The 115343-nt window shown below is 35.1% G+C and carries 117 protein-coding genes (1 of these 117 running past the window's edge); 62 read left to right on the top strand and 55 right to left on the bottom strand.

Annotated elements, in window-relative coordinates; translation table 11 throughout:
- The 7 genes from D778_RS10945 to kynU all read right to left on the bottom strand — a co-directional run.
- Positions 1 to 561, bottom strand: the 5' portion of a protein-coding gene (locus D778_RS10945; RefSeq protein WP_040492236.1) for an amidohydrolase family protein. It extends 525 nt beyond the left edge of the window; the window shows 561 of its 1086 coding nt (coding positions 1-561); its start codon is at positions 559 to 561; its stop codon lies beyond the left edge, outside the window.
- A gap of 83 nt (positions 562 to 644) precedes the next feature.
- A complete protein-coding gene (locus tag D778_RS10940) occupies positions 645 to 1181 on the bottom strand; it encodes a 3-hydroxyanthranilate 3,4-dioxygenase (RefSeq protein ID WP_007650619.1) in 537 nt (178 codons plus the stop codon).
- A 131-nt stretch (positions 1182 to 1312) separates the two neighbouring features.
- The gene (locus D778_RS10935; RefSeq protein WP_007650617.1) at positions 1313 to 2095 is read right to left on the bottom strand and encodes an SDR family oxidoreductase; all 783 of its coding nucleotides are present in this window, start codon (positions 2093 to 2095) and stop codon (positions 1313 to 1315) included.
- A 78-nt stretch (positions 2096 to 2173) separates the two neighbouring features.
- Positions 2174 to 3613, bottom strand: a complete 1440-nt coding sequence (locus D778_RS10930) for an aldehyde dehydrogenase (protein WP_007650616.1) — start codon at positions 3611 to 3613, stop codon at positions 2174 to 2176.
- A gap of 74 nt (positions 3614 to 3687) precedes the next feature.
- Entirely contained in the window at positions 3688 to 4125 is a 438-nt protein-coding gene (locus tag D778_RS10925) for a RidA family protein (RefSeq protein WP_007650613.1), read from the bottom strand.
- A 247-nt stretch (positions 4126 to 4372) separates the two neighbouring features.
- Positions 4373 to 5791 (bottom strand): FAD-dependent oxidoreductase, encoded by a 1419-nt coding sequence (locus D778_RS10920; RefSeq protein ID WP_007650611.1) that lies wholly within the window; start codon positions 5789 to 5791, stop codon positions 4373 to 4375.
- Between the two features lie 67 nt (positions 5792 to 5858).
- Positions 5859 to 7130 carry a kynureninase gene (kynU, locus tag D778_RS10915; RefSeq protein WP_007650608.1) on the bottom strand — a complete coding sequence of 424 codons (1272 nt, stop codon included), beginning with the start codon at positions 7128 to 7130 and terminating at the stop codon, positions 5859 to 5861.
- A 116-nt stretch (positions 7131 to 7246) separates the two neighbouring features.
- Between kynU and D778_RS10910 the strand changes: the two genes are divergently transcribed.
- Entirely contained in the window at positions 7247 to 7666 is a 420-nt protein-coding gene (locus D778_RS10910; RefSeq protein WP_007650606.1) for a (4Fe-4S)-binding protein, read from the top strand.
- 136 nt (positions 7667 to 7802) lie between these two features.
- Here the strand turns inward: D778_RS10910 and D778_RS10905 are convergent, their stop codons facing one another.
- On the bottom strand, positions 7803 to 8486 hold the full coding sequence (locus tag D778_RS10905; RefSeq protein ID WP_007650604.1) for a redoxin domain-containing protein: 684 nt from the start codon (positions 8484 to 8486) through the stop codon (positions 7803 to 7805).
- Positions 8487 to 8558: 72 nt separating this feature from the next.
- Between D778_RS10905 and D778_RS10900 the strand changes: the two genes are divergently transcribed.
- Positions 8559 to 9359 carry a class I SAM-dependent methyltransferase gene (locus tag D778_RS10900; RefSeq protein WP_007650597.1) on the top strand — a complete coding sequence of 267 codons (801 nt, stop codon included), beginning with the start codon at positions 8559 to 8561 and terminating at the stop codon, positions 9357 to 9359.
- 79 nt (positions 9360 to 9438) lie between these two features.
- Here D778_RS10900 and msrA read toward each other — a convergent pair whose 3' ends face one another.
- The 3 genes from msrA to D778_RS10885 form a co-directional block, all read right to left on the bottom strand.
- Complete coding sequence (gene msrA, locus D778_RS10895) at positions 9439 to 10107, bottom strand: peptide-methionine (S)-S-oxide reductase MsrA (protein WP_007650596.1); 669 nt, start codon at positions 10105 to 10107, stop codon at positions 9439 to 9441.
- 119 nt (positions 10108 to 10226) lie between these two features.
- Positions 10227 to 11006: a zinc ribbon domain-containing protein gene (locus D778_RS10890; protein WP_007650595.1), complete on the bottom strand. Its 780-nt coding sequence runs from the start codon at positions 11004 to 11006 to the stop codon at positions 10227 to 10229.
- 3 nt (positions 11007 to 11009) lie between these two features.
- Complete coding sequence (locus D778_RS10885) at positions 11010 to 12104, bottom strand: Nif3-like dinuclear metal center hexameric protein (RefSeq protein ID WP_007650594.1); 1095 nt, start codon at positions 12102 to 12104, stop codon at positions 11010 to 11012.
- 52 nt (positions 12105 to 12156) lie between these two features.
- Here D778_RS10885 and lpxK point away from each other — a divergent pair, with 52 nt between their 5' ends.
- Complete coding sequence (gene lpxK / locus D778_RS10880; protein WP_007650593.1) at positions 12157 to 13161, top strand: tetraacyldisaccharide 4'-kinase; 1005 nt, start codon at positions 12157 to 12159, stop codon at positions 13159 to 13161.
- On the opposite strand, the gene D778_RS10875 is transcribed toward lpxK, so the two are convergent.
- From D778_RS10875 to D778_RS10830, 10 genes are all read right to left on the bottom strand, one after another.
- Positions 13158 to 15383, bottom strand: coding sequence for an ATP-binding protein (locus D778_RS10875; RefSeq protein WP_040492223.1), 2226 nt, complete (start codon positions 15381 to 15383; stop codon positions 13158 to 13160). The genes lpxK and D778_RS10875 overlap by 4 nt on opposite strands.
- A gap of 49 nt (positions 15384 to 15432) precedes the next feature.
- Complete coding sequence (gap, locus tag D778_RS10870) at positions 15433 to 16431, bottom strand: type I glyceraldehyde-3-phosphate dehydrogenase (RefSeq protein ID WP_007650589.1); 999 nt, start codon at positions 16429 to 16431, stop codon at positions 15433 to 15435.
- Positions 16431 to 17309, bottom strand: a complete 879-nt coding sequence (gene lipA, locus D778_RS10865; RefSeq protein ID WP_007650587.1) for a lipoyl synthase — start codon at positions 17307 to 17309, stop codon at positions 16431 to 16433. Before lipA ends, gap begins: the two co-directional genes overlap by 1 nt.
- Positions 17310 to 17415: 106 nt before the next feature.
- Positions 17416 to 17964 (bottom strand): RNA polymerase sigma factor, encoded by a 549-nt coding sequence (locus D778_RS10860; RefSeq protein WP_007650585.1) that lies wholly within the window; start codon positions 17962 to 17964, stop codon positions 17416 to 17418.
- Positions 17955 to 19067: a glycosyltransferase gene (locus tag D778_RS10855; RefSeq protein WP_007650583.1), complete on the bottom strand. Its 1113-nt coding sequence runs from the start codon at positions 19065 to 19067 to the stop codon at positions 17955 to 17957. Before D778_RS10855 ends, D778_RS10860 begins: the two co-directional genes overlap by 10 nt.
- 6 nt (positions 19068 to 19073) lie before the next feature.
- A complete protein-coding gene (locus tag D778_RS10850; RefSeq protein WP_007650582.1) occupies positions 19074 to 19277 on the bottom strand; it encodes a hypothetical protein in 204 nt (67 codons plus the stop codon).
- Between the two features lie 145 nt (positions 19278 to 19422).
- On the bottom strand, positions 19423 to 20220 hold the full coding sequence (locus tag D778_RS10845; RefSeq protein WP_007650579.1) for an anti-sigma factor: 798 nt from the start codon (positions 20218 to 20220) through the stop codon (positions 19423 to 19425).
- Between the two features lie 8 nt (positions 20221 to 20228).
- Complete coding sequence (locus tag D778_RS10840) at positions 20229 to 20762, bottom strand: RNA polymerase sigma factor (protein WP_007650577.1); 534 nt, start codon at positions 20760 to 20762, stop codon at positions 20229 to 20231.
- Between the two features lie 62 nt (positions 20763 to 20824).
- Complete coding sequence (murB, locus tag D778_RS10835; protein ID WP_007650575.1) at positions 20825 to 21838, bottom strand: UDP-N-acetylmuramate dehydrogenase; 1014 nt, start codon at positions 21836 to 21838, stop codon at positions 20825 to 20827.
- On the bottom strand, positions 21838 to 23028 hold the full coding sequence (locus D778_RS10830; protein WP_007650572.1) for a pyridoxal phosphate-dependent aminotransferase: 1191 nt from the start codon (positions 23026 to 23028) through the stop codon (positions 21838 to 21840). The genes murB and D778_RS10830 overlap by 1 nt, the downstream gene beginning before the upstream one ends.
- 124 nt (positions 23029 to 23152) lie before the next feature.
- Here D778_RS10830 and D778_RS10825 point away from each other — a divergent pair, with 124 nt between their 5' ends.
- Positions 23153 to 24496: a pepsin/retropepsin-like aspartic protease family protein gene (locus D778_RS10825; protein WP_040492221.1), complete on the top strand. Its 1344-nt coding sequence runs from the start codon at positions 23153 to 23155 to the stop codon at positions 24494 to 24496.
- Positions 24497 to 24549: 53 nt separating this feature from the next.
- Here the strand turns inward: D778_RS10825 and D778_RS10820 are convergent, their stop codons facing one another.
- Positions 24550 to 24975 carry a DUF1573 domain-containing protein gene (locus tag D778_RS10820; RefSeq protein WP_007650568.1) on the bottom strand — a complete coding sequence of 142 codons (426 nt, stop codon included), beginning with the start codon at positions 24973 to 24975 and terminating at the stop codon, positions 24550 to 24552.
- A gap of 185 nt (positions 24976 to 25160) precedes the next feature.
- On the opposite strand from D778_RS10820, the gene D778_RS10815 reads away from it, so the two are divergent.
- Both D778_RS10815 and D778_RS10810 read left to right on the top strand, forming a co-directional pair.
- Positions 25161 to 27797 (top strand): valine--tRNA ligase, encoded by a 2637-nt coding sequence (locus D778_RS10815; protein ID WP_007650567.1) that lies wholly within the window; start codon positions 25161 to 25163, stop codon positions 27795 to 27797.
- 52 nt (positions 27798 to 27849) lie between these two features.
- Entirely contained in the window at positions 27850 to 28659 is an 810-nt protein-coding gene (locus tag D778_RS10810) for a DNA/RNA non-specific endonuclease (RefSeq protein ID WP_007650565.1), read from the top strand.
- 80 nt (positions 28660 to 28739) lie between these two features.
- Here D778_RS10810 and D778_RS10805 read toward each other — a convergent pair whose 3' ends face one another.
- The 4 genes from D778_RS10805 to gcvP all read right to left on the bottom strand — a co-directional run bounded on the left by D778_RS10805 (position 28740) and on the right by gcvP (position 34247).
- On the bottom strand, positions 28740 to 29582 hold the full coding sequence (locus tag D778_RS10805) for a glycosyltransferase family 2 protein (protein WP_007650564.1): 843 nt from the start codon (positions 29580 to 29582) through the stop codon (positions 28740 to 28742).
- 24 nt (positions 29583 to 29606) lie between these two features.
- Positions 29607 to 30128, bottom strand: a complete 522-nt coding sequence (locus tag D778_RS10800; RefSeq protein ID WP_007650563.1) for a methyltransferase domain-containing protein — start codon at positions 30126 to 30128, stop codon at positions 29607 to 29609.
- A gap of 32 nt (positions 30129 to 30160) precedes the next feature.
- On the bottom strand, positions 30161 to 31219 hold the full coding sequence (locus D778_RS10795) for a 3-oxoacyl-ACP synthase III family protein (RefSeq protein ID WP_007650562.1): 1059 nt from the start codon (positions 31217 to 31219) through the stop codon (positions 30161 to 30163).
- 178 nt (positions 31220 to 31397) lie between these two features.
- Entirely contained in the window at positions 31398 to 34247 is a 2850-nt protein-coding gene (gene gcvP, locus D778_RS10790) for an aminomethyl-transferring glycine dehydrogenase (protein WP_040492218.1), read from the bottom strand.
- A gap of 188 nt (positions 34248 to 34435) precedes the next feature.
- On the opposite strand from gcvP, the gene D778_RS10785 reads away from it, so the two are divergent.
- Positions 34436 to 35266 (top strand): UbiA prenyltransferase family protein, encoded by an 831-nt coding sequence (locus D778_RS10785; protein WP_007650559.1) that lies wholly within the window; start codon positions 34436 to 34438, stop codon positions 35264 to 35266.
- Here D778_RS10785 and D778_RS10780 read toward each other — a convergent pair.
- From D778_RS10780 to D778_RS10760, 5 genes are all read right to left on the bottom strand, one after another.
- Entirely contained in the window at positions 35249 to 35509 is a 261-nt protein-coding gene (locus D778_RS10780) for a hypothetical protein (protein WP_007650557.1), read from the bottom strand. The genes D778_RS10785 and D778_RS10780 overlap by 18 nt on opposite strands.
- Positions 35510 to 35514: 5 nt before the next feature.
- Positions 35515 to 36066: a sigma-70 family RNA polymerase sigma factor gene (locus tag D778_RS10775; RefSeq protein ID WP_007650555.1), complete on the bottom strand. Its 552-nt coding sequence runs from the start codon at positions 36064 to 36066 to the stop codon at positions 35515 to 35517.
- A gap of 41 nt (positions 36067 to 36107) precedes the next feature.
- A complete protein-coding gene (locus D778_RS10770) occupies positions 36108 to 38144 on the bottom strand; it encodes a M3 family metallopeptidase (RefSeq protein ID WP_007650553.1) in 2037 nt (678 codons plus the stop codon).
- A 199-nt stretch (positions 38145 to 38343) separates the two neighbouring features.
- On the bottom strand, positions 38344 to 38826 hold the full coding sequence (gene purE, locus D778_RS10765) for a 5-(carboxyamino)imidazole ribonucleotide mutase (protein WP_007650552.1): 483 nt from the start codon (positions 38824 to 38826) through the stop codon (positions 38344 to 38346).
- Between the two features lie 2 nt (positions 38827 to 38828).
- The gene (locus D778_RS10760) at positions 38829 to 39983 is read right to left on the bottom strand and encodes a 5-(carboxyamino)imidazole ribonucleotide synthase (protein ID WP_040492232.1); all 1155 of its coding nucleotides are present in this window, start codon (positions 39981 to 39983) and stop codon (positions 38829 to 38831) included.
- 92 nt (positions 39984 to 40075) lie between these two features.
- Here D778_RS10760 and D778_RS14430 point away from each other — a divergent pair, with 92 nt between their 5' ends.
- The 5 genes from D778_RS14430 (at position 40076) to D778_RS10735 (ending at position 44371) form a co-directional block, all read left to right on the top strand.
- Positions 40076 to 41221 (top strand): adenylate kinase, encoded by a 1146-nt coding sequence (locus tag D778_RS14430; protein WP_007650548.1) that lies wholly within the window; start codon positions 40076 to 40078, stop codon positions 41219 to 41221.
- A 56-nt stretch (positions 41222 to 41277) separates the two neighbouring features.
- Positions 41278 to 42276, top strand: a complete 999-nt coding sequence (gene obgE / locus D778_RS10750) for a GTPase ObgE (protein ID WP_007650546.1) — start codon at positions 41278 to 41280, stop codon at positions 42274 to 42276.
- 6 nt (positions 42277 to 42282) lie between these two features.
- The gene (locus D778_RS10745; RefSeq protein WP_007650544.1) at positions 42283 to 42996 is read left to right on the top strand and encodes an ion transporter; all 714 of its coding nucleotides are present in this window, start codon (positions 42283 to 42285) and stop codon (positions 42994 to 42996) included.
- Positions 42997 to 43038: 42 nt separating this feature from the next.
- Entirely contained in the window at positions 43039 to 43560 is a 522-nt protein-coding gene (locus tag D778_RS10740; RefSeq protein ID WP_007650542.1) for a DUF4136 domain-containing protein, read from the top strand.
- An 85-nt stretch (positions 43561 to 43645) separates the two neighbouring features.
- Positions 43646 to 44371, top strand: coding sequence for an SDR family oxidoreductase (locus D778_RS10735; RefSeq protein WP_007650540.1), 726 nt, complete (start codon positions 43646 to 43648; stop codon positions 44369 to 44371).
- 69 nt (positions 44372 to 44440) lie between these two features.
- On the opposite strand, the gene D778_RS10730 is transcribed toward D778_RS10735, so the two are convergent.
- On the bottom strand, positions 44441 to 50767 hold the full coding sequence (locus D778_RS10730) for an alpha-2-macroglobulin family protein (RefSeq protein ID WP_040492214.1): 6327 nt from the start codon (positions 50765 to 50767) through the stop codon (positions 44441 to 44443).
- A gap of 140 nt (positions 50768 to 50907) precedes the next feature.
- Here D778_RS10730 and D778_RS10725 point away from each other — a divergent pair, with 140 nt between their 5' ends.
- Together D778_RS10725 and D778_RS10720 are read left to right on the top strand one after the other, a co-directional pair.
- Positions 50908 to 51861, top strand: coding sequence for a tetratricopeptide repeat protein (locus D778_RS10725; RefSeq protein WP_007650536.1), 954 nt, complete (start codon positions 50908 to 50910; stop codon positions 51859 to 51861).
- A gap of 104 nt (positions 51862 to 51965) precedes the next feature.
- The gene (locus tag D778_RS10720; RefSeq protein WP_007650534.1) at positions 51966 to 53318 is read left to right on the top strand and encodes a UDP-N-acetylmuramate--L-alanine ligase; all 1353 of its coding nucleotides are present in this window, start codon (positions 51966 to 51968) and stop codon (positions 53316 to 53318) included.
- An 8-nt stretch (positions 53319 to 53326) separates the two neighbouring features.
- Here the strand turns inward: D778_RS10720 and D778_RS10715 are convergent, their stop codons facing one another.
- The 3 genes from D778_RS10715 to D778_RS10705 form a co-directional block, all read right to left on the bottom strand.
- Entirely contained in the window at positions 53327 to 54223 is an 897-nt protein-coding gene (locus tag D778_RS10715; protein WP_007650532.1) for a DUF4476 domain-containing protein, read from the bottom strand.
- Between the two features lie 344 nt (positions 54224 to 54567).
- Positions 54568 to 55035, bottom strand: coding sequence for a DinB family protein (locus D778_RS10710; protein ID WP_007650529.1), 468 nt, complete (start codon positions 55033 to 55035; stop codon positions 54568 to 54570).
- Positions 55036 to 55120: 85 nt separating this feature from the next.
- Complete coding sequence (locus D778_RS10705) at positions 55121 to 55711, bottom strand: FMN-binding negative transcriptional regulator (RefSeq protein WP_040492206.1); 591 nt, start codon at positions 55709 to 55711, stop codon at positions 55121 to 55123.
- A 71-nt stretch (positions 55712 to 55782) separates the two neighbouring features.
- Between D778_RS10705 and radC the strand changes: the two genes are divergently transcribed.
- The 4 genes from radC (at position 55783) to D778_RS10685 (ending at position 59441) form a co-directional block, all read left to right on the top strand.
- Entirely contained in the window at positions 55783 to 56481 is a 699-nt protein-coding gene (gene radC, locus D778_RS10700) for a RadC family protein (RefSeq protein WP_007650519.1), read from the top strand.
- A gap of 120 nt (positions 56482 to 56601) precedes the next feature.
- A complete protein-coding gene (locus tag D778_RS10695; RefSeq protein ID WP_007650515.1) occupies positions 56602 to 57903 on the top strand; it encodes a polysaccharide deacetylase family protein in 1302 nt (433 codons plus the stop codon).
- Positions 57893 to 58582, top strand: coding sequence for a YjjG family noncanonical pyrimidine nucleotidase (locus tag D778_RS10690; RefSeq protein WP_007650513.1), 690 nt, complete (start codon positions 57893 to 57895; stop codon positions 58580 to 58582). Before D778_RS10695 ends, D778_RS10690 begins: the two co-directional genes overlap by 11 nt.
- A gap of 37 nt (positions 58583 to 58619) precedes the next feature.
- Positions 58620 to 59441, top strand: coding sequence for a hypothetical protein (locus D778_RS10685; protein ID WP_007650511.1), 822 nt, complete (start codon positions 58620 to 58622; stop codon positions 59439 to 59441).
- Here D778_RS10685 and D778_RS10680 read toward each other — a convergent pair.
- Complete coding sequence (locus D778_RS10680; protein ID WP_007650509.1) at positions 59438 to 60715, bottom strand: replication-associated recombination protein A; 1278 nt, start codon at positions 60713 to 60715, stop codon at positions 59438 to 59440. The genes D778_RS10685 and D778_RS10680 overlap by 4 nt on opposite strands.
- Before the next feature lie 134 nt (positions 60716 to 60849).
- Here D778_RS10680 and D778_RS10675 point away from each other — a divergent pair, with 134 nt between their 5' ends.
- Entirely contained in the window at positions 60850 to 61608 is a 759-nt protein-coding gene (locus D778_RS10675; RefSeq protein WP_007650506.1) for a rhomboid family intramembrane serine protease, read from the top strand.
- Here the strand turns inward: D778_RS10675 and rlmB are convergent, their stop codons facing one another.
- The 6 genes from rlmB to D778_RS10645 all read right to left on the bottom strand — a co-directional run bounded on the left by rlmB (position 61609) and on the right by D778_RS10645 (position 70622).
- On the bottom strand, positions 61609 to 62343 hold the full coding sequence (rlmB, locus tag D778_RS10670; RefSeq protein WP_007650500.1) for a 23S rRNA (guanosine(2251)-2'-O)-methyltransferase RlmB: 735 nt from the start codon (positions 62341 to 62343) through the stop codon (positions 61609 to 61611). It abuts the gene before it with no gap.
- 66 nt (positions 62344 to 62409) lie between these two features.
- A complete protein-coding gene (locus D778_RS10665) occupies positions 62410 to 63291 on the bottom strand; it encodes a hypothetical protein (RefSeq protein ID WP_007650498.1) in 882 nt (293 codons plus the stop codon).
- Between the two features lie 30 nt (positions 63292 to 63321).
- Complete coding sequence (locus D778_RS10660) at positions 63322 to 64188, bottom strand: hypothetical protein (RefSeq protein ID WP_007650497.1); 867 nt, start codon at positions 64186 to 64188, stop codon at positions 63322 to 63324.
- 15 nt (positions 64189 to 64203) lie between these two features.
- Complete coding sequence (locus D778_RS10655; RefSeq protein WP_007650496.1) at positions 64204 to 65643, bottom strand: SusD/RagB family nutrient-binding outer membrane lipoprotein; 1440 nt, start codon at positions 65641 to 65643, stop codon at positions 64204 to 64206.
- A gap of 17 nt (positions 65644 to 65660) precedes the next feature.
- Positions 65661 to 68807 carry a SusC/RagA family TonB-linked outer membrane protein gene (locus D778_RS10650; protein ID WP_007650495.1) on the bottom strand — a complete coding sequence of 1049 codons (3147 nt, stop codon included), beginning with the start codon at positions 68805 to 68807 and terminating at the stop codon, positions 65661 to 65663.
- Between the two features lie 120 nt (positions 68808 to 68927).
- Positions 68928 to 70622, bottom strand: a complete 1695-nt coding sequence (locus D778_RS10645; protein WP_238307659.1) for a POTRA domain-containing protein — start codon at positions 70620 to 70622, stop codon at positions 68928 to 68930.
- Between the two features lie 343 nt (positions 70623 to 70965).
- On the opposite strand from D778_RS10645, the gene rpsL reads away from it, so the two are divergent.
- From rpsL to D778_RS10455, 38 genes are all read left to right on the top strand, one after another.
- Positions 70966 to 71340 (top strand): 30S ribosomal protein S12, encoded by a 375-nt coding sequence (rpsL, locus tag D778_RS10640; protein WP_040492199.1) that lies wholly within the window; start codon positions 70966 to 70968, stop codon positions 71338 to 71340.
- A gap of 24 nt (positions 71341 to 71364) precedes the next feature.
- Positions 71365 to 71841 carry a 30S ribosomal protein S7 gene (gene rpsG, locus D778_RS10635; protein WP_007650485.1) on the top strand — a complete coding sequence of 159 codons (477 nt, stop codon included), beginning with the start codon at positions 71365 to 71367 and terminating at the stop codon, positions 71839 to 71841.
- Between the two features lie 6 nt (positions 71842 to 71847).
- Positions 71848 to 73974, top strand: coding sequence for an elongation factor G (fusA, locus tag D778_RS10630; RefSeq protein WP_007650483.1), 2127 nt, complete (start codon positions 71848 to 71850; stop codon positions 73972 to 73974).
- A 12-nt stretch (positions 73975 to 73986) separates the two neighbouring features.
- Positions 73987 to 74292 carry a 30S ribosomal protein S10 gene (gene rpsJ / locus D778_RS10625; protein WP_007650482.1) on the top strand — a complete coding sequence of 102 codons (306 nt, stop codon included), beginning with the start codon at positions 73987 to 73989 and terminating at the stop codon, positions 74290 to 74292.
- A 172-nt stretch (positions 74293 to 74464) separates the two neighbouring features.
- The gene (gene rplC / locus D778_RS10620; RefSeq protein WP_007650481.1) at positions 74465 to 75082 is read left to right on the top strand and encodes a 50S ribosomal protein L3; all 618 of its coding nucleotides are present in this window, start codon (positions 74465 to 74467) and stop codon (positions 75080 to 75082) included.
- Complete coding sequence (gene rplD, locus D778_RS10615) at positions 75082 to 75711, top strand: 50S ribosomal protein L4 (protein WP_007650480.1); 630 nt, start codon at positions 75082 to 75084, stop codon at positions 75709 to 75711. Before rplC ends, rplD begins: the two co-directional genes overlap by 1 nt.
- A 7-nt stretch (positions 75712 to 75718) precedes the next feature.
- On the top strand, positions 75719 to 76009 hold the full coding sequence (rplW, locus tag D778_RS10610; protein ID WP_040492195.1) for a 50S ribosomal protein L23: 291 nt from the start codon (positions 75719 to 75721) through the stop codon (positions 76007 to 76009).
- 10 nt (positions 76010 to 76019) lie between these two features.
- Positions 76020 to 76844: a 50S ribosomal protein L2 gene (gene rplB, locus D778_RS10605; RefSeq protein WP_007650476.1), complete on the top strand. Its 825-nt coding sequence runs from the start codon at positions 76020 to 76022 to the stop codon at positions 76842 to 76844.
- 6 nt (positions 76845 to 76850) lie between these two features.
- A complete protein-coding gene (gene rpsS, locus D778_RS10600) occupies positions 76851 to 77129 on the top strand; it encodes a 30S ribosomal protein S19 (RefSeq protein ID WP_007650474.1) in 279 nt (92 codons plus the stop codon).
- Positions 77130 to 77135: 6 nt separating this feature from the next.
- Positions 77136 to 77543: a 50S ribosomal protein L22 gene (gene rplV, locus D778_RS10595; protein ID WP_007650473.1), complete on the top strand. Its 408-nt coding sequence runs from the start codon at positions 77136 to 77138 to the stop codon at positions 77541 to 77543.
- 9 nt (positions 77544 to 77552) lie between these two features.
- Positions 77553 to 78278 carry a 30S ribosomal protein S3 gene (rpsC, locus tag D778_RS10590; RefSeq protein WP_007650471.1) on the top strand — a complete coding sequence of 242 codons (726 nt, stop codon included), beginning with the start codon at positions 77553 to 77555 and terminating at the stop codon, positions 78276 to 78278.
- Between the two features lie 22 nt (positions 78279 to 78300).
- Positions 78301 to 78720, top strand: a complete 420-nt coding sequence (gene rplP / locus D778_RS10585; protein WP_007650469.1) for a 50S ribosomal protein L16 — start codon at positions 78301 to 78303, stop codon at positions 78718 to 78720.
- A gap of 13 nt (positions 78721 to 78733) precedes the next feature.
- On the top strand, positions 78734 to 78925 hold the full coding sequence (gene rpmC, locus D778_RS10580) for a 50S ribosomal protein L29 (RefSeq protein WP_007650467.1): 192 nt from the start codon (positions 78734 to 78736) through the stop codon (positions 78923 to 78925).
- A 13-nt stretch (positions 78926 to 78938) separates the two neighbouring features.
- On the top strand, positions 78939 to 79196 hold the full coding sequence (rpsQ, locus tag D778_RS10575) for a 30S ribosomal protein S17 (protein WP_040492188.1): 258 nt from the start codon (positions 78939 to 78941) through the stop codon (positions 79194 to 79196).
- A 2-nt stretch (positions 79197 to 79198) separates the two neighbouring features.
- Positions 79199 to 79567: a 50S ribosomal protein L14 gene (gene rplN / locus D778_RS10570; RefSeq protein ID WP_007650464.1), complete on the top strand. Its 369-nt coding sequence runs from the start codon at positions 79199 to 79201 to the stop codon at positions 79565 to 79567.
- 11 nt (positions 79568 to 79578) lie between these two features.
- On the top strand, positions 79579 to 79890 hold the full coding sequence (rplX, locus tag D778_RS10565) for a 50S ribosomal protein L24 (RefSeq protein WP_040492227.1): 312 nt from the start codon (positions 79579 to 79581) through the stop codon (positions 79888 to 79890).
- Between the two features lie 2 nt (positions 79891 to 79892).
- Positions 79893 to 80444, top strand: coding sequence for a 50S ribosomal protein L5 (gene rplE / locus D778_RS10560; RefSeq protein WP_007650462.1), 552 nt, complete (start codon positions 79893 to 79895; stop codon positions 80442 to 80444).
- 3 nt (positions 80445 to 80447) lie between these two features.
- Positions 80448 to 80717 (top strand): 30S ribosomal protein S14, encoded by a 270-nt coding sequence (gene rpsN, locus D778_RS10555; protein ID WP_040492186.1) that lies wholly within the window; start codon positions 80448 to 80450, stop codon positions 80715 to 80717.
- A gap of 75 nt (positions 80718 to 80792) precedes the next feature.
- On the top strand, positions 80793 to 81191 hold the full coding sequence (gene rpsH / locus D778_RS10550; protein WP_007650459.1) for a 30S ribosomal protein S8: 399 nt from the start codon (positions 80793 to 80795) through the stop codon (positions 81189 to 81191).
- A 17-nt stretch (positions 81192 to 81208) separates the two neighbouring features.
- On the top strand, positions 81209 to 81751 hold the full coding sequence (rplF, locus tag D778_RS10545; protein WP_007650457.1) for a 50S ribosomal protein L6: 543 nt from the start codon (positions 81209 to 81211) through the stop codon (positions 81749 to 81751).
- Between the two features lie 10 nt (positions 81752 to 81761).
- Positions 81762 to 82118 (top strand): 50S ribosomal protein L18, encoded by a 357-nt coding sequence (gene rplR / locus D778_RS10540; RefSeq protein ID WP_007650456.1) that lies wholly within the window; start codon positions 81762 to 81764, stop codon positions 82116 to 82118.
- A gap of 6 nt (positions 82119 to 82124) precedes the next feature.
- A complete protein-coding gene (rpsE, locus tag D778_RS10535) occupies positions 82125 to 82649 on the top strand; it encodes a 30S ribosomal protein S5 (RefSeq protein ID WP_007650455.1) in 525 nt (174 codons plus the stop codon).
- An 11-nt stretch (positions 82650 to 82660) separates the two neighbouring features.
- Positions 82661 to 82843 (top strand): 50S ribosomal protein L30, encoded by a 183-nt coding sequence (rpmD, locus tag D778_RS10530; protein WP_007650453.1) that lies wholly within the window; start codon positions 82661 to 82663, stop codon positions 82841 to 82843.
- A gap of 12 nt (positions 82844 to 82855) precedes the next feature.
- Positions 82856 to 83308 (top strand): 50S ribosomal protein L15, encoded by a 453-nt coding sequence (rplO, locus tag D778_RS10525; RefSeq protein ID WP_007650451.1) that lies wholly within the window; start codon positions 82856 to 82858, stop codon positions 83306 to 83308.
- A gap of 14 nt (positions 83309 to 83322) precedes the next feature.
- Positions 83323 to 84669, top strand: a complete 1347-nt coding sequence (gene secY / locus D778_RS10520) for a preprotein translocase subunit SecY (RefSeq protein ID WP_007650449.1) — start codon at positions 83323 to 83325, stop codon at positions 84667 to 84669.
- Positions 84670 to 84681: 12 nt separating this feature from the next.
- The gene (gene infA, locus D778_RS10515) at positions 84682 to 84897 is read left to right on the top strand and encodes a translation initiation factor IF-1 (protein ID WP_007094967.1); all 216 of its coding nucleotides are present in this window, start codon (positions 84682 to 84684) and stop codon (positions 84895 to 84897) included.
- A gap of 5 nt (positions 84898 to 84902) precedes the next feature.
- Positions 84903 to 85019 (top strand): type B 50S ribosomal protein L36, encoded by a 117-nt coding sequence (gene ykgO, locus D778_RS10510; RefSeq protein WP_013305171.1) that lies wholly within the window; start codon positions 84903 to 84905, stop codon positions 85017 to 85019.
- Between the two features lie 2 nt (positions 85020 to 85021).
- A complete protein-coding gene (gene rpsM / locus D778_RS10505) occupies positions 85022 to 85396 on the top strand; it encodes a 30S ribosomal protein S13 (protein WP_007650443.1) in 375 nt (124 codons plus the stop codon).
- Positions 85397 to 85504: 108 nt separating this feature from the next.
- A complete protein-coding gene (gene rpsK / locus D778_RS10500; RefSeq protein ID WP_007650442.1) occupies positions 85505 to 85888 on the top strand; it encodes a 30S ribosomal protein S11 in 384 nt (127 codons plus the stop codon).
- A gap of 170 nt (positions 85889 to 86058) precedes the next feature.
- Positions 86059 to 86664 (top strand): 30S ribosomal protein S4, encoded by a 606-nt coding sequence (rpsD, locus tag D778_RS10495; protein WP_007650440.1) that lies wholly within the window; start codon positions 86059 to 86061, stop codon positions 86662 to 86664.
- 21 nt (positions 86665 to 86685) lie between these two features.
- On the top strand, positions 86686 to 87678 hold the full coding sequence (locus D778_RS10490; RefSeq protein ID WP_007650439.1) for a DNA-directed RNA polymerase subunit alpha: 993 nt from the start codon (positions 86686 to 86688) through the stop codon (positions 87676 to 87678).
- A gap of 61 nt (positions 87679 to 87739) precedes the next feature.
- Positions 87740 to 88219 (top strand): 50S ribosomal protein L17, encoded by a 480-nt coding sequence (gene rplQ, locus D778_RS10485; RefSeq protein ID WP_007650438.1) that lies wholly within the window; start codon positions 87740 to 87742, stop codon positions 88217 to 88219.
- A gap of 89 nt (positions 88220 to 88308) precedes the next feature.
- Positions 88309 to 89007 carry a hypothetical protein gene (locus tag D778_RS10480; protein WP_040492173.1) on the top strand — a complete coding sequence of 233 codons (699 nt, stop codon included), beginning with the start codon at positions 88309 to 88311 and terminating at the stop codon, positions 89005 to 89007.
- 56 nt (positions 89008 to 89063) lie between these two features.
- Positions 89064 to 89774, top strand: a complete 711-nt coding sequence (locus D778_RS10475; RefSeq protein ID WP_040492172.1) for a hypothetical protein — start codon at positions 89064 to 89066, stop codon at positions 89772 to 89774.
- A gap of 78 nt (positions 89775 to 89852) precedes the next feature.
- Positions 89853 to 90956 carry a glutamine-hydrolyzing carbamoyl-phosphate synthase small subunit gene (carA, locus tag D778_RS10470; RefSeq protein ID WP_007650435.1) on the top strand — a complete coding sequence of 368 codons (1104 nt, stop codon included), beginning with the start codon at positions 89853 to 89855 and terminating at the stop codon, positions 90954 to 90956.
- A 137-nt stretch (positions 90957 to 91093) separates the two neighbouring features.
- Entirely contained in the window at positions 91094 to 92386 is a 1293-nt protein-coding gene (gene eno, locus D778_RS10465) for a phosphopyruvate hydratase (protein ID WP_007650434.1), read from the top strand.
- Between the two features lie 185 nt (positions 92387 to 92571).
- A complete protein-coding gene (locus D778_RS10460; RefSeq protein ID WP_007650433.1) occupies positions 92572 to 93858 on the top strand; it encodes a citrate synthase in 1287 nt (428 codons plus the stop codon).
- 111 nt (positions 93859 to 93969) lie between these two features.
- Positions 93970 to 94884, top strand: coding sequence for a dimethylarginine dimethylaminohydrolase family protein (locus D778_RS10455; protein WP_007650432.1), 915 nt, complete (start codon positions 93970 to 93972; stop codon positions 94882 to 94884).
- Between the two features lie 81 nt (positions 94885 to 94965).
- Here the strand turns inward: D778_RS10455 and D778_RS10450 are convergent, their stop codons facing one another.
- The 3 genes from D778_RS10450 to lysS all read right to left on the bottom strand — a co-directional run bounded on the left by D778_RS10450 (position 94966) and on the right by lysS (position 98515).
- Positions 94966 to 96138, bottom strand: a complete 1173-nt coding sequence (locus tag D778_RS10450; RefSeq protein ID WP_007650431.1) for a M28 family peptidase — start codon at positions 96136 to 96138, stop codon at positions 94966 to 94968.
- Between the two features lie 54 nt (positions 96139 to 96192).
- Positions 96193 to 96723, bottom strand: a complete 531-nt coding sequence (locus D778_RS10445; RefSeq protein ID WP_007650430.1) for a YceI family protein — start codon at positions 96721 to 96723, stop codon at positions 96193 to 96195.
- Positions 96724 to 96820: 97 nt separating this feature from the next.
- Positions 96821 to 98515, bottom strand: a complete 1695-nt coding sequence (gene lysS, locus D778_RS10440) for a lysine--tRNA ligase (RefSeq protein WP_007650429.1) — start codon at positions 98513 to 98515, stop codon at positions 96821 to 96823.
- Positions 98516 to 98657: 142 nt separating this feature from the next.
- Between lysS and D778_RS14425 the strand changes: the two genes are divergently transcribed.
- Both D778_RS14425 and lipB read left to right on the top strand, forming a co-directional pair.
- On the top strand, positions 98658 to 98816 hold the full coding sequence (locus D778_RS14425; RefSeq protein ID WP_007650428.1) for a YqaE/Pmp3 family membrane protein: 159 nt from the start codon (positions 98658 to 98660) through the stop codon (positions 98814 to 98816).
- A 122-nt stretch (positions 98817 to 98938) separates the two neighbouring features.
- On the top strand, positions 98939 to 99655 hold the full coding sequence (lipB, locus tag D778_RS10435; protein WP_007650427.1) for a lipoyl(octanoyl) transferase LipB: 717 nt from the start codon (positions 98939 to 98941) through the stop codon (positions 99653 to 99655).
- A 15-nt stretch (positions 99656 to 99670) separates the two neighbouring features.
- Here lipB and D778_RS10430 read toward each other — a convergent pair whose 3' ends face one another.
- From D778_RS10430 to D778_RS10410, 5 genes are all read right to left on the bottom strand, one after another.
- The gene (locus D778_RS10430; protein WP_007650426.1) at positions 99671 to 100477 is read right to left on the bottom strand and encodes a hypothetical protein; all 807 of its coding nucleotides are present in this window, start codon (positions 100475 to 100477) and stop codon (positions 99671 to 99673) included.
- Positions 100478 to 100579: 102 nt separating this feature from the next.
- Positions 100580 to 101629, bottom strand: coding sequence for a nucleoid-associated protein (locus D778_RS10425; protein ID WP_007650425.1), 1050 nt, complete (start codon positions 101627 to 101629; stop codon positions 100580 to 100582).
- Between the two features lie 110 nt (positions 101630 to 101739).
- Entirely contained in the window at positions 101740 to 102300 is a 561-nt protein-coding gene (locus tag D778_RS10420) for a collagen-like triple helix repeat-containing protein (RefSeq protein WP_155949943.1), read from the bottom strand.
- A 154-nt stretch (positions 102301 to 102454) separates the two neighbouring features.
- On the bottom strand, positions 102455 to 103834 hold the full coding sequence (locus tag D778_RS10415) for a hypothetical protein (RefSeq protein ID WP_007650423.1): 1380 nt from the start codon (positions 103832 to 103834) through the stop codon (positions 102455 to 102457).
- A 151-nt stretch (positions 103835 to 103985) separates the two neighbouring features.
- Positions 103986 to 104516 carry an outer membrane beta-barrel protein gene (locus tag D778_RS10410; protein WP_155949942.1) on the bottom strand — a complete coding sequence of 177 codons (531 nt, stop codon included), beginning with the start codon at positions 104514 to 104516 and terminating at the stop codon, positions 103986 to 103988.
- Between the two features lie 180 nt (positions 104517 to 104696).
- Here D778_RS10410 and D778_RS10405 point away from each other — a divergent pair, with 180 nt between their 5' ends.
- Positions 104697 to 105263 carry an RNA polymerase sigma factor gene (locus D778_RS10405; RefSeq protein WP_007650418.1) on the top strand — a complete coding sequence of 189 codons (567 nt, stop codon included), beginning with the start codon at positions 104697 to 104699 and terminating at the stop codon, positions 105261 to 105263.
- An 8-nt stretch (positions 105264 to 105271) separates the two neighbouring features.
- Positions 105272 to 105991 (top strand): hypothetical protein, encoded by a 720-nt coding sequence (locus D778_RS10400; protein WP_007650416.1) that lies wholly within the window; start codon positions 105272 to 105274, stop codon positions 105989 to 105991.
- Here the strand turns inward: D778_RS10400 and D778_RS10395 are convergent.
- The 4 genes from D778_RS10395 to D778_RS10380 all read right to left on the bottom strand — a co-directional run bounded on the left by D778_RS10395 (position 105984) and on the right by D778_RS10380 (position 112727).
- The gene (locus D778_RS10395) at positions 105984 to 108746 is read right to left on the bottom strand and encodes a CHAT domain-containing protein (RefSeq protein WP_007650414.1); all 2763 of its coding nucleotides are present in this window, start codon (positions 108744 to 108746) and stop codon (positions 105984 to 105986) included. The two genes, D778_RS10400 and D778_RS10395, sit on opposite strands and share 8 nt — an antisense overlap.
- A gap of 71 nt (positions 108747 to 108817) precedes the next feature.
- Positions 108818 to 109504, bottom strand: a complete 687-nt coding sequence (locus D778_RS10390; protein ID WP_040492168.1) for a hypothetical protein — start codon at positions 109502 to 109504, stop codon at positions 108818 to 108820.
- A 158-nt stretch (positions 109505 to 109662) separates the two neighbouring features.
- Entirely contained in the window at positions 109663 to 112095 is a 2433-nt protein-coding gene (locus D778_RS10385) for a hypothetical protein (RefSeq protein ID WP_007650410.1), read from the bottom strand.
- Positions 112096 to 112127: 32 nt separating this feature from the next.
- Positions 112128 to 112727, bottom strand: a complete 600-nt coding sequence (locus D778_RS10380; RefSeq protein WP_007650408.1) for a ribonuclease HII — start codon at positions 112725 to 112727, stop codon at positions 112128 to 112130.
- A gap of 177 nt (positions 112728 to 112904) precedes the next feature.
- Here D778_RS10380 and D778_RS10375 point away from each other — a divergent pair, with 177 nt between their 5' ends.
- A complete protein-coding gene (locus tag D778_RS10375) occupies positions 112905 to 114890 on the top strand; it encodes a putative porin (protein WP_007650406.1) in 1986 nt (661 codons plus the stop codon).
- A 211-nt stretch (positions 114891 to 115101) separates the two neighbouring features.
- On the opposite strand, the gene D778_RS14815 is transcribed toward D778_RS10375, so the two are convergent.
- Positions 115102 to 115343 (bottom strand): hypothetical protein (locus D778_RS14815; RefSeq protein WP_238307656.1); only part of this gene is annotated, 242 nt, incomplete at its 5' end.

Below are 115343 nucleotides of genomic sequence, written 5' to 3'. Positions count from 1 at the left end.
AATGAATTTTTCACCATCGTAAGGATGGATTTCAACTGCCAGATTATATTTGTTTGCCAATTCAAAAATGGGTTCGTTTTCTTCATCAAAAATACAACGCCAAGTTCCTATGGTGTCCATGTAATGGGTTGGTAAACACAGTAATTGCATGCCTAATTCTTCCACACATCGTTCAATTTCCCAACAGGCTCCACGAACAAAACCAGGATGCACAACAAAACCACAGGTAAATTTACTGGGGTTTTCACGTTGGATTTTAGCATTAAAATCGTTTTGAAAACGTAAGGCTTGTTTCATTTCTTCCACACGTAGGCCGTTTCCGTATAATTGGGATAAATTAAGTACCACTGCATGATCTATTTTAAAGCGTTCCATCCATGCCAGTTTTTCATCCAGAAAAAAACTTGAATCGGTTATTGGGCGATTCCAGTCTTTTTGAAGCATAAATTTCCGGTCTTTATCTACCCAAAAAATGCCTTTATCTTTCATAAACTGAGGTATTTCCTCTGGATAGGGAAGTAGGTGAGAGTGACCGTTTATTCTTAATTTGCGATTTTCCATAGTTGTCATTGTTAGTCCTAAAACATCGGACAAGGCAATTTTTTAAGTTTTAGTTAGATTCTTCACTGCGTTCAGAATGACAATTATTCTTCAATCTGTACTTTTTTAGGTGGTTGCATGACTTCGTCACAATTAGGACATGTGCGTTTGTCTTTGTCGCCATAATATTTATCAAAAATTACAGGCATGTCGGTTTCAATATTTTCAACTGTAAAATCTTCTTCATACAGTTTGGTGGTACAATTTTCGCAGAACCAAAGTAGGGCGTCCTGAACCCCTTTCTCTCTAGGATATTCTATTACCAATCCCACAGTGTTGGCTCCACGTTGTGGAGAATGAGGGACTTTTGGTGGTAATAAAAAAATGTCTCCTTCCTTAATATGAATGTCTTTGGGTTTGCCATCATCAATCACTTTTAACACCATGTCGCCTTCAATTTGATAGAAAAACTCTGGAGTTTCGTTGTAGTGATAATCTTTTCTGCTATTGGGTCCACCAACAACCATCACGATAAAATCACCATCTTTCCAAACCACTTTATTACCAACAGGTGGTTTTAAAAGATGTCTGTTTTCTTCAATCCAAGCTTTGAAATTAATAGGAGAAACTAGTTTGCTCATAATTATATTTTTATATGTCATTGTGAAGCAAATTTTTATTTGCTGTGTAAATCTTTTTTAGATATTTCCACCTCTCCCGATTGCTATCAGGATTCCTCGTAATGACAGGTTATTTAAATTGAACCATAAAGTTACAAAGATTTTGTTCTTCCACCATCCACAGGAAGGTTAATTCCGTTAATGTAACTAGCACATTCACTAGCTAAAAAAGTGACTGCATAAGCCAATTCTTCTGGTTTCGCAAAGCGTTTGGCAGGAATGGCTTGTTTCATGGCATTTGCAGCCTCTTCTTCCGTGTTTCCTGTTTTAGCCGATTTGTTTTTAATGATTTCTGTTAAGCGTTCGGTTCCTGTGGCTCCAGGCAGGACATTGTTTACTGTAATTCCAAAAGAACCCAGTTCATTAGCTAAGGTCTTACTCCAGTTTGCTACAGCGCCACGAATGGTATTACTTACACCTAAGCCATCCAGAGGCTGTTTAACAGAGGTTGAAATGATATTGATAATACGTCCATAACCAGCTTCTTTCATGAAAGGAACGACTGCTTGTGCTAACACGTGATTGCACTTTAAATGTTGCGTAAAAGCGCTTTCAAATTCATTTAATTCAGCCGTAAAAACTGGACCTCCTTTTGGGCCTCCAGTATTGTTTACCAGAATATGAAACCCATGCTTGTTAGAAACATACTTTGATACTTTTGCTTTTAATTCTTCAGGATTAGAAAAATCTGCTACAATATAATCGTGGTTTCTATGTTGAGGTAATTCAGCCAGAACAGTTTTTAATTTGTCTTCGTTTCTTGCAATTAGTGTCACAATTGCACCTTCAGCAGCTAAAGACATAGCTGTGGCTTTTCCAATTCCTGCTGTGCTACCACAAACTAAAGCGTATTTGTTGTTTAAGTTTAGATTCATTTTTTTTAGATAAAAGATTCAAGAATCAAGAATCAAGATAGTTTCGGTCTTGGTTCTTGGTTCTATAGTCTTGGTTCTTTAGTATTTTATACAAACATTCTTCGCTTCGGTAAAAAAGCGCAAGGCTTCAAAACCACCTTCCCTACCAACTCCTGAAGCTTTTACACCTCCAAAAGGGGTTCTTAAATCACGCATCATCCAAGTGTTCACCCAAACAATTCCAGCTTGTAATTGGTGGCTCATTCGCATGGTTCGTTTTAAATTATTGGTCCATAATGTGGCTGATAAGCCATATTTTACTTTGTTTGCCATTTGTAAGACTTCATCCTCTCTATTGAAAGGCATGATAGTAACCACAGGTCCAAAAATTTCTTCTTGATTCACACGGCAATCGTCGTTAGGAACTTCTATAACTGTTGGTTCTAAATAATAACCATTTTCAAAACCTTCAACAATGACTTTATTTCCTCCACAAAGAATTTTGCCATTTTCCTCTTTAGCAATATGGATGTAATCCATCACTTTTTCAAGATGAGGTTTGGAAACCAAAGCACCAATATTTGTTGTTGCTTCTGAAGGATGCCCAACTTTTAGGTTTTTTACCTTTTCTACAAAATCTTTTTTGAATGTATCATAAATCGAGGCTTCAACAAAAATTCTGCTACCACACAAACAAATTTGTCCTTGATTTGCAAAAGAAGAGCGAACAGTTGTTTCCAGCATATCTTCATAATCGCAATCTGCGAAAATGATGTTTGGGTTTTTTCCACCCAATTCCAAAGATAATTTTTTAAACATAGGAGCAGCCACTTTGGCAATATGAGCTCCAGTGGCTGTTCCTCCAGTAAAGGAGATGGCTTTGATGTCTGGATGCTCAATAATGGCTTGTCCTGTTGTGGCACCTAAACCATGGACTATATTTAAAACACCTTTTGGAAGTCCAGCTTGACTGCAAATATCACCTAATAAAAAAGCAGTCATAGGTGTGACTTCACTAGGTTTGGCCACCACACAATTTCCAGCTGCAAGAGCTGGAGCAATTTTCCAAGTAAATAAATAGAGTGGCAGGTTCCATGGCGAAATACAACCAACAACTCCTAAAGGTTGGCGTAAGGTGTAATTTATGGCATCTTGACCAACACTCTCATGACTTTCACTGGAGAATTGTGTAATGGCATTTCCAAAGAATCTAAAATTACTTGCTGCTCTAGGAATATCTACAGCTTTAGCTAAACTTACAGGTTTGCCATTATCTTTGCTTTCGGCTTCTGAAAAACGTTGCAAGTTGGCTTCCAATAATTCTGAAATTTTAATGAGTATGCGACTACGTTCTTCCAAAGTGGTTTGACTCCAGCTAGGAAAAGCCGATTTGGCAGCGATATAGGCATTCTCAACATCTTCTTTTGATGAGTTTGGGATTTGTCCATAAACTTCACCAATGGCTGGATTGAAATTGTCCAACCAATCATTTGAAATTGGGTCGTGAAAGTTGCCGTTTATGTAGTTTTGAATGTGCATTTTATTTACAGGTCATAGACAAAAGATAAAAGAAAAGAGACGTCTTGGGTCTTTGTTCTCTTGTCCTGGTTCTTTTAGTCTTTTTTCTTATAAGCCATCACCTTAATTTCCACCACCAAATCTGGATGTGGTAATTGATGTACAGCTACTGTGGTTCTGGTTGGGCCAGTTTCTTTGTTAAAAAACTCTGCATAAGCTTTATTGTAACCTGCAAAGTCGTTCATATTAACTAAAAAGGTAGTCACATCCACAACATCTTTTAAACTGGCTCCTTCTTTTGCTAAGTTCTTTTCTATGTTTAATAAAACCTCACGGGTTTGAACTTCAATGTTTAGATGTTTGGTTCCCATTTCGTCAATTATATCAACACCAGCTATGGTATTGTCTGCTCTTCTGGAACTTGTTCCAGAAACAAAAATAAAATCGCCAACTCGCTTAGTATGTGGATAGGCTCCTCTTGGTGTTACATTAGTTCCTGCAGAAGCAGGAATCTCATTTTTTTTGTTACTCATAATTTTTCTTTTTTCTTGTTCATTTTGCCTTGATGCAAAACGAACCAAAAAATCACAATCAAAATTAGGAAATTGCTAAAGCATCATTCGTTTTCGGAATTACGTGCTTGAAGCTACGCTTCGCATCTTCACTCCTTCACTCATTATTTCTTAATTTTGATGTTCAATTCTTTGAATTGATTAAAGACATTCTCCTTTATTATATTTTGTTCTAATTTCTTCTGTTGTTATGTTTATCACTTATCACTTAAGAATAAAGTCCTGCAATTCTATCGTCTTCTAAAATGGCTTCGGTTGCTTTTTTTACTTTTTCTAAAATTGGTTTTAAGACTTCCTTGTCTTTCAGGTCGAGACTGGTCGAGACCTCACCATCTGCCAACATGTTTAAAATAGCTTTGTCTTGGGCTCGGCCTTTTAACATGGCTTCTCTGTAATTGATGTCTTCGTTAAAAGTGACCAACGAATATTTTGAGGAATAGTCGTTTGGGAATTCTTTTTCAAAAGCCATTTCCAATGTACGTTTTTCCCTGAAATTGGCATGGTTTACATGTCCTTTCATTTCATGGAAATTATCGATTGCTAAATCAGCAATGGCATCTGTATCTTTTTTACGGGACTTTTCATATGCTTTAAATACCGTTTCCCAATCTGCATATCCTTTATCTAAGATATTGTCAAATTCCGTAACATCTTCAAAGGAAGCATTCATGCCTTGTCCGTAGAAAGGCACAATAGCATGTGCAGCATCTCCCATTAAAAGGGTGTTTCCTTTATAATGCCAAGGAGAACATTTTACTGTTCCAAGAGGCGATGTTGGGTTTTCAAAAAAATCTTCAACCAAATTTGGCATGAGTTCCAAGGCATCTTTAAAATACTTTCCAAAGAACTCCAAAACCCGTTCTTTGGTTGTTAAGTTGTTGAAATTGTATTCGCCTTCATCATAACTTAAAAACAAGGTGACTGTAAAACTTCCGTCCAGATTTGGAAGTGCAATAAGCATAAACGCTTCCCTTCCCCAAATATGCAAAGCGTTTTTGTAGGTTTTATAAGCACCATTTTCGGCAGGAAGGATGCTTAGCTCTTTATAGCCATGAGATAAGTACTCTTGAGAGAAACTAAATAAAAATTTTTTTTCCAAATAATAGCTTTGTCGCAATGCAGAGCCTGCACCATCTGTTGCAAAAATAACATCGGCATCTTCTACAAACTCCTTATTGGTGTCGCAATCCATAAACAAAGCTGTGGTGTTTTCAAAATCAACCGATTTGCATTTTTTATTGAAATGAATGGAGACATTTTCATGTTTTTCGGCTTCGTCCAACAACAATCCATTTAATTGACCTCTAGAAACGGAATTGATGAACTCATGTGTTCTTCCACTGTAGGGAGCCAATACGGTGTTGCCTTCCAAATCGTGAAGCATGCGTCCATTCATAGGAATACACAAAGGTTTTACTTTTTCTTCCAAACCAACAAGTTTCATGGCTTTAATACCACGATCTGAGAGGGCCAGATTAATGGAGCGACCAGCAGAGATAGTCACTTTACGCAAGTCTGGACGCATTTCCATAATGGTAACATTATAGCCTCTTTGCCCTAAGCGTAACGCTAAAAGTGAGCCACAAAGTCCTGCGCCAATTATGAGTATGTTTTGTTGTTTATTCATTTTTGTTTTTGTCTGGTCGAGCGCTATCGAGACCTAATTAACCTCTCGACTGCTCGAGGAGACATTATTATGTGTTTAATATTTGCTTCAATTTGTCAACCATTCTATACACATCTTCAAAGGAATTGTATAGAGGTACAGGCGCACAACGGATGACGTCTGGTTCTCGCCAATCTGTGATAATATGTGCTTTGGTTAATTTTTTATGTAAACTTTTATCAGCATCCCTTACCTGAATTGAGAGTTGACAACCTCTTTCTTTTGGATTGGAAGGTGTGATAATTTTAACTTTATCATTATTTAGTTCATTGAGCAAAAACTCGAAATAACCGGTTAATTTTTCAGATTTTTCCCTTAAAGCATCCATGCCAACTTCATTAAACATGTCTAAGGATGCTTTTATGGCAGCCATGGATAAAATTGGCGGATTACTGAGTTGCCAACCTTCTGCTCCAGGAATCACATCTAGTGGTTGCCTCATATTGAACCTAGTGGCTTTGTTATGGCTCCACCATCCAGCAAATCGTTTCAGTTTTTTATTGTGTGCATGTTTTTCATGTACAAATAAACCACCCAAACTTCCAGGTCCGGAATTTAAATACTTGTACGTACACCAAGCAGCAAAGTCTACTCCGGAATCGTGAAGTTCTGGCTTGATGTTTCCGGCTCCATGAGCCAAATCGATGCCAACCATACAGTTTTTGGCATGGCCTAATTCGGCTATTTTTTTAAGATCTAAATATTGTCCAGTATAATAATTAACGCCACCAATAAGCAGTAAAGCAATCTCGTCTCCTTGCTCTTCAAGAATAGTTTCCAGGTCATCTAAATTTAAAAGCTCTTCACCTTGTCTTGGTTTCCATTCAATTAAACCTTCATTAGCATCAAATCCATGAAATTCCAATTGGGTTTGAACAGCATATCTATCAGATGGGAAGGCATCACTTTCAATAACTATTTTGTATTTGGTTTTTGTTGGTTGGTAAAACGATACCATTAACAAGTGCAAATTGGTTGTTAAGGTGTTCATGGTAACCACTTCAATTGGTTTGGCACCAACAATTTTCGCCATGGAATCGGTAAGAAATTCATGATATGGCATCCATGGGTTTTTGGCTTCAAAATGACCTTCTACTCCTAAATTGGCCCAATCGTCCAATTCTTGCTGTATGTATTTTTGGGTGCTTTTTGGTTGTAAACCTAAAGAGTTTCCTGTAAAATATAACCAATTGTTCCCTTGATTGTCTTTGGGAATATGGAATTGACTTCTATAATGCGACAATGCATCGTTTTGGTCTTGTTCCTTAGCGTAGTCTAGACCTGGTTTATAGTTGGACAAAGTGTGTGTTTTTTCGGTTTCCAACAAAAATAAGAATTATAATTTTAGGAAGGAAGCCTTAGGTAATAGATAATTTCAATAGGTAATTTTTTGTATATTTATTAAAATATCAGGACATGAGTAAAACTAAAAATTATTCAAACAATGAGGTAACTATTGTTTGGGAACCAGATAAATGCATTCATTCTGGAATTTGTGTGAGAGGTTTGGGTGATGTTTTTAAACCAAAAGAAAAACCTTGGATTAAAATTGATGCAGCTCCAACTGGCGATTTGGTTAAACAAGTAAAAGCTTGTCCTTCTGGTGCTTTGAGTTATTTTATGAATGACAAAGAAGATAAGACCAAAGAAACTTTAGAAACAAAAGTTGAGGTTCTTGAAAATGGTCCCTTATTGGTTTATGGAACTTTGCATGTAACACATAAAGATGGAAACCAAGAAATTAAAAATAAAACGACTGCTTTTTGCAGGTGTGGTTCTTCAAAAAACAAACCATATTGTGATGGTACACACGTGAAAAATGATTTTGTTGGATAAAGAAAAAGTGCTTCAACTTGTTAGGTGAAGCACTTTAAATATATATAGACGCATAAAGCGGGATATTTATATACTATATACGTCTAATTAAGGTGTTTTGGATGTTTTTAAAACAAGTTTTAAGTTAATTTATTGGTTAATTGGCCAATAATTCAAAAATCTCTTTTGTTTGATTTCTAATTGGTGTAAAGGTTGTTTTAGAGTTTGGGAATTCAGGAAAAAAATAAGTAATTATACCATTTTCATCAATTAGTAGATATTGAGCAAAATGATGTCCAACGATGTTTGAGTTTAGCCAATTAGAACTATCTTTTAAAATAGGAAATTCCATGTTGCTAAATGAAGATTTGTTTGCATTCGTATCTGCTAAAAAAGCAACTACTTGGTATTTCTCGTTTTTGTTTAAAGCATTTAGTTTTTTAATTTCTTTTCTTGTAGGTTGAAAATAAGGATGCTTTATAAAACAAATAACCGTAGGTTTTCCTAAAAAACGAGATTTTACATACCAATTGTTGTTTATGCCCTGAAGTTTAAAATCTGGAAAGGGATTGTTGAGTAGCATTAAATAAAGATTTGAAGAATATGCTTTGTTTTTATTCTTAACAACAGCTCTAAAATTTTTTATAATGGAATCATTTCTGTTTACTTCTTCAAAAATTTCAATACTTATATATTTTGGTTCATTTTCTTTTTTTACAACCTCTAAATCTGAAAGATACTTCTCTTTATTCATGAGTTTATCTCCGTTTTTATAGTAGGCTTGAGAGAAAGACAATGAAATTGAAAAGAATATAAAGAAAAACAATAAGTGTTTTTTCATGGGTTTTGTTTCTAACTATGTCGCTAATATATTAATAATTTAATAATATCTTCGTTGTTCAATTAACAGGTTATGAGTATTCACGATTTTTATTTTAACACTAACAAAGCCACCTGGAATGAGAAAGTGAAAATCCATTCCAAAAGCGACATGTATCAATTAGAAGCTTTCAAAAAAGGAAAGTTGTCTTTAATGTCATACGAACTAAAAGCCCTTGGAAATGTTAAAGACAAAAGTCTGTTGCATTTACAATGTCATTTTGGACAAGATACATTAAGTTGGAGCAGGTTGGGGGCTACCTGTGTTGGAATTGACATAAGTGATGCAGGTATTGCTTTGGCTAAATCGCTTAATGAAGAGCTGAAATTAAACGCTCAATTTGTATGTTGTAATGTATTGGACACGTCTAAATATGTTGAAAAAGAATTCAATATTGTCTTTACCAGTTATGGCGTGATTGGTTGGTTGCCAGATTTAAGACCTTGGGGACAAATGATTGCCGAACGCTTAAAAAAAGGAGGCACGTTTTATATGGTTGAATTTCATCCCATAGTTTGGATGTTCGATTATTTAGAGGAAACTCCTGTCATGAAATATGGTTACATGCAAGACGAAGTGATTTATGAGGAATATGAAGGTACTTATGCCAATACAAACTCTAAAATGATAAGTAAGGAATATGGTTGGAACCATGGGTTAAGCGAAGTTATTAATGCTCTTACTGAAGCAGGATTACACATTGATTACTTAAATGAATACGATGAAAGCCCGTATAATGTGTTGCCAGATTTGGTTAAAAATGAGTCTGACATGTTTACGACCAAAGACAAATTATACCCTTTGATTTTTGAGATACAAGCCACTAAAGTTTAATTTCTTGCTTCATGTTAAGCTTTTTTGAAGCATCTTTAGGGAGATACTGTTAGGGCAATAAGTACAACATGCCATTGTGTTAGTTTTTAGCGTCCTTCAATAATTCTGGGAACTTTGCTTTAAATCTATTGAGTCTTGGTATGGACACATTTTGCACATATGGATCTTCAGGATGCCGTTTTTCATAGTTCTGGTGGTAATCTTCAGCTTTCCAAAATTTAGTGAAAGGATATACTTCAGCAGCAATGTTGGCATTTAGTTTTTTAGACAAAGCCGATTTTTTAGTTTCTATAATGTGTTTTTGTTCGTCGTTCTGATAAAAAATAATGGAACGATATTGGGAGCCTTTATCTGGACCTTGTCCATTGACCTGTGTAGGATTTTGAGAACCAAAATAGACATCTACCAAGGTTGAAAAACTAACCACATCTGGATTGTAAATAACTTCCACTGCTTCAGCATGACCTGTTTTTCCTGTATTGCTGGATGCATAGGTTGGGTTTTTGGTATGACCACCAGCATAACCGGAAATGACCTCGTCCACACCTTTTACACTTTCGTAAATAGCTTCCACACACCAAAAGCAACCACTGGCAAAATAGGCTCGGGCTTTGCCGTTTTGCAGAGGAACTTCAATTGGTGTTGCATGGCGTATGGCATCTTGTTCTTGGTTTTGTTGTGCCATATTGTTGCAGCTAAAAAACAACACGATTAAAAAGGTGGACAACATGGATTTTAAGTGTAACATGGTTTTGTTTTACAATTTGGTCGGAACAGGTTTTAAAACCTTAACGTGTTTAAAAAAAAAAGCACAAAAAAAAGCCTTCATATGAATGTATGAAGGCTTTAAATGTATTTTTAAAATGATTATAGTTTAGAAAACAACTTGCTCATTTTTTCTTTTTCTTCTTCTGCAAGGGCTGCATCTACTAGAATACGTCCACTATGCTCATCTGTAATTATTTTTTTACGGGAAGCAATTTCCATTTGCACTTGTGGTGGAATGGTAAAGAAAGATCCTCCAGAGGCACCTCTTTCAATGGCCACTACTGCAAGACCGTTTTTAACATTGGTTCTAATGCGTGTATAGGCTTTTACCAAGCGTTCTTCTATACTGGCTCTGTATTCCTCAGATTTTTTAATTAAAGCAGCTTCTTCTTTTTCGGTTTCAGCTAATATGGCATCCAATTCGCTTTTTTTGTGCTTTAAGTGTGTTTGACGTGCTTTTAAACGCTCTTTGGTTTCAGAAATAACCAATTTTTTCTGCTCAATTTGAACCTTAAATTCCTTGATGTGTTTTTCAGCAAGTTCTATTTCCAATTCCTGAAACTCAATTTCTTTGGTAATGGAATTGTACTCTCTGTTATTTCTAACGTTTTTTTGTTGCTCGCTGTATTTTTTTATTAACGCTTTAGACTCTTCAATTTGATTCTTTTTGTCGCTAATTTGGTTATCTATAGATTCTAAACTAGACTCCAGTTTTTCTAATCTGGTGTTTAGTCCAGCAACTTCATCTTCTAAATCACGTACTTCTAAAGGAAGTTCTCCACGAACATTTCTAATTTCATCGATGCGAGAATCGATTAGCTGCAAGTCGTATAAATCTCTTAAACGCTCTTCTACAGTTGCTTCTTTCTTTTTTGCCATAGTTTAAAAATACTTAACAGGATTGGTGTTTGTCTTTGATAAAACGATTGCAAAATTAGTAATTTTTTTTGTAAGATATGCAACTAAAAGGTTTTTTGTGAACTGTTCGCTTTCATAATGACCTATATCAGCCAAAACAATCTGGTTTTCAGCTGTAAAAAAGTCATGGTACTTTAAATCTGCCGTTACAAAAACATCTGCTTGGGCAGCTTTTGCAGCGTGAATGGCAAAACTCCCAGAGCCTCCCAAAACTGCGACTTTTTTGATGTTTTTTTGCAATAAACCGGAATGCCTAATGGTTTCGGTTTTCATATTGGTTTTTAACGTGTTTAAAAAATCCGTTTCAGACATTTCTTGTTCCAGTTCTCCAATCATTCCCATACCAATTTGCTGGTTTTTGTTTTCTAAGGTGGTAACCTCGTAAGCCACTTCTTCGTAAGAATGGGTTTTAAAAAGGGCGTTTAGGATGTTGGATTCCAAATGTCTTGGAAATGTTACAGCTATTTGCGTTTCGTTTTCAAAATGTATTTCCCCTTTTTTTCCAAGAGTGGGATTGGAGGCTTCATTACCTTTGTAAGTACCAATGCCTTCGGTATTGAAACTGCAATTGTTATAATTGCCAATGCTTCCTGCTCCAGCTTCAAATAGGGCATTTCGTAAAGTGTCTGCTTCATTTTTTGGGACAAAGGTGATGAGTTTTTTTATGGTTTGGGCTTGAGGGATCAATATCTGTCGGTTGATTAAGCCTAATTTATCGCAAATCATATTATTCACTCCCAATACAGAATTGTCCAAAGCCGTATGTATGGAAAAAATGGCAATGTTGTGTTGAATGGCTTTAATAACCACACGTTCCACATAGGTGTTTCCGGTTAGCGTCTTTAAGCCTTTAAAAATAATTGGATGAAAACTCACGATCAGGTTGCAATTGGTCTCAATGGCTTCGTCAACTACTGTTTCCAGAGTGTCCAATGTAACCAAAACACCTGAAAGTTTGGCATTTTTATCTCCTACCAAAAGACCCACATTATCAAAATCTTCAGCGTAAGCTAAGGGAGAAAGGGCTTCCAAATGATTTATGACATCTTGAACTATCATAATTTTGTGTTATTAAGTTTCAAACAAAGATAAAATTTTTAAATTCGCTTTCATGAAATTCTTACGATACATCTTGTTTCCCATAGTGCCAATTTACTTTTTAGTAACTTGGACCAGAAACAAATTGTACGATTCAAATCTTAAAAAGAGCACGTCTTACAGCTTTCCGGTGATTTGTGTTGGTAATTTAAGTGTTGGAGGTACTGGTAAATCGCCAATGATCGAGTATTTGATTAGACTGTTGAAAGATCATTACAAATTGGCTACCTTAAGCAGAGGTTATAAACGGCAAACCCAAGGTTTTCAATTGGCGAATGCTCAAGATTCGGCTAAAACACTTGGAGATGAACCTTTTCAGTTTTACAATAAATTTGGAAAAGATGTTTTGGTGGCTGTAGATGCCAATAGACAAGCTGGAATTGAACAATTACGTGCTTTAAGCAACAAGCCTGATGTGATTTTGTTGGATGATGCCTTTCAGCATAGAAAGGTACAAGCAGGATTTAATATTCTTCTTACATCATACAATCAGTTATATAGTAAGGATCTTGTATTGCCAACAGGCGATTTAAGGGAACCAAAAAGTGGAGCCAAGCGAGCACATGTAATTATAGTGACCAAGTGTCCAGATACACTTACCGAACTTGAGAAAGAGCAGATTAAAAACAGCTTACAACCCTTACCCAATCAATTGGTGTTTTTTAGTAGAATCAATTATTCCAAGGTTGTTTATTCTGCTGAAAAAAGCATGGCGCTTAAAGACTTAAAAGCTTTTACTTTGGTCACTGGGATTGCCAAGCCAAAGCCTTTGTTGGCATTTTTAAAAAAAAGCCAATTGGAGTTTCGTCATTTAAAATTTGAAGACCATCATATTTTCACGGAAAAAGAAATTGCTCAATTGGCAACATTGGACTGTATTTTAACAACAGAAAAGGACTACATGCGATTGAAGGACCAAATTACCTTAAAGGATAAATTATTTTATCTTCCTATTGAAGTGTCTTTGGATGCTCCAGATCTGTTCAACAAGGCAGTTTTAGGGTTTGTAAATTCCTAAACGGTTTCAGAATCTTGTTGAATTAATGCTTCGTATAATTTCTTTTCGAAGTCTTCTTGTTTGAACGGCTTGGAAATAATGTCGTCAAATCCAGCTTCATCAAATTCGTGCATTTTGTCTTCTAGGGTCACGGCTGTAAGGGCAAAAATGGTAATGTCCTTGTTAAAGGTTCTAATAAGTCTGGTGGCTTCCAAACCACTTATTCCAGGCATGTGAATATCCATTAAAACCACATGGTAATTTTTGTCTTTAACCATGTTAACGGCATCTTCACCATTGTCTATAACATCGCAGTTCAATTTCATTTTGTTGAGGATTTTTTTGGTAATCATTTGGTTGATCTTGTTGTCCTCAACAACTAAAATGTTTATGTTTTTTAAATCTATTTCACTAATGTCATTAAAGTAATTTACGACCTCTTCGGTTTCTACTTTTTCAGAATATTTTAATGGGAGTTCAAACATGAATTTTGAACCCTTGCCAAGTTCACTTTTTAGTGAAATGGTTCCTTTAAGGATTTGAATCAATCCTTTAACAATGGAAAGACCTAACCCTGTTCCACCATATTTTCTGTTAATTTGAATGGAGCCTTGCGAGAAACTTTCAAATAGTTGATTTTGTTTTTCTTCACTGATACCAATTCCGTTGTCTTCAATTTCAAATCTCACACTGTAAAGTTCGTCTTTTTCACTTACCTTAATGGCTCTTACCCAAATATCCCCATCTTTGGTGAACTTGATGGCGTTTCCTATTAAATTGATTAAAATTTGTGAAATTTTAATTTGATCTGCAATAAAGTTTTCAGGTAAATTGTTATCGTATTCAAAATGAATTTTAACATTATTATCTGTTGCAGAGTTGTTTAAAGCTGCAATAATATTGGTCATTTTCTTTTTAAGATTGAAGGCTTCTGGCTCGATATCTACCTTGTTGGCTTCAATTTTATTGATTTGAAGGATGTCGTTGATAAAGGTTAGAAGGTAATCCCCTGAAAATTTAAGTGATTTTAAATGCTGTATTTGGTTAGGTTTTGGATCTTCTTCCAAAAGCATGTTTGTTAAGCCTGTAACAGCATACAAAGGGGTTCTTAGCTCATGAGTTACAGTAGATAAAAAGTTTGCTTTGGTTTTAGAGGCAAGCTCTGCCTTTTCTTTGGAAACAATTAACTCTGCGTTTTTTTTATGCAGCATGTTATTTGTTTTCAGCCTTATGTTGTTGTTTTTATATAGCGATAAGGTTAAAAGGGATAAGATGGTAATTAACGCAATACTTAAAATGGTAGTTAATTTATTTAAGTTATTGGCTGCTTTTTGTTCTTCTAAATCAGCCAATTGCTTTTTTTGGTATTCTGTTTGGTTGTCAATAAGCAATTGCATTCTCTTTTCTTGAGAGAGACTGCTTCTTTTTATGGACAACAGGGAATCGTTTAACTTGATATGCTTTTTTAAATACTGGTTTGCAAGTTTGTAATTTCCAATTTCTTGGTTTAGATCGCTTAAAATAAGATATCCATCATTCAATACATTGTTGAAATGATTGGATTTGGCCATTTTCAATCCTTCATTGGCTTGGACCAATGCATCTTCAGTTTCACCTAGATTAATTAGGACTGTCCCTAAGTTAATTTTCGCACTACTTAAAATTTTATCCAAATCGAATCTTTTGGCAACTGAAATGGATTTTAAGAGATGCGTTTTGGCCTCATTGTATTTTTTTAAATTTATATATGTAATACCTTCATTTAAAAGGACTTCAGCCACAAAATTATCCAGGCCTTCTTGTTCAAAAAGGGTTTTGGCAGATTTATAGTAATCTAAAGCTTGTTGGTATTGTTTTTTACTGGTGTAAACATTGCCTAAGGTTTTATAAGTTTCGGCAAGGTTCACGTCGTCTTTTGCAAAACGTTGGACTTCATTGGCTTTAATTAGGGACTTAATGGCCTCGTCAGGTTCTTCAATAATGTACTGAAGTTTTCCTATTTTGGAATAGATAATGCCTATGCTTTTTTGGTTGTCTATTTTAATGGCAAGTTCCAAAGCTTGGTCATATTTTTCCTGAGCTTCAAAATAGGCATTCTTTTCTATGTCTTTTTGTGCTTGATTTATTCGGGCATCAATAGTGTTTTGAATAGTTTCTTCATCTTCTTCAAAAGTTGTTTGAGATAAAGCACTAAAGCTCAACAACAGTATAATAGCACATATGTAATTGTTGAATCGGGACATTTTTTAGTTAACTAGTAAAAAACAAATATAAATATTTATTCGATAAAAGTTACTTTTTTATCGGCAAATTGCAAATTAAATCAATTATTCTGCTGGAATAACCGGTTTCATTGTCGTACCAACCAATAATTTTCACCATGTTTCCTATAACGGAAGTCATTTGTGAATCGAAAATACAAGAGTGTGTATTTCCTACAATATCTATTGAAACAATTGGGTCTTCGGTGTATTCCAAGATGTTTTTGTAATCATGTTCGGCAGCATATTTAAACGCTTGGTTGATATCTTCAATACTTACGGTTTTTTCCACATTAAAAGTAATATCTGTTAAGGAACCATTAGCTACAGGAACCCTAATGCCACAACCTCCAATAACATTGGAGAGTTCTGGAAACACCTTTGTTAAAGCTTTGGCAGCTCCAGTGGTTGTAGGAACAATGGATTGTCCAGCTGCTCTGGCGCGACGTAGGTCTTTGTGTGGTTGGTCGTGCAAACTTTGGTCGGAGGTGTATGAGTGAACCGTAGTAATGTATGCTTGTTTTACGCCACACAGTTTGTTTACAACATCAATCATTGGTGCTGCATTGTTGGTTGTGCATGAGGCATTGGAAACTATGGTTTCTTCGCCAGTTAAAATATGATTGTTGACACCCAAAACAATGGTTTTTATATCGTCTTCCAAGGGAGGAACACTTAAAATTACTTTTTGGGCTCCATTTAAAATATGGTGTTCAAGAGCTTCTTTGGTTTTAAATTTTCCAGTAGCTTCTATAACAAAATCCACTTGATAGGGTTTCCAGTTTATCTCTTTAGGATGATTGGCTTTTGAAAAAGGAATTTTTTTATCGTTCACAAATACATGGGAGTCGTCAAAAGTAACCTTTTCTTTAAAAATGCCGTGTATGCTATCGTATTTTAATAAATGGCTTAGGGTTTTGGTATCTGCTAAATCGTTTACAGCTACCACTTGAATGTGTTTGTTGTCTTGCAATAATCTGAAAACGCGTCTTCCAATGCGTCCAAAACCGTTTATAGCAACATGAATCATTAATTTATGTGTTTTTGAGCTTTATAAGAAGAACGAACCAAGGCACTGCTTTCCACATGTCTGAAACCCAATTCCAATCCAATTTGCTTATACTCTTCAAACTGAGCTGGTAAAATAAACTGTTTTACAGGCAGATGTTTTTTGCTAGGTTGTAAATATTGGCCTATGGTTACCACGTCCACGTCTTGGGCTTTAAGGTCGTAAAGGGTTTCTATAACTTCTTCTCGGGTTTCTCCAAGACCAAGCATGATACCAGATTTGGTTCTTCGTTGTCCCTGTACTTTTAAATATTTTAAAACACCTAAGCTTCTATCGTATTTTGCTTGGATCCTAACCTCTCTGGTTAAGCGCCTTACTGTTTCTATGTTATGGGATACCACTTCAGGAGCTACGTCTATGATCCTGTCTAAATGTTGTTCTATGCCTTGAAAATCCGGAATTAAGGTTTCTAAGGTGGTTTCTGGATTCATTCTCCGAACAGCTTTTACGGTTTCTGCCCACATAATACTTCCCATATCTTTCAAATCATCCCTATCCACACTGGTCAATACGGCATGTTTTATTTTCATGAGTTTTATAGAGCGAGCCACTTTTTCAGGTTCATCCCAATCCAAAGTTTCGGGTCTTCCTGTTTGTACACCACAAAAACCACAAGAGCGCGTACAAATATTCCCTAAAATCATGAAGGTGGCAGTCCCTTCTCCCCAACACTCTCCCATATTAGGGCAGCTTCCAGAAGTACAAATGGTGTTTAATTTATATTTGTCCACCAGGCCACGAAGATCGGTATATTTTTTTCCGGTAGGTAACTTAACACGTAGCCATTTTGGTTTGGCTTCCCTTGCAGGTAATATATTTGAAGCTGTTTCTGTGTTCATTTAAAAGCTATTTTAAAGGCACAAAGATACAAAAGTATGGTGGAACTATAACTTAGGTCTGTTAAAATTGGAAAACTTAAAAAAGCAGGATGAATGCTGTTAAAACTTATTTGTTTTTAATTATTTCGGCCAGCAGTTTTTTAGCACGCAATAGTTTAACCTTTATGTTGTTAATGGGTTCGTTAAGTTCTTCGGAAATTTCTTTGTAACTCAATTCCTGAAAGTACCTAAGGTTGATTATTTCCTGATAATGTGGTTTTAATTTTTTAATGTCGCGTAATAATTTGGCTAAATTTTGTTCAGTGATCAATTTGTCTTCAGCTGAAGGAGATTCGTCTAAAATTTCGTAATAGGAATCTTCACTATCATTGGAAATGGTGTTTGAAGGTTGTCTTTTTTCTTTTCGCAGTAAATCAATATGAATGTTCCTGGAAATGGTTACAAGCCAAGTTTTAAAAGCATATTTTTCATCAAACATGGCAATTTTATCAAACGCTTTGGAAAAGGTTTGAATGGTTATGTCTTCTGCATCGTTTTCATTTTCAATGCGTTTCAGTTGAAAGCCATATACATAATCCCAATATTGATCCAACAGAAAATTAAAGGCTTTTTGGTCGTTTTGTTTGGCTCTTTGTATCGCTTCTTTTATTTCCAATGTTTAGGTTTAGAGATAAGATTTTTTATAAAGATACTTAATTGAAACCCAATTAGAAAAAGTTCTAACAGAGGCAAGTAAAAAATTAAATCGTTTTCGTTAAGTTTTTTGGATGCTTTGTTAAAAACCAGAACCTGTACCAGGTTTCTAAATAGAATTAAAGCGAGCACCAATTGCCATTTAAACAAAGGAATCAATAAAATTGTGGCCAAGGCCCAAAATAAGACTTGCGACACATAAAATACTGCCAGCAAAACTTTGTGTTTAGCCTTGTAATGATTGGCTGTGGTGATGTGTCTTCTTTTTTGAATTTTCCAATCTTTATAGGTTTTTTTGGGGATGGATTCTGTAAAGCTGTCAGGTGTAAAACAGATATCTGTGTTTTGTGCTGTAGCTGTTTGGTTTATGAATAAATCATCGTCTCCAGAACGAATGTACATGTGGTCCATAAACCCATTGGTATTAAAAAAAGTTTCTTTGGTATAAGCCAGGTTTCTACCAACTCCCATATAAGGGATTCCTAATTTTGCAAAAGAAAAGTATTGAACAGCAGTTATAAAGGTTTCAAAACGTATTAATTTATTAAGAAAGGAATTCTTGATTTTGGCATAAGCTCCATAACCAAGCACAATGGATTTGGTTTGGTTGAAACAGGAGCTCATTTCTGTAATCCAATGTTTGGAAAGTGGTTTGCAATCGGCATCTGTAAAAAGTAGATGGTTGTGTTTGGCTGCTTTTATGCCTAAGGTTAAGGCGTATTTTTTATTGGCCCAAAACGCTTCATTATTAACAACATTTACTAGTTTGATGTTGTTGTGCTTGTTGGCAAATTCCTCCATGACTTCAAACGTATCGTCGTATGAAGCATCATTTATCAATACAATCTGGAAATTAGGATAATCTTGATTGATAACAGAGGGTAGAAATTTTTTTAGGTTTTCAGCTTCGTTTTTTGCACAGATAACAACAGAAACAGGAATGTTTCCAGGAGTCTCTTTTTTATGTTTTAAGAAAGCGAATTTTCCGAAGAAAAAAACAAAATAAAAAACTTGAATACTAACAACAGCTACAAAAATGTAGAGCAAAACATCAAGTAACACCATGTCATGTTAAGAATGTTGAGGTTCGTTACAATCGCTAAATTGATCTGGGGTTTTGCCACAAAAGCCACAAGCTTCCCCTTCTTTGTTTAGTACGGGATTTTGGCTAGCACATGTGCCAGCAAACTTACCGTCCTTTTTTGTCCAAAGTTTAATAGCAATTCCTGCAATGGCAAGACCTAATAATATTAAAGTTATAAAGAGTAGTTTCATGATTTGCTTGTTGTTTAAAGAACCTTTTTAATGAGGTCTTTAATTTTCTGCAAATTTACAGATTTTTACTGATAATAAATAATATTAAAGCCTCACTTTTTAATTGCAAAAGTGAGGCTTTATACTAAAAAGTTGAGGGTACTTTTTAATTGTGTTTTTGTAATGAAATTTCAGCTACGGCATTTTCCTTGGAGCCTGTTTGGGTACCACCTTTGTTTTCTATGGTGATGCTTAAGCCCAAGGCATCTTCTGTGTATGGAATTTGCTTAAGTTCCCTGTCGGTTTCGCTTAAAATACCTAAGCTCACCATTTTGTCTTGCATCTCTGCCCAAATTTGGTAGCATTGTTCTTCTGGAAGTTGAGGCAATGACACCACATCTATCATGGATGTTTTTTCTTTTGGGTTGATATATGCAACCGTTTTAAGGTTTTTGGCTCTGCTGTTTCCTTTAATAATATACTTTTCGGTTTCTGGATTATTAAGTTGTTTAAATTGTTGCATGATATCGTTAAGCTTGTTGTTGTTTAAGCTAATGTCGTTTCTTAAATCGTAAATTTCATCAACAATTTTTTGGTTTTCGGTTTTTAAACTTAGGTTTTGTGTGTAAAACACAAAAGAGCTTCCTGCAAAAATTAAAGCTGCAAAACTAGCTGCAATACTAAGGTGGTACCACTTTTTGTATTTTTTGGAAGGCTTTAAATTAACAACAGGTGCATCGTCCAATTCATTTAAAACATTGTTTAAAATGTGTTTTGGAGCTTCAACAGCATGACTTTTAGAAACTATTTCTAAATTGGTCTGTAAGGTGTTGTAGGCATTCTGAACTTCTGGGTATTGGGAAAGGTATGCTTCAACTTTTTCTGTTTCGGCAGAAGTTGTTTCACCTAAAAGATATTTTTCTAATAGGTCAGAATTTAAAAATGTAGTTATTTTATCATTCATGACTCGTTTTATTCTGGATCGTAAATTTTTTTCAGTTCACGCAATCCAATTTTTAATCTCGATTTAATTGTGCCAAGTGGAATTTCCAATTCATCACTGGCTTCTTGTTGTGTCATGCCCTCAAAAAAGAGCGCATTGATCACTATTTGATATTTTTCATCCAAAGATTTTAGATGGGTTTTAATGTCCATCACATCTTGATTTAAACTCTCGGATGTTATCATATATACGTTTGAAGCATCCATTTGGATTTCCTTACTGGTTTTATTTGTTTGAGAGCGAACTTTGTCTATGGCTGTGTTGTAGGCAATCCTGTAGAGCCAAGTAAAGAGTTTGGCTTTTTTCTCGTTGTAGGATTTGGAGTTTTTCCAGACCTTTACAAATGTTTCCTGTAAGGCATCTTGGGCTAAATCTTCGTCTGATAACACCTTTAATATAACACCATACAGAGCATCTGCATAGTTTTCGTATAGCAAGGTTACGGCTCTTTTGTCTCCTTTTTGGAGTAAGCCAACTATTTCCTTTTCAATTGGTGTGCTCAAGATTGGTTAATTAAAGGTTATAATAATATCTATAAAATCAAAGTTAGAGATTTCTTTTTAAATTATATAATATTCACCTCTGCTTCAATAGCTATGTTAAAAAGCTGCTGTACGGTTTTTTGTATCAGTTTGGCAAGATCTAAAATATCTTGTCCTTTTGCATTGCCGTAATTTACTAAAACCAATGCTTGTTCTTTATGAACGCCATAGTTTCCAAATTGTTTTCCTTTAAAGCCAGCTTTTTCTATTAACCAACCTGCTGGTACTTTTGTTTCGGTATCTGAAACAGGGTAGCCAGGAATCTCTGGAAAATTTTCTTTTAATTTTGAAAAATGTTCCTTTAAAATTACGGGATTTTTAAAGAAACTACCACTATTCCCTATTTTTTTGGGATCTGGTAACTTGCTTTGCCTGATTTGTATGACCGCTTTTGAAACATCTTGAATGGTTGGCTGTGTGATATTCATTTGTTCCAACTGTTTGGAAATGGAGCCATAAGATGTGTGCAGGGTATGGTTTTTTTTGCTAAGCCTGAAAGTAACATTGCAAATAACAGATTTCCCCTTTTCTTCCTGTTTGAATATGGAGTTTCTGTATTCAAATTTACAATCTTCTTTAGTAAAGGTTTTTAAACGTTTGGTGGCTTTATCCAATGCTTGACAAGACACAAATACATCTTTTAATTCCCTGCCATAAGCCCCAATGTTTTGAATGGGGGCAGAACCAACATTCCCTGGGATTAACGAGAGGTTTTCCAAGCCTCCATAATCTTTTTCCAAACACCAAAGCACAAATTGATGCCAGTTTTCACCAGCATTGGCTTGGACTAATACCGAAGTGTCGTCTTCAGATATAATGGAAATGCCCTTAATGTTTACGTGTAAAACAAGGGCATCCATATTTTTTGTTAAGAGCATGTTGCTGCCTCCTCCTAGAATAAATATATCTGGATAATTTTCTAGGGAGAGGGCTTCTTTTAACTCATTTATACTCTCTATGGAAATATAATGCTTTGCAAAAGCCTCTATTCCAAAGGTATTGAAAGGTTTTAAGGATATGTTTTGTTTTATTTGCACTAATCCTTGTATACTTTAAGTGCTTCTTTTAAAATATTTACAGCTTTTTTAAGACTGTCTTGGTTTAATACATAAGCAATCCTAATTTGGTTTAATCCTACGCCAGGAGTTGAATAAAAACCAGCTGCAGGAGCAACCATGACCGTTTCTCCATTAACATCGAAACTTTCTAAAAGCCATTGGGCAAAATCGTCTGAATTTTTAACAGGCAGTTCCACGATGCAGTAAAAAGCACCTTTAGGCTTGGCTACTTTTACACCTTCAATTTTTTCAAGTTCATTGATTAAGGTGTTTCTTCGTGCCACATATTCTTCAATAACACCATCAAAATAACTTTGTGGTGTCTGTAAAGCAGCTTCACTGGCAATTTGAGCCAAAGTTGGAGGGCTTAACCTAGCTTGAGCAAATTTTAGGGCTGTAGCAATTACGGCCTTGTTTTTAGAAACCAAGCAGCCTATTCTTGCGCCACACATACTGTAACGTTTGGACACAGAGTCGATCATTATAGCATGTTCTGCAATATCTTCTTCCTGCATAATAGAGTAATGCTGTACGCCATCGTAGGCAAACTCCCTGTATACTTCATCAGAGATTAAAAACAAATCATGTTTTTTTACAATGCTTGCCAGTTTTTTAATTTCTTCTTTAGAATATAAATATCCTGTTGGATTTCCAGGGTTACAAATTAGTATGGCTTTGGTTTTAGGGGTAATTAATTTTTCAAATTCTTCAATAGGAGGCAACGCAAAATTATCTTCAATTTTAGATATTACAGGAACTATATTAACGCCAGAAGCTGTAGAAAACCCATTGTAGTTGGCATAAAAAGGTTCTGGGATAATTATTTCGTCATCGGTATCCATCACGCTTCCAAAAGCAAATAGCAAAGCCTCACTGCCACCAGTGGTTACAATAATGTTGTCTTTACTTACATGAATATCATGTTGGCTGTAATAATTGGCAATTTTATTTCTATACTCATCAGATCCTTCAGATCTGGTATAGGCTAAAATATCCAAGGAATGCACTTTAACAGCATCTAAAGCAATTTCAGGGGTTTTAATATCTGGTTGACCAATATTTAAATGATACACTGTTTTGCCTTGTTTGTAAGCCATTTCGGCATAAGGAACAAGTTTTCTAATTGGCGATTGTGGCATGTGCTGCCCTTTTTTTGATATACTTGGCATGATACAATTTAATTAAGAAGCAAAGTTCCGAAATTTATCTTAAAGTTTTTTTAAAAAAGACGACTAAATACAAATACTAAACCAAAGTTTTGTAAATTTAAGATGAAACTCTTTTGCTTGGTATATGAAAAAAATTTTCTGGATTGTCCTTCTTTTGTTCTCGTTAAGCAATATGGGGTTTTCACAAGGGCACTTTGTTATTCAAAACAAAAAACAAACAGACAAAATCCAATTCAAGCTTATCAACAACCTGATTATCCTTCCTGTTGAAATAAATGGAGTTGCCCTTTCTTTTTTACTGGATACTGGAGTGAATAAATCCATTATTTTCAATTTTTTAAATATTACAGACACGCTTCAAATTAAAAATACGGAAACTATTTTTTTAAGGGGTTTGGGAGAAGGAGATGCCATTAAAGCGCTTAAATCCAAGGGGAATATTTTAAAAGTAGGAGATGCCATAAACATCAACCAAGAGCTATTTGCGGTTTACGATCCAAATCTCAATTTTGCGCCAAGGTTAGGTGTGCCTTTGCATGGTATTATTGGTTATGATTTGTTCAAGGATTTTGTGGTTGAAATCAATTATACCTCGAAGTATATTAAACTAACATCACCTGCTGTTTACAAATATAAAACCTGTCGATCTTGTGAAACTTTAAACATGGAATTTTATAAGAACAAACCTTATATATATTCAACCGTTAAAATAAAAGACAAGCAAGTACCAGTTAAACTTTTGATAGATTCTGGAGGTAGCGATGCTTTATGGCTCTTTGAAGACGACAGCTTAGGAATACATGTGGACAATATATATTTTGAAGATTTTCTAGGGCATGGCCTAACAGGAAGTGTTTATGGAAAACGTACAAAAATTGAAGAATTTTCTATCAAACATTTTAAGTTGCAACAAGTAAACGTGTCTTTTCCTTATCCAGAATCCTTGATATATGTAAAACAGCATAAAGATAGAAATGGAAGCATAGCAGGTAATTTGTTGAAGCGATTTAATTTAATTGTAAATTATCCTAATAAGACCATAACATTTAAAAAGAACAGACATTTTCACGATCGGTTTGACTATAATAAAAGTGGCATAGAGTTAGAGCAAAATGCTGTTAGGCTGGTAAAGGAAAAAGATTACAATTATATTTCTTCTGGAGATTTTTTAGGTAGCGAAAACAATCCGTCCAAAACGTCCGTAGTGATAAATACCAAATATACCCTTGCGTTAAAACCAGCATATTCCATTGTGGAACTTAGGGCAGATTCTCCTGCTCATAAAGTGGGTTTAATGGTAGGTGATATTGTACTGTCTATTAACAATAAGTCAACAGATAAATATACCTTACAGGAAGTGACCCAAATGTTTTATGATAAACATGGGCAACGTATTAAATTGGAAGTGGAGCGGGATGGAGTGGAACTGACGTTTGTGTTTTATTTGGAAGATATTTTTATGCCATAAAAAAAGCCTTGGATGTTTTTCCAAGGCTTAAAGTTATTATTAAAAACCAGTAATTATTGTTGCATAACGCTTTCATTCTTTTTTTCAAGAACACTGGTTTTGCTAGGATCAATCACTTCACCTTTAATTTTCAAGGCTACTGTTGGTGTGTCAGCATTAGAGATCACTGTTATTGTCTTCCTGATAGGATTTACCCTGTTTGTGTCGTATTTAACCTCAATCTGTCCAGTTTCACCTGGTTGTATTGGGCCTTCAGGTTTTTTTGGAACCGTACATCCACAACTGGAATTTACTTTGGAAATAATTAAAGGGGCATTACCAGTGTTGGTAAATTCGAAAACACGAACGCCATCGGCTCCTTTTTCAATAGTTCCATAGTCAATAACATCTGTTTTAAATTCAATTTTAGCCACTTTTTCTTGAGCTGTAACTGAAAAACTTAATAAACCGATGAACAATACTGTAAATAAATGTTTCATAATTTTATTATTTATAAGTTGGTAAACTTACTTACTTTTTATTCATTTTACAAAATTTTTAGACGTATGACACCGTTATAATAATGTTAAACTCATATAAAAGGACATTATGCATCCATATAATTTTATCAAAAAAATAAATATAAGTACTTTTGCATGTTATATTTCAAAAACTATTCCAAAGTATGCAAATTCCATCAAAATATGATGCCAGTCTAGTAGAAAGTAAATGGTACAGCTACTGGATGAAACACAATTATTTTCATTCCACACCAGACCAAAGAGAGCCTTACACCATTGTCATTCCTCCACCAAACGTTACAGGAGTCTTGCACATGGGACACATGCTTAACAACACCATTCAAGATGTATTAATACGTCGTGCCAGATTGTTGGGCAAAAATGCCTGTTGGGTTCCTGGAACAGATCATGCTTCCATTGCTACCGAAGCCAAAGTGGTTGCCAAACTCAAAGAACAAGGAATAGATAAAAACGACCTATCCAGGGAAGAGTTTTTGGCACATGCTTGGGAATGGACCCACGAATATGGTGGTGTCATCCTGGAACAACTTAAAAAATTAGGCTGCTCTTGCGATTGGGACAGAACCAAATTCACCATGGACGATGATATGAGCGAAGCCGTGATAAAAGTATTTGTGGACTTATTTAACAAAGGACTCATTTATCGTGGTTACCGAATGGTAAATTGGGATCCAGAAGCAAAAACAACGCTATCGGACGAAGAGGTTGTGTACGAAGAGCGTCAAGGAAATTTATATTATTTACAATACCAAATTGAAGGCAGTGACGAGAAAGTGACCATAGCCACAACACGTCCGGAAACTATATTAGGAGATACGGCCATTTGTATCAATCCTAACGATGCACGTTTTTCCCATTTAAGAGGGAAGAAAGCCATTGTGCCTCTATGCAACCGTGTCATCCCTATAATTGAAGACGATTATGTGGATATGGAATTTGGTACAGGTTGTTTAAAAGTAACGCCTGCCCATGACGAAAACGATAAGAATTTAGGCGATAAACATAATCTTGAGGTTATAGATATTTTTAACGATGATGCCACTTTAAATAGCTTCGGATTGCATTACGAAGGGAAAGACAGGTTTGTTGTTAGAAAGGAAATCACAAAAGAATTGGAAGACAAAGGGTTTTTGTTGAAAACCGAAACACATGTTAATAAAGTTGGTACTTCCGAACGTACCAAAGCCGTTATCGAACCAAGATTGAGTGACCAATGGTTTCTGAAAATGGAAGAGCTTGTAAAACCAGCCATAGAAGCTGTGTTGGGTGATGATGCCGAAATAAAGCTGTTCCCGAAAAAATTTGAAAACACCTACAGACATTGGATGGAGAATATTCGCGATTGGAATATTTCCAGACAGTTGCTTTGGGGGCAACAAATTCCGGCTTATTACTATGGCGATGGAAAAGAAGATTTTGTGGTTGCCGAAACAAAAGAAGAGGCTCTTAAACTTGCAATTATAAAAACCAACAATCAAGAACTAAGTATTAACCATTTACGTCAGGATACAGATGCACTGGACACTTGGTTTTCATCTTGGTTGTGGCCAATAAGTGTGTTTGATGGTATTAGAAACCCTGAAAACGAAGACATAAATTATTACTATCCAACAAACGATCTGGTTACAGGCCCAGATATTTTATTCTTCTGGGTGGCACGTATGATAATTGCCGGTTACGAATACAAAGGGGAAAGACCATTTAACAATGTGTATTTAACAGGTTTGGTTCGTGACAAGCAACGAAGAAAAATGAGTAAATCCTTAGGAAACTCTCCAGATGCCTTAAAACTGATTGACGATTATGGCGCAGATGGCGTTCGTGTTGGTTTGTTGTTAAGTTCAGCAGCAGGAAACGATTTAATGTTCGACGAGGCTTTGTGCCAACAAGGGAAAGGCTTTGCCAATAAAATATGGAACGCCTTTAGATTGGTTAAAGGGTGGGAAGTTGATGAAACAATTCCTCAGCCAAATTCAAGTGCCATTGCCATAACATGGTTTGAGGCCAAATTTCAAAAAACCTTAGTCGAGTTGGAAGACCATTACGGTAAATATAGACTATCCGATGCCTTAATGGCAACCTATAAATTAATTTGGGACGATTATGCGTCTTGGTTATTGGAAATTGTAAAACCAGTATATCAACAGCCTATAGATTCAAAAACACTAAAAAGTGTCGTGGCTATTTTTGAGGATATTTTAAAAGTATTGCATCCTTTTATGCCTTTCTTAACAGAGGAAATTTGGCAATATATCTCAGAAAGAACACCTGAAGATGCATTAATAATTGCAAAATGGCCAGAGTCAAAACCAATCAATGAAGCTTTGATTTCAGAATTTGAATTTGCCCAAGACGTTGTGTCTGGCATTAGGAATATTCGAAAAGAAAAAAACATAGCTTTCAAAGACGCTATAGGTTTTTACGTTATCAACAATGAAAATATCGCAAACACCTTCGATGAGGTTATCGCCAAACTTGGAAACTTGGAGAGTATAGAGTATACCAATGAAGCCGTTGATGGTGCTTTGACGTTTAGGGTGAAATCCAATGAATATTTTATTCCAATAGCTGGAGCCATTAATGTTGAAGAAGAAATTAAAAAGCTAACAGACGAGTTGAATTATACAGAAGGTTTTTTAAAATCGGTTCAAAAAAAATTGGCCAACGAACGCTTTGTAGCTGGAGCTCCAGAGCAGGTTATAGCCAACGAACGCAATAAAGAAGCGGATGCTTTGGCAAAAATAGAGACCTTGAAAGCTAGTTTGGCATCTTTACAATAAATATATCAACCTGCAAGGTTTCCAAAATCTTGTAGGTTTTCATTACATCTTAATGAAAAAAAGAACCACATATTCCATCATTGCCATTTTGCTTCTTTGTGGTGTGTTTTATTATGAATTCCATCTGGAAGGAAAAGGGCAACAAGCTATTGTAAATGCGGGTAAAAACGTGAAACCCGAAACCAACGGGTTCTTTTTGCCAACAAGTACCACAGGACAAATAGTGCATCATGAAGGCTATTCTTTATCCTACAGCGAGCCACATGAGCAGGCAGAATGGGTTGCTTACGAATTGAAACAAGAACATCTCTCCAACTCCAATTACAAAAGACCCTATTTTGAGATTGATCCTGCAGTAAAAACAGGAGCAGCTCATTGGCGAAATTATAAAAACTCTGGTTTCGATAGAGGTCATTTATGTCCTGCAGCAGATAGGGCTTATAATCAAGATGCATACAATGAAACGTTTTTAACCAGTAATATCAGTCCTCAGAACCACGAATTCAATTCTGGGATTTGGAATACCTTAGAACAAAAAGTAAGGTATTGGGCAAGTAAATATAATGGTGTGTTTGTGGTTTCTGGAGGAATTTTGAATGGCCATATGGAAACCATAGGCGAAGAACAAGTGGCAGTTCCAAATCAGTTTTATAAAGTTTTGATAGATAACAATACAGGTAACACAAAAATGATTGCTTTTTTAATGCCTCATGAAAATTCTAAACAACCATTATATAAATTTGTGGTTCCTGTAGATTCTATAGAAACCCTTACAGGAATTGATTTCTTTCCGGAATTGGAAGATGCTCTTGAAAACGAATTAGAGGCTTCTGCAGATTACAAAGGTTGGAGTTTTAATTGACACTTTAGTGTCATGCTGAGCGAAGTCGAAGCATCTCTTTGTTTAGGAGATGCTTCAAACGGATCAGAATGATACCTCATTTATTTTCTAATCATACCTTTCCAACGTAATTTTCTAATAAATTGCCCTTGTTCTTCTGAAACCAAAAACGGAAGCTTTTCATTTTTGGCCTTAAAAAACCCAGCCATGTAATCTTTAAACAACTTGAAACTCCTTTTTTTATATGCCAATTTTAGAGCAGAAATAAGTGTAATCCAAAAGCCATAGCGCATTTTATACATAGCTTCGCCTTGCATGTGTTTGGACGCTTTGTTGTAGTTCTTTCCTGTAGGCTTTAGGTGTTTAACGTGTAAGGAATTGTCTGTTAGCATTTCCCAACCATAATACTTTGCCAGGAGCTCATCAACCGTGTCCCAACCCATGGATGGTTTTAATTTTCCAATTTGCTCAAAACAAGCTTTTCTATAGGCCTTTAAAGCGCCTCGAACATGGTCCTTTCGGGTCAAGTTCTCTAAAACCCATTGGTTGTTTTTTTCAACATAACAGAATCCCGAGACCATCCCAAGCTTCTCATTAGTTTTAAAATGAAATGCCAACTGCTCTAAATAGTTCTTCGGAAAGATTAAATCGGCATCAAACTTGCAAATCACATCATAAGAATCATCCAGTTTTTCAAAGCCTTTGTAAAACGCATGGATGATTTTTGAACCAGGTAAATGTTCATCTGATGAAGTTGTGTTCACTAAGGAAATCCAGTTGTATTTAGAAACAAACCTTTCAACAATTTGCTGCGTTTTATCTGTAGAATGATCATTAACCACAACCAATTGTTTTGGTAAAAGGGTTTGAGTTACCAAAGACTCTAAAGTTTGCTTGATGTAAGCTTCTTCGTTATGGGCTGGAATGACAATGTAAAAATTCAAAAGGTTTAAGTTTAAAATTCAAAGTTAAACTCTTTCAGCGTAAACAATGTAATATCTTGGCGTAAACCAACGTAGAATTGGTCGTATTCCAATTTTTTTGGTGGGATTGGTCCATTTTTGTCTATCCAATATTTTCCAACCTGCTTTTTCCAAAAGCCAGTCAAATTGCCAATCTTCAAATTCGTGATAATGTCTGTCTCGCATATCTGTTTTGCTTCTATACGCTGAAGCAAACCATAATTTTAAAGGGACACTAGCAACAAGTTTGTCTGCTTTTATGGATTGTAAAACAGTAAAAGGAGAGAGGAGATGTTCAAAAATCTCGAAGGCAGTAACCACATCAGTCTCTGAGTTTTCAATAGTTGTTGTGTCTAGGTCTAAATCTTCTCCATGTGTGTTTTCAACAGTAAAACCCTGTTGTTTCATGATTTCAGTAAACGGATTCTTAACACCTAAATCCAATATTTTGGAGTTTTTGGAAATGTGTTTGTTTAAAAATTCAGAAGTAAGCTTGAAGCGTTTATTTGGAAAGGTGTTTTCGTACATCTGTAATTTCCGGGATATCGGGAATTTCTAAATTAGCATTTATATACAATAGCATTAATGTTCATGCCTGCACCAACACTGGCAAACATAATTAAATCGCCTTTATTGATGGTGTGTCCATCCAGTTTACCATTCAAAATCAAATCGTATAGGGTAGGAACCGTTGCTACACTGGAATTCCCTAATTTGTTGATGGTCATTGGCATAATGTCTTTTGGCATATCCATATTGTACAGTTTATAGAAACGTTGTACAATGGCTTCATCCATTTTTTCGTTTGCTTGATGGATGAGTATTTTCTTTAAATCACCAATGTTGTAACCACTTTTATCCAAACAGGATTTCATGGCTGGTGGCACATTGTTTAGGGCGAATTCATATATTTTCCGGCCATACATTTTTATATATCTGCGTTGGTCTGTAATGGCAGGATTGTTAGTTTCCCCAAAATAAATAAAATGAGCTTCATCTAGAGCATAGGTCGCACTTTGATGCGCAATAATTCCTCCTGTTTCAGATGTTTCCTCAATAATGGCAGCTCCAGCTCCATCACTATATATCATAGAGTCCCTATCGTGTTTATCTACAACCCTTGATAAGGTTTCAGCTCCAATGACTAGGCATTTTTTTGCAATTCCAGCTTTAATAAATGCATTGGCTTGTATAACACCTTCATTCCATCCAGGACATCCAAATAATATGTCGTAAGCCACACATTTAGGGTTTTTGATGCCAAGAAGATGTTTTACCCTAGAAGCGATACTGGGAACCGTATCACTCTGTTCGGTATTGTGTTTTACATCGCCATAATTATGGCCAACAATAATATAATCCAATTCCTCTTGGTTAACCTGTGAGTTTTCTATGGCCTTTTGAGCAGCAAAAAATGCAATGTCCGAAGTGTTTAAGTGGTTTTCAACATAGCGTCTTTCACCAATTCCAGTAATGGCTTTGAACTTTTCTATAATCACATCGTTTTGTTGTTTTATAGAAGAGCCATCTTGATTTAGAAATTCATGTTTATGAAAATCCTCGTTCCTTTCTATGGTAATTGGAATATAGCTTCCAGTGCCTGTTATTTTTGTTGCCATGGTTTTGCTATTAATGTGTTAGGCTTTTGCTAAATTAATCATAAAATTATTGTTAGCATATTCATTTCAAAATTATTAGGTAATATTTGCTAAATTCTCAATAAATGAAGTTTATATTGAATGTTATGCAAAAAAAAGCCCTCATTTTGAGGGCTTTTAAATTATGTGTGTCTATAAATTAGGCGTCCAAATATTCCTCTATTGGAGCACAGGTACAAATTAGGTTTCTGTCTCCATAGGCATCGTCCACACGTCTAACACTTGGCCAGAACTTGTTTTCACGTATATAGTCTAACGGAAATGCTGCAGTTTCCCTAGAGTAAGGCATGGACCAGTTAGAAGATGTGATCATCTCTAAAGTATGTGGTGCATTTTTCAAGACATTGTTTTCATCGTCTTTTGAAGCCAAATCAATTTCTTTTTTAATGGATATCATGGCATCACAGAAACGATCCATTTCAGCTTTGCTTTCACTTTCCGTAGGTTCTATCATTAAGGTTCCAGCTACTGGAAACGAAACCGTTGGTGCATGGAATCCATAATCCATTAAACGTTTGGCAATGTCGCCAACTTCTATACCATGAGCTTTAAAAGGTCTACAATCCACTATCATTTCATGTGCTGCACGACCACATTCGCCTGAATACAAGGTGTCAAACTGTCCTTGTAAGCGATGTTTGATGTAATTGGCATTTAAAATAGCAATTTTTGTGGCTTGTGTCAACCCTTCGGCACCTAACATTTTTATGTAAGCGTAGGAGATCAAGCAAACCAATGCTGAACCAAATGGAGCAGCAGAAATAGCTGATATGGCTTGGTCTCCTCCAGTTTTAATAATAGGGTTTCCAGGTAAAAATGGCACCAATTGTTTTGCAACACAAATTGGACCAACTCCAGGACCGCCTCCTCCATGAGGAATGGCAAAGGTTTTGTGTAAGTTTAAATGACAAACATCTGCTCCAATATTTCCAGGATTTGTTAGGCCTACTTGGGCATTCATGTTGGCTCCATCCATATAAACTTGGCCACCATTGTCGTGAATTATCTGTGTGATTTCCTTAATGGCAGATTCGTACACACCATGAGTTGATGGATAAGTAACCATGATACAAGACAGGTTGTCTTTGTGTAATTCGGCTTTTTCACGTAAATCTTCAACATCAATATTTCCTTTTTCAGTCGATTTAGTAACAACCACTTTCATGCCAGCCATTACAGCACTTGCTGGATTGGTTCCATGAGCAGACGAAGGAATTAAACAGATGTTTCTATGATGGTCTCCTCGGGATTCATGATACGCTTTAATAACCATCAATCCAGCGTATTCACCTTGTGCCCCAGAATTTGGCTGCAAAGAAGTTGCTGCAAATCCAGTGATTTCCGTTAATTGGTCTTCTAGTTCTTTTAAAACGGTTTGATACCCTTGGGCTTGTTCTACAGGAACAAAAGGGTGAACACTTCCCCAATTTGGAGAACTTAATGGTAACATTTCAGCTGCTGCATTCAATTTCATGGTACAAGAACCTAAAGAAATCATGGAATGATTTAGGGATAGGTCTTTGCGTTCCAGCATTTTAATATAACGCATCAATTCGGTTTCTGAATGATGGGAATTGAAAATGTCCAAACTTAAGAAGTCTGAGGTTCTTTGAAGTCTTACTGGGATAAAATTGGATGTTTCAAGTGTTGTTATTGCTATGGTATCTTTTCCAGCTGCTTCAGCAAAAATGGCCACAATTTCATTGGCATCTTTTAAATTTGTGGTTTCATTAATGGAAAGTGTCACCGTATTGGCATCTGGATAAAAGAAATTCACCTGATGCTTTTCTGCAATCGATTTAATTTTTGAAGCCTCTGCAGTTATACTTAGCGTATCAAAAAACGAAGTGTTGTTTTGTTTATAACCTAATTTCTCGATGTTATTGGAAATGGCTACTGCTGTGTTGTGTACTTTATTTGCAATAAATGTCAAGCCTTTTGGGCCATGATATACAGCATACATTCCAGCCATTACAGCCAACAATACTTGAGCTGTACAAATATTGGAAGTTGCTTTGTCTCGCTTGATGTGTTGTTCCCTGGTTTGTAAGGCCATACGTAACGCTCTATTGCCATTGACATCTTTGGTAACGCCAATTATACGACCAGGAATATCTCTTTTATAAGCTTCTTTTGTGGCAAAAAAAGCAGCGTGTGGTCCACCATAACCCATTGGGATTCCAAAACGTTGTGTGGTCCCTACAACTACATCTGCGCCAAATTTTCCAGGAGCCTCCAACATGACCAAACTTAAAATGTCTGCAGAAACCGCTACTTTAATTTGCGAGGCGTTGGCTTTTTCAATAAAATTCTTAATATCGGTTACCTGTCCGTTTTTTCCAGGATATTGCAAAATAGCTCCAAAATAATCGGTTGAAAAATCGAATGTATCTTCATTTCCCACAACCAATTCTATTCCTATTGGATTGGCTCTTGTTTGCAACAACGACAAGGTTTGTGGCAAAATGTTTTCAGTAACAAAAAACTTGTTGACATTGTTTTTTTTCTGGTCACGTTCCCTAACTGCAAACAACAGGCTCATGGCTTCTGCTGCAGCTGTGCTTTCGTCTAAAAGGGAAGCGTTGGCAAGTTCCATTCCTGTTAGGTCCGTTACCATGGTTTGGAAGTTTAATAGCGCTTCTAAACGACCTTGGGCAATTTCAGCCTGATAAGGTGTGTAAGCTGTATACCATCCTGGGTTTTCTAGAATATTTCGTTGAATAACAGGAGGCAAAATGGTTGGATGATACCCAAGACCAATATAGGTTTTGTAGGTTTTGTTTAGTTTAGAAAGCTCGTGAATATGTGTTAAGTATTCATACTCGCTCATTGGCTCATCTAAATTTAAAGGCTTTTTTAATTTAATGCCATCAGGAAGCGTTTCGTAAATAAGCTGGTCTAAAGTGTCTACACCAATGGTTTTTAACATCTGGTTTTGATCCTCTTCCCTTGGACCAATGTGACGGTTTGCGAAATTAGTTGTGTTCATTAAAATTTAGTTGTGTTAGGTTTCCAGTTTCCTGGAAAATACCGTTTTAATGCGACTTCATTATTTTAATAAATGACAGTCATTTTTTCAAGCGCAAAATTACGTAATAATTCACGTTATTTTGTTAATGAAAACTAAAGTTTTTAACCAATTAAAAAGGTTATTAACACTTTGTGTACTTTTGTTTTATGGCTTTGTTAAAACAAATATTCAATTTTTATATAGATAGTAGTATTCATGTGGCTTTGGCTGTTTTTGCCTTGTCTTGGGTCACGCTTTTGGAATTTGGTATTCCATATGATCGAGCCGTACTTTACTTTATATTTTTTGCTTCCATAACTGGATATAATTTTGTGAAATATTTTGGTTTGGCAAGATTTCACCATAGAAGTTTAACCAATTGGCTAAAATTGATACAGGTGTTTTCCTTGATGTGTTTTATTGGCATGTGTTACTTTGCTTTAAAACTGGAACTGATTTCACTTGTTGTGATATTGGGTTTTGGTGTTGTTACTTTTTTATATGCCATTCCCTTTTTGCCCAATAAAATCTTGTACGACAAGCATAAAAATTTAAGAAATGTAAGTGGTTTAAAAGTGTATATTATTGCTCTGGTTTGGGCAGGCGTGACAGTGGTTTTGCCTTTACTGAACAATCATGTGCCTTTGGATACAAATGTTGTTGTTACTGGCTTTCAAAGATTTGTATTTGTCACTGTGTTGATGTTTCCCTTTGAGATTAGGGATTTAAATTATGATAGTTTAAAACTGGCAACCATCCCACAGCAAATAGGCATAAAAAACACTAAAATGGTTGGTGTTTTATTGCTTATGTTGTTTTTTCTTTTGGAATTCTTAAAACCTCAATTGAATGTGGAACACACTGTTAGTATGTTGATAACCATGTTTGTAACTTTGATGTTTTTGATTTTTGCAAATAGAAATCAAGGCAGGTATTACAGCTCGTTTTGGGTAGAAGGTATTCCCTTGGTTTGGTTGTTGCTATTGTTGGTTTTTTAACTCGTTTTGAAGGTTTTTCCGTAACACTTGTTTTTCAGATTGATTTAAGCAAGAAACATTCGCTTTTTTAATGGTTTCTGTTAACTTAATGTTTTTGTTTACATAGGCTCTGGTTATCCTACACCATACATAACGAAGTTTTAACTTGAAGGTTTCCCAAGAAGTGGCTTCGTGATATTGTGCTTTATCGCAAATATGTTTTGCTTCGTCGCACGATATAAATAAAAAGGATTTGTGTTTCATTGTTGTTAAAACCAATTTTTTTCCATACATGCTGCCATGGATGTTCTTGCTCTGTGAATTATGACCCACAGATTAGACGCAGTGATGTTTAAATCATTACAAATAGTTTCGGTTTCTAAACCTTCTATGGTTTTCATTCTAAAAACAGTGGCTTGTTTTTCCGGTAATTTGCTCAGGCAATCATAAATGGCGTCACCTAGTTCGTTGTTTACAATTTCATCTTCGGCAGTTCTATAATCTGTATCTGCCACTCTTTTTTCCAGCCAACTTCCTTCGTCATCTTCTGTGTTGAATTCCACACGTACTTCAGCCTTGCCTTTATTGGAGTTTATTTTTCGGTAATGGTCTATGATTTTTCGTTTTAAAATAGAAATGAGCCATGTGCGTTCACTGGCTTCACCCTTAAAATTCTTCATGGATTTTAAGCCGGCAAAAAACGTATCCTGCACCAAATCTTTTGCTTTTTCCCTATCGTTTACACGCGAAATGGTAAAATTGAAAAGGTAATCGGAATACAGATCAATCCATTGATTTGGATTTATAGTGTGTTTTGGCATGTTTCTTTTTCAGCAATTTTATCAAAAATAGGGTAAATAAATTACTTTTCTATCAAACCTGCCCGCTTTAGTAAAGCATCGGGTTGAGGTTCGTGTCCTCTAAAACGTTTGTAAAGGATCATTGGGTCTTCGGTTCCACCTTGTGACAAAACGTGTTCTTTAAATTTTGTTGCTACATCTTTATTGAAAATGCCTTTTTCTTTAAAAAACTCAAAAGCATCTGCATCTAAAACTTCAGCCCATTTGTAACTGTAATAACCAGAACTGTAACCTCCTTGGAAAATGTGAGAAAATGAGGTGCTCATGCAGTTTTCTGCAACATCTGGGTACAGTTTTGTGTTTTCAAAAGCTTTTAGTTCATGCTCTTTAACGCTTTTTATTGTTTCTGGCGATTCGACACCATGCCAACTCATATCCAATAGGCCAAAGCTTAGCTGACGCAAGGTTTGCATCCCTTCATGAAAGGTTGAAGAGGCTTTTATTTTTTCAATTAAATCCATAGGAATTACCTCTCCAGTTTCATAATGTGTGGCAAATAATTCCAAGGCTTCTTTTTCGTAACACCAATTTTCCAATACCTGACTTGGCAGTTCCACAAAATCCCAAAATACACTTGTTCCTGATAAACTTGGGTAAGTGGTATTGGCCAACATGCCATGTAAAGCATGTCCAAATTCGTGAAATAACGTGGTGACCTCATTAAATGTTAATAAGGAAGGTTTGCTTTTTGTAGGTTTTGTAAAATTACAAACAATGGAAATATGTGGTCGGGAGTTTTCGCCGTTTTTAACATATTGAGGTTTGTAAGATGTCATCCAAGCCCCATTTCTTTTGCCTGGTCTTGGGAAAAAATCGGCATAAAAAATAGAAACCAAGTCGCCTTTATCGTTTGTAACCTTGTATGTTAAAACATCTTGATGATATTTATCGATAGTGGAAATTTCTTCAAAATGCAAACCATATAGCCTTTCTGAAATTGTAAAAACCCCTTGAATTACGTTTTCAAGTTTAAAATAGGGTTTTAGTTTTTCATCGTCCAAATCAAATCGTTTTTGTTTTAATTTTTCAGCATAATAAGCACCATCCCATTTTTGTAATTGGTCTATGCCATCCAGTTCTTTTGCAAAAGACTCAAGCTCTGTGAATTCTTTTAATGCTGCAGGTTTGGCTTTTTCCAACAATTCATTTAAAAACGTTTCTACTTTTTCTGGGGTTTTAGCCATGCGTTCTTCAAGAACAAAATGCGCATGGGTTTTATAACCCAATAAATTGGCTCTTTCATGGCGAAGTTTAACAATTTTCAATACATTTTCCTGGTTGTCCAAGGCATCGTTATGAAATGCTTTGGCTCCAGAGGCAATGGCCAATTTTTTTCGCAATTCCCGATTGTTTGCGTAGGTCATAAAGGGTATGTAGCTTGGGTAATGCAATGTAATTAACCAGCCTTTTTTGCCTTTTGATTCTGCCAATTGCTGTGCAGCTTCCTTGGCACCTTCTGGTAAACCTGCCACTTCCTCTTCTTTGGTCAAGAGCATTTCAAACTTATTGGTTTCGGCCAATACATTTTCGCCAAACTTGAGTTTCAGTTTGCTTAATTCTTTGTCTATGTCTCTAAGTTGTTGTTTTTTGTCTTCTGGTAAGTTGGCCCCATTTCTAGAGAAACTTTTGTATTTTTTATCCAAAAGGGTTTTTTGCTCGGTTGTTAAGTTTAACGAGTTTTGAGCTTGGTAAACGGTTTTTATACGTTTAAACAACTTTTCGTTTAATGTAATGTCATTACTGAATTCAGACAATAAAGGGGAAACCTCTTGGGCAATTTTTTGAATTTCGTCGTTGGTTTCGGCCGAATTCAAATTAAAAAAAATACTCGAAATCCTATCCAATTCTTCGCCAGAGAAATCCAAAGCTTCAACCGTATTTTTAAAACTTGGTGTTTCTGGATTATTGGTAATATCCTCAATTTCTTTTTTGGCTTTTTCTATGGCTTTTTTAAAAGCAGGTAAAAAGTGCTCGTTCTTAATTTTTGAAAAAGGAGCTGTATGAAACTGTGTGTCAAATGGTTTATTTAGAATATTCATTTTTAAGAGGATTCTTTTCGAAAAATGAGTGTCTTACTTTTCTTACTAAGACACTGGTTTTCTGATTATTAACTTTTTATTATGAATTTATTTGATTTTAAATGCTACTTTTGCATCAGATTTTTCATGAGAGTTTTAAGTGACTCTTTAAAATAATTGATTAATAGCGTTTAAAACCTCGACCAAAAGTCGAGGTTTTTTATTTTAAGTCTTTGGAAGACTCTATAACTTTTGCTTTTAAGCCTTCTTTATAATGTAAAATTTTATCTAAAACAGAAGGATTGGAACTCCCAATAATTTGGGCTGCTAAAATACCTGCATTCTTGGCACCATTTAGAGCCACTGTTGCTACAGGAACACCTCCAGGCATTTGCAGAATTGATAAAACAGAGTCCCAACCATCTATGGAATTACTGCTTTTTACTGGAACTCCAATTACAGGAAGGGGAGAAAGAGAGGCTATCATACCTGGTAAATGTGCTGCGCCTCCAGCACCTGCAATAATAACTGAAAAACCTCGTGTATGTGCATGTTTGCCATAATCGAACAATTTTTCCGGTGTTCTGTGTGCAGATACAATATCCACGTCAACTTCTATATCAAAACCTTTTAAAATGTCTATGGCTTCTTGCATAACCGGTAGGTCGCTTTTGCTTCCCATAATAACTCCTACTTTGCTCATAATTATTCGCTTATAACTTTAATGGTATTTTTTACTTGTTCTGCAATATGTCTTGCTGTGTTTAAATCTTTGTTCACTATGGTCACATGTCCCATTTTCCTAAAAGGCCTGGTTTGTTTTTTACCATAAATATGTGGTGTTACTCCAGGCAGTTTCATGATGTCTTCAATATGCTGATAAACCACATTTCCAGTATGCCCTTCGGCACCAACCAAATTTACCATAATACCACCGACTTGACTGTCGGTTTTTCCTAAGGGTAGATTTAATATGGCTCTCAGGTGTTGTTCAAATTGTGATGTATAACTAGATTCAATGGTATGATGTCCAGAGTTATGTGGTCTGGGAGCCACTTCATTAACCAAAATTGCATCGTCTTGGGTTTGAAACATTTCTACAGCCAACAGTCCAATATGGTTAAAAGCTTTGGAGACTTTTAAAGCCACTTCTGTAGCCTTTTTTGCAACCTGTTCGTCAATTCTTGCAGGGCAAATCACATATTCAACCTGATTGGCTTCTGGATGGAATTCCATTTCAACCACAGGATATGTTGCTACTTCTCCTTCTGGGTTTCTAGCAACTATTACAGCCAATTCATTTTTAAAAGGCACCATGTCTTCAGCAATACATTCCACATTTGGCAAGTCTTTCAAATCGGCTTCGGTTCTAATTATTTTTACACCATTTCCATCGTATCCAAACTGGGCACTTTTCCAAACAAAGGGAAACGTTAATCCACCATTGTGTACAGCATCTAAAATTTCCGAAGCATAGGCAAATCTGGAGAAATTGGCAGTTGGGATATTGTGGTCCCTATAAAACAATTTTTGTGTGGCTTTGTTTTGAATGATACGAAGTGTTTTAGAGGTAGGATATACCTTAACACCTTCTTTTTCCAAAGCCTCCAAGGCTTTAGTGTTTACGTTTTCAATTTCAAAAGTAAGGACATCTACCTGTTTTCCAAAGTTGTAAACAGCGTCGTAGTCCATTAAATTTCCTAAATGAAATTCATTACATGCCAATTTACAAGGCGCTTCTTCGCTAGCGTCCAAAACAGTGGTGTAAATATCGAATTTTCTGGTATCGTACAGTAACATTTTACCTAATTGGCCACCACCTAAAATACCAAGTTTAAAAGTTGAAGAGAAAAAATTCATGGATTTCATTTTGCACAAAAGTACAAATCAATTGCCTTTGAAAAAACTAAATCCCAAACAATCTAAATTAGAATTCGCAAAACGTTAATCAAATGATTACCTTTGCATTTCTAAAAAAAATAAAACAAGTGGTAAAGCTTCACGATTTACAATTTAGGCCATTTATTTCTGAAGAAGAAATACAACAAACCGTACAGCGAATGGCCATAGAGATAGCAAACGATTTAAAAGACGAAGTACCAGTGTTTATAGGTATCTTAAACGGCTCGTTTATGTTTGTAAGCGATTTTGTTAAAAAATATCCTAAACCTTGTGAGGTTACTTTTATTAAATTGGCGTCTTATGAAGGCGTGAAATCTACCGAAGACATTCAAAGGTTGATTGGTTTAACACAAGACTTAAGTGGCAGAACAGTTGTTATCTTGGAAGACATTATTGATTCTGGGAATACACTTGAAGAAGTGCACAGAATATTTAAAAACGAACATGTCAAGCAGCTTCTTATCGCTACGTTGTTTCACAAGCCAACAGCTTATAAAAAAGATTTTAAATTACACTACGTAGGCGTTGAAATACCCGATAAATTTATTGTAGGCTATGGATTGGACTACAATGGTTTGGGTAGGGATCTGCCTGAAATATATCAATTAAAAACAACACAACACATGACTAATTTGGTGCTATTTGGCCCTCCAGGCGCAGGAAAAGGAACTCAGGCTAATTTCTTAAAGGAAAAATATAATTTAATTCATATCTCAACAGGCGATGTGTTTCGTTTTAACATTAAAAACGAAACAGCTTTAGGGATGGTGGCCAAATCCTATATGGATAAAGGAGAGTTGGTTCCAGATCAAGTAACCATTGACATGTTAAATGCTGAAGTTGAAAAAAATGCCGATGCTAAAGGCTTTATCTTTGATGGGTTTCCACGTACCAACGCCCAAGCTGAAGCTCTGGACAAATTAATGGACAGCAAGGACTCTCAAATCAACGCTATGGTGGCTCTTGAAGTTCCAGATGAAATTTTGGTGGAGCGTTTGTTGGAAAGAGGTAAAACCAGTGGTCGTGCAGACGATGCAGACGAAGGCATTATAAGAAACCGAATTAAGGAATACTACGATAAAACAGCCGTTTTAAAAGATTATTATTCGGCTCAAAATAAATATTTTGGTGTGAATGGAGTAGGTAGTATCGAAGATATTACCAAGCGCTTAAGTGCTGTAATAGATACATTATAAACCTCCAATAGGGTTTAAACTTTAAGCTTTAAACTATATAAAATTTAAACTCAATTATGACTGAAGGAAATTTCGTTGATTACGTAAAACTGCATGTGTCTTCCGGAAATGGAGGCAAAGGTTCTGCACATTTACATCGTGAGAAATTTATTGAAAAAGGAGGTCCAGATGGTGGCGATGGTGGACGTGGTGGTCATGTGATTATTCGAGGGAATTCCAATCTTTGGACCTTGTACACCTACAAATTTAAAAGACACTTTAAGGCTGGACATGGCGAACATGGAGGGAAAAGTAGAAGTACAGGTGCAGATGGAGAAGATGTGTACATGGATGTACCACTGGGAACGTTAGTTCGCGATAGGGAAACCAACGATGTTATTTTTGAGATTACCCAAGATGGTGAAGAAAAAATAATTGCCAAAGGAGGCATGGGAGGACGTGGCAATTGGCATTTTAAAACATCTACCAATCAAACACCAAGATACGCACAACCTGGAATACCTGGCGAAGAATTGGATATCATCCTGGAACTTAAAGTTCTGGCTGATGTTGGATTGGTTGGCTTTCCAAATGCAGGAAAATCCACTTTGCTCTCTGTAGTGAGTGCAGCAAAACCTAAAATAGCCGATTATGAGTTTACTACCCTGAAACCTAATTTAGGAATTGTGGAATATCGCGATTTTAAAACGTTTGTGATGGCAGATATTCCTGGAATTATAGAAGGAGCAGCCGAAGGGAAAGGACTTGGACATTATTTTTTAAGACACATTGAACGCAACTCGGTTCTATTGTTCTTAATTCCTGCAGACGCAAAAGATATTAGAGAGCAATACGATATTCTGTTGGATGAGCTGAAACGTTACAATCCCGAAATACTAGATAAAGATCGCTTTATAGCCATTTCTAAAAGTGATATGCTGGACAACGAATTAAAAGCGGAACTTAAAGCAGAATTGGACAAAACGCTTCCTGTGGAATACATGTTCATTTCATCGGTTGCACAACAAGGTCTTACCGAATTGAAAGATAAATTATGGAAGATGCTGAATGAGTAAATCCTTATGAAACAACGTATAAAAAACATTGTTGAAATAAACGATAATAAGGCCAGTAAGGTCTTTGCTATTTTTATTCAAGTACTTATTTTAATTTCCATAGTCACCTTTACTATGGAAACCATTCCAGATTTAAAACCAGAAACCCGTTCGCTTTTATATGCGATAGAAGTGTTTAGTGTCATTGTTTTTTCAGTGGAATACCTATTGCGCATTTATGTAGCTGAAAGCAAACCAAAATTTATATTTAGTTTTTTTGGAATTATAGATTTCCTTGCCATTTTACCATTTTACTTAAGTTTTGGTGTTGATTTACGTTCGTTAAGGGCCTTACGTTTTTTAAGGCTTTTCAGAATCTTTAAATTAGTGCGATACAATCGTGCGATAAATCACTTTACAAATGCTATAAAATCATCCAAAGAAGAAATTCTTCTTTTTCTGTTTGTTACTCTCATCTTAATTTATTTTGCAGCAGTTGGTATTTATTATTTTGAAAACGCAGCCCAACCAGAGCATTTTTCTTCTATTTTCGATAGTTTGTGGTGGGCAATAGTGACCTTGACAACCGTTGGTTATGGCGATGTGTATCCTATAACGGTTGGTGGGAAAGTGTTTACTTTTATTATCTTATTGATTGGTTTGGGGATTGTTGCCATACCAACTGGAATTATTTCTTCTGCATTGACAAAATCTGTAGATTCCAACGAAACTGAAAAATAATTCGTTATCCTTTTCAGGAGGTTTCTTATCTTTAAAACAAAAATGAAAAAGTTAGCCTCAATATTTTTTCTATGCATCTGCCTTTCCTGTGGTGTTACAGTTGATTACGATTACGAAAAAAACACCGATTTTTCCAAATACAAATCCTATAGCTATTTTAGAAACATGGATACAGGATTAAGCGAATTGGATGCCAAACGTTTGTTTGCCGCTTTAGATGAAGCCATGGCGCAAAAAGGATTGCTCCTTTCCGAAAACTCCGATTTTATTATAAATATTGAAAGTGCCACCTATCAGGAAATGCAAAGCAACTCGTCTGTAGGAGTAGGCGTTGGAGGTGGAGGAGGTAACGTTGGTGGTGGTATTTCAGTTGGGATTCCTTTGGGTCAGGCCAATATGTCCAGACAGATCAAGTTCGATTTTGTAGATGCAAATACCAATCAATTGTTTTGGCAAGCCATCAGTAGTGAAACCGATGTTCCAAGGGACTATCCAGAAGAGCGCGAAGCCAAATTTCAACAAATAGTCCAAAAGGTCTTGGAAGGCTTTCCACCAAGCAAGTAGATTTAATTTTATCATTTTCATAACAGTTTAAAATTCGTAAGCTTTCTTTCGTTTTGTAACTTTGGGTTCATTTAAAAAATATATTATGGAAACATTACAAAATAAAGTGGCTTTAATTACTGGAGGCACCAAAGGCATTGGTTACGGAATTGCACAATCGCTACTTAAGCAAGGCATTCATTTAGCTATAACCAGCAGGAGCTTAGCTGCTGCAAAGAAGGCTGCCGAGTTATTGAATAAAGGCTCCAATACAACAGCAAAAGCTATTGGTTTGGAAGCCGATGTAAGAAGTCTGGAAAGTCAGGAAGCTGCCGTAAATGAAGTTAAGAAGGAGTTTGGCAAATTGGATATTGTAATTGCCAATGCAGGATTGGGTTATTTTGGAAGTATTGAGGATTTGACTAAGGATCAATGGAATGAGACTATTGATACCAATTTAACAGGCGTTTTCAATTCCATAAAAGCCAGTGTTTCTGCTTTAAAGGAAACAAAAGGGTATTACATAACCATTTCAAGTTTGGCTGGAACCAATTTTTTTGCAGGAGGTTCAGCTTATAATGCCAGCAAGTTTGGTGTTACAGGCTTTACACAAGCTGTGATGTTGGATTTAAGAAAGTATGGTATCAAGGTTAGTACCATTATGCCAGGATCGGTCTCTACCCATTTTAATGGGAATGAACCGGACGAAAGCGATGCCTGGAAAATTCAAATTGAAGACATTGGTGAATTGGTGGTAGATTTGTTGAAAATGAACCCGAGAACCTTACCAAGTAAAATTGAGGTGAGACCCAGTATGCCTTCAAATAAATAATTTGAGGGTTTTATTAAAATGAAACAAAAAAAGAGGCTTTTTTAAGCCTCTTTTTTGTGTAAAACATTTTTATTTATCAATGGATATCCTAACGCCTTCACTATGACTGCTAAATTCTGGCGCATACATGCTTTGAATGGTGGTAATGCCATTGCTCATGTTCCCAGCATTGCTAACACGTAAATCGTATTCAAATACATAAACGCCTTTTGGTAAATAGTCGAAAAAGAAGTTGGTACTTGCATCTTTGGTGCTTTCGTAATAACCCAAGCCATCTTGCCATTTGTATTGAGACAAGACGTTTATTGGTTCTAAACCACTGGCCCTCATGTCTTTCATATGAAGGAATTCCATAGCGCGATCGCTTGTCAATTCTATTCGTACACGAATTAAATCGCCAATTTTTAATTGAGTTTCAGAGGTTATTTCTGAAATTTCTTCGCCTAAATGGGTGTTGGTTTTTAAGAAGAGTTTTTTCTTAAGGGTTAAGGGTGTTTCGGCTGAAGTGATCTTATCTAAATCCTCAAAATATTGCCAGTATAAAGCTCCCCAAGCAATGCCTTCGCCTTTTTTCGTCAAGGTAACTTCTGCCATGTCTGGTTTAATTTCAGAACCTGTCCAAGACGTTTTATAATAACCTGTTCCAGCTTCAACTTTCACGTCTTCCTCCCGATAGCTATCGGGATTGAAGGGTTCTATAGTTTTGCCACCAACAACTACATCAACCATCTCAGTTACAGATAACCAATCACTACCTTGAAGCAATATAGCATAAACAGCTTCGGTTGTTGCTTTGGTGGTTTTCCAGCTATTGGTCTGTTTGTTTTTTAAGAGCCAGATTTTCAGATTGTCTATGGTTTTAATGTCATTTTCTATTTCAGAAAAAGCTTCAATCATCAAAGCCTGGGTTTCTATAGGAGCTTGATACCAATACCAAGAACTTGTGTTTTCTTTCCAATACATGCCTAATTCGTCACTGGTAATACTATTTTCCTTTAAAGATTTTAAGATTTTTGAGGCTGTTACATCATCCTCAAATCTATGAGACACCAAAGCCATCAAACCTTTCGAGTACAGGTTGCGAGATTTCCAATATTTTTGAATTTGAGTTTGGTAATATGCAATTATGTCTTCTACTTCTTTCGATTTTTTAACCTCTGGATAAAAACTTCGCATGTATAAATAATGCAATTGTGTGTAGCTTAAATGATCTTTGGTTAAATCTGCTTTTTCATTGTATTTGGTGATGTTTTTGTATTCTTCAACAAACTCTTTGTCCAAATAGCTTATGGCTTTTTTAATCATAGACGTCTCGACTGCGCTTAGCGTGGCATGTAGCTTATCTAAATGTCCAAATCCTGTAATAATATGTTGTGTGATATAACGATTGGGTCTACCACCTTGAAACCAAGCCCAAGAGCCATTTGGCATTTGGTTTTGTTCCAGTTTGCGAATATTTGCCTGTAATTCGCTTGTCATTTTGTTTAAATCGAATAATAAGGCAATGCGTTTCTTTTGTTCGGTTTCACTTTCAGCATCGCGTAACCAAGGTGTTTCTTCAATAAGAATGGATTTTAATTCTTGGTTCTTTTCCAAATTAGAAAGTAGCGCATCTGTATTTCTCCATTGATTGAAAACCTCTTGAATTCTAGGGTTTGAATTTGCTATATGGCTAGCCAATGAATTCGCATAATATCTGCTAAATACTTGTTCATTGCATTCGTAAGGATATTCCATTAAATAAGGCAAAGCCTGAACGGCATACCAAGCCGGATTGGATGTGATCTCCAAGGTCAATTTGTGATTCTTTAGAGTTGTTGAAGTATTATTTTTTAACTTCTCTAGAGTAAACGTTTTGGTTTGGTTAGAACGAATCCACATAGGTAACGTTTCCGTAACCAACATTCTGTTGGAAAGCACAGGAAGCGCATTTTGTTCGCCATCGCTAAAATCGCCTGCTTTGGCAATTATTTTGTATTGAACAGCATCTATATGATCTGGAATGGATAAACTCCATGACACTTCAGTATTTCCTTTTTCATCAACAGTAAAGGCCTTTGTGTTTAAGGAATTGTTTAGTTCAGCATCAATGGTTTTGCCATTTGTTGCATCAAAAAGTTGCAAAACGGCTTGTCCAGAAAGATCTTTTTTGCTCAGATTAGAAATCTTAGAACTAATAGTTATTTGGTCTCCTTGACGTAAAAAACGTGGTGCATTTGGTATGACCATCAGTTCTTTTTGGGTAACAGTTTCCAACGTAGTTGTTGCAGATTCCAAGGTTTTGGTATGTGCCATTAATTGCAATTTCCATTTGGTTAAGGCTTCTGGTGTGGTAAAGCTAAAACTGACGTTGCCTTTTTCGTCTGTTTGTAATTGTGGAAAGAAAAAAGCCGTTTCCTGAAGGTTTTTACGGATTGTAACTTGAGAGAAGTCTTCTTTTAAAGGGTTACTTATTGTAGCCTCTGAAACTTCTTCGTTTAATTCTTCTTCATTGTCTGAAGCAGCTAATTCAGCCTCTTCAGATCTAAAGGCATAACCAATAGCACTTTTCTCTTTTTTTACTCCAAAACCAGTCACAACCACTTCATCTATAGCAGTGACATCTGGAATCATAGAAAGTGTAAAAGTGTTGTTGGCACCAATAACATATTCTTTTTTAATATATCCAACAAAGGTCAGTACCAGTATGTCACCAGTTTTTGCTTTAATAGAAAATTGACCATCAAAATCGGTTTGAGTACCTTCATTACTTCCTTTAATATTGATATTGACACCAGGTAAAGGCAGGTCATTTTCATCTACAATAGTTCCAACCACTTTTCCTTTTTCTAAAGCAGTATTATAGGAAGCTTGAGTCCTAATTTTTCTTAAATATTGTTGTCTTACCCAAGTATTCGTCAAGCTAAACCCAAACCAATCCAATTGATCATAACTGTTTTTAGGATAATAAGCGTAAAATCTATTTAAATTAAGAACCCTGAACGTATCAGTATAAAAACTGGCTCTTGCGTTTTTGTGGTTATACGCACGATAAGTTGGAAGATTAATGGGATTGAAATCCCAGAGATGAGGTTTAAATTGGTCCAAAGACATATCGTACATGCTCGCTAATAATTCGGCAGATACTTGTTCGCCTTTGGGACCTTTAATTTTAAAGCTCCAAGTCTCCTCTTGTCCTGGTTGCAATTTGTCTCTAAACGTCATGGTTTCAATCTCTAAATCGGATTTAGGATAAGGTACTGAAATAGATGTTGTACCAGATTCAAAACTATTGGCATAGGCAAAACTGTAGTGTACTGCAAAGCCACCCAAATCTGTTTTATTAACAGGAATGCTTATGGTTTTCTTGTTATTGTTTAGTTGAATGACGTAGGTGTTTACGGTTTGTTTGTTCTTTTCAATTTCAACCGTTACTGATATATTTTCAGCCGAAGACCCTAAAGTAAGTTCCACAATATCGTTAATTTGATAGTCTTTTTTATTGGAACTCATGCTGAAAAGTTGCTTGTCTGCAAGGGTTTTGTCGGTCTCGCTAAACAAGGTGGTCCTGGTTTCGTCTTTGACTTCCTGACCAAATCTATCTTTGCTTTCCAATTCAATAACATATTGTCCAGATTCCCATTTCTTAATGTTTCCTAATTCTATTTCTTTGGATTTTTCGGTATTGAAGGATTTTTCAAAAACAAGGGCTCCTTTTTTCCAATTGTTTGGGTTGTTTTCATCTTTATAGGCTTCATAAGGAAACATAATTTTAAATTCAGTTTCTGAAAGCATCTGATAATCTGGAGCTTTCCAAGGTCGTGGACGCAAGACATAATCTGGAGCTTTAAGCTTATAGATTTTTATGGTTCCTTGTGCTGGAACAAATTCACCATTTAAGTTTTTGGTATCGATGTTTAATGTATGCTCCTTTTTCAATTTGTCTAAGGTAGCATCTACAGAAACCGTTGCAATTAGCGCATGATACCCAACATTAACTATGGTTGTTGCAGAACGTGTTTCCCCATTTAAATCGGTGACATCTGCAGTTACTTCATAATTAAAAACAGGCAGATTGTCTTTGTTGACACTTGTATCAGGAAGGGCTTTAAAAGTAATTTCAAATTCACCTTTGTTGTTTGTTATGGCTTCTCCATGGGTTATTTCCTGTGGTTCGCTAATATAAGCAGGTCTGTACCAATAATACCATCTCGGATATTGTACTTTTCTATGCACTCTGTAAACCACTTTGGCATTGGTGATGTTGCTTCCAGCATAAGCTAAAGCCTGTCCTGTTACAGTTACGGAATCGTTGACTTTATAAGTTTCCGTTACAGGTTTAAATTGGGCTTCAAACTTGGGGCGTTTGTATTCTTCAACTGAAAAATAATGTTTAACATCCACATCATTTTTCTCACCATAGAATTCAATACTATAATTTCCGTTTAAACCCGAATTAGGAAGAATAAACTCACCAGAAACGGAACCAAATTCATTGGATTTTAATTCTAATTCAGAAATTAAATCATTATTGGTATCATAAAGTTCTAGATAAAACAATTCATTTGGAATCACTTCAGATTTACCATCTTCAATCTTAATACCAATACCTTTAAAATAAACAATTTGTCCAGGTCTGTAAATGCTTCGGTCTGTAAATATAAAACCTCTGTAATGTTCTTTATAGGTGTTTCTTTCGTATTTTCTATTTAAATAGTAATCTCCAAAAAATGCCTTTTCATCAGAACAACTTGCTTCTATGTGAATATTGGACCAGGTGTTAGAACCTTTAATAAGTTCAATTTCACCCAAAGCATTGGTAGTGTAGTTTTTATTGTTTGTATTATCTCTATAATTCTTAAAATAGGTTATCTGGATGTCCAGATTGCTTAAGGGATTTCCGTTGTTTCTGTCGATAAATTGATATACCTGCTTGTCCTGTTCTGTTTTTTCAACCACAGCTATATTGGTAACTTGAAAGGTGTTGAAAGCAAAAGTGTTCTGGTTGTTATTGATTTTTGCGACAATTAAATAACGACCGTTATCCAATTTAGGAAGTAGGATTTCTGTGCTATGTTGCTGAAAATCCAATTCGTTTTTTAGCTCACTTTTCCAAGATGCATCTGCTTTCAACTTATTAATAAATTTAAGTTGCTCTTCTTGTTTATAGGTTTTGCTAAAGGTTTTAACCTGATTTTCTGACAGCTTATAAACATTAAAATCTAGTGTGTTTAGATTTTTATAAGTCACTAAAACTTTAGCATCTAGTTGAATTGGTAAGTAACTTTCAGAGAGAATACTTAAAGATTCTTGATGGATCTGTTCTAGTAAGATGTTGCTTTTTTCTGCAGCACGACTTTTAGGAAATCGCTTGATAATACTGTTACAAAGTTGTTCGGCATCTTTTAGTTTCCAACGATTGGTTTCGTTTGTTCCTGACTGATATTCCTGACCTTGTTGATAATACAAGTTAGCAATTTCAAATTGATATAATCCTGAAGCTTCATGTGTTTTTATGCGTTCGGCTTCGGTTTTGTAGGCTTCTATCAATAAGCTGTCTTTGTTTTGAAAAGTAGCATGCTGCTCTACAAAATTGTAGCGTAAAATATTTACGTCTGTCAAGGCTTCAAGCTGGTTGTTTTTTAAGTGAAATTGAATTAAATCCTGATATATTTTCAATGCCTGCAATTCTAAAGAGGTGGAATCTTTTGAGCGAAGCTCTAATTTTGAAAATGTTTTGGAGTCGCTTAAATAAGCTTCATCATCAATTTCAAATTTATAAGCTGGTTTTGTGATGCTGTTTTCGTGTGTTTGGTAAAACTCCAAAGCGTTATGGGCTAACAAATCATATAGCGTAGGTCTATAGCGTTTGGAATCTGTTTGTTCGTTTAAAATACTGGAATAAGCAGTTAAATCTTCTTGTTGTAGCAGTTCTTTGTTTTTTAAGGACTGTTGGTAATGCAATTGGATTTCATTAAATAGGGTTTGTAAATCCCAAGTTCTAAAATCGGTTGCAACGGTTTTGTCCACCACTTTGGTTCTGTTGTAAAACTTATATCTGTTTTGTTGGAAATATTGCCAATAAATGGTTGCCAACATGTTTTCCAACACATTTTTTATAGGTGCAGGTTTGTTGGAAATGGCAGTTTTAAAACTGTTAACAATCTTTAACTGCGCGTCTTCTTCTAAAATTAAGGCGAACTTGCTTTTAAAGAGCAAGGTTTTAATTTGCTGTGTTTGGTTTTGGTCCTTAATGGCCAAAGCTTCTATTTGTTCTACAATTTGTAAAGCCGATTTGAGCAATTCCTCACGTTCAAAAGCCTCTACTTGTTTCCAAAGTGTGTTGTAATCCGAATTTTGGGCTTCAGAAAAATGAGCGAATAATAACAGCATTAATATAGTTGCGTAGTATTTCATTTGTAAGAATTTATGTCAGTAGCAAATCAAAAGCTATTCCAAAAAAACAAAGAGGAACAAAATTTGTAATTACTTATGTGAAAATAGGCATTTTTTAAGTCAATGAGAAAGGTTACTTTTGTTATTCCGACGATTTAGATATGAAAAAGCTATTGGTACTTTTTTTGTTGCCTTTATGGAGTTTCTCACAAACATCCCATCAAACCTTGGAGTTGTTGTTGGCACAAAAAAAATATGCCAAAGCAGAACAATTGGCAAGCCCTTTTGTTGCAAATAATCCCAACGATTTAAAAGCGATAGAAATCCTTGGAGATGCCTACAGCTATCAGGAAAAGTGGGATGAAGCCATAAAACAGTACAAAAAATTGGTTGTGCTTAAACCAGAGGTGGCCAATTTTCATTATAAATATGGAGGCGCTTTAGGCATGAAAGCCCTTTCTGTAAACAAACTTTCTGCCTTAACCTATTTAGGCGACTTAAAGGAAGCATTTTTAACTGCTGCAAAATTAGACAAGAACCATATTGAAACACGTTGGGCTTTGGTGGAATTGTATATGCAATTACCTGCCATTGTTGGAGGAAGTAAAGGCACTTCTTTAAAATATGCTAATGAACTGGAACAACTTTCCAAAGTGGATGGTTATTTGGCCAAAGGCTATATTTACGAATATGACAATGAACCAGAACTTGCAGAAACCTATTATAAAAAAGCCATTACTATTGGAGGCTCCATAACCTGTTATAATAAATTGACCGAGTTTTATGAAAAACAAAACCAGCCAGAAAAAGCCATTAAAAATATAGAATCAGCACAGGGAAGGCTACAACGTAATGCTTTGCACTACCAACTTGGAAAAGTCTCTGCAGAATATAATATGCAGCTTGCCAAAGGGGAAGCTTGTTTAAAAACTTATATCAAGGATTATTCTCCTGAGGATGGTGTGCCAATTGCTTGGGCAAATTATAGATTGGCTCAGATTTACAAACACCAAAACAACAAAAGTTTGGCATTAAAATATATTGATTTAGCATTAAAGGAGCTTCCAGAGATTAAGGTGTTTCAAGATGAACGTCTTACTATTTTGAAGCTTTGATTTTTTAGTCGTGCAATTTCATTAGAATGATCCTTACATTAAAAACATGATTGAATTAGCACCAATAATTTGGAAATTGGTTTTTGTAATTTGATATTTGCTCTATGAACGTACATTTTATAGCTATAGGAGGCTCTGCCATGCATAATCTGGCATTGGCTTTACACAATAAAGGATATCAGGTAACAGGTAGCGACGACACCATTTTTGAACCTTCAAAATCCAGATTGGAAACTAAAGGGTTGTTGCCTGAGTCTTATGGATGGTTTCCAGAAAAAATCACTTCAAATATAGATGCCATTGTGTTGGGCATGCACGCCAAAGCAGACAATCCAGAGCTTTTAAAAGCTCAGGAATTGGATATGAAGATTTATAGCTATCCTGAATTTCTGTACGAACAATCCAAAAACAAAACCCGTGTGGTTATTGGAGGAAGTCATGGTAAAACAACCATCACATCCATGATACTCCATGTGATGCATTACCACAATCGGGAAGTTGACTATATGGTTGGTGCACAACTGGAAGGTTTTGATGTTATGGTGAAACTAACCGAAGAGAACGATTTTATTGTGTTGGAAGGCGACGAGTATTTAAGTTCACCTATAGATAGACGACCAAAATTTCATCTTTACAAACCAAACATCGCTTTATTAAGTGGCATTGCTTGGGATCACATCAATGTGTTTCCAACTTATGAAGGTTATGTAGAGCAGTTCCGTATTTTTGTAGATAGCATTGTAAGAGGAGGTAGCATTACTTATAACGAAGAAGATCTAGAAGTTACCAGAGTTGTGGAATCCAGCGAAAATACCATAAGAAAATTGCCTTACCGAACTCCTGAATATGCTGTTGAAAACGGACAAACCCTTTTGGAAACGCCTGAAGGTCCACTGCCTATTGAAGTTTTTGGAAAGCACAACCTAAACAATCTGGCAGGAGCCAAATGGATTTGCCAGCATATGGGAATTGATGAAGACGATTTCTACGAAGCCATTGCCACCTTTAAAGGCGCCAGCAAACGCTTGGAGAAAATAGCCGAAAGCAAAAACAGTGTAGCTTATAAAGATTTTGCACATTCGCCTTCTAAAGTGGAGGCTACTACTAAAGCAGTAAAAGAACAATACCAGAACAGAACCTTGGTGGCCTGTTTGGAATTGCATACTTATAGTAGTTTAAATGCCGAATTTTTAAAAGAATACAAAGGCGCTTTAGATGCAGCAGATGTGGCTGTGGTTTTCTATTCGCCTCATGCTGTGGAAATTAAGAAATTGGAAAAAGTTACCCACGAACAAATTGCCAATGCGTTTGAACGCGACGATTTAATAATCTACACCAACCCAGACGACTTTAAAAACTTTCTCTTCTCTCAGGATTTTAAAAACAAAGCTCTGTTATTAATGAGTTCGGGAAATTATGGAGGTTTGGATTTTGATGCCGTTAAAGAGCTGATTTAATAGTATTACTAAAACCCAAGGGACTCAATATATGCATGTAGTTCTTCAATGGTGGATTCAAATTCAAAAGCATTATTTACCTTCCAATAATTTTCTGGGTTATAACAAAAGGAATAGGCAAACTTGGCATACTCCAATTTAGTATCTTCAAAATCGAATAAACTTGTAATTTGTGCAATTTGGGCTGAGGTTAAACAATTCCCTTTAGTTACTTGTTTTGCCAATGTTAATTTAGAATCTGAAAACGATTTGCTTTTAATGGAAGCCAAGGCCTGATTAAAATCACTTGGAGACATGGCATAACAATCTGTTTCCTCAACAATAACAACATCTGTAGAGTTACCTATAGTTGTAGTTGTGGTTTGGGTTGTGGTAGTTGTGATTCCAGAATTTACATGAATACCAACACCAACATTTGTGTCATTTGTATTTACACCTACACCTATATTAATTTGATCTCCATTTGCAGTGGTGGTAGTGGTTGTGGTTTGTGTTATTGTTTGAATGGGAGGAAGAGGCACAGCATTATAATGTATCAAAGGAACATGCTCTGGTGGAGGCATCAAGGACTGAAATGGTGTGAATGAGTAAAACCTTAATTTGCGGCCTCGATTGCTGTTTTTAATTTTATATACAAATTCGCCACGGTTTCCATCTGCATCCACAGCCATAAGATATTTTTTTTCTATTTGATTAATAGATTCGTTGGCAAATACAATTTTGGCATCATAATAGTCGTTTGTTAAATAATCCACAGCAATATTTACGACAGGTTCTTCATTTTGTCTGATGCTATTTAGAAACAAATAAAATGCTTCACCATCTTCTGAGAAAATAGTTAACCTGGATTCTTGAGAAACAGAAAGTGTGGACACAAATAGGAGCATTAAGTATAGGTGTTTCATATCAATGAATTTTTAAATGAGGTGTTTTTTTAAATTAGCCAAAAATAATATTTATTTGCATACATAACGCTTTCAATAAGCACTTATATTGTTGTTTCATGTATTGATATTTATTGTTTTATAATGGTCACATGGAACACCCAAATTAACATTTTGCTGTGTGATTAAAGTTTAATAATGGGTGATCTATTTTATTATTGGTATTGAAATTTTGATTTTTGAGTTTATGTTTTTACACTCGACCAACCAGGAGCCATTATATTGAATTTCAATTTTTTAAACTTGGCTTAAAAACAGTTCACAGCTTAGTAAATATTAATGTCAATATGATGGCTTTAGTGTTTTTAATCCCATATCTCAGGACGATTGATTTTCATTGCTCTTAAATAGGAAAGGAATTGTCCTGCGTGCACAGATTCGTGATATCCAATTCGCAATAAATAGTTTCCAAGAAGTTTCTTTTGTCCATTTCCGGGATGAATAATCTCAGTTTCGTTTAATTCTATATCCGAAAATTGTCTAACACGTTCTAAAAATATATTCCTATAGGGTTCGGCAAATTCAAGTTCGTCAGCAATACTAGTAAATGGTCGGTTTTTCCAAGGTGTTTTATAATCTGTCATGTTCCCATTGTTAATTATAATATTCCATCCATAATCGGCTTCTAAAACATGTCTTATCATTTCTATAGCAGTCATTGCTTTTTCGTCAGGCTTCCAATTGTAATAACTTTTAGGGAGTCCGTTCCAGAGTTTGATGCTTCTTCTTCTAATTTCATTAAAGTTTAAAATTATAAGTTCAGATTGAGTCATTTCTTGTTTTAAGTATGTTGTTATAGGTTGTTGTTAATTTTTCTTTTAATAGCCTACAAAGGCTTTACGGTAAAAAACGCCAAGATTAAACGATTCTATCCAAAAAGGCCTTAATGTTTTCTTGGTTGGCCCGAATCAGTTCAGCTTTGGCATTCTCTATATCTTGTGGCTTTTTGTCTTGAGAGAGTTTAAATTTCCCTTCCCAGGACAATATCTCTATCTCAAAACCTACCACATAAGGTATAAACTGTTCCATTTTATCATTATTCATATCCAAAACATATTTGTGCATAGGTGCTTCCAAGAATTCGGTCATGGCAACCATGGATTGTTTAATGGTTTCCGGGTTGGTGATTTCTTTGGCACGTCCAGTTATTTGTACCTTAATATAGTTCCAAGTGGGCAATTGCGTTGTGGTGTAAATACTTGGCGAAATATAGCATTGTGGACCAGAAAAAATTAGGGTTACAGGTAAATCGTTTTTAAGTAAATTGGCATGAGGATTGTTTTTGTCCAAATGTCCAATAAGTTTTCCTGCCTCGTAAATAAGAGGTAAATGTGTAATCACAGGCTCATGGTTGTTAATCGAAATAACAGTTGCCAACGGATAGCTTTTCATGACGTCTATTAACTGTTGCCTGTTGTGATTTTGGTGATGTTTAGGTGGATAGCTCAAAAGAAATTGAAGGGTTTTATATAAATGATTTTTTTTTTGATTTATAAAATTACAATATTTATCTTTATTGGATGCAGGAAAAAGAGCCATCATTTTCTATTAAAAACTGGAACCATACAGACCAGCCTAGAGAAAAACTTCGCGATAAAGGCAAAGCCAGTCTAAGCGATGCCGAACTGGTGGCTATACTTATTGGCTCTGGTAGCAAAAACGAAAGTGCTGTAGACTTAAGCAAACGTATCCTTGCCAGTGTAGACAACAATTTAAATGCTTTGGGAAAATTGTCATTAAAACAGTTAATGGACTTTAAAGGTATAGGCGAAGCCAAAGCCATAAGTATTGCTGCTGCCCTGGAATTAGGTCGTAGGAGAGGAGGAGAGGCTCTTGTGCAGAAACAGAAAATAACCTCTAGCCAGTCTGTGTTTCACATTATGCAGCCTTTGTTAGGAGAGTTACCTCATGAAGAATTCTGGATTATTTACTTGAACAATTCCAATAAAATCATTCAAAAAAATCAATTGAGCAAAGGAGGTATTACAGGCACCTTGGTAGATGTACGCTTGGTGCTTAAAAATGCCCTTGAAGTAGGGGCTACAGGTCTTATTTTGGTTCATAACCATCCATCTGGAACTTTAAAACCCAGTGAAGCCGATAAACAACTAACACGAAAACTGAAACTGGCAGGCGAAAGTTTGGACATAAAAGTTTTGGACCATGTTATCATAACGGAAAAAGCCTATTTTAGCTTTGCTGATGAAGCCATATTATAGACATTTCAAAAAAAAAAGCAAATTCCAAATTCCAAAGCCAATAAACAGTTTTTGCAAAGGGAATTGGTTACTTTTAGGGTTTCGGAATTGGAGCCTTGAATTTTCAATTTAAAATCATACATGTTACTAGTATATACCCACAAAATAACACCTCGTTTAAAATATGCCTTCAAACAGGTTTTTACCAGGATTATAGGCATTCCTGTGGATTTTACAACGACCATTGAATCTTTTATTGCACACGATAGCTTAAAAATGTCTTATACTAGACAACCTCTCAGCAACGAGATATTTGTTAGAAGTCATGATATCCTATACGAACAGGGGCTTTCCGATGTTGAAATAAGTGTCCAGGACTGGGAAGAAACCAAATGCTTCTTTTTTAATGGCGATAAAAGTGCCATCCCATTTGATATTTTTTCGGCTTCCTTCTACCTGCTCAGTCGGTATGAAGAATATTTGCCACACGTTAAAGACCAATATGGCAGGTTTACAGCTCAAGAAAGTTTGGCTTATAAACATGATTTTTTGCATCAACCTGTTGTGGATATTTGGGCTTATAAATTTAAAAAAGTCTTTCAGGAAAACTATCCGGATTTTCAGTTTCCCGAAAGGCAATATACCATTAAACCTATTATAGATGTGCCTTCAGCTTATAATTTTAAGCTTAAGGGCATAATGAGAACCTTTGGTGGTACGGTTAAAGACTTGTTCAGTTTTAATTTTAAAAAACTATATTACAGGTATATGGTGCTTTTTGGTCTGAAAAGGGATACTTATGATACCTTTAAATACATTATAAACAAACAAAAACACAGCCAGTTCAAATTCCTTTTTTTCTTTTTAATAGGCGATTACTCTACCTATGACAAAGGCATTGATGCCCAAAAGAAGAAGTTTATCACACTTATCAAGCAAGTGGCAGATTATTGCCAAGTTGGCCTAAAAGCTTCATATTTTGCTTTGGAGGACATTAGCATTTTAAAAAAAGAAAAAGGACGTATGGAAGCCATTTTAAATACCTCACTATCGGCCTCCAGACACTCTTTTTCAAAACTGAACTTACCGGAATCCTACAGAAATTTGGTAGAATTGGAAATTTTGGAAGATTATACCATGGGTTATGTCAACCATCCTGGCTTTAGGGCTGGAACCTGCACGCCTTTTTTCTTTTATGATCTGGATTACGAAATACAGACCCCTTTAAAAATATGTTCTTATCACTTGCTGGATTATTCGCTATTGAAGTTCCAGTCATTGTTGGATAAGAAAAAGGCCTTGAACGAAATTATATATCAGGTTAAAAAAGTTCATGGAGAGTTTGTGCCAGTGTTCCATAATTATACTTTTAGTGAGGTGGATAGATGGAAAGGCTATAAAGACTTGTTTAATATTATTTTAGAATCAGCTCATGAAAATTAAAGGCATAAAAGACGTTTTTTTCGATTTGGACCATACGCTTTGGGATTTTGATAAAAATTCGGCACTAACATTCCATAAAATATTTAAAATGCACAACGTGACAGTGGATATAGATGAATTTTTAAGTCATTACGAGCCTATAAACCTAGAGTATTGGAAACTTTACAGAGAAGATAAAATAGACAAAGCCTCTTTGCGCTATAACCGGTTGAATGATACTTTCAATAGAATTTCTTTTCAAGCAGACAGCACCTTAATCCATAAATTGTCTACAGATTATATTGCTTACTTAACGTCTTTCAACCATTTGTTTCAAGACACCTTGGGCACTTTAAACTATTTAAAACCTAAATATCGCTTACATATAATAACCAATGGGTTTCAGGAAGTGCAAGAAAGTAAACTTAAGAACTCAAACATTTATCACTTTTTTAAATCGGTTACGGATTCGGAGCAGGTTGGTGTAAAAAAACCAAATCCCATTATTTTCAACCATGCGTTACAGAAGGTCAAAGCCAATCCTGAATCCAGTATCATGATTGGTGACAATATGGAAGCAGATGTTTTGGGCGCACTGAATTTTGGTATGGAAGCCATATATTTCAACTATTTAAAAACTGCTGCCCAAAGCCACATCAAACAGATAAATAAATTAGAGGAATTAAAATTATTTTTATAATCCTTACTATCTTTACACGAATTTAAAAAAAACGCACATGTTTAAGAAATTTCTGTTATTTGCCATACTTTGTATCTTCTCCATGGCATCGTTCTCACAAAACAGTGTTAATGATTACAAATATGTTATTGTACCCAACCAATACGATTTTTTAGATGAAGAAGACCAGTTTCAGCTTAACTCCATATCACATTTTTTATTCAATAAATACGGATTCATAGCATTAAAGGAGGACGAGATATTTCCTGAAGATTTAATGTTTAATCCTTGTTTAGCATTAAAATCAGATGTTGCAGACAAATCCCGTACCTTTAAAACAAGGTTGAGAATAGAATTAAAAAATTGCAAAGGAGAACTAATCTATTTTTCAGATTTTGGTGAGAGTTTTGAAAAAAAGTATGCCATTGCTTATAACAAAGCGTTAAGAGATGCTTTTTTACATTTGGAGGCTTTAAATTACAAATACCAACCAAATGAAACCATTCTGGCCATGGGCACGTCTAAAAGCGAAGCTTCTAAAGAAGAAATTGAAAAGCTCAAAGAAGAACTGGCTGCTTTAAAAGAAGAAAAAAACAACCAAACCACTCCTGAGGTCGTTGTTGCTGAGACAGCAGAAACTGTTGCTGATTCCACTACCAAAACCATGGAAACCCTATTGTTTGCCCAAAAAACGGATGGAGGTTTCCAACTTGTTGATAAATCCTCAAAGGTTGTTATGGTTCTTTTAAATACAAGAAATCCAGAAGTCTTCATGGTTCAAGGTAAAAATGCCATGGTTTTTAAAGAAGCAGGAGCGTGGGTGCTTTCAGAAAATGATGGAAATCAGGTAACTAACACCAAATTGAATATCAAGCTTTAATATTTGTATTTGTCTTTCCAACGAATTTTCAAAAACTCCCTTTGGGCTTGTTCCCTTGAGTTATTCCCAGGATTGTAGAGTGTGGTGTTTTTTATGTCTTCCGGTAAAAATTCTTGTTTGGCAAAATTGTTTTCATAACTATGCGCGTATTTGTAATCTTCGCCATAGCCCAATTCTTTCATAAGTTTGGTAGGTGCATTCCTTATGGCAAGAGGCACAGATAAGTCTCCTGTGTTTTTTACCAACTCCTGCGCTTTGTTAATGGCTTCATAAGCAGCATTGCTTTTAGGGGAACAAGCCAAGTAGGTTGCACACTGACTTAAAATAATACGCGATTCTGGATGTCCAATGGTCGAAACAGCCTGAAAGGTATTGTTTGCCATAATCAAAGCAGTTGGGTTGGCATTGCCAATATCTTCACTGGCAAGGATAAGCAATCTTCTGGCGATAAACTTAACATCCTCACCACCTTCAATCATTCTGGCCAACCAATACACAGCAGCATTAGGATCGCTACCACGAATGGATTTAATAAAAGCAGAAATAATGTCGTAATGTTGTTCACCTGTTTTATCGTATCGAACTGTATTGTTTTGAACTTTTTGTAAAACCGATTCGTTGGTTATGGTTATTTTATCTGATGTCTCAGAGTTGACTATCAATTCAAAAATATTCAATAATTTTCTGGCATCACCACCAGAAAGGCGCAATAAGGCATCTGTTTCTGTTAGTGTTATGTTTTTTTTAGATATCTGCTCATCTTTTTCAATAGCTCGCCTTAAAAGGGCTTCTAAGTCGTTTTTGCTAAAAGAATTTAAAATATAAACCTGACAACGGGATAAAAGGGCAGGAATTACTTCAAAACTCGGATTTTCTGTTGTGGCACCAATTAAAGTTACCCAACCTTTTTCTACCGCTTGTAATAAAGAGTCTTGTTGTGATTTACTAAATCTATGAATTTCATCTATAAATAAAATGGGATTTTTGGTTGTAAACAAACCACCACTGGTTTTGGCTTTATCAATAACATCACGAACGTCCTTTACTCCGGAATTTATTGCGCTTAATGTATAAAATGGTCTTCCAGATTCTGTGGCAATAATATTGGCAAGTGTTGTTTTGCCTATTCCAGGAGGTCCCCAAAAAATCATGGAGGGAATTAAACCTTGCTCAATTTGTTTGGTTAAAGCTCCCTGTTCTCCAACAAGATGGGTTTGACTAATGTAGTCAGCTAATGTTTTTGGACGCAATCTTTCAGCTAAAGGTTCATTCATATGGTAAAAATAAAATAAATTCCGTCCAAGTCAGAATTTTATAAAAAGAATTGATAGATGTCCAGGACATCTGACAATATTGCACGAAAACTATTTATGGTCATGTATTTGTATTATATTTTTTAAATTTAAATATGAAATCTAAAGAGCATTTTCAATTTTCCAATGGTGTTGTACTATATCCCATTTTCTTTGTTCTCTTAATCTGGGTGGTTTTTTGGGTTGAAATTCGCTTTGGTATTGATTTTACAAAATTTGGCATATATCCACAAACCATAACCGGTTTACGTGGTATTTTTTTCAGTCCGTTCATACATTCTGGGATATCTCATTTATACCATAATACCATTCCACTTTTTGTTCTTACGGCAGCCTTGTTTTATTTTTACAAACCTATAGCGTGGAAAGTGATTTTGTATGGCATTCTGGTGTCTGGGTTAATTACCTGGAGCATCGGAAGACCATCTTATCATATTGGTGCCAGTGGTTTAATTTATGTACTGGTAAGTTTTACTTTTTTTAAAGGCATTTTAGCCAAATATTATCGTTTGATAGCCTTGTCCTTATTGATTGTTTTTCTTTATGGAAGTATGATCTGGTATGTGTTTCCTATAGTTGATGGTGTTTCATGGGAAGGACATACAGCAGGTTTAATAACAGGGTTTTTATTTGCACTAATATTTAAGAAGGAGATAGCTAAACCTAAAAAGTATGCTTGGGAAGAGGAAACCTTTAATGAAGCAGATGATCCTTTTTTAAAACATTTTGATGAACATGGTAATTTTATAGAATTCCCAGAAACAAATATGGAAGTAGATACACCTACGGAACCCCTTGAAGAAAATAGGCCAACCATTCATTATACATTTAAACCAAATAAAGATACAGAATGATTAGAGCCGTTGCCTAAGTGCTTCGTAAAGAAATACTCCACATGCTACAGATACATTTAATGATTCTATTTCACCCAAAAGGGGTAATTTGGCTTTATCGTCCACTAATTTAAGAACCGATGGATTGATACCTCTTCCTTCTGAACCCATAATAATGGCACAAGGTTCTTTAAAGGAAACATCGTAAATAGTATGATCGGTTTTTTCTGTGGCAGCTATGACCTTAATTCCAGAAGCCTGTAAAAAGAACATGGCATCCTTAATATGATCCACTTTACATATTGGGACTTTAAATACAGCACCAGCACTTGTTTTTATCGTGTCGCCATTTACAGGAGCACCACCTTTTTTCTGTATAATAATACCATCTACACCTGTGCATTCAGCTGTTCGAATGATGGCGCCAAAATTTCTAACATCACTTAATTGGTCAAGAAGCACAAATAATGGTGTCTTGCTGGTCTCCATAACTTGTAATACCAGCTCTTCTAAGTCATGAAAAGCTACAGGTGAAATTTGCGCCACGGCACCTTGGTGATTTTTGTTTGTTAACCTGTTTAATTTTTCAATTGGCACATAAGTGCTACTGATGTTTTCTTTACGTAACAAGGTTTCCAGTTCGTTATATAAATCACCTTTTAAACCTTTTTGAATGAATACTTTTTCAATGGTTTCCCCAGAATATATAGCTTCCATGATAGCCCTTAAACCAAATATTTGTGTGCTGTTTTCCATAAAACAAAGGTATAAAAAAACCATCTCTCACGAGATGGTTTTTGGTTTTAATAATTATAGTTTCTGTTACCAAGGTGTAACAGTGTAGTTATAACCTCCAGATATTTCAACTGTAGCAAGTGGAATTACATCTCCGGAGATAGTTGCTGTATTCAATACAGAATTAACAAAGCTACCTGCAGTATCAAAACCACATTGACTATAAGTTGTAGTTATAGGCATTGCGTCAGTTAAACCTAATCCAGAAAAGGGATTATCATAAACTTCTGCTAAAATAAAGTATGTTCCATCAGGCAGACCTGAGAAACCACCTGCTTCTGGACAGCTTGCAGTAGCTGCAATATAACCTAAAACATTTCCACCATTATCTGCTAGTGCGAAGTCAATATCTGCATCACAAAAGTCGATTGTCACTTCTGCTGGTACTCCAGCAGTATATGTTAATTCTCCTGACCAATCAAATTCAAATTCAATAACATCGTTCACCCAATCATTTTCAATTGAAATATCCATAGAAAATGGTGTCATTTTAGCATTGGCAATATTGTCTGCAAAGCTAACTGTTAAAGTTTCATTACCTTCTACACCTGTATCACAAGTATTATAGATAACAATATTGGTGGTTGCAGAAGTTGTACCAGAGGTAATTATCATAGTACCTAAATCAAAATCATGAGCATCTGCAGTTCCACCCGTTTGCACTAAGGGAATATGGATATCTGCAAGTACTGGTTCGCTAATTGATGCTGTTACAGGAATAAGAAACTCCCCATCTTCAGGAATAGCACTTTCGTCAACTACAACATTTGTACTAGCGGTAGATAATGTAACCGTAGGACTAGAATAATTAATCATACTTGCTCCAGTATAGTCGTCTTCACTACAAGATGTAGTAAATATCCCTACTGAGAGAGCAACTAAGAATAACATTTTATTTATTTTTTTCATATTATATAAGTTTAAATATTTTAATAAGGTTTATTGTCTTACATATTGCGAAGTATATGTGCCTCCAGACCATGAGAAAAATGCATCAGTATGCTCCATGATTAAGATACCAGCATCTTGATCCCATGAACCACCAGTGATACATCCAATACCGTATCCACCACCTTCACAATAACCAGGTCCACCAGCCACGGCAGTTACAACTCCACCACATCCAACTGCAATACTTCCATCATTTTGGATGGTACTGTTGGTTGAACAGAACTGTAATAAACCACCATCTGCAGTTTCAAGGTACCAGGTTCCATCAGGGTTTTGTGAAATGCCAACAGTTTGGCTAATACCACAAACACTATTAGTCATTGTGTATTGTCCAGTTAAATCATAAGAACAGTTAATGGTAAGTGATACTCTTCCCATTTTGTTGTTATAATAATATACATCTCCATCGTTTTGGTAAATTTTTACTCTAAAAGTAAAAACATCACCAATTCTTAATTGATCTACAGTTGTCCCTGTTCCAGCAACAAATTCATCAATAGTTTCGTAGCTGAAAGAAAAAGGAAGGGTAGTAGTTTCTGCAACAGTAATACCTTCAGTTCCTTGATTGGCATCACTATTTAAAAATTTAACTATTTCGAATTTCGAAACATTATCTAAACTTCCTAAAACTTGAGTTATTTCAAAATTTAAAGCTACATCAGAGAAAGTAACACTAGCATCCCCAATAGGAACACCTGCTTCAGGTGATCCTAAAAGAGCTCCACCAGAATTCGATACATCTATAATTAACCCTGCTTCATCAGTCACTGGAGCATTATTATCTGGATCAGTATCGCAACCAACCAATAGGGTTAGTGCGAAAAACATTGTCAATAAATAATTTAATTTTTTCATTTTTCTTTTTTTTTTTTAGTTCATCCACCAAATAGGTGTAGTTAATTTATCTCCTCCTGGCATATTAGCAACCGCAGCATTGTAGTTAGCAGCGTTTAAAGACTGCTCAATTACTGGGTAAGTTAATCTAGAAGGAATTTCATTAATAGCTCCATCAATAGCAGGATCTAAATCTGGATATCCTGTTCTTTTCCACTCTATCCAAGCTTCAAAACCTTGACTATATAATGCTATCCATTTTTGTGTAGCAATTTGCTCAAGAGCTGTTGATGAATTATATACTATTAATCCAGCGTAGTATGCATCAATATCTGCACCATCATTATCAGCAAAACTAGATTCAATTCCAGATTGGTAATAAGCAGCAGCAGCGGCATCTCCACCAGAAATGTAGTTCTTTTTAGCAGCTTCAGCTAATAAGAATTGTAATTCTGTATAGCTTAAGAACACAGCTGGTAATTCTGGACGTAAATAAAACTCTCCAAGAGGAGATACGTTAGCGTAGTTATAATCATTATTAGGTACACCTTGAATCCCAGAAGGTTTTCCTCTGTACACGCCATCTGCATTTTCTTGAGCCATTACTGGAAGTCTATTATCTATTGGTAGACCAAGAGTTCCATCCATTCTTTCAACAATTTCACTATTTATTTTCCACTCATTTCTAGTTCCAAATACCACCGATTCGTAAATAGGGTTGGCATTAGGAGCATCTGATAGATACACTAGATTTGCATCGTCAGCACTAGAAGAGAACAATAGGCCACTGTTCACTAAAGCTTGCATTTCGCTAGGTCTTGCATCTTTTCCAGACATACGCATTAAAGCTCTGAATTTTAAAGAAGCAGCGAATTTTCTCCATTTGGATACATCACCTCCATACATAATATCTTGGCTAGAATCTAAACTTCCGTTTGCAGGATTTAATTTAGAAATAGCATCGTCAAGAATAGCTAAACAACCATTGTAAACAGTTTGTTGAGAATCGTATACTGGAGATATGTTAGTAGCTCCTTGTAAAGCTTCCGTGAATGGAATATCACCGTAAAGATCAGTTAACAATAAGAAAGCATATGCTTTCATGGTTAAAGCTGCACCTTGAGCTACCGTATTTTCTTCAAGTACTGCTAATTCATACATAGCATTGGCATCGGCAGCTACACTTTCGTATAAAACAGCCCATACATTTCCTATAGCACTTTCTCTAGGAATGTATCTTTCCTCATCGTTATACTGTACTTTAGAGAAATGTTGTGCCCAGCAAGCTCCCATATCTCCACCGTTGAAGGTACTGTACATCACGTTTCCAGTACTTCTTATCATGCTCCCTAATAATAATTCTGCAGGAACAGAAGTAGGATTGTTAGGATTGCTATTTAATTCTTCAAAGTCTTTATCACAGCTTACAAATACCAAGCCGATGAATAATAAGACAATTAAATTTATTTTTTTCATAATCTATTTTTTTAAAATTAGAATTTAAGGTTAACATTAAATGAAATACTTCTTGCAGAAGGTAGTTGACCAAATTCTAGACCTTGGTTTCCATTATCATTACTGAAAGCACTTTCAGGATCGATATGTGGTACTTTCTTGTAAAGGAAAGCTAAATTTCTACCTACAACAGAGAAATTCACATCGTCTAAAGCAATATTTGCTAACCATTTCTTAGGGAAGGTATAAGTTAATCCTAATTGTCTTAATTTGATGTAAGATGCGTCAAACACTGAACTTTCAGCAATACTGTTAGAGAATGCTCTTTGGTTATAGTCTTTAGCAGAAGTTACAACATTGTTAGGTACATACTCTGGGTTGGCATCTGTACCAATATTCATAGTACCTTGACCAACTATCCCGGTTTCACGACCTTGCATTGTTTCTTCTAAAACACCAGCATATCTACCCCAAGAAGTTGTCATGGTGTAGATATCTCCACCCATTTTTCCATCTACTAAAGCATCAAATCTAAAGTTTTTGTAAGATACAATTAAATTAGCACCACCAGTCCAATCTGGAGTCACGTTTCCTAATACTTCACTTCCACCAATTACTGGTAAACCATTTTCATAAAGAATTTCCCCATTTGGAGCTCTTTCAAAAGCAGGACCAACAATTGTTCCATAAGATTCACCAACTCTCGCCTCAATTGTAGTACTCCATTGCCCACCTAAAACTAAAGTTTCAAGGTCACCTAAAGATACCACTTCGTTGTCGTTCTTAGCCCAGTTAAGTTCTAAGTCAACTTGCCAATCATCAGTTTTTACTAAAGTACCTCCTAATTGAACTTCGATACCTTTGTTTCTCATTTCACCAACATTTTGTAGAGAAGATCCACTACCTGTTGCAGATGATAATTGTACATCAACAATCAAGTCTTCAGACGTTTGATCGTAGTAAGTAAAATCAAAACGCAATCTGTTTTCAAACAATCTAGCATCTAAACCAAATTCATAACCACTGGTTGTCTCAGGTCCAATTTCAGGATTATTAATGGCTGAAGGTAAGAACAAAAAGTTTGTACCATCCCAACCATCTTGAGCAAATTGGTAAACATCTTGTAATCTGTAAGCTCCTAAAGCTCCAGTAGATCCTACTTTAGACCAACCACCTCTTACTTTTAACAATGAAACAGTAGATTTGTCCATATTGAAAACATCACTCAATACTGCACTCACAGTTACAGATGGGTAAAAGAATGAGTTGTTATCAACTGGTAATAAACTAGACCAATCATTTCTTGCAGTAACGTCAACAAACAACATGTTTTTGAAACCTATTTGTCCAAATCCATATAAACTGTTAATTTTTTGCTCTGCATAAGTTGCACCTTGAATAGGGTCAACACCAGTTTTTACGTTACTTACGTTATATAAACCTGGCAACTCTAATTGAGGAGCTGTCGCAAATATTAAATCATTCTTTCTGTACATGGTGTTACCACCTGCATTTAAAGAGTATGTAAAATCATCAGTAATGTTTCCGGCAGAAGATAATAATACTTCACTGTTAACTTCATAGAAAGTTCTGTCAATGACTCTATAATATCCTTCTGGAGCATCGTTAGATCCTTTTGCTTTGTTCTCTCTAGTTTGAGATTTCCAAAAATCAACCCCTGTTTTACCAGATATTGTTAACCAATTGGTAACATCAAAAGAAAGGTTTACACCACCAATTACACGGTCTTTATTATAAGCATTTAAGTTAGTATCCAAATACCAGAAAGGGTTGTTTTGGAATACAGTATTCCAGTTTAAAGGCGTTCCTTCACCAGCAGTACCTTCAGCAGCTAACGGTAAGTTTTGCCAATCTTTTAACGCATTGAAATCTACGTTACGACCAGACCAAATCATCTGTTGTACTGGGTTTGCATTACTGTAACCTACAGTTACTAAGTTATCAGCCTCAGATCTGATATATTTAGCATTTAAAGACACATTGATTTTGTCACTAACCTGCATAGATGTTACTCCTGCAATATTGTATCTTCTAAAATCTGTGTTTGGAACCATACCTTCTTGATCCAATAATCCTAAAGATAATCTGAAATTAGTTTTATCTGTACCTCCAGTGAAGGAGATGTTATTGTTTAAAGTAAGTCCAGTTTCATAGAAATCTTTAATATTGTCTGGTTGAGATACCCATGGAAGAGGTGCTCCATCAACAGTGTAAGAATTCCATTGTACGAATTCATAACCTACATCTAAAGCAGGACCCCAACTTTCATCAATTCCACCATCACCGTTTTGTCCATCTATAAATTCAAAATAGAAAGGGTTTCCACCTTGTCCATAAGAGTTTTGGAAATCTGGTAATAATAATGGGTTCTCAAAAGAAGCGGATGAACTAAATGTAATACCTAACTTATCTTTAGACGTTGAACCTTTTTTGGTAGTAATAACAATTACACCATTAGCAGCACGAAGACCATATAACGCAGCTGCGTTTGGACCTTTTAATACTGTTACAGATTCAATATCATCAGGGTTAATGTCAGCAGCTCCATTTGGTAAATCAAATCCACCACTATAGCCTGCATTTCCATAATTTGAGTTGTCAACTGGAATTCCATCAATCACGAATAAAGGTTGGTTGTTACCAGTAATACTGGATGCACCTCTTAAAACGATTCTTGAAGAAGAACCTGTTGCACCAGAACTGTTAGTAACCTGAACACCAGCAACTTTACCTGAAAGTGAGTTAACTACGTTTGTCTCATTGGACTCAGCAATGTCGTCACCATCAACTTTTTGAACAGCGTAACCAATTGATTTTTCTTCTTTCTTAATCCCTAAAGCCGTAATTACTACTTCATCAATAGCAGTTACATCAGGGGTCATACTAAAGCTAATGTTGTTGGAAGCTCCAACAGTCATTTCTTTTTTGGTATAACCAACGAAAGAGTAAGATAAGACATCTCCAGTACTCGCAGTGATGGAATAGTTTCCATCAAAATCTGTTTGTGTACCATTGGTCGTACCTTTTACAATAATATTAACTCCAGGAAGGGGTAACCCGTTTTCATCGGACACAGTTCCTGAAATTGTTTTTTCTTGTGCAAACGTAAATTGCACAACAAACGCTAGGAATAGCGTTAAAATTCCACTAAACTTTGTTTTCATTTTATATTTTATTTGAATTAGTCTACGCCAAAAATCATAATAAAAAGTTAATTAAACAATATTTAAGGGTTAAAATTTTAATTTTTTTTAAAAATACCGTGAATTTTAGTTAAAAAACCCCTAAAAAAATGCTGTAAGACTTAAATGTACTTGAGAATTCGAGAATTTAAAAGTTTGGTTTTCGTTTTTGCCATTGGCAAAATTGAACTTTAGCAGTCCAGCTTTGGTAATTAACCCAAATCCAAACCCAAAACTGTAGAGTTTTTCCTTCTGTGCTATGAGTTTGTTTTCCAAATAGGCAAAGTCTATGATGGTATGGATGTAAATACTGTTATTGAAGACATATCTATATTCTGTATTTAAAACCCCAAATTGTGTTGCCGACAGGCTGTTTTCTTCAAATCCCCTTATGGAATTAATGCCTCCAAACCTGGCCAATTCGTTTTCAAAATACGTATCAGAAAACAAACCAAAACCTGTGCCTCTTAAATAAATGTTGTTTTTTTGGTTCAAGTTGAAAATGTGATAGGCATCCAGAACAAGTTGTTGTTGTTTTATGTTTTGTTTTTCAAAGGTCCTGGTTCCGGTTTCAACTTGAACATCCAATAGGGTTTTGGTGTTGAATAGCATATTGTCTTTTTGCCGTTTTCTGTATAGGTAACGAACATTGTAAAATGTTGAAGTGTAATCCTGAATGGTAGGATTGCTGTATAGGGAATCCAGTAGGTTGTTCGATTTAATGGATCTGATACCAACAAACACATTGTTTTTTGGGTTTATTTGATAGAATAGTTTGGCATTTTGGTTTACGGTAGAAAAAGAAGAATCTTTTTTCAGCAAACTTAGTTCCAGCTCTGTTCCAATGGGCGAATTGAATAAATAAGGCAGGTTTAAATTCACCAAAAAATTCTTTTGATCGTTTTCGTCACTTTTGTAAACCAACCTAAAAGACTCTCCGTAATTCAAGTTATTGTTCAATTCTAGATTTAAATAGCCACTAAACTCTATGTTGTTTGTCTCCTCATTGGTTCCAAAACCAATAAAGCCATCAAAATTGTTGCTTTTCACTTTTTCAATAAACACATACAATGTGGTCGAGTCTTTTGTAAAGAGAACTTCAGGGTCTTTTAGTTGCCTAGCAAAATTCAGTTCGTTTAAATCTGTTATTTGTTTTTTTATTTGTGTTAAGTTGAAAACTTGTTGTTCCTTGATTTTAAGATAGTGTTTTAAAAAAGACTTCGGGAATTTCTCATAACCTTTGATAATGACTTTATCAATCCGTCTCACTTGTGTCTTTTCAGAGCGTATGAGTGTTGCATCAATTTCACCTTTGTTGTTGATGGTGATGTCCGATAATTTTAATGTGCTAAAAGGGTCTCCATTTTCCGATAGCTTTAAATTAATGGCAGTAAGTACCCTTTCTGTATCTTCAATTGGAATGCTAAATTGGCCTTCGGAAATATTGTTGGACAACTTTTCCAAAATTTTTCTGGAGACAAGGCTGTCTGTGAAAAATATATTTAGGTAATTGTATTTGGTGTTTAGTGAAAACTTGGCGTTAAAGATCGAATCTTCTTTTCTTAAAGGCAACATTTTACTTTCAATATAGCCTAGGGAGTTCAATTTTTTTCTAAAGGCTGTTAACTCGTTTGAGATGGACTCAAAATCCCTATGGTATTTTTCATACCTAATGGAGTCGATGGTTTTGGTTTCAAGGGAGTCTTTTCCGGTTATTTTTAATTGTAACTCTTGACAGAGCATTTCCGAAGAAAAAAAGAAAGATATAATAAGTATAGCGTGTAATGATTTAATCACTTTTTACAACTGTTAGGGAAAACTATTGGATTTGTAAAACTAACGTAAAAAGAACATTTATTATATATCTGTAATATTAATTTTTTTGTTCAGCGCAAAATTGCCCATATTATATCGATAAAAACTGCCATGCATATACATGTATGGATTCTTTTTTATCCCAGCTTCTTCTTTTATGGCAATAAGCTTTCATGATATAGGTGTGAAACCATTTTAAAAAGCTGTTTGAAAAAAAAATGTCTATGATGTGAAAATTAATCAATTAACATTTGAAAGTTTAAAATATATTTCTACCTTTGCAGCCCTCTAATAAGAGGTATTTGTAAAATATTATATAAAATATATGCCAACAATTTCACAATTAGTACGAAAAGGAAGAGCCAAAATAACCAAGAAGAGTAAATCGGTTGCTTTAGATTCGTGTCCACAAAGACGTGGAGTTTGTACTCGTGTTTACACTACAACACCTAAAAAACCTAACTCGGCAATGCGTAAAGTAGCAAGGGTAAGGTTGACAAATGGTAAAGAGGTGAACGCATACATTCCAGGAGAAGGACACAATTTGCAAGAGCACTCGATAGTATTGGTTAGAGGTGGAAGGGTAAAAGATTTGCCAGGAGTTAGATATCACATCGTTCGTGGCGCCTTGGACACAGCAGGTGTTGCAGGTAGAACACAACGTAGATCTAAGTATGGTGCAAAACGCCCTAAAAGTTAATTAAAGAAAACTTAAGAAGAAGACATGAGAAAAAGACAAGCGAAAAAAAGACCGCTTTTACCAGATCCACGTTTCAACGATCAGTTGGTAACTAGATTCGTGAACATGATGATGTGGGATGGTAAAAAGTCAGTAGCTTTTAAAGTGTTTTACGATGCAATCGATATCGTGGATCAAAAGAAAACAGACGAAGAAAAAACTGCTTTGGAGTTGTGGAAAGATGCCTTATCCAATGTGATGCCTCACGTAGAAGTACGTAGCCGTCGTGTGGGAGGTGCCACTTTTCAAATCCCTATGCAGATTAGACCAGATAGAAAAGTTTCTACAGCAATGAAATGGCTTATTAGTTATTCCCGTAAAAGAAACGAAAAATCTATGGCACAGCGTTTAGCTTCAGAAATTTTAGCAGCAGCTAAAGAAGAAGGAGCAGCTGTAAAGAAAAGAGTAGATACTCATAAAATGGCAGAAGCAAACAAAGCATTCTCACACTTTAGATTCTAGTAACAAATGGCAAGAGATTTAAAATATACAAGAAACATAGGAATTGCAGCTCATATTGATGCTGGTAAAACAACAACAACTGAGCGAATATTATTTTACACTGGAGTTAATCATAAAATAGGGGAGACCCATGAAGGGTCTTCAACTATGGACTGGATGGAGCAAGAAGCTGAAAGAGGTATTACAATTACTTCTGCAGCAACTACCTGCGACTGGACTTTTCCTAAAGAAAACGGAGTGCCAACAGAGGATGCTAAAGATTATCACTTTAATATTATTGATACTCCTGGTCACGTAGATTTTACGGTAGAAGTAAACCGTTCTTTACGTGTTTTGGATGGTTTGGTATTCTTATTTAGTGCAGTGGATGGTGTAGAGCCACAATCTGAAACTAACTGGAGATTGGCAGACAATTATAAAGTCCCAAGAATTGGTTTTGTTAATAAAATGGATCGTCAAGGAGCAAACTTCCTTGAAGTGAACAATCAGGTGAAAGAAATGCTAGGATCCAATGCTGTCCCTATAGTTTTGCCTATTGGAGATGAAGCAGATTTTAAAGGGGTTGTAGATTTAGTTAAGAACAGAGCTATAATCTGGCATGATGACAATTTTGGTTCTACTTTTGACGTAGTTGAAATTCCTGAAGACATGAAGGAAGAAGTACGTAACTACAGAGCCCTATTGATTGAAGAAGTAGCTAGCTATGATGAAAATTTATTGGAAAAATTCATGGAAGATGAAGAGTCTATTACAGAAGATGAAGTGCATGCTGCACTAAGAGCTGCTGTAATGGATATGGCAATCATACCTATGGTATGTGGTTCTTCATTCAAAAATAAAGGTGTACAGTTCCTTTTAGATGCTGTATGTCGTTATTTGCCTTCTCCATTGGATAGAGATAATATTAAAGGGATTAATCCTAATACAGAAAAAGAAGAAACGCGTAAACCTGATGTTAATGAGCCTTTTGCTGCATTAGCCTTTAAAATTGCTACCGACCCTTTTGTGGGACGTTTGGCTTTCTTTAGAGCCTATTCAGGGCGTTTGGACGCTGGTTCTTATATTCTAAACAACCGTTCAGGAAAAAAAGAGCGTATTTCTAGAATCTATCAAATGCACGCAAACAAGCAAAACGCTATCGATTTTATCGAAGCTGGTGATATTGGAGCTGCTGTAGGTTTTAAAGATATTAAGACAGGTGACACCATGTCTGATGAAAAACATCCAATTGTTTTAGAATCCATGAACTTCCCAGATCCAGTAATTGGTATTGCTGTGGAGCCAAAAACTAAAGCAGATGTTGACAAATTAGGGATGGCTTTATCTAAATTGGCAGAAGAAGATCCAACATTTACTGTTAGAACAGACGAAGCTTCAGGACAGACTATCATTTCTGGAATGGGTGAGCTTCACTTAGATATTATTGTTGACCGTTTAAGACGTGAGTTCAAGGTTGAAGTAAACCAAGGTCAACCTCAAGTAGAGTACAAAGAAGCCATCACAAAAAAGGCTGAACACAGGGAAGTTTATAAGAAACAATCTGGTGGTCGTGGTAAATTCGCTGATATTGTATTCACGCTAGAACCAGCTGAAGAAGGAAAAGTAGGATTGGAATTCGTTTCAGAAATTAAAGGAGGTAACGTTCCTAAAGAATTTATCCCTTCTATTGAAAAAGGATTCAAAATGGCTATGCAAAATGGTCCATTGGCAGGATACGAAGTTGATGCTATGAAAGTAACATTAACAGATGGTTCATACCACGATGTGGATTCTGATCAATTATCTTTCGAATTGGCAGCAAAATTAGGATTTAAAGCTGCTGCAAAAGCTGCAAAAGCTGTAATCATGGAGCCTATAATGAAACTGGAAGTAATTACTCCAGAAGAAAATATGGGTGATATAGTAGGAGATTTAAACCGTCGTCGTGGACAGGTAAGCGATATGGGAGACAGAGCAGGAGCAAAAACTGTTAAAGCTACTGTGCCTCTATCAGAAATGTTTGGTTATGTAACCACATTAAGAACCTTGTCTTCAGGACGTGCAACATCAACAATGGAATTTTCACACTATGCTGAAACTCCTTCAAATATTTCAGAAGAAGTTATTAAGGCAGCTAAAGGCGTAGAAGCTTAAAATCTTAAGAAAATGAGTCAAAAAATTAGAATAAAATTAAAGTCTTACGATCACAATTTAGTAGATAAATCTGCTGATAAGATTGTAAAAACAGTAAAAAGTACTGGAGCTGTAGTAACGGGACCAATTCCATTACCAACTCACAAAAAGATTTTCACTGTATTGCGTTCACCTCACGTTAACAAGAAGTCCAGAGAACAATTTCAATTAAGCTCATACAAGAGATTATTGGATATCTACTCGTCTTCTTCAAAAACCATCGACGCTTTGATGAAACTTGAATTGCCAAGTGGTGTTGAAGTAGAGATAAAGGTGTAAGTAAGGCAAGAACATGTCCTTAACGATGGTTAGGGAAAAACGGAAAAATACAATTCAAGGCTGAAACGTATTTTTCAGCCTTGAATTTTAAATAAGGACAAGTCGCGACTTGTCCATAGAAAAACAAACAAAAAGGACAAGTCGCGAATTGTCCATACTAAAAAAACAAAATATGTCTGGGTTAATAGGAAAAAAAATCGGTATGACCAGCATTTTCGATGAAAATGGAAAAAACATTCCATGTACAGTAATCGAAGCTGGACCATGTATCGTTACCCAAGTCAGAACTGAAGAAGTTGACGGTTACAAAGCCATTCAACTTGGTTTCGATGACGCGACAGAAAAAAGTGCTACTAAAGCAGACTTAGGTCACGCAAAAAAAGCAGGAACTTCTGTAAAACGCAAAATCGCTGAATTCAAAGGTTTTGATAAGGAGTACAAATTAGGTGATGCAATAACTGTAGAGCACTTTATTGAAGGGGAGTTTGTAGATATCTCTGGAACTTCAAAAGGTAAAGGCTTCCAAGGAGTTGTAAAACGTCACGGTTTTGGTGGTGTAGGTCAAGCTACCCACGGTCAACACAACCGTTTAAGAGCTCCAGGTTCTATTGGTGCTGCTTCATATCCTGCAAGAGTATTTAAAGGAATGAAAATGGCCGGTAGAATGGGAACTGATAAAGTAAAAGTTGAAAATTTAAGAGTTTTAAAAGTGGTTCCAGAAAAGAACTTACTTGTGGTTAAAGGCTGTGTGCCTGGTCATAAAAACGCTTATGTAATTATTCAGAAATAATGAAAGTAGCAGTTTTAGATATAAACGGAAAAGAAACAGGAAGAAAGGCAGACCTTTCTGATGCTGTTTTTGCTATTGAGCCTAATAATCACGCTGTATATTTGGATGTTAAACAATATTTGGCAAACCAAAGACAAGGAACTCACAAAGCTAAAGAAAGAGCTGAGATTTCTGGAAGTACACGTAAAATTAAAAAACAAAAAGGAACTGGTACAGCTAGAGCTGGATCTATCAAGTCTGGAGTTTTTAAAGGAGGTGGACGTATGTTTGGTCCAAGACCAAGAAACTATGGTTTTAAATTAAATAAAAATTTAAAGCGTTTAGCTAGAAAATCGGCCTTGAGCATTAAAGCAAACGAAAAATCAATTGTGGTATTGGAAGACTTTAATTTTGATTCCCCAAAAACAAAAAATTTCGTTGCCGTTTTAAAGGCTTTAGACCTGGAAAACAAAAAGTCTCTATTTGTGTTGGGCGCTTCAAATAATAATGTATATTTGTCGTCACGCAATTTAAAAGGCTCTGAAGTTATAAGCAACTCAGAATTAAGTACTTACAAGATTTTAAATGCAAATCAAGTAGTGCTATTGGAGAGTTCTTTAGAAGAAATTGAATCGAATTTAAGTAAATAAGAAACAAATGAATATCTTAATTAAACCTATAATCACAGAAAAAGCGACAGCTGATAGCGAGTTAAGAAACTGCTATACATTCGCAGTGAATACCAAGGCGAACAAGGTAGAAATTAAAAAAGCGGTGGAAGCTGCTTATGGCGTTTCTGTTGAAAAAGTTCGTACTATTAATGTCCGTCCAGATAGAAAGACCAAGTTTACAAAAACTGGGATTCAACATGGTAAAACAAATGCTGTAAAAAAAGCAATTGTACAACTGGCGGAAGGTGAAATGATTGATTTATACAGTAACATGTAATTAGACTAAGATGTCAGTAAGAAAATTAAAACCAATCACACCAGGACAGCGATTTAGAGTAGTAAATGGGTATGACGCCATAACTACTGATAAGCCGGAGAAAAGTTTATTAGCTCCGAAAAAACGTTCAGGTGGTAGAAACAGTCAAGGAAAAATGACCATGCGCTACATAGGTGGAGGTCATAAAAGAAAGTATCGTATTATCGATTTCAAACGTAACAAAACTGGAATTCCAGCAGAAGTTAAGTCTATTGAGTACGATCCAAACAGAACAGCTTTTATTGCATTATTGCACTATCAAGATGGTGAAAAAGCATACATAATTGCACAAAACGGTTTGCAAGTAGGGCAAACAGTGGTATCTGGTGATACTGCTCCTACTGAAATTGGTAACGCCATGCCATTAAGTAAAATTCCTTTAGGAACCATTATTTCTTGTGTTGAGTTACGTCCAGGACAAGGAGCTGTTATGGCTCGTAGTGCTGGTACTTTTGCACAATTAATGGCAAGAGGAGAGAAGTTTGCAACTATCAAACTTCCTTCAGGAGAAACCCGTTTGGTGTTGGTAACCTGTATGGCTACAATAGGCGTTGTATCAAACTCAGACCATCAATTGTTAGTATCTGGTAAAGCAGGTAGAACAAGATGGTTAGGAAGACGTCCACGAACAAGACCAGTGGTAATGAACCCTATTGATCATCCAATGGGTGGTGGAGAAGGACGAGCCTCAGGTGGTCATCCACGTTCTAGAAAAGGTTTACCTGCTAAAGGTTATAGAACCCGTTCTAAAACAAAAGCGAGTAATAAATATATTGTAGAACGTAGAAAGAAATAATAAGTCATGTCAAGATCATTAAAAAAAGGACCTTACGTTCATTATAAATTAGAGAAGAAAGTTCAAGATAACGTTGAATCTGGAAAAAAATCAGTAATCAAAACTTGGTCTAGAGCCAGTATGATTACCCCAGATTTCGTTGGACAAACTATTGCAGTTCATAACGGTCGTCAATTCGTACCAGTATATGTAACTGAAAATATGGTAGGACATAAATTAGGAGAATTTTCACCAACAAGATCTTTTAGAGGTCATGCAGGTGCTAAAAACAAAGGTAAAAAGTAGTAAGCTATGGGAAGTCGTAAAAAACAAATGGCAGACGCGATTAAGGAAGAGAAAAAGCACATTGCTTTTGCTAAACTTAATAACTGTCCTACATCACCAAGAAAAATGCGTTTAGTAGCCGATTTAGTAAGAGGCGAAAAAGTAGAGAAAGCGCTTAATATTTTAAAATTCAGTCAAAAAGAAGCCTCAAACCGTTTAGAAACCTTGTTACTGTCTGCAATTGCAAACTGGCAAGCAAAAAACGAAGATGCCAATATTGAAGAGGCTGAATTGTTTATAAAAGAAATAAGAGTGGATGGCGGATCTATGTTAAAAAGATTACGTCCAGCACCTCAAGGTCGCGCACACAGAATTAGAAAACGTTCAAACCACGTAACAGTTGTGGTAGGAGCCAATAATAACACACAAAGTTAAGATAGAGATATGGGACAAAAAACAAATCCAATCGGAAATCGCTTAGGAATTATCAGAGGATGGGAATCTAACTGGTACGGAGGAAACGATTATGGCGATAAACTTGCCGAAGACGATAAGATCAGAAAGTACGTTCACGCACGTCTATCTAAAGCTAGTGTTTCAAGAGTAATTATCGAAAGAACCCTTAAACTTGTAACCGTTACTATCACAACGGCCCGTCCTGGTATCATTATTGGTAAAGGAGGTCAAGAGGTAGACAAGTTGAAAGAAGAGCTTAAGAAAATTACTGGTAAAGAAGTTCAAATAAACATATTTGAAATTAAAAGACCAGAACTTGATGCGCAATTGGTGGCAGCTAGTGTTGCTCGTCAAATAGAAAATAGAATTTCTTACAGACGTGCAATCAAAATGGCTATCGCTGCAACCATGCGAATGAATGCAGAAGGAATTAAAATCCAAATCAGTGGTCGTTTAAATGGTGCCGAGATGGCACGAAGCGAACACTACAAAGAAGGACGTATTCCTTTATCAACATTCAGAGCCGATATTGATTACGCTTTAGTTGAGGCCCACACTACTTATGGTAGATTAGGGATTAAAGTATGGATCATGAAAGGCGAAGTATATGGTAAAAGAGAACTTTCTCCTCTTGTTGGGTTATCTAAGAAGCAAGGAAAAGGTGGAACCGGAGGACGTGGTGGAAACAAATCCAACCCTCGTCGTAGAAAGTAATTTTTTATAAAGAACACAAAAAATGTTACAGCCTAAAAAAACAAAATTTCGTAAGCAACAAAAGGGACGCATGAAAGGTAACGCCGGAAGGGGTCACCGTTTATCCAGTGGAACTTTTGGTATAAAATCGTTAGACACAAGCTTTGTTACAGCTCGTCAAATAGAAGCTGCACGTATTGCTGCTACACGTTTCATGAAGAGAGAAGGATCTATCTGGATTAAAATTTTCCCAGACAAGCCTATCACAAAGAAACCTCTTGAAGTACGTATGGGTAAAGGTAAAGGTGCTGTTGAATACTGGGTAGCAACCGTTAAACCAGGTAGAATATTATTTGAAGTAGGTGGTGTGCCATTAGAAGTAGCTCAAGAAGCTTTACGTCTAGCAGCACAAAAACTACCAGTTAGAACTAAGTTTATAATTGCTCGAGATTACGAAGCATAATTTATTTGATATTATGAAACAATCAGAAATTAAAGAATTATCTGTAGCTGAGTTACAAGAGAAACTTAGTGAAACCAAAAAGAGCTATGTAGATTTAAAAATGGCTCATACAATCTCTCCTTTAGAGAACCCAATTCAATTACGTTCCTTAAGAAGAGACGTAGCTAGAATTGCGACCGAATTAACTAAAAGAGATTTACAATAATTCTGCCGAAAAGATGGAAACAAGAAATTTAAGAAAAGAACGTATAGGAATTGTTACTAGTAACAAAATGCAGAAATCTATTGTGGTTTCTGAAGTTAAAAAAGTAAAACACCCTATGTATGGAAAGTTCGTGTTAAAAACAAAAAAATACGTTGCGCACGACGAAACAAACGATTGTAACATTGGAGATACTGTAAAGATCATGGAAACAAGGCCTATGAGTAAATCCAAATGTTGGAGACTAGTTGAAATAATAGAAAGAGCTAAATAATTATGATACAAACAGAATCAAGATTAAAAGTAGCTGATAACACTGGAGCAAAAGAAGTATTGACCATACGTGTTCTAGGTGGTACCAAGAGAAGATACGCATCTGTTGGCGACAAAATTGTTGTTACAGTTAAAGATGCAACACCTAATGGAAACATTAAAAAAGGTGCTGTTTCAACTGCAGTTGTTGTACGTACAAGAAAAGAAGTAAGAAGACCAGATGGATCTTATATAAGATTTGACGATAACGCATGTGTTTTATTAAACCCAACCGGTGAGATGAGAGGAACACGTGTATTTGGTCCTGTTGCAAGAGAACTTCGTGATAAACAATTCATGAAAATTGTATCATTAGCACCTGAAGTGCTTTAATGCAAAATAAAATGACAAAGCTTAAAATAAAATCAGGAGATACCGTAAAAGTAATAGCCGGAGACCATAAAGGTTCTGAAGGGAAAGTGCTTAAAGTATTAAAAGATAAGAACAAAGCGATCGTTGAGGGAATCAACATGGTAAAGAAACACACTAAGCCAAGTGCACAGAACCCTCAAGGTGGAATCGTAGAAAAAGAAGCAGCTATTCAAATTTCCAACTTATCATTGTTAACCTCTAAAGGGGAAACAACCAGAGTTGGGTACAGAATGGAAGGCGATAAAAAAGTGAGATTTTCTAAAAAATCTAATGAAGTAATTTAGTTATGGCATATACACCTAGACTTAAAGAAGAGTACAAAAGCAGAATAACTGCAGCTCTTACAGACGAATTTGGTTATAAAAACATCATGCAAGTGCCTAAACTTCAAAAGATAGTAGTATCTAAAGGAGTTGGAGCAGCAGTTGCCGATAAAAAGTTAATTGACCACGCTGTGGAAGAATTAACAACTATAACTGGACAAAAGACCGTTGCAACCATCTCTAAAAAAGACGTTGCATCATTCAAATTACGTAAAGGTATGCCAATTGGCGCCAAAGTAACTTTACGTGGTGAAAGAATGTACGAATTTTTAGATCGTTTAATTACTTCAGCATTACCACGAGTAAGAGACTTTAATGGAATTAAAGCCACAGGATTCGATGGTAGAGGTAATTATAATTTAGGAATTACAGAACAAATTATCTTCCCAGAAATCGATATCGATAAGGTAAACAAAATTTCTGGAATGGATATTACATTTGTTACCTCAGCAGAAACAGATAAGGAAGCAAAATCATTATTAACAGAATTAGGATTACCTTTTCAAAAGAATTAAGATATGGCTAAAGAATCAATGAAAGCCCGTGAGGTAAAAAGAGCAAAAACAGTAGCAAAATATGCTGAGAAACGTAAAGCTTTAAAAGAAGCTGGAGATTACGAAGCATTACAAAAGTTACCAAAAAATGCTTCTCCTGTACGCATGCACAACCGTTGCAAGTTAACAGGAAGACCAAGAGGTTACATGAGAACCTTTGGGATTTCCAGAGTTACCTTCAGGGAAATGGCTAACCAAGGTTTAATACCTGGAGTTAAAAAGGCAAGCTGGTAATATTATAAAAGAATTATAAACGGGAATTAGGTTTAACAAAAAAGAGTTAAAAACCGATTCCGAAATTTAATAACTATGAATACAGATCCAATAGCGGATTATTTGACTAGAATTAGAAATGCTGTTCGAGCCAACCACAGAGTGGTTGAGATTCCAGCATCTAATTTAAAAAAGGAAATTACTAAAATATTATTCGAACAAGGATATATTTTAAGTTACAAATTTGAGGACAACTCTGTACAAGGGACCATTAAGATAGCCCTTAAGTACAATAAAGAGACCAAAGAACCTGTAATTAAAAAGATTCAAAGAATAAGTAAACCAGGTTTACGTAAGTATGCAAGTTCAAAAGAACTACCTAGAATTTTAAACGGTCTTGGTATTGCCATTGTTTCTACTTCTCATGGAGTAATGACAGGTAAGCAAGCACAAAGGGAAAATGTAGGTGGCGAAGTACTTTGTTACGTTTACTAATTAAAAGCGAATAAGAAATGTCAAGAATAGGTAATAACCCAATAGCAATTCCAGCAGGAATTACAGTTGATATTAACGATAACATTGTTACAGTTAAAGGAAAATTAGGAGAATTGACTCAAGAATTTTCTGATGTTGCAATTAAAGTTGAAGATGGAAATGTATTTGTAGAGCGTCCTTCAGATTCTAAAGTACACAAAGCAAAGCATGGACTTTATAGATCCCTTATCAATAACATGATTAAAGGCGTATCTACAGGATGGACAAAACAATTAGAATTGGTAGGTGTTGGTTATAGAGCATCAAACCAAGGACAAAAGTTAGACTTAGCGTTAGGATTTTCTCATAACATTGTTTTAGATATAGCTCCTGAAGTACAAGTGGAGACAATTTCAGAAAAAGGAAAAAATCCAATAGTAAAATTAACTTCATCAGACAAACAATTAGTTGGTCAAGTAGCAGCTAAAATACGTGGTTTTAGACCGCCAGAGCCTTACAAAGGTAAAGGAGTTAAGTTTGTAGGAGAAGTATTAAGAAGAAAAGCAGGTAAATCAGCTTAATAATTAAGTTATGGCATTAACAAAGAACGAAAGACGATTAAGAATTAAAAGCAGAGTTCGTAAAATAGTTTCAGGAACTGAGGCTAGACCAAGATTATCTGTTTTTAGAAGCAATAAAGAAATATATGCTCAAGTAATAGATGATGTATCTGGTAAAACCATTAGTGCAGCATCTTCTAGAGATAAAGACATTAGTTCTGCAAAAGGTACTAAAACTGAAATAGCAGCTTTAGTAGGTAAAGCAGTAGCTGAAAAAGCCCTTAAGGCAGGTGTGGAAACCATTTCTTTTGATAGAGGTGGATACCAATATCATGGTAGAGTTAAATCATTAGCCGAAGGAGCTAGAGAAGCAGGACTTAAATTCTAAGAAATTATGTATCAGAAATACAAAAGCGCAGAGTTAGTAAAACCAAGTGGATTGGATCTTAAAGATCGTTTGGTTGGTGTACAAAGAGTTACAAAAGTAACTAAAGGTGGTAGAGCATTTGGGTTTTCGGCAATAGTAGTTGTTGGAGATGAAGCAGGTGTTGTAGGTCACGGTTTAGGAAAATCTAAAGACGTAGCAAGTGCAATAGCAAAAGCTGTTGAAGATGCTAAGAAAAATTTAGTACGTATTCCTTTAGTAAAAAGATCCTTACCACACGAACAAAAAGGTAAATATGGAGGAGCAAGAGTAAACATTATTCCTGCAGCTCCTGGTACAGGTGTTATTGCTGGTGGTGCTGTAAGAACAGTGTTGGAAGCAGTAGGTGTTCACGACGTGTTATCAAAATCACAAGGTTCATCAAACCCTCATAACGTAGTTAAAGCTACTTTCGATGCTTTATTACAACTAAGAAATGCAAACACTATTGCACGTGATAGAGGTATATCGCTAGAAAAAGTTTTTAAAGGATAATACAGGAAACGATGGCAAAAATAAAAGTAAAAAAAGTTAAAAGCGCAATCAATCGTACGTTAAGACAAAAAAGAATTCTTGAAGCTCTTGGTCTTAAAAAGATTGGACAAGTCGTAGAACATGATGCCACACCAAACATCCTTGGTATGGTTAATAAAGTTAAACATTTAGTTTCTGTAGAAGAAACAAAATAATAAGATACTGAAATGGATTTAAGTAATTTAAAACCTGCAGAAGGTTCAGTTAAAAGTCAAGGTAAACGAATAGGACGTGGACAAGGTTCTGGAAAAGGTGGAACGGCAACTCGTGGCCACAAAGGAGCAAAATCCCGTTCTGGATATTCAAAGAAAATTGGATTTGAAGGAGGGCAAATGCCACTTCAAAGACGTGTGCCTAAATTTGGCTTTACTAACATCAACAGAGTAGAATATCAAGGTGTAAACTTAGATACTTTACAACAATTAGTAGACGAAAAGAAAATTAAAGATACTTTAGATTTCGATACCCTTGTAGCTCTAAGATTAGCTGGAAAAAACGATCTAGTTAAAATTATGGGAAGAGGTGAGTTAAAAGCTAAATTAAAGGTGTCTGCTCATAAGTTTACCGCTTCAGCAAAAGCTGCGATTGAAGCTGCAGGAGGAGAAACTGTAACTTTATAATCACAAACAAGCGCATGAAATTTATAGAGACACTAAAGAATGTTTGGAAAATAGAGGAATTAAGAAACAGAATCATTTTAACCCTTGGTCTGTTATTAGTTTATCGTTTTGGCGCACAAGTGGTTTTACCAGGTATTGATGCAGCTCAATTGGAAAATTTACAGAGCAACACAGAGTCTGGTTTATTAGGTTTGTTAAACGCATTTACAGGAGGAGCTTTTGCTAACGCTTCTGTTTTTGCTTTAGGGATCATGCCATATATCTCTGCTTCCATTGTGGTTCAGTTAATGGGAATAGCCATTCCTTATTTACAGAAACTGCAAAAAGAAGGAGCCAGTGGCCAAAAGAAAATCACACAAATTACACGTTGGTTAACCATTGCCATCTGTTTGGTGCAGGCGCCAGGATATTTAGCAAGTTTGCCAACAGCATTTGGTATTCCACAAAGTGCCTTTTTATTGGGTACTGGAGGGTTATTCTATTTTTCATCTATAGTTATTTTAGTTACAGGCTGTATCTTTGCTATGTGGTTGGGAGAGAAAATTACCGATAAAGGTATTGGTAACGGAATCTCTTTATTAATTATGGTTGGAATTATTGCAACCTTGCCAAAAGCATTTTTACAAAACGCATCTTCCAGGCTAGAAGGAAACAACGTGATGTTGATTCTTTTTGAATTGGTTATCTGGTTGGTTATTATCTTAGCCTCAGTTATGCTGGTTATGGCAGTTAGAAAAATAGCGGTACAGTATGCAAGAAGAACTGCTTCTGGTGGTTACGAGAAAAACGTAATGGGATCCAGACAGTTTTTACCATTAAAACTAAATGCATCTGGAGTAATGCCAATTATCTTTGCACAAGCCATTATGTTCGTGCCAAGTTTAATAGGTCAGTCCTCTTTCTTGAAAGACACTAGTGCAGGACAATGGATGTCAACAAATTTTGCTGATATATTTGGTTTTTGGTACAACTTAGTTTTTGCTTTATTAATCATAGTATTTACATACTTTTATACAGCAATCACAGTGCCTACAAACAAAATGGCAGACGATTTAAAACGTAGTGGTGGTTTTATTCCTGGCATACGCCCAGGTTCTGAAACTTCAGAATATTTAGATAAAATAATGTCTCAAATAACATTACCAGGATCTATATTCCTAGCTTTAATAGCTGTGTTCCCAGCCATTATAGTAAAGCTAATGAATGTACAATCTGGATGGGCCTTATTTTTTGGTGGAACCTCACTATTAATTATGGTTGGAGTTGCAATAGATACTATGCAACAAGTAAACTCTTACTTGTTGAATAGACATTACGACGGCTTGATGAAAACAGGTAAAAATAGAAAAGCAGTAGCTTAATATATCAATACTATGGCAAAACAAGCAGCAATAGAACAAGACGGAACAATAATAGAAGCATTATCCAATGCCATGTTTCGTGTTGAACTAGAAAATGGTCACATAGTGACAGCGCATATATCTGGTAAAATGCGTATGCATTACATAAAATTATTACCAGGAGACAAAGTAAAATTAGAAATGAGTCCTTACGATTTAACTAAGGCTAGAATAACTTATAGATACTAACAGAGATGAAAGTAAGAGCATCAGTTAAAAAAAGAAGTGCAGATTGTAAAATCGTGCGTAGAAAAGGTAGACTTTACGTAATTAACAAAAAGAATCCTAGATTCAAACAAAGACAAGGGTAGTTATGGCAAGAATTGCAGGTGTAGACATACCAAAAAACAAAAGAGGAGTTATCTCCCTAACTTATATCTATGGAATAGGTAAAAGTAGAGCAAAAGACATTTTAGCCCAAGCTAAAGTGGATGAAAGTACAAAAGTTCAAGATTGGACAGACGACGAAATAAGTAATATTCGTGAGGCTGTTGGTTCTTTTACTATTGAAGGAGAATTACGTTCTGAAACACAAATGAACATTAAGCGATTAATGGATATTGGTTGTTACAGAGGTATTCGTCATAGAGCTGGTCTTCCATTAAGAGGACAACGTACAAAAAACAATTCTAGAACTAGAAAAGGTAGAAGAAAAACTGTTGCTAACAAAAAAATGGCAACTAAATAATTAAAAGACATTAGTCATTAGAGTTTAGACGTTAGATGAATCTGTTTGAAATAGCAATGTTTAGGATTCTAACAACTAAAAACTAACAACTAGAAATCTAAAAATAATATGGCAAAGTCAAGTACTAAAAAGCGTAAAGTAATTGTTGATGCAATAGGTGAAGCTCACGTAACAGCATCTTTCAATAACATTATCATTTCGCTTACAAACAAAAAAGGAGACGTGATCGCATGGTCTTCTGCTGGAAAAATGGGATTCAGAGGTTCTAAAAAGAACACACCTTACGCTGCTCAATTAGCTGCTGAAGATGCTGCTGCTGTAGCACAGGAAGCAGGCTTAAAGAAAGTAAAAGTATACGTAAAAGGTCCTGGTAACGGTAGAGAATCTGCAATACGTTCTATTCATAACGCAGGTATTGAAGTAACAGAAATTATAGATGTTACTCCATTGCCACATAATGGATGTCGTCCTCCAAAACGTAGAAGAGTATAAGCAAGCATACCAAAGAATTAATATCAACTGTTTTTAATGGTTGATATTAATTTTTTATGTGTAAATTTGCACTCTTAAAAAATAATAAACAAGTATCAACGAGAGGATAACGGTTATCGAAGGATAAGATTAAGACCTTAATTCATAACCACTCTCATAACAAATTTAATATGGCAAGATATACTGGTCCTAAAACTAAAATAGCTCGTAAGTTTGGTGAAGCTATTTATGGAGAAGATAAGTCTTTTGAGAAAAGAAACTATCCTCCAGGTCAACATGGTGCAAACAAGCGTCGTGGAAAAAAATCTGAATATGCAATCCAGTTAATGGAAAAGCAAAAAGCAAAATACACTTATGGTGTGTTGGAAAAGCAATTCAGAAACATGTTTAAAAAAGCAACTGCTGCTCCTGGAATTACAGGGGAAGTATTGTTACAATTATGTGAGTCCAGATTGGACAACGTTGTTTTTAGAATGGGAATATCCCCTTCAAGAAATGGTGCTAGACAACTAGTGTCCCACAGACACATTACAGTAAACGGAGAAATTGTAAATATCCCATCTTACCACTTAAAACCTGGAGATGTTGTTGCTGTAAGAGAAAAATCAAAATCGCTTGAAGCTATCGATAAATCTTTATCAAATTCAAGCCAAGTTTACGAATGGATTACTTGGAATACCGAAAAGAAAGAAGGTACTTTTGTTTCTGTACCTGCTAGAATTCAAATTCCAGAAAACATAAACGAACAATTCATCGTCGAATTATACTCTAAATAATAACTGATACAAATCGCAAATATGGCAGTATTTAATTTTCAAAAGCCCGACAAAGTAATCATGATTGATTCAACCGATTTTGAAGGAAAATTCGAATTTCGTCCTTTAGAACCTGGTTACGGATTAACAGTTGGAAATGCTCTAAGAAGAGTTTTACTTTCTTCTTTAGAAGGATTTGCAATCACTTCGGTTAGAATTGAAGGTGTAGATCATGAATTTTCTACTATTGCTGGCGTTGTTGAAGATGTTACTGAAATTATTTTAAACTTAAAACAAGTACGTTTTAAAAGACAAATAGAAGATGTGGACAGCGAATCTGTTTCAATATCTCTTTCAGGACAAAATCAAATAACAGCTGGTGATTTTCAAAAATTTATTTCAGGATTCCAAATATTAAATTCAGAGCTTGTAATCTGTAATTTAGATCCTAAAGTAAATATCAATATGGAAATTACTATTGAAAAAGGTAGAGGTTACGTTCCAGCAGAAGAAAACAAAAAAGCTTCTGCTCCTATAGGAACCATCTTTACAGATTCAATTTACACACCTATAAAAAATGTTAAGTACAGCATTGAGAACTATCGTGTGGAACAAAAAACAGATTACGAAAAATTGGTTTTCGAAATCATTACTGACGGTTCCATCACACCTCAAGATGCTTTAACAGAAGCTGCAAAAACATTAATCCATCACTTCATGTTGTTCTCTGATGAAAGAATAACCCTTGAAGCTGATGAGATAGCTCAAACAGAAACTTATGATGAAGAATCCCTTCACATGAGACAACTATTAAAAACCAAATTGGTTGATATGGATCTGTCTGTTCGTGCGCTTAACTGTTTAAAAGCTGCTGAAGTAGATACCTTAGGAGATTTAGTATCTTTTAACAAAAACGACTTAATGAAGTTCCGTAACTTTGGTAAAAAATCCTTAACAGAGCTTGAAGAGCTTGTTAATGTGAAAGGGTTAAACTTTGGAATGGATCTTTCAAAATATAAATTAGATAAAGATTAATACATCATATTTTGCTCCTCTATAAAGGGTTGTAGCAAGATGGTGATTAAAACAAAATGTCATGAGACACGGAAAAAAAACAAACCACTTAGGGAGAAAAACAGCTCACAGAAAATCAATGTTGGCCAATATGGCTTGTTCCTTAATTGAACACAAGCGTATTAACACAACAGTAGCTAAAGCTAAAGCTTTAAAACAATTTGTGGAGCCTTTAGTAACAAAATCTAAAGAAGACACAACACATAACAGACGTATTGTTATGTCTCGTTTAAGACAAAAAGAAGCTGTTGCAGAATTATTTAGAGATGTTGCTCCTAAAGTAGGAGACAGACCAGGAGGATACACAAGAATTATTAAACTTGGTAACCGTTTAGGTGATAACGCAGATATGGCAATGATTGAACTTGTAGATTACAATGAAATTTACAATGCAGACAAAGCTAAGAAGAAAACAACCAGAAGAAGTAGAAGAGGTGGTTCTAAATCAACCGAAGCTAAAGCTCCTGTAACAGAAACTAAAGCTTCAAACGAAGAAGAATAGTTAAAGTTTCTGTTAATTAATGTTAATATAATAAGGATAGACCCAATAAGTCTATCCTTTTTTTATATTTGCATCCTAAATTTTATACAATGAACAAATTTTTGGTTTTTATACTGGCATTATCAGTTAACTTTTCATTTTCTCAAGCATCTTCAGATGTGTCTGCAAACAGTTTGACAAACGCAAGCAGAATGTTGTCTAACAACGGACTTTGGATTTCCAGTGCTCCAAAAAGCACGAAGCTAAAAGGAACTCCTTATTTATTTGAATCTTGGAACAATGATGACGCCTTAATTTTTATGCAAGATAAAGCTTATAGGTTAAAATCACTTAATTATAACATACAATTAGAGCGTTTTGAGGCTAAATTTTCTGAAGATTCAGTTTTTGCATTCAATCCAAAAAATATTAAAAAAGTAGTGATAGAAGGAAGAACCTTTAAACGTTATCTAGATCCTGAATTCCAAAGAAATTCCTTTTTTGAAGAATTGGCAGCTACAAAATCCATCTCTATTTTAAGAAAACATGAAATAGAAATTGTTGAAGCAAGTTTTAACCCAATGACTCAGCAAAAAGTTTCAGACGATCAAATGGTACATAAAGAAAAGTACTATTACACAAAGGATAGAGAAACCCTTAAAGAAACCAAACTTAAAAAATCTGCTGTCTTAAAATTGATTGATGCAGATAAAAAAGATGTCATTAAACAATACGCTAAAGACAATAATTTAAGCTTTAAAGATATTAATGACCTTAAAAACATTTTAAAACATTATAACACTCTTTAAGGTTAAGAGTTTTTTAATTACTAAAAAAGCTTTATATTTAATTAAAACAATTATTTATGAAGCTTTTCTTATTTTACATGTTTAGTGCTTTTTTGTTAACACCTTGTTTTTCTCAAAACATGCGAAGTTCACTTTCCAGCAGCTCCGCAAAGTTCCAGACAAGTAGAACAGTTACTACTGCAGATATGTTTCCAGATGAAGCTTTCCAAAAGAGGCTGTACAATAAGGAAGATGGTTCAAGATATTTATATGATACTTGGGACAGGACTTCCAAAATTATTTTCTCAAACGGTAAAGAACTCAAACTAAAAAATATAAACTTTAATCTAAAAGAGAATAGGTTTGAAACGGAAACCTTAGGTGATACCCTATTTATTTTCAACAATGAAAAGGTTAAAATGGTTTACACCTCTACTGAAACCTTCATTAAAATGTACAATCCAAAAACACGTGAAGCAGGTTTCTTTGAGCCCATGTTGGAATTAAATAAAGTCTCGCTGTTTAAGGTGCCCGAATTACATATAGTCAAAGGGGTTTTAAATCCATTGACCCAAGAAACAACTCCTGATGTCCTTACCCGAATTTCAACATATTTTTATTCTAAGAATGATTCAAACTTAGAGGAATTAAAACTTAAAAAGAAACACATTCTGAAAACATTTTCTGACAAGAAAAACGAGATTAGCACTTTTGTAAAAGACAATAAATTGGATTATGAATCTGAAGAAGACTTGATTAAGATCTTTACCTATTACGATTCCCTTTAATAAAAAAGAAATCATAAAAAAGGATAAACATTTTAGTTTATCCTTTTTTTTATGCAATTTTGCAAAACTTTTTTAATCATGAAATACAACAAACGAGACAAAGCCATTATTTTACTAGCAGACGGAACCATTTTTCATGGTAAAGCTGTAGGAAAATCTGGTACAGCCTTTGGCGAGGTATGCTTTAATACAGGTATGACTGGCTATCAAGAAATTTTTACAGATCCTTCTTATTTTGGTCAACTCATGGTAACTACCAATGCTCACATTGGTAATTACGGAACACATGAGGACGAAGTGGAATCCAATTCCATTAAAATTTCTGGTTTAATTTGTAAAAATTTTAGTTACCAGTATTCTCGTGATGCTGCAGATGCATCTTTGGAAACATTTTTAAACAAACACGATTTATTTGCCATTTCCGATGTGGACACCAGAGCTTTGGTAAGCTACATAAGGGATAATGGTGCCATGAACGCTGTAATTTCTACAGACGTTGACAACATTGAAGGCCTTAAAAAACAACTGGCTCAAGTTCCTGATATGAATGGTTTGGAACTGGCTTCACAGGTATCCACCAAAGAACCATATTTTTATGGGAATGAAAATGCAACTTATAAAATAGCAGCTTTAGATATAGGGATTAAAACAAACATACTAAGAAATTTAGCCAAACGGGATGCCTATATAAAAGTGTTTCCTTACAATGCCACTTTTGAAGATATGAGTGCCTTTAATCCAGATGGATATTTTTTATCCAATGGACCTGGAGATCCAGAACCTTTAAAAGAAGCACAAATGTTGGCAAAACAGATTATAGAGAAAAACTTGCCTTTATTTGGCATCTGTTTGGGACATCAAGTCATTGCTTTGGCAAACGGAATTTCTACTTACAAAATGCATCATGGGCATAGAGGCATAAATCATCCGGTTAAAAACCTAATAACAGGTAAAGGTGAAATTACATCACAAAATCACGGCTTTGCCATTAATAGGGAAGAAGCAGAAAACCATTCAGACATAGAAATAACACACGTTCATTTAAACGATCATACAGTGGCTGGAATTCGCATGAAAAATAAAAATTGCTTTTCGGTACAATATCATCCCGAAGCAAGCCCTGGACCACACGATTCTTCCTATCTGTTCGATCAGTTTATAGAAAACATTAAAAACAAATAATCAAAAAAACCTCAAAGAAGATTTACTTCCTTGAGGTTTTTAACTAAAATTTTTTAGCTTAACCTACAGGATCTCAATCTTAAAACATCGGGACTTGTAGGTTTTATAAATAAACAACTAATTTTAAACTATTTGAGATGAGCATTATTATTAACATTCACGCAAGACAAATTTTAGATTCCAGAGGAAACCCAACTGTAGAAGTAGATGTGGTAACCGAAAACGGCATTATGGGAAGAGCTGCTGTGCCATCTGGGGCTTCAACCGGAGAACATGAAGCTGTAGAATTACGTGATGGAGGAAACTCTTATATGGGTAAAGGGGTTTTAAAAGCTGTAGAAAACGTGAATACCATTATTGCTCAGGAATTGCTTGGAACCTCTGTGTTTGAACAGAACCTTATAGATAAAACCATGAGGGATTTGGATGGTACGCCCAACAAATCAAAATTAGGGGCCAATGCTATTTTGGGTGTTTCTTTAGCTGTAGCAAAAGCTGCAGCAAACGAATTAGGTATACCGCTTTACAGATATGTTGGAGGCGTTAGTGCCAATACACTTCCTGTGCCTATGATGAACATCATCAATGGAGGTTCACATAGCGATGCTCCTATCGCTTTTCAGGAGTTTATGATTATGCCTGTAAGAGCCAAAAATTTCACTCATGCCATGCAAATGGGAACAGAAATTTTTCATCATTTAAAAAACGTATTACACGATAGAAACTTAAGCACTGCAGTAGGGGATGAAGGTGGATTTGCCCCAAATTTGGCTGGTGGAACAGAAGACGCACTGGATACCATTAAAAAAGCTGTGGAACAGGCAGGATACACTTTAGGTGATGATATCATGATTGCATTGGATTGTGCTTCGGCTGAATTTTATATCGACGGTAAATACGATTATACTAAATTTGAAGGTGATAAAGGACAAGTAAGGACCAGCAAAGAACAAGCCGATTATTTAGCTGAACTAACCTCTAAATACCCAATCATCTCCATAGAAGATGGTATGGATGAAAACGATTGGGAAGGTTGGAAGTATTTAACCGAAAAAATTGGAGATAAAGTACAATTGGTTGGCGACGATTTGTTTGTAACAAATGTGAAACGTTTGTCCAAAGGCATAGAAAATAACATTGCCAATTCCATTTTAATTAAAGTAAACCAAATAGGAACACTTTCCGAAACCATTGCTGCTGTAAATATGGCTCACAATGCAGGTTATACCTCTGTCATGTCTCATCGTTCTGGTGAAACGGAAGATAATACCATTGCAGATTTAGCCGTGGCTTTAAATTGTGGGCAAATTAAAACAGGTTCGGCATCACGTAGTGATAGAATGTCTAAATACAACCAATTGTTGCGCATTGAGGAAGAATTGGAAGATGTGGCTTACTATCCAGGAAAAAAAGCATTTAAAGTGAAGTAGCTCCCTTTAAATTAAATTTTATTTAAAGCGATTATCCGTATCTGGATAATCGCTTTTGTTTTACTATCGATTTTTCTAATATTTTTATTAGTAAAACCTTTGTTAAGTGCTTTATAAATCGTTATATATTTTGTAAATTCGTGAAGTTAAAAAGTACAACAAAATACATTAATTTTTCACAATATATGTCAGATAAAGCTACAATAGAAATTAAAGGCAAAACTTATGAATTTCCCATAATAGAAGGAACTGAAAATGAGGTTGCCATAGATATCAAAAACTTAAGAAGCAGCACAGAAGGTGTTATTACTTTAGATCCAGGTTATAAAAACACAGGGTCTTGCGAAAGTGCCATAACGTTTTTAGATGGAGAAAAAGGAATTTTAAGATACAGAGGATATTCTATTGAAGAGCTTGCCGAAAAAGCCAATTTCCTGGAAGTTGCATTTCTTTTAATCTTTGGGGAATTGCCAACTAAAGAACAGTTGGAAAAATTCCATGCAGATATTAAGGCGCAATCTGTTGTAGATGAAGATGTAAGAAAGATTGTGGATGCTTTTCCAAAATCGGCTCACCCAATGGGAGTTATTGCTTCTTTAACTAGTGCATTAACTGCTTTCAACCCTTCTTCGGTAAATGTTAACTCTGAAGAAGACATGTACAAAGCCATTGTGAAAATATTGGGTAAATTTCCAGTATTGGTAGCTTGGACTTTTAGAAAAAAGAATGGTCTGCCATTGGATTATGGCGATAAAAATTTAGGCTATGTGGAAAACATCTTAAAAATGATGTTTAAACAGCCAAACGAAGATTATCTTTTCAATCCAATTGTTATAAACGCCTTGGATAAGTTATTGATACTTCATGCAGATCACGAACAAAACTGTTCTACCTCTACTGTAAGAATTGCAGGTTCATCCCATGTTGGTTTGTTTGCTTCCCTTTCTACAGGTATATCAGCCCTTTGGGGACCACTTCATGGAGGTGCCAATCAAGCTGTATTGGAAATGCTTGAAGCCATAAAGGAAGATGGTGGAGATACTGAAAAATATATGGCTAAAGCAAAAGATAAAGAAGATCCGTTTAGATTGATGGGCTTTGGGCATAGAGTTTACAAAAATTTCGATCCAAGAGCCAAAATCATCAAAAAAGCTGCAGACGAAATTTTAAACGATTTGGGTGTTGAAGATCCTATATTGAACATAGCAAAAGCTTTAGAACAAGAAGCTTTAAAGGATCCTTATTTTGTAGACAGAAAATTATATCCAAACGTAGATTTCTATTCTGGAATTATTTACAGGGCCATGGGCATCCCAACAGATATGTTTACTGTAATGTTTGCTTTGGGTCGTTTACCAGGTTGGATTGCTCAATGGAGAGAAATGAGATTGAACAACGAACCTATTGGTCGTCCTAGACAGATTTATGTAGGGGAAACTTTAAGGTCCTTTAAAACTATTGATAAACGTTAATTAAATAAACATAATAGTTAAAAGCTTCATTTTTATTAATGGAGCTTTTTTTTATATTTAAAAAAACATCAAAATAGAAGTCAAAAATAAATTTATTAGGTTTGTAATACTATGATAAAACTAAACGTAACCAACGAAACATCTAGATTAAGAGCCGTAGTTTTAGGCACTGCAGTTAGTAATGGTCCCACACCAACCGAAGAGCAAGCTTACGACCCAAAATCTTTAGAACATATTAAAGCAGGAACCTATCCTGTGGAAGCAGACATGGTCAAGGAAATGGAAGCAGTTGCAAAGGTATTCGAGAAGTACAACATTAAAGTGTACAGACCAGAATTGATAAAAGACTGTAACCAAATTTTTACAAGGGATATAGCATTTGTTATTGACGATGTCTTTGTAAAAGCGAATATTCTTCCAAATAGAGAAGAAGAATTGGATGCTATTCAGTATGTTATAGACCAAATAGATCCAAAAAAAGTGGTAAGACCTCCAGAAGAGGTTCATATAGAAGGTGGAGATGTCATGCTTTGGAACAACCATATTTTTATTGGTACCTATAAAGGTAGTGACTATAAGAACTATATAACTGCCAGAACCAATATGGAAGGTGTGCAGTATATCAAGGATTTGTTTCCACATAAAATTGTGAAGGAATTCGATTTGGTGAAATCCAAAATTGAACCAAGGGACAATGCCTTGCATTTGGATTGCTGTTTCCAACCCGTAGGGAAAAATAAAGGCATTATCTATAAAAGTGGTTTCCGGGAAGAAAGTGATTATATGTATTTGGTTGATTTGTTTGGAAAAGAGAACTTGTTCCATATAACCAGGGAAGAAATGTACCATATGAACAGCAATGTGTTTTCCATAGCTGAAGATGTGGTTGTTTCTGAAAAGAATTTTACCAGATTAAACGCTTGGTTAAGAAGCAATGGCTTTACCGTTGAAGAAGTGCCTTATGCTGAAATTGCCAAACAGGAAGGTCTTTTGCGATGCTCAACCTTGCCATTAATTAGGGATTGATTATAACTAACTTTTAAAATTTAAAATGCAAAAAGGTCTTCCATAGGAGACCTTTTATTGTTTTAAATGATATTTAATACACTAATATATTATCAGTTTTTTGGTAATCCTGTTGTTGTTGGTCTCGAAAACTGCTAAATAGACACCTTTTTTTATATAACTGACATCAATTTTAGAATAGGTTGTTTTTAATGTTTTGCTTAAAACTTCTTTACCTAAGATATCCATTAATTTAAAAGTAGTATGTTCTAGGGTTTTCAAATCAACATGAAGAATCCCTTTTGAAGGATTGGGATACATGTTGATAGTGGGATCCAAATTGAAGGACTCAGAATGTAAAGCATTAAAATCCACTTCAGCAAAAAATAAAGCAGCACCTAGTGTGCCTTTGGTCACTTCATATAAATAGTTGGTATCCATGTTGGCCAAAACATCATTTGGGCCATGAGCATAAGGTGTTTCGTTGTATTCGTATAAACCTGTAATGATTTCATTGTTATCTTCAAACGGTATATAATCTGATGCGTAGGCATAGGATATTTCAGTATTAAGGTTCGAATACAATTCTATGCAGGTTGCCAATTGATTGGTCGCTGTATTAGATGCAGCATTGTTTGTGGAAGGAGTGTTGCTTTGGTCCCTTTCGCAAACTATGGTATTGTTTGTCATGCCATTAACGCCACCAACTTCATCTATGTTAAGTACAAGTTTAATGTCTAAATTTTGAGGGATAACGGTATTGTTCACATAATAATTACTTCCTACCAATCCATCTTCTTCACCACTAAAATGAATGAATTTTATGGAATATTCTGTTGGAACCGTAGCCAGTAAACGTGCCAATTCCATAATTAAAACCGTTCCAGAGCCATTGTCGTTAGTGCCTGGTCCATTAATGGTATCGTAATGACCATCTATTATCAGGAAAGTATTGGGATAGGTAGTTCCGGTTTTGGTAACAATAATATTGTTGCTTGTGCCAGAGGAATAAGTAAAGGATTGCAGTTCTATGTTTGAATAACCTAAATTGGTGTAGTGTGTTGTAATCCAATTTTCAGCATTGGTTAAAGCTTGAGTGCCTACTTCTTTCACGCCAAAATTTTGGAAGGCAGTTAAATTGTTTACAATATTTGTTGCCGAAACATTATCCACTAGGTTTCCAAAATAGGGATCATAGGTTTGTGAATAACTGTTTGTTTTTGTAAATAAAAAGATGGACGCCAAAAAGGCATAGGTTAAGTAAGTTTGTTTCATATCAATGTTTATGGGTCCACTAAGGTAGTTTAAATTTTTGCTTTAAAAAAACACTTAAGGGGTTACTACACATGTAATGGTAATTTTTGCTGTGCTTCCCACCATAAAGGTTCCTGTGTCTTCGCCTATGTTATAATCCATTCGTTCCAATTCAAAATGCCCTTTAAAGGTGTTGTTTGAAAACTCAAAAGGGATTTGTACCGTTTTGGTAACACCATGCATGGATAGGTTTCCTGTGGTTATATAAGCATTGTCTTTTTTTTCAATGGCTGTGGAGGTGAAACAAATTTCCGGATATTTTTCAACATTAAAGAAATCTGCAGATCTTAAATGTTCGTCGCGTTTATCATTGTCTGTGTTGATGGTGGCTGCATCTATGCAGATGTTGAAATTGGAGTTTTCAAGGTCTTCTGGATTAAATTTGAAAGTGCCTGTCATGTTTTTAAAAGTACCATCTACCGTGTTGATGAGGAGATTGTTTATTTTGAAATTGACCTCAGACCTGTTTTGATCTATGGTTTGGTTTTGAAATATGGTTAAACCTAAGGTAGAGACAAGAAGTATATATAGTTGTAGTATTTTCATAATGTGGTTTTTAATTTTAATACTGTTTTCTATAAAGTTAAAAAAAAAGGAACTACATGTATGTAATTCCTTTCTTATAATTTAGTTAAATATTGCTTTATACCAACTCCACAAACAAGCCATCTTCGTTTTTTTCTACTTTAGCAAGTTTGTTTTTTGTGAGGCCTTTTATGGATTTATCCCATTTTTTATTGCTTAAACCAGATTTTGCTTTTAAAGTGTTTAGATCTATTGGTGAGGAGGTTTTTAGAAGTTTGAAAACAGTTTTTTCGTCTTCGGTCATTTCTATGGCTTTTTTTTCTGGTCTCATTTGAGGGAAGAAAAGCACTTCTTGAATAGATTGATTGTTTGTTAAAAACATGATTAATCTATCCATACCAATTCCCATTCCTGAGGTTGGAGGCATGCCATATTCCAGGGCACGAAGGAAATCGTAATCAATAAATTCGGTAGCTTCGTCGTCTCCTTTGGCAGCCAGTTTTAATTGGTGCTCAAACCGTTCACGTTGGTCTATTGGGTCGTTCAATTCTGAATAAGCATTGGCAATTTCCTTACCACAAACCATAAGTTCAAAACGCTCGGTTAATTCTGGGTTGTCCCTGTGTTCTTTACACAAAGGGCTCATTTCTTTTGGATAGTCGGTAATAAAGGTTGGTTGGATGTAGTTGCCTTCACATTTTTCACCAAATATTTCATCAATAAGTTTTCCTTTACCCATGGTTTCATCTACTTCAACACCTAGGTCTTTGGCAGCTTGTCTTATTTGTTCTTCTGTTTTACCAGTGATATCGAACCCAGTAAAATGCTTAATGGAATCGGCCATGGTAACCCTAGCGTAAGGGGCTTTAAAATCTATTTCGTGTTTGCCAAAGGTGGCTTTGGTAGTTCCGTTTACTGCCAAGGCGCAATGTTCCAAGAGTTGTTCGCAAAAATCCATCATCCAGTTGTAATCTTTGTAGGCTACGTATATTTCCATGGCTGTAAATTCTGGATTATGTGTTTTGTCCATCCCTTCATTTCGGAAATTTTTAGAAAACTCGTATACACCTTCAAACCCACCAACTATAAGACGTTTTAAATATAATTCATTGGCAATTCGCATGTATAATGGAATATCCAAACTATTATGGTGTGTTACAAAAGGTCTTGCTGCTGCACCACCAGGAATGGGTTGCAGGATAGGGGTTTCTACTTCAAAATATCCAGCTTGGTTAAAGAAATCCCGCATGGCATTAAAAAGCTTGGTCCTTTTCACAAAGACTTCCTTTACGTGAGGATTTACCACTAAATCGGCATATCGTTGTCTAAAACGCAACTCTGGATCTGTAAAGGCATCGTGTACATTGCCATCGGAATCTGTTCTAGGTAAAGGTAAAGGTTTAAGGGCTTTACTAAGAAGTTTGAAATCTTTCACCTTTACGGTTTTTTCGCCCACTTTGGTTGTGAATAATTCACCTTCAACACCAATAAAATCACCAATATCCAAAAGTTTTTTATAAACGGTATTGTATTTGGTTTTGTCTTCACCAGAACAAATTTCGTCTCTGTTAAAGTAGACCTGTATCCTGCCTTCGCTATCTTGAAGTTCTGCAAAGCTGGCATTACCTTGAATTCTACGTGACATCAACCTTCCTGCAACCACTACTTTTTTATCTTCTGCAAAATCCTGTTTTACCTGTTTGGACGTGTGCGTGTATGGGAATAAATCTGCTGGATAGGGGTTGATGCCCAACTCGCGTAATTTGGCGAGTTTGTCTCTTCGTACTAATTCTTGTTCTGATAATTGCGACATATATAATGTAATTGTGTTTTTTTGAAGCTACAAAGATAAATACTATAAGTTAGGATATCAATTTATTATATTGGAAATTGTTTGTAACAAAACAGTATGTTTGTTGACAAATAAGTACATCAATCATTTAAAATAATCCATCATGGGTTTTTGGCGTGTTTTGCTTTCCATTTTTTGCCCTCCTTTGGCTGTAATAGATAAAGGCTGTGGGTCTATTCTAATTGTATTTTTATTATGGCTTTGTGGATGGGTACCAGGGGTTATTGCGGCCTTGGTGATTTTGAACAACCCAAGAAACTAGAATTCTGTTGTTTTTAATAAAGATATCAAAGCTTCCCTATGTGTGTTTTTTGCGAATTTCTAAGGAATAAACAATAAACTCTAAATCGAAATTCAGAAGAAATTATCGTAATTTTGCTGTCTATGAATAAGCGTATACAACTTCAGGATTTAGGAAGTAAGGATTATAAAGAGACTTGGGACTATCAAGAGTCATTGTTTAAAGAGATTGTAGATACGAAGGTTAAGAACCGGAGGGAAAATGCCAACCTGGAAACGACCAATTACTTTTTATTTGTAGAGCATCCACATGTGTACACACTTGGAAAAAGTGGCGACATGAGCAATTTGCTTATTAACGAAGAGCAGCTTGAAGCAAAAGGAGCCAGTTTTTACAAAGTGAATAGAGGTGGAGATATAACCTATCATGGTCCAGGACAAATAGTGGGCTATCCTATTTTGGATTTGGAAAACTTTTTTACGGATATTCATAAATATCTTCGATTACTTGAAGAAATGATTATTTTAACTTTAGCAGAATATGGCTTGAAAGCCGAACGAAGTAAAGGGGAAACTGGTGTTTGGTTGGATGTGGGAACCCCTTTTGCCAGAAAAATATGTGCTATGGGAGTTCGTGCCAGCAGATGGGTAACCATGCATGGTTTCGCCTTAAACGTCAATGCCAATCTAGGTTATTTTGACCATATGATCCCTTGTGGGATTCGTGGAAAAGCTGTAACATCTTTACATGTAGAGCTTGGTAAAAAAGAAGTTGATGAGGTTGAGGTAAAAAACAAGCTGTTAAAGCATTTTACTGTATTGTTTGAAGCAGAATTGGCTTGTTCAGAAAGCAAATGTTAATATTTTTTTAGTTTTCTACACTTTACTTACTTTATATTGCTTGTATTTAATAAGTGGGCTTGTAGCTTTGTTTTTATACCCATGAACCGAACTGCTAATAATTATAATAATAGCGGTTATTATAGCCATATAAAAAATACTGGTATGTGTGTCTTTATTAGCTACAGCAATGGCTATTAAGGCCCAAGCTCCAACAAGTGCAAATTCACGCATGTTACGTTTCCAGGTAACCCATAAATTTATTAGCGTTGCAATACCAATCATGATGAGGGTCCAGGTTACGTCTGATACCCCAAAACCATTCCAATTAATTTTTACTAAATAAGAGGAAACATTAGCAATACTCGCTACAGTAACCCAGCCACTATAAAACGTAAAAGGCCACCAAACAAAAACAATAGTCGTTATGGGAGCATCCCAAAGTTCCATGGCATTGTTTAAAACAATTTTTAAAAGTGCAAACAGTAATATAAATATAAAAATACAAGAAAGCCCTGTATACTCATACAGCCAACTAAACACCCAAGCGCTATTGGCAATGCAGGAAATAACAAACCACCAACCTGTTTTTAAAATAAAGTCGTGGTTGGAGGATGTTTTTACAAACAAGCTTCTGCCTTGATACACGATAAAACCCAATAATAGCAAATAGATAAAACCCCATATGGAGAATGCGTAGCCAGCAGGAGTAAATAAGGAATTATACTGATTTGAAACTTCGCCAATAGTGGTATTGTTAATCTTTCCTGTGTTTGATAGATAATTAATGAATATGGTTGCCAAAAGAGCCAACCCGTTACTTATTTGCAATGTTTTTTTCATAATTAGGTATACATGTTTCAACCTAAGTTACAATTTTGACACTGAATAAACAATTAATCTATTTTTAATTAAGAACTATTAGATATTAAAACGTAATAGGCATTACCCTTCTGCATTGAAATACACTTTGTAATAGTGCATTTTTTTCTCATCGTCGTAACCACGTTCCAGGTATTCACTGGATGCGTCAGGAGCATCGATATCCAATTTAATTTGAATGTTGGTATCCAGTTTAATTTCGGTTTTAATTTTTTTCTTCTCTTTTTTCACTACAGCTTCAGCCACATCAAATTGATTTCTAATAAGGATGTCCTGTTCGCTTTCAAAGGTTTTTTTGTAATCGTCAAATAGGGTTTTGTGTTTGTCTTCTTCAAAAATTTCGTCTTTAAAGCGTTCAATATTTACAGTTTCGTTTTCTTTGAAAAAATCGATGGTTTTTGCTAAAAACGTACTTTGCTCTTGGTTGCCATAAGATATTTTTAAAATGTCTTCAGAAAAATCCTTACATAACTCAATGTATTGTTGGGTGTGGTTGTTGGCATCGTCTGCATATTTGATGTTCAAAAAATGATTGGTCCAATATTGCGCATCGTAATTGTTGTTGTCTGCACTAAGTACAATGGGTCCTTCGGCATCTGTTTGGTTTAAAATTAAACAGGCTTTATCCACTTTTTTAGAGCTGATGCCTTTTTGTACCAACACATCATAACTATTGTTTTCCAAATAGGTTTGAAAGAAATTGACCTTGTTTTCTATTTTAAAAATCCCTAAGGCATTGGTGGTTATTTCGTTGAATTCAATACCTTCAAACATGACAATAAGCACATCGCCAGTTTTTATTTGTGCCGAATTGGATTGCTCGAACAAATGTTTCACGATGTGTTTGGAGGTTTCAACAAAGGCATCATCTTCAGAAAACAGTTGTGAACTGTAGGTGTTTATTTCGTTTAAGGAAATATCGGCATGATGGTTAAACCTGTAAGATTGCACCACAGATCCAAAAGGCCTTAATAAAAACGGCAACATCAGCTCGTAACTGGCTTCGTCGAAATGCACTTCTTTTTCTGAAAAAGCATTTTTGGTGTTGTTGTGCTTGTTACCCACTTTATGGATGATACATTTGGATATGGAGGCGTTTTTACGTGAAATCATGGTCTGAATATTGAGACTGCAATACTAAGCATTTTGTTAGAAACAGCTAAGCGATGTTCATAAAAAAACCGAAGGGATTAGCTTCGGTTTTTAGAAAATATATTTAAAGATTAAGGCTTTAAATCAAACAACTCCATAACTTCCTTGTAGGACATTTTAGATAAATCTGTATTTCCTAATCTTCCAGTAGCATTAGCTGGTATTATTACATATCTATATTCAGCTATTCCAGGACCTCCAAAGGTGCCAGGATCTCCAGCGCCACTTACATTTCGCATTTTAATAGTTAAGTCATTAAGCTCTATTTGAAAACTTAATGTTTGTTCTCCACCAGTAATATTAGCTGAAAAAGGAAGTATAAATGTGTCTGTATTACTTATTACAAAACGCGTATAAACGAGAACTACTCCATTGTCAACAATATCTTGAGAAATGTCAGGTACTGTTATTGGATAGTTTCTATAGTCTATGCTAAATTCATCAGTTAAAGGAGACCAAACTGCTTCATCATATTCTATCCAACCAGAGCTTATAACATTGGCATTGCCATCTGTACCAGCTGGGCCTTGAGGACCTGCTGGTCCTACAGCACCATCCTCACCATCTTCTGGAGAACAGGAAACACTAAAAGCGACCAATATAGCCATGAGTACGTACTTAGATTTTGACATTGTTTTTTGAATTGTTTTTGAAATTGTTTTCATGATTTTAAAATTTATAATTAATAGTTATATGGTATTTATGTTTGTTTTTTTGAAAGGTTAACATGGAAATGGAAAAAAACCGAAAAGCATTCTTTTCGGTTTTTTAAGGTTTAAATTTCCATTATAAGAATGTTGTTGCTCCAAAACCAGAAGCACTAGGTGATGAGGTGCCAACACCATCATTGTCGTCTTCGTATTGAGGTTGCTCAGGTCTAGCATCGTTTGCAAGAATGTATTTTTGAGCTTCGTACATGGACACTTGTCCATCGCTGTTCAAATCGGCATTAACAGTTGCTCCAGTTATTGGGTCTTGTCCTGTAACAGCAGCAAAAAAATGATAGGTAAACTCGCCATATAAACCAGAGGTATGAGAGTAGGTAACCTGAAATTCTGTTCCAGAGGTCATAATAACCCTGTTAGGCCCTCTAAAATCCCAAATAACGCCACCGCTGTAACAAGGTTTTACAACAGCTATCATAGAACCAAAACCAAGTTCATTAATTTTTGTTGCTAAGTAATCGTCGGTTAATGCCGTAGAGGAATTATAATAAAAATATTGTTCGTCTGTATTGTCAGAAATACTTCCTCTATTATCATCACCATCAGCATCGAACACACCAGTGCTTGGGCGTCCAAAATTATCTTTGCCTCCTCCATGGTTATTCATCATTAAAAAGAATTTGGTGGCACTATTTGTATACTCGTTTAAGTAACTAAAAGCTTCATCCAGTCCTGTTTGGTTGGCAGCATAATGCACAGGGATTTCATTATCCTCACCAACACCATTTTTATAAACTACGCGTATTTTGTTTTCTGGATAGCCTTTGTCCCTTAAAATGGTATACATTAATTTTAAATCGTTCCAATATCTTTTATAAGCATAACTAGAATTAATGCCTCCACTATATAACAAAGCTGTTTTATTGTTCTGAAAGACTGGGAACTCGCAGATTTGTGGGTAAATTTGACAGATAGAAATTATTGGAGGTCTTTGAATAATGATATTTGGATTGATAATCTGAATATTGGTTAGATCGCTAATGACAATGGTTGCCAAAGAAATGTCTCCAATTAATTGCGAAGAAACTTGAATGGTATTGTCTTCATTTTCTTCACAGGTTCCTTTAATTTTCACTTTTTTTCCAAAATACTCTGCGAAATTCAAGGAATTATCCAAGCTTGAAACTTTATCTATATAGATGTAGTTGATTTCATTAATAAGCCCATCTATATAATAATCGTTTTTGTCAATCAATAATTTGGCAATGCCATTTTCTTCCACTAAAATTCCTTCCACTTCAAATTCCTGTCCAATGTTATCTCTCCATTGTGTATTTTTAATATTGGAATATCCTGTTATTTCACCAGGAGGATTGTTTTCTTCACTTGGTGTATCGTCTGTGTCACAGGAAAAAATAATTATTCCTATTAACACCATGAACAATGTTTTGAACATAAAGCCTAGATTAAAGCTTTGTTTGTTGTTTTTTAAATATTTCATCGTATTGTTTTTTAAAGGTTTGCTATTTAATGAGTTGTTTTTAAAAAGGTTAACATAGCAATGAAAAAAAGCCAAAAAATGGTTTTTGGCTTTTCCCCTGAAGACAGATTCAAATAAAATAATTAGGTTAACAAATGCAGAGTCGGTTTCTTTAAATTTGGAATAGAATGCCAGCATTTACCACTATTTGTTCGTAATCGCTTACAATGTATTTTGGTTCTAGGTAAACACTTAGCTTTTCGGAGAAAGCCCATTTGCCACCAGCTCCAATATTGGCACCAAAAGCGTTATCGCTTACCTCATAAGTATCGTAATAATACCCATAATAATACGCGCCTGTTTTGTAGTTGGAATAATTGACACCTAGCAACGGATAAATTTTTAGCTTGTCATCAATAATGTTGAAAAAGTAATGGGCATTTACATCTACAGCTAAAATATTTTGGTTGTAGCCATATAAGCTATTTCCAAAAAAGTAAGTTCCTCCAGGTGCAATAGCAATTTGTTCCGTAATGTTGAACTCTGCTTTAAGTGTAATTCCAGGACCTGAAACCTTTTCGTTATAAGCCAATCCGCCACCAAGGGCTATTTGTGCCTGGGTTTGTAATCCAAACAATAGGATTGCTGCATACATAAGTAGATTTTTTGTGTTGTTGAAGGATTTGAAATTAAGTAGTTTCATGTTTTTAAATGTTTTTAAGTTATTGATGTTTTTCTTTTTAATATTGTATAAACAGAAAGGTTAACATTCAACACTGGAAAACATACAATTATTGATAACTCTTTTAAAAATGAATGGCTTCTGCTTAAAAAAAGTTAATTTAGCAGCATCGTGTTAACCTTTTATAATTTAGGATATTAAATGCATAGAGTTCAAGAGAACATAACTGTTGAAGATTTAAAAAAAGGCTCCGAATTGCTCTTTAAACGGGTTTATGAAGACAATAGGAACCATTTTATAAATTTTGCCAAAAAGTATCATCTGTCCCAAGAAGATACCATAGATGTCTATCAAGATGCCTATATTATTTTCTATAATAATGTGATGCAAGGCAAAGTGGAAGAATTTACAAGTTCTATAACTACCTACTTATTTAGTATAGGAAAGTATTTAATTTTTGATAAAATGAAAAAGAATAAGAAGACTATAAATCCAGATTTCGATTTGTCCCTTATTAGAGAAAAAGAAGAACTTGAAGATATGAACCTGGATTTAGATCAGGAAGCCCTAACAACAGAACAAGTTTTGTTGAAAAAGCATTTTGCAACCTTAGGAAAAAAATGTCAGGAATTGTTAACCTTATTCTATTACAGAGGATTTACCATTAAAGACATTATAGAAACTAGTGAATATACCAGTGAAAATGTGGTTAAAAGTGCTAAATCCAGATGTATGAAAACCTTAAAGGAACGAATTAATAGCAATTAACAATAGCAATGAACAATCAAGAACTTTTATATCATTATTTTTCTAACAGTTTAACACCTGAGCAAGAATCCGTTTTCAAAAAATTACTGGAAACAGATGCCGAATTTAAAGCTGAATTTGAATTTGAAAAGGGTTTGCAAAAAGCCATAAAAAGCCATGAAACCGATAGGCTAAAAGCAATGCTTAATGAGGTTGAAACAAAAATAAATAAACGTCATAATACCGTGTTTAACTACAGAAACCTTGCCATAGCTGCTTCTATAGCCATTTTGTTTGGTTGGTTTGGATACAATACCTTTTTTAGTACCAATTACAGTAGTTTGTATGAGGATAATTTTACCGAATATCCAAATACGGTTTATACCATTACCAGAAGTGACGATGCCAATTCTATAGAACGTGAAGCTTTTGTAGCCTACGAAACCAAGAATTACCAAACAGCCATTGAAAAATTTGAGGCACTTTCAGCTGATGAAACCAAAGATTACCTAAATTTTTACAAAGCTCAAGCTTATTTGGGTATGGACAACATTCAAGAGGCCAAAGGTTTGTTTCAACAAGTAGTTGCCAAAAATGAAAGTTTTGTTGCAGAAGCTACATGGTATCTGGCCTTAATTGCAATTAAAGAGAAAGATAAATCTTTGGCAGTATCCTATTTGGAACACTTAATGGCCAATTATTCCTATAACAAAGATAAAGCACAAGCACTTTTAAAGGAGCTTAACTAGACTTTTGGTTTTTCTTTACTAGCAAACCTATTATCAATAACAAAACAACTCCTATTGCCACATACCATAACCAATTGTTGGTAGTGGCAATTGCTGATGTATTTCCAGAAATTATAAATCCAGACCAATAATAAGGATGCACTAAGGCATTTTGGCTGTTTTCATTTAAAAAAGAAACTTGTGCTTGTTGCAATGCCAAGCTTTTGGAGTTTCCTTCTGATAGATTTTTATAAAAAGCATCCATGATCTTTAAAGTGGAGCCATCGTTAATTTTCCATAAGGTGCTGGATATACTGGAAGCTCCACTAAAGTAAAAGCCTCTGGCAAGACTTAAAAATCCTTCCCCACGTTTTAAATTGCCTATGCCACTTTCGCAAGCACTCAAGGTTACCAAATTGGTGTTGAGGTTTAAATTATATAGATCACTAACATAAAGTAGGTTGGAATTGGTGTTGTTGGGTTGAAATGCCAAATAGGAATATTCGGGAGTTTCATCATTTAAAATGGCATGTGTGGCAAAATGTAACAACCCATAATGTTCACTTTCCGTATTAAAATTTTGAAGTGTCGCTTGGGTATTGGTCAAGGTTTTTCCATTGAAATAATTTAAGATGTCCTCGGCTTCGGTTTGATTGTTTGGTAAAGGCATTAAGTTGCCATTAATCGATGCATCAAAACTGGGAGCAAAGGCCAAAACCTTGTTGTTGATGCCTTCTTTCTCTGAAAGCTGTTTAAATAAAGTAGCAGAATTTACATAGCTTATGGCATGGTTTTCAATTACATATTTCGCTCTGCCATTGGTTGAAAAGCTTGAAAATGGAATGTAATTCAATAAGCCATCTGTTACAATAATAAGATTTTTATGGGACAGATTATCAATGTTGGGAGCTACTAATTTAGTGTACAGATAAAACGATTTGCTGTTTAACTCTTCAAGATTGGATTTTGGGTTGTTTAGCAATTTGTACAGGGAAACAATATTGTTTTCTAGGTCGTTATTTAATTTACAACGTGTTATATGTTTTGAGTTTTTTGTAATGGTGATTGTATAAATGTGATGATTTCCATAAAAGTAGGATAGCAAAGCATCCTTGGTATTCAAGAGGGTTTGTAATTCTTTTATGTTTATTACTTTAGAATTGTATTTTAAATCGTAATAGGTTTTATACCTGTTTTCTATGGTTGTTATAAGTTCCCTGTAATTGTTTTTAACGTCAAAGAGTCTATCCTCCAAAGCTTGATTTTTGGTATGGTTGATTTGTTTTTCTAAATGATTGATTTTGGATTTTAAAAGTTGTTCCTTTTCAATGATATTTTTTGGAATGTTCGCGAACTTTGTGGCTTTTGTGCTTAAAATGGCTTCTAAAAGCAAAACACTCTTGCTTTTTTCTGAATAATAAAAAGCCTTATCCAAAAGTGAATCTTGTTTGGTTTCTTGATATAAATTATAAACAGCTTCTAGGCCAGATTCAAAAACGGGAAAGGCTTCCTCCATTAAAAACAGTTTGTCTGTGTTGCTTTTAAAAGTAGGCTTTAGCTGGTCTAAGGTTTCTAACGCTTGATCAATGGTTAAAAGGTTTTCTGAATACAATTTTAAACTGTTTAAAGCCAAGGCTTTGTTTTTTAAGATTTTTAAAACCACTGTTTGGTTAATGGTAGAGGAATTGTTTATTTCTGAAAACTGTTGTAAGGCGAGATTGTAATTTTCCAAAGCTTTAGTGGGATTCTTAAATTTGGCATGCAACAACCCAATGTTGTTATAAGCTTCAGCCACATCGTTATGAGGTTGGTTTTTCCATTTTTGTTTAATGAGATCTAAAGCTATTTGCAGTTCTTCTTCTGCCATTTCATAAGCTCCTGTAGCTATATGTATTTTGGCTTTGGCCTCGAAGTACACGTTCCATCTTGGATGCTTGTCAGGAAGGTTTTTTTTAATGATATTCAAGTAATAATTGGCACTATCTATTTGCGATTGATTTAAATAGTTTTCCAACAAATGGTTGGCCTCTGTAACAATACTGCTGGAAGAACCGTTGTTTACCAGGTTATACTTCAAAGATTTATTAAAGTAGCTGTTGGAGGAATCCAGCTGTTTTTGGTTCTTTAAAACTTCTGCCAATAAACTGTAAGTTCTATTAATCTTTACAATATCGTCTGCTTTATTGGATTCTAAAAAGTGAATGTTTTTTGTGTAATAATCTTTGGCTAAGTTGTATTTGCCGTCGTTTACATACATTTTTGCTATAAAGCTGTATGCACTGGTTAACAAATCTATTAAATATATATTCAGCTTTCTGCTATCCAAGGTTTCAATAGAGGTAATGATGGCTTGAAATGCTTTTCTGGATTTATCATAGTCGTTTAACCTGAAATAATACAGACCTTTATCCAGCCAGATGGAATTTATATAGATTAGGTAGTTTTCTGTTTTTTTTAATTCTGAATCATTCTTTAATACTATAGAGTCCAACCGTTCCAAGTTGGTTTTCATTCTTTCAAGATTGTAAAAATGACCTGCTGTTTTATTTGAAGCACTGATGCTGCTTATTAAGCTTTCAAAATCCCCATGTTTGATAGCCATGGAATTTATTTTATTGAAATAATAATATGCAGAATCTTCTTGAGTATAAAGATGTTGGTAGGCTTTGCCATAAAATTCCGTTATGGCATTACTGTAAAGGGAATCTGTTTTGTTTTGGGAAAAAACATGGCTCTTAAAACATATTATAAGTAGTAGCAATAGAGGCGTTTTCATAAAAAAAGTCTTCAGTATGACTGAAGACTAAATTACAAATATTTTAATGAATAATATTTTGAATGATTGTTTTATTCCGGTTCTTGAAAATCCAATAAAATGGAATAGGTTTGGCCGTCACTTTGTATGGTTAGTGTAGCTTGGCCATTAAATCCTGGCTGTTCAAATTGAAATGGTTGAAACCTTCCTGAGTTTTGTGTGTTTGGAATAATCTCAACAGGAGAATTGTTGTTTGTGCTAACAATTATGGTTTCTGTTTCATAATCCCTAATAGTTAAGCTTAATTGGTCTGTGCCTGGTAATAAAACAATGTTCCTAATGGAGTTGTATACATTAAAGCAAATACATGGTGATGGCGATGGTGGAATAGGAGGTATAATAGGGTTGATAATGGAAAAAGCTTCAGCAGGACTTAAAATACCAGCTATTTCGGTTTCATGTAAGTCTATTTGGTCGTTTGCTGCAGCAATGTTTTCTTGTGCTTGATTATATCCTGGATCGCTATCTGGTATTTGCATCCACTCCTCAATGTGTCCATTAAGCCTATTGATTTCGGATTCTAAATAGAATGTTCTTAAATCACCTTCATAAATATAATTTGTTGCAGTTAATTCTATTTCCTCATTCGTATTGTTGTTGTCATCGTCTTCACAGCTCATATTGGTAAACAATAGTAGCGATAAGATAATTAGGACAAATGTGTTTTTTTTCATAATTATTGAATTTTGGGTTTCTTCTTGAACTTTAATAGTTGCCATAATATAAAGTTAACATTTTGACACAGTTTTTTATGTATGTGTTCTTTAAAATATACTGGTTAAAATACTAAAACAAACGGAATATACCATTAAAACTAATTGTAAGCAAAAGCATTGTATGGTTGGTCTTGGTTTGTGTATGTTTGGTAAGCTTAAGCTTAATTAATCTGGTAAATAAGTATGGAATTACTGTCTCCTTTGGTTACAAACTCCAGGTTTTTGTCTTTATCAATATTATCAAGGCTTATTTTGGAGTTTCCATAAACAGGGAAGTTGGCAATAGACTTTCCTTGGCTGTCAAACAGATAAATTTTCTTGGCTTGTAAATCGGTTACAGAAACATAAATTTTATCGTTGATGTAAAAAATATCTGGTTTGGTGTAATTGCCATAGTCCATTTCCAAGGTTTTGTTTTTTATGGTCAACCTATTTTCGGACTGTGCTACTAGGGTTTTGGATGTGGTTTCTATGTGGTGCCTATCTGTAAGTTGGAGGTTTTGTTCTGCTGTATTTCCGTTGGTATCTATGGTAACCAGTTTGCCATCTGTTGTGGTGGTTGTAAATTTGTTGTTGTACAAATACACAGCTTGGTTGGAATAGTTATAACTGTTTTTTGGAGATACTCTGGTTTTACCCACACGATCCAAGATATACAGTTTGTTTGCTGTTTTAAACAAAAGGTAATCTTTTCTGCCTATTCTAATATGTTGAGGTTGATATATTAAAGGGCTTTCTGCACTTTTAAAATTAAAGCCTTTAACGGTTTTTCCCAATTGATCATACATAAGAATGTTTTTCCCTTGGGTAACCAATAAACGGTAATTCCTATTGTTGTCGTAATCGAAAACAGAAAGGGGTTGGGTAACTTTATCGTTGAATTTTAATGGGAACGGAGCCACCTCTTTTCCATTTCTGTCCAAAACATAAACGCGATTTGGTGTGGCAAATGCCAATTGCAGCCTGCCGTTTTTGTACATATCTATTTGTTCTATTTTACCAAGAATGGCTCCATCAAGTTGTTTTTTCCATAACAATTTCCCTGTATTGGAAATTAAATACAGGTTGTTTTTTACATCTTGAAGAACAATTTCCTTTTGGTTTGTTTCGTGATTTGTAACAAATTGAGGTGTATTTAAAATCTCTTCGGTAATTTTTATGTTGAATTCTTCAGTAACCGAATTTTCAATGGCCTTGGTTTTGCTCTTTTTAATAATGGCATTTACGTGAGCAAAATTGGTGTCGTAAATAAACTGTATGGCAGACGCTTTATAATGGTCCAGTTGCAATGGGAGGTTTTCATTAAGAAACTGTTCCATTTTACGGTTTAATGTGGAAGGGTTCACTACATACATAAGCGAAGCTTCATCGCTCAAATTCTCCTTTATGGTTTCAAAATAGGATCTTTGGCTTAAAGTGGTATTGTTTTGATAATTTGCTATAATGTTTTGAAGCATGTCCACTGAGCTGCCAAAAACAAAGAAATTGTCTATTGCACAATATAAAACAGCATTGTTGGATTGTACAAAAGGCGAAAACGTTTGTTGGAACAAATTTGGAGAGGAAAAATGGTAAATATCAATATCCCTATAGGTCTCTGCTAGGTTTTGTTGGTTGGAAAGCGCATGGCTTGTGGAAACTTCATCTAACGAATTTAATACAATGGCTTCTTGGCTACCTTCAAAAACAACGCCTACTTCAACAATGTTGTCAAACAAAGTGGTCTCTGTAGATAAGGAGTCAATAGTTTGATAAGATTTTAAATTTTGTTTGAAATTACTGAAATTGTTAAAGGTAAAGCTTAAAAAAGCATCGCTGTTGGAAGGTGTTATTCTGGCCATTTGGTTTTCTTGTGGCATGGTGTTTTTAAAAACCTCTATAAGGCTTTTTGTGGAGTCTGTTGCTTTTGTAATGCCATTAAAAAGTATTTCATCTTGTTTTAAATCTATATCTAACAAAATGGAATTGCCTAGTTTTTGCTTTGCAACTGTATCATTTATAAAAAAGGAATTAAAGTAATTGTTGTTTTCATTTATTAAAACAGATAACTGACTGTTTTTGTCTGCTGTTTCCAATAATTCCGCAAATTTTAATGGATTGTTCTTCTTGTCCAGTGATTGGATCAATAGATCCATATGCGAAGCTCCAATAAACACACTGTCCTTAATAACACTATACAGCACATGATTCTCCACAGTTGTTTTGGTTATGGAAAGGTTTTTGGTACTAATGATTTCAATTTTATGGTTGGGTAGAGAGTCAACACTAAATAGGTCTTTGGTGTAATCTGTAATTATGGCATATTGCAAACTATCGTTTTTGTCCGAAACAAAACATAGCAATAGTTCGGTGTTTGTTTTAAAATAATTTAAGGCTTTCAGCTGTTTTGAAACAGATGAAACTGTTTTGGATTTTGACAGTTCCTCAAGAAAATGGTTGTTGTTAATGTTGTTTTTTAGACTTTCAAGATCGGAAACCTTTAGTATAAATGAAGCATTTTCTGGAATAAAATCCATTGGGTTGCCGTGGTTCCTGTCTTTAGTGCAACTGGTAACAAATAAAGTAATTAGGATGAAATTAAAAATGCCTTTCATTTATGTTGAGGGTTTTATGCAAATATAATAAGTTATAGTTCTAATTTTAATTGTTCAGGCAAGAGTCTAAAAGATTTTCTATGATACTCTGTTATACCATATTCCTTTATGGCAAGTCTATGTGCTTTGGTTGGATAGCCTTTGTTTTGATTCCATTGATACATGGGAAATTCGTCATGTATGGATTTCATGTACTCATCTCTATAGGTCTTTGCAAGTATGGATGCGGCAGCTATGGAAAGATACTTGCTGTCTCCTTTAATAATGGTCTTGCTTGGAATATCTTGAAAAGGTTTAAACCTATTGCCATCCACAATAATAAACTCGGGTTTTGTTTTTAAGGTTTCAATGGCCTTGTGCATGGCAAGTAAGGAAGCGTTTAAAATATTTATTTTATCTATGGTTTCTGGAAATACATGTGCCACACTGTATGCTAAAGCGTGTTCTTCTATATAAGGTCTTAAAAAGTCCCTTTTTTTTTCAGATACTTGCTTGGAATCGTTTAATATGGAATTTTTAAAATCTTTCGGTAAAATAACTGCAGCAGCAGTAACAGGTCCAGAAAGACAGCCTCTGCCAGCTTCGTCTGTCCCACATTCTATGGAAAAATTTGAAAAATTAAATTTCAGCATTTATATAAATCTTAAGAATAAGTCGTTATTATTAATTGTAATATTGTCTTTTATAAATAAAATCCAATAAGATATTTTCTATTTTTGACGAAAATTAGTTATCAGATTATAGAATAAGGATAATACAATACAAATTCAATACAAGTATTAGACACCTGCAAGGTCTAAAAAATAATTATGAAGAGAATATTTTTAGCATTTTTTTTAATAGGTATTGTTGATTTTGGATTTTCACAAATTTCACCAACTCGAAATAAAACCCAAACGCAAAATCAAGATGGATTAATTGCGAACCCAGATTATCAAGATAACATGAATCAAGGTTCCACTATAAGTACCAGTAATAAAAATATTAAAAACAAAGACGCTAAAATAGAGCAGTATTTAATTATTTCAAAAGAGAGGGATACAACCTTTGTAGATACCACACTTAATGTAAAAAGAGATTACAAATTCAATTATCTAAGAAAGGATAATTTTAATTTAATGCCTTTTTCAAATGTTGGTCAATCCTATAATACCTTAATATATAGTTTTAACGATTTGGATTTAATGCCTTCTTTTGGAGCAAGGGCTAGGCATTTCAATTACATGGAAGTTGAAGACATTTATTACTATCATGTGCCAACACCACTCACAGAGCTTTATTACAAAACAGCTTTTAGTCAAGGGCAACAAGTCGATGCTTTTTTTACGACCAACACTTCCAAACAGTTTAACTTTTCAATAGCCTACAAAGGATTGCGTTCCTTGGGTAAATATCAACATGCTCTAACCAGTACTGGAAATTTTAGGTTTACCTCAAGTTACAAAACAAAAGACAATAGATATGTTGCAAACGCTCATATAGTTATGCAAGATTTGTTGAATGAAGAAAATGGAGGCTTGCAAGATAGTAACATACCTTATTTTGAATCTGGTAATCCAGAATTTAAAGACAGGTCTGTACTGGCTGTAAACTTTGAAGATGCCGAAAACATTTTAAAGGGAAAACGTTTTTATTTGGATCACAGATATAAAGTTTTAAAGGAAAAAGATTCTTTAACCAAAAACAAACTAAGCTTTGGGAATATCATTTCTTTTGAAGATAAATACTATGAATATAACCAGGAGGATCAAAACGATTATTTTGGAGAAGCATTTCAGCAAGATGCATTAAGGGACAGAGTAACCCTTGAGGATTTTTACACCCAGCTTTATACTGAGTATAGCAATAATATACTAGGAAACATTAAGTTTCATGTTGCCTATAACAATTTTAATTATGGGTATGACAAGGTTACATATATAAATAATACTTTAATAACCAATAGGTTGTTGGGAGATGTGTATTCTATTGGAGGAGCCTACTCCAAAACCATAAATAGGTTTAGTCTGGAAGGTAATTTTGGATTAAACGTATCTGGAGACTTTGAGGGGAATTATATTAGTGGTCAAGCAGCATATCAATTTACTAAGGATATAACCTTTGGGGCAAAAATCAGCCATAATTCCAAAGCACCAAACTATAACTACTTATTATACCAAAGTGTATACGAAAACTATAATTGGCAAACCAACTTCAATAACATAGAAACACAAAACATAGAACTAGCTTTAAAATCCAAAAAACTTGCAAATGTTTCAGTAGATGTAACTTCCATAAACGATTATACCTATTTTAAAAAAGTAACAGACACAGGTTTGGTAAAACCGTTCCAAAGCAATAAATCCATTAGCTATTTAACGGTTAAATTAGAGAAGGAAATTAAGTATGGAAAATTTGCTTTGGATAACTCTATAGTTTATCAAACTGTTAAAGACGACAACAGTGTTTTCAATGTTCCGGAAATCGTAACTAGAAATACGTTATATTATTCAGATTACTTTTTTAAGAGAGCCTTGTTCTTGCAAACAGGAATTACCTTTAATTACTTCTCTAAGTATTATATGAATGGTTATGATCCGCTATTGGCTGAATTTTATGTTCAAACAGAACAAGAATATGGAGGGTTTCCAAGATTTGATTTCTTTGTGAATGCAAAAATTCAACAAGCCAGAATCTATTTAAAAGCCGAGCACTTTAATTCAGCCTGGACAGGTTACGATTATTACTCTGCTCCAAATCATCCTTATCGGGATTTTACAATACGATTTGGTATTGTATGGAATTTCTTTTTGTAAAGTACTTTATTGACATCCAATTTGGCCTCTAGCAAGAAATAGTATAATTTTTTAAAATAAATTTTTGGGCCTAAATACTTGGCAACAAGGCAAGAAAAGAAACAGCTGCAAATCCTTTAAAAAATACTTTGCAAAAAGTTTGTTTGATAAAGGAAAAGGGTTGTATCTTTGCACTCGCTAAAAACGGTACACACGTTTAGGTGAAGTTCATTTACAGGTTATTTTTTTGTTTATTGAGTGTTTTAAAAAAAACTTTCAAAAAATATAAAAAATAGCTTTGAAGTAATGAAAAAGGGTTTATATTTGCACCCTCAAAAAACCGGGATGTTTTTTGGAGAGCAACAAGTTCATGCGGTACGTGTTTTTTCGGTGGTTTTGAGAGGGTTGAAAAAACTTTTTCAAAAAAAGCAAAAAAACATTGCATGGATAAAAAAAGGGTTTTATATTTGCACC

Source organism: Xanthomarina gelatinilytica, from assembly GCF_000348685.1.
Taxonomy (GTDB): domain Bacteria; phylum Bacteroidota; class Bacteroidia; order Flavobacteriales; family Flavobacteriaceae; genus Xanthomarina; species Xanthomarina gelatinilytica.
This window is presented reverse-complemented; position numbering and strand designations above follow the sequence as displayed.

What these genes read in the sequence shown, in the direction of transcription:
- D778_RS10940 (WP_007650619.1), bottom strand. Translation starts at nt 1,181, where the DNA reads ATGAGCAAACTAGTTTCTCCTATTAATTTCAAAGCTTGGATTGAAGAA.
- D778_RS10935 (WP_007650617.1), bottom strand. Translation starts at nt 2,095, where the DNA reads ATGAATCTAAACTTAAACAACAAATACGCTTTAGTTTGTGGTAGCACA.
- D778_RS10930 (WP_007650616.1), bottom strand. Translation starts at nt 3,613, where the DNA reads ATGCACATTCAAAACTACATAAACGGCAACTTTCACGACCCAATTTCA.
- D778_RS10925 (WP_007650613.1), bottom strand. Translation starts at nt 4,125, where the DNA reads ATGAGTAACAAAAAAAATGAGATTCCTGCTTCTGCAGGAACTAATGTA.
- D778_RS10920 (WP_007650611.1), bottom strand. Translation starts at nt 5,791, where the DNA reads ATGAATAAACAACAAAACATACTCATAATTGGCGCAGGACTTTGTGGC.
- D778_RS10910 (WP_007650606.1), top strand. Translation starts at nt 7,247, where the DNA reads ATGAGTAAAACTAAAAATTATTCAAACAATGAGGTAACTATTGTTTGG.
- D778_RS10905 (WP_007650604.1), bottom strand. Translation starts at nt 8,486, where the DNA reads ATGAAAAAACACTTATTGTTTTTCTTTATATTCTTTTCAATTTCATTG.
- D778_RS10900 (WP_007650597.1), top strand. Translation starts at nt 8,559, where the DNA reads ATGAGTATTCACGATTTTTATTTTAACACTAACAAAGCCACCTGGAAT.
- msrA (WP_007650596.1), bottom strand. Translation starts at nt 10,107, where the DNA reads ATGTTACACTTAAAATCCATGTTGTCCACCTTTTTAATCGTGTTGTTT.
- D778_RS10890 (WP_007650595.1), bottom strand. Translation starts at nt 11,006, where the DNA reads ATGGCAAAAAAGAAAGAAGCAACTGTAGAAGAGCGTTTAAGAGATTTA.
- D778_RS10885 (WP_007650594.1), bottom strand. Translation starts at nt 12,104, where the DNA reads ATGATAGTTCAAGATGTCATAAATCATTTGGAAGCCCTTTCTCCCTTA.
- lpxK (WP_007650593.1), top strand. Translation starts at nt 12,157, where the DNA reads ATGAAATTCTTACGATACATCTTGTTTCCCATAGTGCCAATTTACTTT.
- D778_RS10875 (WP_040492223.1), bottom strand. Translation starts at nt 15,383, where the DNA reads ATGTCCCGATTCAACAATTACATATGTGCTATTATACTGTTGTTGAGC.
- gap (WP_007650589.1), bottom strand. Translation starts at nt 16,431, where the DNA reads ATGATTCATGTTGCTATAAACGGTTTTGGACGCATTGGAAGACGCGTT.
- lipA (WP_007650587.1), bottom strand. Translation starts at nt 17,309, where the DNA reads ATGAACACAGAAACAGCTTCAAATATATTACCTGCAAGGGAAGCCAAA.
- D778_RS10855 (WP_007650583.1), bottom strand. Translation starts at nt 19,067, where the DNA reads ATGGTGTTACTTGATGTTTTGCTCTACATTTTTGTAGCTGTTGTTAGT.
- D778_RS10850 (WP_007650582.1), bottom strand. Translation starts at nt 19,277, where the DNA reads ATGAAACTACTCTTTATAACTTTAATATTATTAGGTCTTGCCATTGCA.
- D778_RS10845 (WP_007650579.1), bottom strand. Translation starts at nt 20,220, where the DNA reads ATGAATGATAAAATAACTACATTTTTAAATTCTGACCTATTAGAAAAA.
- D778_RS10830 (WP_007650572.1), bottom strand. Translation starts at nt 23,028, where the DNA reads ATGCCAAGTATATCAAAAAAAGGGCAGCACATGCCACAATCGCCAATT.
- D778_RS10825 (WP_040492221.1), top strand. Translation starts at nt 23,153, where the DNA reads ATGAAAAAAATTTTCTGGATTGTCCTTCTTTTGTTCTCGTTAAGCAAT.
- D778_RS10820 (WP_007650568.1), bottom strand. Translation starts at nt 24,975, where the DNA reads ATGAAACATTTATTTACAGTATTGTTCATCGGTTTATTAAGTTTTTCA.
- D778_RS10815 (WP_007650567.1), top strand. Translation starts at nt 25,161, where the DNA reads ATGCAAATTCCATCAAAATATGATGCCAGTCTAGTAGAAAGTAAATGG.
- D778_RS10810 (WP_007650565.1), top strand. Translation starts at nt 27,850, where the DNA reads ATGAAAAAAAGAACCACATATTCCATCATTGCCATTTTGCTTCTTTGT.
- D778_RS10800 (WP_007650563.1), bottom strand. Translation starts at nt 30,128, where the DNA reads ATGTACGAAAACACCTTTCCAAATAAACGCTTCAAGCTTACTTCTGAA.
- D778_RS10795 (WP_007650562.1), bottom strand. Translation starts at nt 31,219, where the DNA reads ATGGCAACAAAAATAACAGGCACTGGAAGCTATATTCCAATTACCATA.
- gcvP (WP_040492218.1), bottom strand. Translation starts at nt 34,247, where the DNA reads ATGAACACAACTAATTTCGCAAACCGTCACATTGGTCCAAGGGAAGAG.
- D778_RS10785 (WP_007650559.1), top strand. Translation starts at nt 34,436, where the DNA reads ATGGCTTTGTTAAAACAAATATTCAATTTTTATATAGATAGTAGTATT.
- D778_RS10780 (WP_007650557.1), bottom strand. Translation starts at nt 35,509, where the DNA reads ATGAAACACAAATCCTTTTTATTTATATCGTGCGACGAAGCAAAACAT.
- D778_RS10775 (WP_007650555.1), bottom strand. Translation starts at nt 36,066, where the DNA reads ATGCCAAAACACACTATAAATCCAAATCAATGGATTGATCTGTATTCC.
- D778_RS10770 (WP_007650553.1), bottom strand. Translation starts at nt 38,144, where the DNA reads ATGAATATTCTAAATAAACCATTTGACACACAGTTTCATACAGCTCCT.
- purE (WP_007650552.1), bottom strand. Translation starts at nt 38,826, where the DNA reads ATGAGCAAAGTAGGAGTTATTATGGGAAGCAAAAGCGACCTACCGGTT.
- D778_RS10760 (WP_040492232.1), bottom strand. Translation starts at nt 39,983, where the DNA reads ATGAATTTTTTCTCTTCAACTTTTAAACTTGGTATTTTAGGTGGTGGC.
- D778_RS14430 (WP_007650548.1), top strand. Translation starts at nt 40,076, where the DNA reads ATGATTACCTTTGCATTTCTAAAAAAAATAAAACAAGTGGTAAAGCTT.
- obgE (WP_007650546.1), top strand. Translation starts at nt 41,278, where the DNA reads ATGACTGAAGGAAATTTCGTTGATTACGTAAAACTGCATGTGTCTTCC.
- D778_RS10745 (WP_007650544.1), top strand. Translation starts at nt 42,283, where the DNA reads ATGAAACAACGTATAAAAAACATTGTTGAAATAAACGATAATAAGGCC.
- D778_RS10740 (WP_007650542.1), top strand. Translation starts at nt 43,039, where the DNA reads ATGAAAAAGTTAGCCTCAATATTTTTTCTATGCATCTGCCTTTCCTGT.
- D778_RS10735 (WP_007650540.1), top strand. Translation starts at nt 43,646, where the DNA reads ATGGAAACATTACAAAATAAAGTGGCTTTAATTACTGGAGGCACCAAA.
- D778_RS10730 (WP_040492214.1), bottom strand. Translation starts at nt 50,767, where the DNA reads ATGAAATACTACGCAACTATATTAATGCTGTTATTATTCGCTCATTTT.
- D778_RS10725 (WP_007650536.1), top strand. Translation starts at nt 50,908, where the DNA reads ATGAAAAAGCTATTGGTACTTTTTTTGTTGCCTTTATGGAGTTTCTCA.
- D778_RS10720 (WP_007650534.1), top strand. Translation starts at nt 51,966, where the DNA reads ATGAACGTACATTTTATAGCTATAGGAGGCTCTGCCATGCATAATCTG.
- D778_RS10715 (WP_007650532.1), bottom strand. Translation starts at nt 54,223, where the DNA reads ATGAAACACCTATACTTAATGCTCCTATTTGTGTCCACACTTTCTGTT.
- D778_RS10710 (WP_007650529.1), bottom strand. Translation starts at nt 55,035, where the DNA reads ATGACTCAATCTGAACTTATAATTTTAAACTTTAATGAAATTAGAAGA.
- radC (WP_007650519.1), top strand. Translation starts at nt 55,783, where the DNA reads ATGCAGGAAAAAGAGCCATCATTTTCTATTAAAAACTGGAACCATACA.
- D778_RS10695 (WP_007650515.1), top strand. Translation starts at nt 56,602, where the DNA reads ATGTTACTAGTATATACCCACAAAATAACACCTCGTTTAAAATATGCC.
- D778_RS10690 (WP_007650513.1), top strand. Translation starts at nt 57,893, where the DNA reads ATGAAAATTAAAGGCATAAAAGACGTTTTTTTCGATTTGGACCATACG.
- D778_RS10685 (WP_007650511.1), top strand. Translation starts at nt 58,620, where the DNA reads ATGTTTAAGAAATTTCTGTTATTTGCCATACTTTGTATCTTCTCCATG.
- D778_RS10680 (WP_007650509.1), bottom strand. Translation starts at nt 60,715, where the DNA reads ATGAATGAACCTTTAGCTGAAAGATTGCGTCCAAAAACATTAGCTGAC.
- D778_RS10675 (WP_007650506.1), top strand. Translation starts at nt 60,850, where the DNA reads ATGAAATCTAAAGAGCATTTTCAATTTTCCAATGGTGTTGTACTATAT.
- rlmB (WP_007650500.1), bottom strand. Translation starts at nt 62,343, where the DNA reads ATGGAAAACAGCACACAAATATTTGGTTTAAGGGCTATCATGGAAGCT.
- D778_RS10665 (WP_007650498.1), bottom strand. Translation starts at nt 63,291, where the DNA reads ATGAAAAAAATAAATAAAATGTTATTCTTAGTTGCTCTCTCAGTAGGG.
- D778_RS10660 (WP_007650497.1), bottom strand. Translation starts at nt 64,188, where the DNA reads ATGAAAAAATTAAATTATTTATTGACAATGTTTTTCGCACTAACCCTA.
- D778_RS10655 (WP_007650496.1), bottom strand. Translation starts at nt 65,643, where the DNA reads ATGAAAAAAATAAATTTAATTGTCTTATTATTCATCGGCTTGGTATTT.
- D778_RS10650 (WP_007650495.1), bottom strand. Translation starts at nt 68,807, where the DNA reads ATGAAAACAAAGTTTAGTGGAATTTTAACGCTATTCCTAGCGTTTGTT.
- rpsL (WP_040492199.1), top strand. Translation starts at nt 70,966, where the DNA reads ATGCCAACAATTTCACAATTAGTACGAAAAGGAAGAGCCAAAATAACC.
- rpsG (WP_007650485.1), top strand. Translation starts at nt 71,365, where the DNA reads ATGAGAAAAAGACAAGCGAAAAAAAGACCGCTTTTACCAGATCCACGT.
- fusA (WP_007650483.1), top strand. Translation starts at nt 71,848, where the DNA reads ATGGCAAGAGATTTAAAATATACAAGAAACATAGGAATTGCAGCTCAT.
- rpsJ (WP_007650482.1), top strand. Translation starts at nt 73,987, where the DNA reads ATGAGTCAAAAAATTAGAATAAAATTAAAGTCTTACGATCACAATTTA.
- rplC (WP_007650481.1), top strand. Translation starts at nt 74,465, where the DNA reads ATGTCTGGGTTAATAGGAAAAAAAATCGGTATGACCAGCATTTTCGAT.
- rplD (WP_007650480.1), top strand. Translation starts at nt 75,082, where the DNA reads ATGAAAGTAGCAGTTTTAGATATAAACGGAAAAGAAACAGGAAGAAAG.
- rplW (WP_040492195.1), top strand. Translation starts at nt 75,719, where the DNA reads ATGAATATCTTAATTAAACCTATAATCACAGAAAAAGCGACAGCTGAT.
- rplB (WP_007650476.1), top strand. Translation starts at nt 76,020, where the DNA reads ATGTCAGTAAGAAAATTAAAACCAATCACACCAGGACAGCGATTTAGA.
- rpsS (WP_007650474.1), top strand. Translation starts at nt 76,851, where the DNA reads ATGTCAAGATCATTAAAAAAAGGACCTTACGTTCATTATAAATTAGAG.
- rplV (WP_007650473.1), top strand. Translation starts at nt 77,136, where the DNA reads ATGGGAAGTCGTAAAAAACAAATGGCAGACGCGATTAAGGAAGAGAAA.
- rpsC (WP_007650471.1), top strand. Translation starts at nt 77,553, where the DNA reads ATGGGACAAAAAACAAATCCAATCGGAAATCGCTTAGGAATTATCAGA.
- rplP (WP_007650469.1), top strand. Translation starts at nt 78,301, where the DNA reads ATGTTACAGCCTAAAAAAACAAAATTTCGTAAGCAACAAAAGGGACGC.
- rpmC (WP_007650467.1), top strand. Translation starts at nt 78,734, where the DNA reads ATGAAACAATCAGAAATTAAAGAATTATCTGTAGCTGAGTTACAAGAG.
- rpsQ (WP_040492188.1), top strand. Translation starts at nt 78,939, where the DNA reads ATGGAAACAAGAAATTTAAGAAAAGAACGTATAGGAATTGTTACTAGT.
- rplN (WP_007650464.1), top strand. Translation starts at nt 79,199, where the DNA reads ATGATACAAACAGAATCAAGATTAAAAGTAGCTGATAACACTGGAGCA.
- rplX (WP_040492227.1), top strand. Translation starts at nt 79,579, where the DNA reads ATGACAAAGCTTAAAATAAAATCAGGAGATACCGTAAAAGTAATAGCC.
- rplE (WP_007650462.1), top strand. Translation starts at nt 79,893, where the DNA reads ATGGCATATACACCTAGACTTAAAGAAGAGTACAAAAGCAGAATAACT.
- rpsN (WP_040492186.1), top strand. Translation starts at nt 80,448, where the DNA reads ATGGCTAAAGAATCAATGAAAGCCCGTGAGGTAAAAAGAGCAAAAACA.
- rpsH (WP_007650459.1), top strand. Translation starts at nt 80,793, where the DNA reads ATGAATACAGATCCAATAGCGGATTATTTGACTAGAATTAGAAATGCT.
- rplF (WP_007650457.1), top strand. Translation starts at nt 81,209, where the DNA reads ATGTCAAGAATAGGTAATAACCCAATAGCAATTCCAGCAGGAATTACA.
- rplR (WP_007650456.1), top strand. Translation starts at nt 81,762, where the DNA reads ATGGCATTAACAAAGAACGAAAGACGATTAAGAATTAAAAGCAGAGTT.
- rpsE (WP_007650455.1), top strand. Translation starts at nt 82,125, where the DNA reads ATGTATCAGAAATACAAAAGCGCAGAGTTAGTAAAACCAAGTGGATTG.
- rpmD (WP_007650453.1), top strand. Translation starts at nt 82,661, where the DNA reads ATGGCAAAAATAAAAGTAAAAAAAGTTAAAAGCGCAATCAATCGTACG.
- rplO (WP_007650451.1), top strand. Translation starts at nt 82,856, where the DNA reads ATGGATTTAAGTAATTTAAAACCTGCAGAAGGTTCAGTTAAAAGTCAA.
- secY (WP_007650449.1), top strand. Translation starts at nt 83,323, where the DNA reads ATGAAATTTATAGAGACACTAAAGAATGTTTGGAAAATAGAGGAATTA.
- infA (WP_007094967.1), top strand. Translation starts at nt 84,682, where the DNA reads ATGGCAAAACAAGCAGCAATAGAACAAGACGGAACAATAATAGAAGCA.
- ykgO (WP_013305171.1), top strand. Translation starts at nt 84,903, where the DNA reads ATGAAAGTAAGAGCATCAGTTAAAAAAAGAAGTGCAGATTGTAAAATC.
- rpsM (WP_007650443.1), top strand. Translation starts at nt 85,022, where the DNA reads ATGGCAAGAATTGCAGGTGTAGACATACCAAAAAACAAAAGAGGAGTT.
- rpsK (WP_007650442.1), top strand. Translation starts at nt 85,505, where the DNA reads ATGGCAAAGTCAAGTACTAAAAAGCGTAAAGTAATTGTTGATGCAATA.
- rpsD (WP_007650440.1), top strand. Translation starts at nt 86,059, where the DNA reads ATGGCAAGATATACTGGTCCTAAAACTAAAATAGCTCGTAAGTTTGGT.
- D778_RS10490 (WP_007650439.1), top strand. Translation starts at nt 86,686, where the DNA reads ATGGCAGTATTTAATTTTCAAAAGCCCGACAAAGTAATCATGATTGAT.
- rplQ (WP_007650438.1), top strand. Translation starts at nt 87,740, where the DNA reads ATGAGACACGGAAAAAAAACAAACCACTTAGGGAGAAAAACAGCTCAC.
- D778_RS10480 (WP_040492173.1), top strand. Translation starts at nt 88,309, where the DNA reads ATGAACAAATTTTTGGTTTTTATACTGGCATTATCAGTTAACTTTTCA.
- D778_RS10475 (WP_040492172.1), top strand. Translation starts at nt 89,064, where the DNA reads ATGAAGCTTTTCTTATTTTACATGTTTAGTGCTTTTTTGTTAACACCT.
- carA (WP_007650435.1), top strand. Translation starts at nt 89,853, where the DNA reads ATGAAATACAACAAACGAGACAAAGCCATTATTTTACTAGCAGACGGA.
- eno (WP_007650434.1), top strand. Translation starts at nt 91,094, where the DNA reads ATGAGCATTATTATTAACATTCACGCAAGACAAATTTTAGATTCCAGA.
- D778_RS10460 (WP_007650433.1), top strand. Translation starts at nt 92,572, where the DNA reads ATGTCAGATAAAGCTACAATAGAAATTAAAGGCAAAACTTATGAATTT.
- D778_RS10455 (WP_007650432.1), top strand. Translation starts at nt 93,970, where the DNA reads ATGATAAAACTAAACGTAACCAACGAAACATCTAGATTAAGAGCCGTA.
- D778_RS10450 (WP_007650431.1), bottom strand. Translation starts at nt 96,138, where the DNA reads ATGAAACAAACTTACTTAACCTATGCCTTTTTGGCGTCCATCTTTTTA.
- D778_RS10445 (WP_007650430.1), bottom strand. Translation starts at nt 96,723, where the DNA reads ATGAAAATACTACAACTATATATACTTCTTGTCTCTACCTTAGGTTTA.
- lysS (WP_007650429.1), bottom strand. Translation starts at nt 98,515, where the DNA reads ATGTCGCAATTATCAGAACAAGAATTAGTACGAAGAGACAAACTCGCC.
- D778_RS14425 (WP_007650428.1), top strand. Translation starts at nt 98,658, where the DNA reads ATGGGTTTTTGGCGTGTTTTGCTTTCCATTTTTTGCCCTCCTTTGGCT.
- lipB (WP_007650427.1), top strand. Translation starts at nt 98,939, where the DNA reads ATGAATAAGCGTATACAACTTCAGGATTTAGGAAGTAAGGATTATAAA.
- D778_RS10430 (WP_007650426.1), bottom strand. Translation starts at nt 100,477, where the DNA reads ATGAAAAAAACATTGCAAATAAGTAACGGGTTGGCTCTTTTGGCAACC.
- D778_RS10425 (WP_007650425.1), bottom strand. Translation starts at nt 101,629, where the DNA reads ATGATTTCACGTAAAAACGCCTCCATATCCAAATGTATCATCCATAAA.
- D778_RS10420 (WP_155949943.1), bottom strand. Translation starts at nt 102,300, where the DNA reads ATGTCAAAATCTAAGTACGTACTCATGGCTATATTGGTCGCTTTTAGT.
- D778_RS10415 (WP_007650423.1), bottom strand. Translation starts at nt 103,834, where the DNA reads ATGAAATATTTAAAAAACAACAAACAAAGCTTTAATCTAGGCTTTATG.
- D778_RS10410 (WP_155949942.1), bottom strand. Translation starts at nt 104,516, where the DNA reads ATGAAACTACTTAATTTCAAATCCTTCAACAACACAAAAAATCTACTT.
- D778_RS10405 (WP_007650418.1), top strand. Translation starts at nt 104,697, where the DNA reads ATGCATAGAGTTCAAGAGAACATAACTGTTGAAGATTTAAAAAAAGGC.
- D778_RS10400 (WP_007650416.1), top strand. Translation starts at nt 105,272, where the DNA reads ATGAACAATCAAGAACTTTTATATCATTATTTTTCTAACAGTTTAACA.
- D778_RS10395 (WP_007650414.1), bottom strand. Translation starts at nt 108,746, where the DNA reads ATGAAAACGCCTCTATTGCTACTACTTATAATATGTTTTAAGAGCCAT.
- D778_RS10390 (WP_040492168.1), bottom strand. Translation starts at nt 109,504, where the DNA reads ATGGCAACTATTAAAGTTCAAGAAGAAACCCAAAATTCAATAATTATG.
- D778_RS10385 (WP_007650410.1), bottom strand. Translation starts at nt 112,095, where the DNA reads ATGAAAGGCATTTTTAATTTCATCCTAATTACTTTATTTGTTACCAGT.
- D778_RS10380 (WP_007650408.1), bottom strand. Translation starts at nt 112,727, where the DNA reads ATGCTGAAATTTAATTTTTCAAATTTTTCCATAGAATGTGGGACAGAC.
- D778_RS10375 (WP_007650406.1), top strand. Translation starts at nt 112,905, where the DNA reads ATGAAGAGAATATTTTTAGCATTTTTTTTAATAGGTATTGTTGATTTT.